The following is a 109,866-nucleotide window of genomic DNA, read 5'->3' on the forward strand; positions in this document are numbered from 1 at the left end:
GGCGCGCCGCGGGCGGCCTGGGCGCGCGCGCTGCGGGCCAGGGCCTCGCGCCGCGCGCGGCGGGCGCGGAGCGAGAACTGGCTGTTGCCGCGGAACAGGCCGCCGATGCTGCGCACGACCTCCCCGAGCGAGCGCAGGGGGCGGTCCTCGCGGACGTCGTCCCAGTCCACCCAGGCATCGGCGCGGCCGAGCACGACGCGGGTCACGTTGCCCTCGTCGCGCAGGTTCTGCGGCGCAAAGCGGACCTGCAGGCGGGTGTCCTGCCAGCGCAGGGCCTCGGCCGGGATGGAGACGCGTTCCGGGCCCAAGTCGATCTCCAGTGTCACGCAGACGTTGTCCGCCAGCCCGTCCGGGCGCGGGGCCGCGACGGCCGCGCCGCCGAGGGAAAGGTCGAGCGTCTCGCCCGGGACCAGACGGCCGTCCGGCAGCACCACGCCGACCGGCATGATGGCGCCGACGCGCGCGCGCTCCCGCACCTGGCGCCGCTCGCGCCCGACCGCGAGGCCGGCGAGCACCGTGAGGAGCGAGAGCACCACCCAGAGCGTGTTGAGGGCGAAAGCCTGGAACTCGAGGCTCTCCGGCGGGTTCGCGGCCATGCCGTAGATGCCCGAGAGCAGGCCGAGCACGAGCACCGTGGCGAGCGCGAAGTTCGGCCCCGTCGCGCGGAGGTCGAAGTAGCCCTCCTCGAGCGTGCCGCCCTTGTCCGTCACGTTGAACTTGCCCCGCTTCGGGTCGAGCAGCGTCGTCAGCACCACCGGCAGCAGGTAGAGCGCGAGCACCGTCTCGTAGATCTCGGACCAGAAGGAATGGCGCACCCGCGCCTGGAGCTTCGAGTTGGTGAGCACGGCGTGGACGACGTGGGGCGCCGCGTAGGCGACGATGGCCAGCGGCGAGGCCGCGATGATGTTCTGCCCGAAGAGCAGGTAGGCGAGCGGCGAGGTGAGAAAGATGAAGCGCGGCAGCGGGAAGAGGAAGTGCCACATCGAGGCGACGTAGCAGAGGCGCTGCGTGACGCTGAGCCCCGGCCCGAGCAGCGGGTTGTCGATGCGGAAGATCTGGACCATCCCGCGCGCCCAGCGCATGCGCTGGCCGATATGTGCGATCAGCCGGTCGGTCGCGAGCCCGGCCGCGAGCGGCAGGCGGAGATAGGCCGTCCGCCAGCCGAGGCGCTGCATCTTGAGGCTGCAATGGCAGTCCTCGGTCACGGTCTCGGTCGGCACGCCGCCGACCTGCTCGAGCGCCGTCCGGCGGATCACCGCGCAGGAGCCGCAGAAGAAGGCGGCGTTCCAGAGGTCGTTGCCCTGCTGGATGAGGCCGTAGAAGAGCAGCCCCTCGTTCGGCACGCGGGTGCCGGAGGCGAGGTTCCGCTCGAAGGGATCGGGCGAGTAGAAGTGGTGCGGCGTCTGCACCATCGCGAGGCCCGGGTCGCGCAGGAGCCAGCCCACGGTCATCTGCAGGAAGGCGCGCGTCGCCACGTGGTCGCAGTCGAGCACGAGGACGAACTCGCCCTCGGTGCGGGAGAGCGCGTGGTTGATGTTGCCGGCCTTCGCGCCCTTGTTGTCGGGGCGCACCATGTAGCCGCAGCCGATCTCCTCGCAGAAGGCGCGGAACTCCTCGCGCCTGCCGTCGTCGAGCACGACGACGTTCATCCGGTCCCGCGGCCAGTCCATGGCCATGGCCGCGAAGATGGTCGGCTTCACCACGTCGAGCGGCTCGTTGTAGGTCGGGATGAAGACGTCGACGGACGGCCATTCCGCGGGGTCCTCCGGCATGGGGGCCGGGCGGCGGTCGAGCGGCCAGAGAGACTGCAGGTAGGAGAGCAGCAGCGCGACGACGGCGTAGATCTCGGCGAGGAGGAGGCCTGTGCCGAGGAAGGTCGCCCAGAACTCCGCGTAGTCGAGCGTGTCCGTGACGCGCCAGTAGATGTAGCGCATCGAGATCGTGCCCGAGAGGAGCGACAGGAAGACGAGCGTGCCCCGCCCTGGCACGAGCGAGCCGATGGTGAAGACCAGGAGGCCGCCGACCGCGACCCAGGCCTGCTGCTCCGCCTCCAGCGGGGCGACGACAAAGGGCAGGGCGACGCCGAAGCCGAGCAGCACCGCGAGGCGGGCGAGCCAGACGCTCCCGCCGACAAGGCGACCGAGGCCCCTCATGCCTGGCTCCCGAGCGCGGGCAGCGCCGCCGGCACGGCGGGCGGCGCCGTGGCGAGCGGCGGCGGCAGGGCAAGCGAGATCAGCCGGGCGATCTCCCGCAGGTCCGAGGCGGCGCGGCTGGCCGGGGCGTGGTCGAGCACGAGGCGCTGGCAGGCCAGGCTCTCCGCCACCGCTTCCTCGCGGCTGATCGCGCCGAGCATCCGGTAGCCGAGGTGCCGCGCGACCGCCTCGGCTGAGGCGCGCGAGAGGCGGGAGGAGAGGTCCACCCCGTTCAGCACGACGCGAAGCCGCCCCGCGAGCAGCGCGGCCATGGTGCCGCTCCCAAGGAAGCGCCCGCTCTCGATCTCGGGCACGAGCGCCGCGCTGATCGCCTCGGCCTGCAGCACGCCGACGACCATGGTCGCCATGGGCGCGAGCAGCGCCAGCGGCTGCGAGGGGCCGGGCGGGAGGTCGGCCAGGAGGACGAGGTCGGGATCGGACAGCATCTCGCGCACCGGCCGGCCGAGGAGGTCGGGCTCGCGGTCGAGGGCGATGGCGAGGTCGAGCGCGCCCCGCAGGTCCGTCGGGCCGTGCGGCAGCAGCAGCAGGCCCGACGGCGCCCGGCGCAGCGCGGCCCGCCAGTCCCCCCCTCCCTGCGCGAGGCCCGCGACGAAGCCCGCGCGGTCGCTGAGCGGGACGCCGAAATGGAGGCGCAGCGCGTTCTGCGGGTCGAGGTCGAGGGCGAGCACCCGGTGGCCGAGGCGCTGCAACGCGTCGGCGAGATTCGCGGTGAGCGTGGTCTTGCCGACCCCACCCTTGGGCGACGCGAAGCAGATCAGCGGCACGGTGCGGCTCCCGGGCTCAGGCGGCGCTTGCGGCGCGCAGGCCGGCGGCCACGCGCCGCAGGAGTTCCGGCAGCGCGATCTCGACGCGCGCGGCCGGCCAGTACCGCGCGGACGACTCCCCCGGCGCGCCCCGCCCATCCTCGTCGAGGGCGTCGATGAGGGCGTAGTGGACCGGCTCGCCGCCCCCTTTCCCCGCGAAGAGCGTGTCGAGCAGCGAGGAACCGGTGTCCGGCCGGCGGGCGGGGATCGGGCGGCCCAATGCCGGGAAGGCCACGGGCGGGACGCCGGCGGGTGCCCGGGCCTGCGGAGCCACCGGCGCCGCTCCCCCGGAGGAGGCGAGAAGAAGCTGGAGGAGGGTCTTTCCCCCGCTCCCCGGCGCGGCCTGGATCGGGGCGGGCGGCAGGGGACCGGCGGGCGCCCGGGACAAGGAGGGAAGCGGCAGTGGCGCCGCTTCCCGAGGCGGCGCGTCCGGCAGGGTCGCGGCGGGAAGGCCCCCCGCGCAGGCCGAAGCCTCCGGCGTAGCGGCCGGCGCGCGGACCGGGCGGTAGGCGTCCCGCGTCGGCACCGGCGGCGGCAGGGCGGGGGCGCGGTCGCCCAGGACGGCGTCGGGCGGCAGCTCGTTCACGAGGGCGAGCGCCTCGCCGAGGGCGCTGAGGGCCTGGTCCTCGGCCCGGGGGGATGGGGCGGGCGGGGTGCGGACGGGCTCGTTGCCGAAGCTGCGGTACTTCAGCGAGGGCGTGCGAAGGGCCGCCGCCATGCGCGCGACATCGATATCCTGTCGCATCGAGAACTCCGTCAGCCAGACACCCGCGCCCAGCGCCGGGTCCGACCAACATAACTTAATTTTGATCGAACAGTCGTCCGCTAGAGGGGCTGTTTGCGCTCCGACGCGGCCATTCTCGCGAGAAGCGAGAGTGATGTATCATAATAGTCACGCTTCTCAGGAGATAGATCGCTTGAGAAACGATCGCGGAGCAGGCCCCGCTGCCGCGCCGCGAAGCGCCCGATGCGCATCACCCCGGGACCGGCGGCGTAGGGGGCGACGGAATCCGTCGCGAGGTCGGCCCAGGCGGGCACGTGGCGCAGCGAGGAGTCGAGCCAGAAGTTCAGCGGCGCCTCCACCGCGGCCTCGTCGGCCAGGCCCGCCCAGGTGAGCCAGAGCGGCACCCGCACGGCGTCGTAGGAGAAGCGGGCGGGCCAGCCCTGGGCGGGGGAGACGCTGCGATCCGTCCGCGACACCGCCACCCAGTCCGGCGTCAGGCCCCAGCGGCCGAAGCGGGCGGCCCGGAGGATGCGCAGCCCGTCGGAGGCCACCCGCAGCCAGGCGGGATCGGGCACCGCCTCGGCGAGGGCCGCGATGGCGGGGAAGGCGTAGTAGGAGGGGTTCACCACGACATGGGTGCGGTGCTCGAAGCCGTGCGCGCCGGGAAGGAGGACCAATCGTCCCCCAGCGCGCCGCACGAGCAGGCGCAGCACGTCGCGGGCGACCGCCGTGCCCTCCTCGGTGAGCGCCGGGTCTGACCAGCGCCGGCCGCCGCGGAGGAGCGCGCTGGCGATGAAGAGGTCCCCGTCGGTCGCGTTGTTGCTGTCGGCCACGGCCGGCTGGCGGTCCGGGCGCCAGCGCCAGGCGTGCAGGAAGTCGCCCTCCCGGCGGAGGTTCCGCCGCGTCCAGCCGAGAAGGCGGTCGAAGGCCGCGCGGTCGTCGTGGTGCTCGGCGAGGAGGAGGCCCCAGCCCTGCCCCTCCGAATGGGACTGGTTGCCGTTGCCGTTGTCCACCACCCGGCCGTCCGGCAGCAGGAAGCGCGCCTTGAAGTCCGTCCAGGCCGGCGCCTCCTCCGCCGCGAGGGCAGTACCCCCGCGCCGGATCGAGGCCGCGCCGCCGGCCAGCAGACAGAGCGCGGAGCGGCGCGGAAGGTGGATCGGCATGGCCCCAGGCTGAACGGGAGGCGTTACGAAGGGCTTAGCGCGCCCCCAGGGGCACCCCGGCCTGCTCCCGACCCTACTCCTCACGATGCCGCGAGGCTACGGCCCGACGCGCTTTTCCGCCGGTCCTTGCCAGGGCAGCGGCGCTCGCGCCGCCCGGCCGCGATGCCCCCGTGCCTTCGGCGCCGCGAGGTGCCATATGCCGCGGCGATGGCACCCCCTCTCCTTCTCCTCCAGGGCATCCGGCAGGGCTTCGGCACCACGCCGCTGCTCCGCGACGCCACCCTCTCCGTCGGCCCCGGGGAGCGCCTGGCGCTGGTCGGGCGCAACGGCTCGGGCAAGTCCACGCTGCTGAAGGTCGCGGCCGGGCTCGTCGCGCCCGACGGCGGCACGCGCTTCGTCCAGCCCGGCGTCACCCTCCGCTACCTGCCGCAGGAGCCGGACCTCACGGGGCACGCGAGCACGCTCTCCTACGTGGAGGCGGCGCTCGGCCCGGGCGACGACCCCTACCGCGCGCGGCACCTCCTGGAGGAGCTCGGCCTGACCGGGGAGGAGGCGCCGGCCAACCTCTCGGGCGGCGAGGCCCGGCGCGCGGCGCTGGCGGCCGTGCTCGCCCCCTCCCCCGACATCCTCCTGCTGGACGAGCCGACGAACCACCTCGACCTGCCGGCCATCGAGTGGCTGGAGGCCGAGCTCGCGGGCATGCGCTCGGCGATGGTGATCATCAGCCACGACCGGCGCTTCCTCGAGTCCCTCTCCCGCGCCATGGTCTGGCTCGACCGCGGCACCACGCGGCGGCTCGACCAGGGCTTCGCCGGCTTCGAGGCCTGGCGCGACCAGGTGCTGGAGGAGGAGGAGCGGGACGCGCACAAGCTGGCGCGGGAGATCGTGCGCGAGGAGCACTGGCTCCGCTACGGCGTCACCGCCCGGCGCAAGCGCAACATGCGGCGCGTGGGGGAGCTTGGCGCGCTGCGGGAGAAGCACCGCCAGCGGCGCGGGCCCCAGGGCGCCGTCCGCCTCGCCGCCACCGAGGCGGACGGCTCGGGCAGCCAGGTGACGGTCGCCGACCACGTCGCCAAGCTCTACGACGGGCGCGCGGTGGTGCGGGACGTCTCCGTCCGCATCCTCCGCGGCGACCGCGTGGGCATCGTCGGCCCCAACGGCGCGGGGAAGACCACCCTGCTCAACATGCTCACCGGCGTCCTGAAGCCGGATGCCGGCGAGGTGCGGCTCGGCACGGGGATCGAGATGGTCACGCTCGACCAGCGCCGCACGAGCCTCGACGACGCGATGACGCTGTCCGACTCCCTCACGGAGGGGCGGGGCGACATGGTGCATGTCGGCGGCGCGCCGCGGCACGTCATCGGCTACATGAAGGACTTCCTTTTCCTGCCGGAGCAGGCGCGCACGCCGCTCGGCGTGCTCTCGGGCGGGGAGCGGGCGCGGGTGCTGCTCGCCCGCGCCATGGCGCGCCCGAGCAACCTGCTGGTGCTGGACGAGCCGACGAACGACCTCGACCTCGAGACGCTCGACCTGCTGCAGGAGATGATTGCGGAATACCCGGGCACGGTGCTCGTGGTCAGCCACGACCGTGACTTCCTCGACCGCGTGGCGACGAGCGTCATCGCCTACGAGGGCGAGGGGCGCTGGCAGGAATACGCCGGCGGCTACTCGGACATGGTGGCCCAGCGCGGCCACGGCGTGCGCGCCCGCGCCGCGGCCGGGTCCCCCTCCCCCGCGCCGAGGGCCGCCCCGGCCGCGGCCCCCGCGGAGAGGCCCGCCGCTGGCCGTCCGCGCCTGACCATGAGCGAGCGCCAGGCGCTGAAGACCCTGCCGGGCGAGATGGAGAAGCTCTCGGCGGAGATCGCGAAGCTCGCGGAGATCCTCGCGGACCCGCAGCTCTACGCGCGCGACCCCGTGCGTTTCGCCAAGGCCACGGAGCTCCTCGCGGGACGCCAGAAGGCGCTGGCGGAGGCGGAGGAGCGCTGGCTGGAGCTCGAGATGCGGCGCGAGGAGGCCGAGGCCGCCCCCGCGCGCTGACTGGCGCCGCTCAGCGGCACATCATGACGGGCATGTCCGCGTTCTCCAGCACGTGCCGCGTGACGCCGCCGAGGATGAGCTGGCGGATGCGGGAGTGGCTGTAGGCGCCCATGCAGAGGAGGTCCGCGCCGAAGTCGCGCGCGGCCCCGAGCAGCCCGGCGCCGACCTCCCGCGTCACGGGGAAGAACTCCACCGGCTCGGCCGTGATGTTGTGCCAGCGCAGGTAGCTGAGGATACCCTTCACGTCGGGGCCGCGGCGCTGGTAGTCCTTGCTGTAGAGGATCCGCACCGCGTCCGCCCGGTGCAGCCAGGGCAGGGCCGCGGCGATGGCGGCGGAGCTCTCGGCCGTGCCGTTCCAGGCGCAGCAGACGCGCGTGCCGATGTCGGCGGGCGGCTCGCGCGGCGCGATGAGGACGGGGCGCCCGCTGTCGAACAGGATCGCGTGCAGCGCGTCGGAGGACGAGACGTCCTCGCCGGCGTCGGGGTGCGGCACGACGGCCATGTCGTAGAGGCGCGACTGCTGCGCGACGAGGTCCTCCTCCCGCCCCGCGACGGAGGCGAAGGAGATGGTGGCGGCGTCGGCCTTCTCCGCCGCCTCGGCGCTGGTGGCGACCACCACCTCGCGCCCCTCGACGAAGCGGTCGAACAGCGCCTGGACGCGGCTCGCGCGGTCGCCCGACTCCCGCTCGGTCGCGGCCATCATCTCCTCGATCATGGCGCCCGAGAGGCCCTCGCCGGCCAGCGGCGCCACGTCGCGCGCGTCGACGCGGACGTGGATGCAGTGGACGTGGCTGTGCCAGATGCGCGCGGTCAGCAGCGCGGTGTGCAGCGCCGCCTCGCCGGCGGAGGTGCCGGTCAGCGGCAGGAGGATGCGGCGGTAGGCCATGGGCGGGACTCCGTCGAGGTCCGTGGGCGAGCTCTGCACGAGGGGATGCGGCCGCAGCCCCTCCTCACGCGCCCCGCCGATTCCGGCCGGGCGCGGACCCATCTAGCACACCGGCAGCCCGAGTGCCGCAAGAGCCGCCTCGAACGGGTCCGCGCGCGCGTCGATCCGCGTCCAGCCGATCGGGCCCGGCGGGCGGCGCGCAACCTCCTCCAGCACGGCGACGCCCGCGTCCGACGCGTCGCCCCGGCGGGCCGCGACGCGGGCGCGGAGGCATTCGAGCGGCGCCTCCAGCCAGAGGCCCGCGAAGGGCACGCCCGCCTCCCGCGCTAGCGCCTCGGCGCCCGCGCGCCGCCGGGGGTCGAGGAAGGCCGCGTCCGCCAGCACCGAGTGGCCACCGCGGAGCGCGAGCGTGGCCTCCTCGAAGAGGGCGGCGTGCACGGCGTCGCTCGCGGCCTCCGTGTACGCGGCGGGCGGCAGCGGCCGCTCCGGCGGCAGCCCGGCGAGGCGCTTGCGGATCTCGTCGCTCCGCAGGTGCAGCGCGCCGGGGGCGGCGCCGAAGCGGGGCGCGAGGAGCCGGGCGAGGCGCGTCTTGCCCGTGCCCGGCAGCCCGCCGACCGCGACTAGCCGCGCCGGCGGCGGCGCCAGGTGCGCCTCCGCGTCGCCCAGGAAGGCGAGCGCCTCCTCCCCGCGGCCCTCCGTGCGCGCGAGGCAGTGCGCGCGGATCATCGCGCGCGTGGAGAGCCAGAGCGGCAGCCCCGCGACGAGCCCCGCGTCCCCGCCGACCGCCACCGCGCGCGCGAGCACGCGGCAGGCGGCGGCCCGGCCGACGCGGCGCAGGAGGTCGGCCAGGAGGAAGGCGAGGTCGTAGCCGGTGTCGATGGTCGCGAGCGCCTCGTCGAACTCGAGGGCGTCGAAGGGCGTCGGCCGTCCCCGCCACAGAAGCAGGTTCCCGAGATGGAGGTCGCCGTGGCAGCGCCGCACGCGCCCGGCCGCCGCGCGGGCGCGCAGCACCGGCGCGAGCCGCCGCAGCGCCCTCCCGGCCGCCCGGCGCCAGCGGAGCACCCGGCGGGGGTCGAGGCCGGAGGCGCGGGCGGCGTGGGCGTTGCTCCGCAGCACGGCGTCGAAGGCGCGGACGGGATCGCCGGCCTCGGCGGGCGCGTAGGTCTCGCGGAGTGCCACGGCGGCGTCGCCGAGCGCGTCCTGCAACGCTTCGTCCAGCCCGCCGCGCGCCGCCACCGCGTCCAGGAAATCCCCGGGCGGCACGGGCGCCATCTCGACCGCCCACTCGACGGCCTCCGGGCTGTCCGCTGCGACCAGCCGGTCCGCGCTCGCGGGAATGCCGTGGACGGCGCGGTAGAGGCCGGGCGCGGCAGGGGCGTTCAGCGCCATCTCGCGCTCGGCGAAGCGCCGCCGGGCCGCGGGGGTCGAGAAGTCGAGGAAGCCGAGGCTGACCGCCTTCCTCAGCTTCAGCACGCGCTCGCGCCCGACGAAGACGGCGGAGATGTGGGTCTCGACCGGCCGCCCCGCGCCCGTCAGCCGCGCCAGCAGGGCGGCGGCGGGCGCCTGCGCGGCCGGGATGGTCACGGAGGGGTCGCCGCGCGGCGCGGCGTCAGGGATAGAGGCGGCCGGTGCGCCACGCGCCGCCCGTCGCCTCCGCGCGCTCAAAGACGAGGCGGTCGTGCATGCGGAAGGGCATGTCCTGCCAGAACTCGACCCGTGCGGGCAGCAGGCGGAAGCCGCCCCAGTGCGGCGGGCGCGGCACGGTCTCGCCGGGGTTGCGGGCCTCGACCTCGGCCACGCGCGCCGCGTACTCGGCGCGGGAGGCGAGCGGGCGGGACTGCTCGGAGGCCGCCGCCGCGATCCTCGACCCGCGCGAGCGGGAGGCGAAGTAGGCGTCCGACTCCGCGGCCGTCACGCGCTCCACGGTGCCCTCCACCCGCACCTGGCGGCGGAGCGACTTCCAGTGGAAGCAGAGCGCCGCGCGCGGGTTGGACAGGAGCTCGCCGCCCTTGCGGCTCTCCTCGTTGGTGTAGAAGACGAAGCCGCGCTCGTCCCGGCCCTTGAGCAGCACCATGCGCGCCGAGGGCCAGCCGTCGGCGGTCGAGGTGGCGAGGCAGACGGCGTTGGGGTCGTTGGGCTCCCCCGCCACGGCCTCGGCCATCCAGGCCTCGAACAGCGCGTAGGGCTCGGCCGCTTCCGGGATGGGCGCCCGCCCGGCATCGGCGGGGAGCTCGGTGGTCAGGCTCATGCGTTCGGCCCCTTGTTCCGTCACCAGCGGTGTGCCACCCCTCCCCGCCGGTCGCAACAGAGCCGGCCCCGGTCGGGGCCCCCGGTAGAGGACGCGCCATGAAGGATGCCCAGACGGTGGCCGAGCCCGCCACGCTGCCCGCCCAGGGCACGCTCATGCAGGGGCGCCGCGGCATCGTCATGGGCGTGGCCAACGACCGCTCCATCGCCTGGGCTATCGCCCAGGCCGTCGCGGCGCAGGGGGGCGAGGTCGCCTTCACCTACCAGGGGGAGGCGCTGGAGAAGCGGGTGCGCCCGCTGGCCGCGAGCATCGGCTTGGACCTGCTCGTCCCCTGCGACGTCTCGGACGAGGGCGCGATCGACGCCGCCTTCGCCACGGTCGCCGAGCGCTGGGACGGCATCGACTTCCTCGTCCACGCCATCGGCTTCGCGGACAAGCAGTACCTGCGCGGCCGCTACCTCGACACGCCGAAGGAGGCCTTCCTCCAGGCGCTGGACATCTCCTGCTACTCCTTCGTCTCCGTCGCGCGCCGCGCGGCCGCGATGATGAAGCCGGGCGGCTCGCTCCTCACGCTGTCCTATCTCGGGGCGGAGCGCTGGACGCCGCACTACAACGTCATGGGCGTGGCCAAGGCCGCGCTGGAAGCGAGCGTCCGCTACATGGCCGCCGACCTCGGCGACGCCGGCATCCGCGTCAACGCCGTCTCGGCGGGCCCGATCAAGACGCTGGCGGCGAGCGGCATCGGCGACTTCCGCTACATCCTGAAGTGGAACCAGCTCAACGCGCCCATGCGCCGCAACGTCGCGCTGGAGGAGGTCGGCGGCGCCGGGCTCTACCTGCTGTCGGCCCTCTCGGGCGGCGTGACCGGGGAGGTGCACCACGTCGACTGCGGCTACCACATCGTCGGCATGAAGCACCCGGACGCGCCGGACATCGCGACCGTCTGACGCCCGCGCCGTGTCCCACAACTCCTTCGGCCACCTCTTCCGCGTCACCACCTGGGGCGAGAGCCACGGGCCGGCCATCGGGGGGGTGGTGGACGGCTGCCCGCCGGGCCTCTCCCTCACCGAGGCCGACATCCAGCCCTGGCTGGACCTGCGCCGCCCCGGAAGCTCGAAGTTCGTCACCCAGCGGCAGGAGCCCGACGCGGTGCGCATCCTGTCCGGCACCTTCGAGGGGCTGACCACGGGCACGCCGATCGCGTTGCTGATCGAGAACCAGGACCAGCGCTCCCGCGACTACGGCGAGATCGCCGACAGCTTCCGGCCCGGCCACGCGGACCTCGCCTACCACCTGAAATACGGCGTGCGCGACTACCGCGGCGGCGGGCGCTCCTCCGCGCGGGAGACGGCGATGCGGGTCGCGGCCGGCGCCGTCGCGCGCAAAGTGCTCGGCCCGGGCGTCACCGTGCGGGGCGCCCTCGTGGCCATGGGCGGCGACCCGGTGGACCGCGCGGCCTGGGACTGGGGCGCGGTCGGCGAGAACAGCTTCTTCTGCCCTGACCCCGCCGCGGCGACGCGCTGGGAGGAACGGCTGCTCGCGCTGCGCAAGTCGGGCTCGAGCGTGGGCGCCGTGGTGGAGGTGGTGGCGGAGGGCCTTCCGCCCGGCCTCGGCGCCCCCCTCTACGGCAAGCTCGACGCGGAGATCGCGGCCGCCCTCATGTCGATCAACGCCGTGAAGGGCGTCGAGATCGGCGAGGGCTTCGCCGCCGCGGCCCTCACGGGCGACCGCAACGCCGACGAGATGCGCATGGCCCCCGACGGCACCGTGGAGTTCCTCGACAACCACGCGGGCGGGGTGCTCGGCGGCATCTCCACGGGCCAGCCGGTCGTCGCCCGTTTCGCTGTGAAACCGACCTCCTCCATCCTCGTTCCTCGCAGGACGGTCGACCGCCACGGGCAGGACCGGGAGCTCGTCACCAAGGGCCGCCACGACCCCTGCGTCGGCATCCGAGCGGTGCCGGTGGGCGAGGCAATGGTGGCCTGCGTCCTGGCCGACGCCCTTCTTCGGCACCGCGCCCAGGTGCCGGACGCCCCCCTCACCACGCGCCTCCCGAGAAACTGAACAGGCGCGCCTTTAACCAACCGCGGCACTCGGGTATTCCATCCCCAAAAGCGGGGTTGCCGTCCCATGCCGAATGCCGAGCAGAACGCCCACCGGAACGCCGAGAAGCCCGCCGACCCGCGGGTCCTCGCCGGCTTCATCGGCCTGGCCGGCGCCAAACGCTGGGAAACGCGCCTGGCGGAGATTAGCCGCCGCGCCGCCTCTCCCTCGCTGGCCGGGCGCGCGCTGCAGGAGCGCCACGCGCTCGAGCTGATGCTCCAGCGCCTCTCCTCCCCGGAGGCCATGGCCGGGGCGACGCCGGCCGAGCGCCAGCTCCTCTCCTACGCGCGGGAGGCCGTCCGCCTTGCCGAGGCCCTGCCCGCCGAGCCGCGGAAGCGCCTGCGGACCCTCGTCATGGAGGGGCTGACGGGCGAGGCGAACCTTATCCCTCTCTTCCACATTCTCCGCGTTGCGGCCCTTCACCGGGCTCGTGGCTTCGAGGTCCGCTTCACGGGCCTCGCGGACGGCACGCCGCACGATCTGCTGGTCACGCGCGGCGCGGCCGAGGTGGAGGTCGCCTGCGAGACGATCTCGGCCGAGGAGGGCCGCCCGGTGCTCCGCGGGGACTGGTGCGCCTTCGTGGACGGCATCAACCCGGACCTGCAGACCTGGCTGGCCGCCCATCCCGGCAAGTACGTCCTCAAGATGACCCTGCCGGACGGCCTCAAGCGCGACGCGCTCGACGTCCACGCCCTGCAGCGCCGCATCATGGAGATGCTGCGCGACCGCCGCCGGCAGGACTCCGCGGCCGACGCGATGCTCAAGCTCGACCCGCTGATCCTGGCGGGCGCCCAGGCCGCCGTGCCCGCCTCCGCGCTGCGCGCGCTCTTCGGGCCGGAGGCGCATCTCGCCGTGGCGCAGGGCGGCGGCAACATCATCGTGCTCGCGGCCCGGGCCGGGCAGGCGAGCGACGTCGCGAAGGCCGTCTGCCGCCGCATGACCGCCGCCTCGACCCGGCTGAGCGGCGACCGGCCGGGGATCATGGCGGTCTTCCTCGACGACATGGGCCGGCAGGAGTGGCGGGGCCTGCGCGACCGGATGGAGCTCGAGGGCGCCGTCCGCCGCTTCCTGACCACGCCGGAGGCGAAGCGGATCTCGACCGTCTCCTGCGCCTCCCGCATGGAGATGTTCCTCATGGCGCCGCCGGACGCGGTGCCCGAGGGCGAGCTGCGCTTCCGCAACCCGGCCCAGCCGATGCCGCGCGACCCGGCCCTCCTCGCCGCCCTCGCCTCCACGGGCTGAACGCTCCTCGTTCTGTTACCTTCCGAAACCTCGCGTGAACGGGGACGTTCTCCATCTACTTGCCTGCGCCAGAACAAGAAGGTGGCTTCCCATGACTGAGATGGAGATGGAGAGGGCTCAGGCGGAGCTCGACCGCCTGCTCAACGACCCCGACGTGCGGATGGACCCGGAGAGGGTCTGGACCCTGGCGGACCACCTCTCCCGCGCCGCCGCCCGCACCGCCCCGGCGACGCGCTAGCCGAACCGGCGCCCGGCCCTTCAGAGGCGCCGGGCGCCGATCAGGAACTCCTTGTTGCCTTCCGGCCCCGTGATGGGGCTCTCCGCGATCCCCAGCACCGACCAGCCCGGAAGCGCCGACCACCAAGCCTTCACGCGCGCGCAGACCGCCCGGTGCACGTTCGGGTCGCGCACCACACCCCCCTTCCCCACCATCCCCGGCCCCGCCTCGAACTGCGGCTTGATGAGCGCGACGGCGAAGGCGCCGGGCGCGGCGAGGGAGAGCGCCGCGGGCAGCACCGTCGCCAGCCCGATGAAGGAGGCGTCGCAGACCACGGCGCCGACCGGGTCCGGGATCTGCGCGGCCTCGAGGTAGCGGGCGTTCACGCGCTCCATCACCACCACGCGCGGGTCGTTCCGCAGGCTCCAGGCCAGCTGCCCGTGGCCGACATCCACGGCGTAGACCTTGGCCGCCCCGTGGTGCAGCAGGACATGGGTGAAGCCGCCGGTCGAGGCGCCGACGTCCACGCAGACCCGCCCGGCGGGGTCCAGCCCGAAGGCCTCCAGCCCGTGCGCCAGCTTCAGCCCGCCCCGGCTGACCCAGGGATGGTCCTGCCCGCGCACCTCCAGCGCCTCGTCCGCGCGCAGCTCCTGGCCGGACTTCTCGATCCGCCGCTCGCCGCTGAAGACCTTGCCGGCCAGGATGAGCGCCTGGGCGCGCGTGCGGCTCTCCGCCAGCCCGCGCTCCACCAGGGCGGCGTCGGCGCGCTGCTTGGCCGGCTTGGGCTGGGGCAAGGCGTCTCTCCCGTTCTGCGGACGCCATCCTAGCAGCCCTCGCGAGCCTTGCCGCGGGGGGCGCGGTGCGGGAGACAGGGGATCGGGAAACGCCGGCAGGGGGAGGAAGACCATGACCACGCGCCGCGGCATTGCCGGGGCCCTGCTCTCGGCCGGCCTGGCCCGCCCGGCCCTCGCGCAGCCCGCCTGGCCCGCGGGGCGCCCGGTCGAGGTCATCGTGCCCTACCCGCCCTCCGGCGGCATCGACCTCATGGCGCGGCTCCTCACGCGCCACCTCCCGGGCGCGCTGGCCGGGGTGACCTTCGTCGTCACCAACCGCGTCGGCGCCGGCGGGCAGATCGGCAACGAGGCGATCTTCGCCGCGCGGCCGGACGGCTACACCCTCGGCGCCGTCGCGACCCTCGGCTTCATCACGAAGGCGCTGGAGCGCCCGATGCGCTGGCGGACGGAGGACTACACCTACCTCGCCAACGCGGTGGACGACCCCGGCGCGCTCTGGGTCCGCGCGGACTCGCCCCTCCGCGACGCCGCCGACCTGCGCGCGGCGGCCCTGCGGCGGGCGGAGGCCGTCTCCGTCGGCACCGCCGCCGGGACCTCCTCCGACGACCACCTCCTGCTGCTGGCCTTCGAGGCGGCGACGGGCGCGAAGGCGCTGCACGTCCCCTACAACGGCACGGCGATCGCGATCCGCGACCTCCTGGGCGGGCAGCTCGACGTCGCCTCCTACAACCTCGGCGAGGGTCTTGCCCTCCTCCGCGAGGGCCGCACCCGCTGCCTCGGCCAGGCCGCGCCCGCGCGCTGGGCGGCGATGGCGGAGGTGCCGACCTTCCGCGAGCAGGGGATGGATGTGCTGGGCGGCTCGGCCCGCGGCTTCGTCGGCCCGCCGGGGCTCCCGCCGGAGATCGCGGCGCAGCTTATCGCCGCCTTCCGCACGGTGCTGGCGGAGCCGGGCTTCCTGGCCGAGGCGGAGCGCCTGAACCTGCCGCTGCGCCCCCTCTTCGGGGAGGAGTACAAGGCCGCCGTGATGGCCGAGGCCGCGTCGGCCCGGGCGCTCTACGAGCGCTCGCCCTGGTCCACCCAGCCCTGACCGAGAGAGGGTCCCGCATGCCCCGCGTCGTCGTCGTCGATCCCATCCACCCCGATGGCATCCGCCGCCTGCGCGAGGCGCCGGGCGTCGTGCTGGACTACCCCGGCGAATGGCCGGGCGGGACGGACCTCGCGGCGCGGCTGCGCGAGGCGGAGGCGGCGATCGTCCGCGGCACGGTGGTGGACGCGGCCTTCCTCGCCATGGCCCCCCGGCTGCGCATGGTCTGCCGCCACGGCGTCGGCTACGACCTCGTCGACGTGCCCGCGATGACCGCGCGCGGCGTCGCCGTGATGATCACGCCCGAGGCCAACGCGGCCTCCGTCGCCGAGCACGCGCTCATGCTGATGCTCGCCGTTGCGCGCCGCGTGCTGCCGGTGGACGCGGGCGTTCGGCAGGGCCACTGGCGGGTGGCGGGGCAGTCGGCGACCTTCGAGCTCGGCGGGCGCCGCGTGCTCGTGCTCGGCTTCGGCCGCATCGGCACCCGGGTCGCGCGGCTCTGCGCCGCCTTCGGCATGCGAGTCATGGTGCACGACCCCTTCATGCCCGCCGGCACGATCCGCGGTGCCGGCTACGAGGCGGTGAAGGACCGCGACGCCGGGCTGGCCACGGCCGACATCGTGACGCTCCACCTTCCGGCCGGGGAGGCCACGCGCGGCATGGTCGACGCCGCCTTCCTCGCCGCGATGAAGCGCGGCGCCGTCCTCATCAACACCGCGCGCGGCACGCTGGTGGACGAGGCGGCGCTGGAGGCGGCGCTGCGCTCGGGACACCTCTCGGCCGCGGGGCTCGACGTGCTGCGCGTGGAGCCGATGCGCGAGCCGGTGCCGCTGCTCCGGCTCGAGAACGTCGTCGTCACGCCGCACGTCGCGGCGAGCACCGCCGAGGGCCTGCAGCGGATGGCCTGGGACGCGGCCGGGAACGTGCTCGACTTCCTGGCCGGGCACCCCGACCCCGACGCGGTGGTCAACCGCGAGGTGCTGGCGGCGGCCCACCGGCCGCCGCCGTGATGCCCCTCTAAGCTCGGACGGGTTGTGCGGTGGTGTTGTGCTGGAGGGCGTCTCGGGCGGCTTGTACGATCTGGGGTGAGTTGAGGCCGGCGAGGTCGTACTGCTTCCTGGGCGTGTCGTGGTCGATGTAGGCGTCGGGCAGGGTGAGCGGGCGGAAGCGGAGCCCGCCGTCGAGGAGCCCGGCGTGGGCGAGGTGGTGGGCGACGAGCGACCCGAAGCCGCCGACCGAGCCCTCCTCGACGGTGAGCAGGACGGCGTGGGTGCGGGCGAGGCGCTCGAGGAGCTCGGTGTCGAGCGGCTTGGCGAAGCGGGCGTCGGCGACGGTGCAGGAGAGGCCCTGGGCCGCGAGCTCGTCGGCGGCGCGCAGCGCCTCGGCCAGGCGGGTGCCGTAGGAGAGGAGGGCGATGGTGGTGCCCTGGCGGAGCACGCGCCCCTTGCCGATGGGCAGCACCGTGCCACGGGCGGGGATCTCGAGGCCGGTGCCCTCGCCGCGGGGGTAGCGGAGCGCGATCGGCCCGCTGTCGTGGGCGGCGGCGGTGGCCACCATGTGGGTGAGCTCCACCTCGTCGCTGGCGGCCATCAGCGTCATGTTCGGGATGCAGCCGAGATAGGCGACGTCGTAGGCCCCGGCATGCGTCGCCCCGTCCGCCCCCACCAGCCCCGCCCGGTCCATGGCGAAGCGCACGGGCAGGTTCTGGAGAGCCACGTCGTGCACCACCTGGTCGTAGGCGCGCTGGAGGAAGGTCGAGTAGATGGCCACGAAGGGCCGCAGCCCCTCGCAGGCCATGCCGGCGGCGAAGGTGACGGCGTGCTGCTCGGCGATGCCGACGTCGAAGCTGCGGCGCGGGAAGCGCTTCTCGAAGGCGTCCAGCCCCGTGCCGCCGGGCATGGCGGCGGTGACGGCGACGATGCGCGGGTCGGCCTCGGCCTCGGCGATGAGCGCGTTGGCGAAGACCTTCGTGTAGGAGGGCGGCCCGGGCGGCGCCTTGGCCTGCTCGCCCGTGACGACGTTGAACTTGACGACGCCGTGGTACTTGTCGGCCGCCGCCTCGGCGGGCTGGTAGCCCTTGCCCTTCTGGGTCACGACATGGAGCAGAATGGGCCCGCTCTCCTCGGCGTCGCGCAGGTTGCGCAGCACCGGCAGCAGGTGGTCGAGGTCGTGCCCGTCGACGGGGCCCACGTAGTAGAAGCCCATCTCCTCGAAGAGCGTGCCGCCGGTGAGCATGCCGCGGGCGTACTCGTCGGCGCGCCGGGCGGCCTCGGCGATCGGGCGCGGGAAGCGCCGGGCAAGGCGGGCCATGACCTCGCGGATGGAGAGGAACGGGCGGGACGAGATGAGGCGCGACAGGTAGGCCGACATGGCGCCCACGGGGCGGGCGATCGACATGTCGTTGTCGTTCAGCACGACGATGAGGCGCGACTTCGCGGCGCCCGCGTTGTTCATCGCCTCGTAGGCCATGCCCGCCGACATGGCGCCGTCGCCGATCACCGCGATCACCGCCTGGCTGGACCGGTCGGCCACCCGCGCCGCCGGCAGCGAGGCGACCGCCCCCGCGCCGCCCCCGGCGCCACCGCCAGCCCCGCCCCCCTGGGCCGCCAGCAGGTCGCGCGCGACCGCCATGCCGAGCCCGGCCGAGATCGAGGTCGAGGAGTGCGCGGCGCCGAAGGGGTCGTACTCGCTCTCGGCGCGCCGCGTGAAGCCGGACAGCCCGCCGCCCTGGCGGAGCGTGCGGATGCGGTCGCGCCGCCCGGTGAGGATCTTGTGCGGGTAGGCCTGGTGCCCGACGTCCCAGATCAGCCGGTCGGACGGCGTGTCGAAGATGGCGTGCAAGGCCACCGTCAGCTCCACCACCCCGAGGCTCGCCCCCAGGTGCCCCCCCGTCGTCGAGACCGCGTCCACCGTCTCGAGGCGCAACTCGTCCGCCAGCTGCCGCAACTGCTCCGCCGAGAAGTTCCGCAGGTCCGCCGGAACCCTCACCCGGTCCAGCAACGGCGTCGGCACGCGTCCAACAGGCAACGACATGAAAACTTCCCTAGCCGTTCTAGTTCTTGCGCCGGATCACGTGCGAGGCCAGGGCCCGCAGGAGGTCCGCACGATCGTCGAAGTTGTCGAGATGGGTCACGGCCTGATCCACAAGCCGCTCCGCCTGGGCCCGGGCGCGCTCGGGGCCGAGCAGGCCCAGCAGCGTCGCCTTGCCGGCACCGGCGTCCTTCCCGGTGGCCTTGCCGGCCTCCTCGGGCGTCGCGGTGAGGTCCAGCAGGTCGTCGGCGATCTGGAAGGCCGCGCCCACCTCGCGCCCGTAGGCGCCCAGGCACTGCCGCTGGTGCGCCCCGGCCTTGCCGAGGATGGCCCCGGCCTCGGCCGCGAACTCGATCAGCCGCCCGGTCTTGAGGAGCTGCAGCCGGCCGACCGCCGCCTCGTCGAGGGGCTCGGCCGCCTTCTCCGCCATCATGTCCAGCATCTGCCCGCCGACCATGCCGCGCGCGCCGGCGGCCAGCGCCAGGTGCAGGCAGAGCTCGGCCCGGACCGCCGGGTCCGAATGCGTCTCGGGGGAGGCCAGCACCACGAAGGCCTGGGTCTGCAGCGCGTCGCCGACGAGGATCGCCGTCGCCTCGTCCCAGGCGCGGTGCACGGTGGGCTTGCCGCGGCGGAGGTCGTCGTTGTCCATCGCCGGCAGGTCGTCGTGCACGAGGGAGTAGGCGTGGAGCATCTCCACCGCCGCCGCGACGCGGAGCGCCGACTGGGGCGCGACCCCGAACTGCCGCGCGCCCTCGATCACGAGGAAGGCGCGCATCTTCTTGCCGCCGCCCATGCAGGCGTAGCGCATGGCCGCAAAGAGCGGCCGCTCGTCCCCTTCCTCGGCGGGAAGGAGGGCGTTCAGCGCCTCGTCCACCTCGGAGGCGACCGCGGCCATGGCCGCCCTCAGCCCGGCGTCGTCCACGACGGGGCTCCCCGCGACGGCGCCGCTCATTCCACGTCCCTCAGCGTGGGGCCGCCGGCGGCGGGGACCAGCGCCTGCACGCGGGCCTCGGCCTCGGCGAGCTTGCGGTCGCAATGGGCCCGCAGCGCCGTGCCACGGGCGTAGGAGTCCATGGCCTCCTCGAGCTTCGCCTGGCCGCCCTCGAGGCGGCGGACGATGGCCTCGAGCTCGCTCATCGCCTCCTCGAAGGACAGGCTCTCCACCTCGGGAGGATCGGTTTCGTTCATCGGGGATTCCGGTGGTCAGGCGTGCATGAGGGCGCGGACATGGGCCGCCGTGGAGCGTCCGAGCGCGTGGAGGTCGTAGCCGCCTTCCAGCATGGAGACCACCCGCCCGCCGCAGGCACGGTTCGCGAGGGCGCAGATGGCCTCGGTCAGCCAGGCGAAGTCGTCCTCCACCAGCCGCAGCATGGCGAGGGGATCGGCCTTGTGGGCGTCGAAGCCGGCGGAGACGACGATCAGGCCGGGGGCGAAGGCCTCCACCGCCGGCAGGATCTCGCGCTCCCAGACCCGGCGGAAGGCCGGGCCGTCCGTTCCGGGCTCGAGGGGCAGGTTGAGGATGTTCCCCGCCCCGGTCTCGGAGGCCGCGCCCGTGCCGGGGTAGAGCGGCATCTGGTGGGAGGAGGCGAGCATCAGCGAGGGCTCGTCCCAGAAGGCGGCCTGGGTGCCGTTGCCGTGGTGGACGTCGAAGTCGAGCACGGCCACGCGCTCCACCCCGTGCGCGGCCTGGGCGTGGCGGGCGGCGATGGCGGCGTTGGCGAAGAGGCAGAAGCCCATGGGCGAGGCGAGCTCGGCGTGGTGCCCGGGCGGGCGGACCGCGCAGAAGGCGCGCGGGAACTCGCCGCGCATCACGCTGTCCACGGCCTCCACCCCGGCGCCGGCGGCCCGCAGCGCGGCCTCCGCCGAATGGGCGTTCATCGAGGTGTCGGCGTCGAGGTGGACGCGCTGCCCCTCGGCGGGACGGGTGCCGAGGATGCGGTCCACATGGGCGGCCGGGTGCACCCGCAGGAGCTGCTCCCGCGTGGCCTCCGGGGCCTGGGCGCGGACGAGGGCCGAGAACTCCTGCGCCTCCAGCGCCCGCATCACGGCACGCAGCCGGTCGGGGCATTCCGGGTGGCCGGGGCCGTTGTCGTGCCGGAGGCAGGCGGGGTGGGTGAGGAGGAGCATCAGGCCTCGCCCTCTCCGGCCGGCGCCTCGTCGCGCTTGCGGAGCGTGTAGCGGTAGACGCCATCGCTCTCGCTGAAGGAGACGAGGGCGTGGCCCGTCTCCCGGCAGAAGGCCTGGAAGTCGGCCACGCTGGCGGCATCGGTCGCCAGCACCGTCAGCCGCGCGCCCGGCGCCAGGGCCCGTAGCGCCTTGTTCGCCTTCAGCACCGGCAGGGGGCAGGTCAGGCCCTGGACGTCGAGCAGGGTCTCGTTCGCGGCGGCCTTCGGGGAGGTTCGCGAGGACGGCCTTGGGCCGGAAGCCGGGAGGGTGGGTGGCGGTGCCATTGGGCCGGGCAATCCACCACCTGCGCCGCCACAAGTCCAGCGCCGCGACGGACACGATGGACGCAGCCGTGAACGGCCCCCGGGCTGGACGGCGCCGCGCGGCCCCGGCATTCATCGGCCATGGCGATCAAGCTCGGCGTGGACCTCGGCGGGACCAAGACGGAAATCGTGGCGCTCGATGAGCGCGGGGAGGTCCTGCTCCGGCGCCGGGTGCCCACGGGGCAGGGCTACCGCGGCATCGTCGAGACGATCGCCGGGCTGGTCACCGCGGCCGAGGCGGAGCTCGGCGGGACCGGCACGGTCGGCGTCGGCATCCCCGGCAGCATCAACCCGCACACCGGCCTCGTGCGGAACGGCAACACCCAGGCGCTGAACGGCAACCCGCTCGACAAGGACCTCGCCGCCCTGCTCGGGCGCGAGGTGCGGGTGATGAACGACGCCAACTGCCTCGCCATGAGCGAGGCGGCGGACGGGGCGGGCGCCGGCTACCCCGTGGTCTTCGCGGCCATCCTCGGCACCGGCTGCGGCGGCGGCTGGGTGGTGGACGGGCGGCCACTCGACGGCCTGAACCGCGTCGCCGGCGAGTGGGGCCATACCCCGTTGCCCTGGATGCGCCCCGAGGAGTTCCCCGGCCCCGCCTGCTGGTGCGGCCGCCAGGGCTGCCTCGAGACCTTCCTCTGCGGCCCCGCCATCGCCGCGGACACCGACGGGCCGGGGCACCGGGACGCGAGCGCGGTGGAGGCCCGGGCGCGGGCCGGCGACGCCGTGGCGCTCGCCGGCCTCGCCCGCCACGCGGACCGCCTCGCGCGGGCGCTGGCCCTCGTCGTCAACGTCGTCGACCCCGACGTCATCGTCCTCGGCGGCGGGGTGTCCAACTACGAGCACCTCTACCGGGAGGTGCCGGACCTCATGGCGCCCTGGATCTTCGGGGACGCCAAGAAGGTGAACCTGGTGCGGGCGAGGCATGGCGACAGCTCCGGCGTCTTCGGCGCCGCCCGCCTCTGGGACAAGGGCTGAGCCGCCCCTCCCCGGCGACTCGGGCCCGCCGCGGCCCCCCGTGCTAGGATGGCGCCATGCCTTCCCTCTGCCGGGACTGCTTCGCGCGACCCGAGGACCATCCGCGCCGCTGCGCCGCCTGCGGCTCCGCGCGCCTCGCGCGGCACCCGGAGCTCTTCCGCCTGCCGATCGCCCATGTCGACTGCGACGCCTTCTTCGCGAGCGTGGAGAAGCGCGACCGGCCGGAGCTCGCGGGCCGGCCGGTGATCGTCGGCGGCGGGCAGCGGGGCGTGGTCTCGGCCGCCTGCTACGTGGCCCGCACGCGGGGCGTGCGCTCGGCCATGCCGATGTTCAAGGCGCTGCAGGCCTGCCCGGACGCGGTGGTCATCAAGCCGGATTTCGCGAAATACGTCGCCGCCTCCCGCCAGGTCCGCGCCCTGATGGAGGAGCTGACCCCGCTGGTGCAGCCCATGTCCATCGACGAGGCGGTGCTCGACCTCTCCGGCACCGAGGCGCTGCACGGCGCCCCGCCCGCCGCCGTCCTCGCCCGCTTCGCGCGGCGGGTGGAGTCCGAGGTGGGCGTCACCGTCTCCATCGGCCTCGCCCCCAACCGGCTCCTCGCAAAGATCGCGGTGGAGCGGGACAAGCCCCGGGGGCTGGCCTGCATCGGCGCGGCCGAGGCCGCCTCCCTCCTCGCGCCCGAGCCCGTCACCATCCTGCCGGGCGTCGGGCCGGCCTTCGCGGCGAAGCTCGCCGGCCTCGGCTACGCGACGCTCGGCCAGCTCCAGGGCCTCGACGCGCGGGAGGCGCTCCGCCGCTTCGGGGAGGAGGGGCCGACCCTCGTCGCGCGCGCGCGGGGCGAGGACGCGCGCCCCGTGAACCCCGACCGGGAGACGAAGTCCATCTCCGCCGAGACCACCTTCGAGCGCGACCTCGCGACGGCCGCGGAGATGGAGCCCATCCTCTGGCGGCTCTGCGAGAAGCTCGCCCGCCGCCTTGCCGAGAAGGGCTTCGCGGCCGGGGGCGTGGTGCTGAAGCTCAAGACGGCCCGCTTCGCGCAGCGCACCCGCAACATCCGCCTCCCTGGGGCGAGCGCGGTGCCGGAGACGCTTTACGCCACCGCCCGCTCCCTCCTCGCGCGGGAGGCGGACGGCACGCCCTTCCGCCTCATCGGCATCGGCGCCGCGCCGCTGGTCGAGGCCGCGGGGGCGGACCGGGGGGACCTGGCCGACCCGGAGGCGCCGCGCCGCGCCGCGCGCTGGGCCGCCATGGAATCGCTCCGCGCCCGCTTCGGCGAGGGCGCGGTGCTCGCCGGCCGCGGGCTGGAGGCCCGGCGCCCCGACCCGTCGCGCCCGGCTTCCCCGCGCCCGGAAACGCGGCGGCCCGCGGCCCGGCGCTGACCCCTCAGCCGCCGACGCGGCCGACGAGGGAGGCGATGAAGAGGCCGAGCGCGACGTCGAGCAGGACGAAGAGCGCCGCGCGGACGCCGCTGATCCGGAGCGCCTTCTGCGCCACGAACCACTCCATCCAGAGCGCGTAGGCGAAGGCCACGAGCAGCAGCAGGTTGGCGACCCCCGGGGGCAGCAGCGCCCCGAGCAGGGTGGCGGCGAGCAGCGCGGCGTATAGGGCCAGGTTCGCCCAGTTCCAGGCGGCGATGAAGAGCGGCCAGAGCGGGCCTCGCCCCGAGGCGTCCACCAGGGCGAGGGAGGCCAGCGGGAAGGCCACCCAGCCGAGGACGTAGCCGATCAGCTCCGCCGGCAGGCCGGCGCCGAGAAGGGCATCGTTGCCGAGGGAGCGGATGGCGAGGAAGGGCAGCAGGCAGAGGGCGCCCGCCCAGAAGGAGCGCGCGGTCCCCTCCATGGAGAGCAGCGCGTGGCGCAGCCCCTCCTCCTTCCCGCGGGCGAGGAGGATGGCGGCCCGGATCCCGGAGACGATCTGCGCCTCCGTGCTGACGCCGGGGCCGCTCAGGCGAGGCACTCCCGGATGACCGCGCCGTAGAGCGAGGCGAGGCGCCGCAGCTCGTCGACCGGCGTGCGCTCGTCCACCTTGTGCATCGTCGTGCCGACGGCGCCGAGTTCGGCGACCGGGCAGAAGCGGGTGATGAAGCGCGCGTCCGAGGTGCCGCCGCCGGTGTCGAGCACGCCCTCCTCGCCGGTCTCGGCCCGCACCGCGCGCCGGATCGCGTCCACGAAGGGGCCGGGCCGCGTCCGGAAGGCGTCGCCGGAGGAGAGAAAGCTCGCCTCGTGCCGCGGCGCCTCCTCGGCCAGGATGCCGCGGATCCAGGCCTCGAGGCTCGCGGCCGTGTGGGTGTCGTTGAAGCGGATGTTGAGCCGCGCGGTCGCGCGCGGCGGCACGATGTTGCCGGTGGGGTTGCCCACGTCGACGGTGGTCACCTGCAGCGTGCTCGGCTGGAACCACTCCGTGCCGGCGTCGAGCGGCGCCTCGGTCAGCCGGGCGAGGACCCGCACCAGCCGGTGGACCGGGTTGTCGGCGCGGTCCGGGTAGGCGACGTGCCCCTGGGTGCCGTGGACCGTGATCCCGGCCGAGACGCTGCCCCGGCGCCCGACCTTGATGGTGTCCCCCAGCCGCTCCCGGCTCGTCGGCTCGCCGACGAGGCACATGTCGGGAAGAAGGTGGTTCTCCGCCATCCAGTCGAGCACGCGGGTTGTGCCGTCGGTGGCCACCCCTTCCTCGTCGCCGGTGATGAGGAAGGAGAGGGTGCCGCGGTCGGCCGTGCCATCGGCCACCGCGTCGGCGGCCGCGGCCAGGAAAGCGGCCACGCCCCCCTTCATGTCGACCGCGCCGCGCCCGTGGAGCACGCCGTTCTCCACCGCGCCCTCGAAGGGGCCGTGCCGCCAGCCCTCGCCGGGCGGCACCACGTCCGTGTGGCCGGCGAAGCAGAGATGCGGCCCGTTGCCCCCGGAGCGGCGGATGGCGAAGAGGTTCTCGACCTCCCCGAAACGGAGTCGCGTGAGGGCGAAGCCGAGCGGCGCCAGCGCCCCCTCCAGCACCGCCATCGCCCCCTCGTCCGCGGGCGTGACGGAGGCGCAGCGGATGAGGGCTTGCGCCAGGGGCAGCGGGTCGGTCGCCATCAGTCGCGCAGCAGCTCGTTGATGGAGGTCTTCTCGCGGGTGCGGGCGTCGACCCGCTTGACGATGACGGCGCAGTAGAGCGAGGGGCCCGGCGAGCCGTCCGGCAGCGGCTTGCCCGGCAGGCTGCCCGGCACCACGACGGAATAGGCGGGCACGCGCCCGACGAAGACCTCGCCCGTCGCGCGGTCGATGATCTTGGTGGAGGCGCCGAGGAAGACGCCCATCGAGAGCACGGCGCCGCGCTCCACGATCACGCCCTCCGCCACCTCAGAGCGGGCGCCGATGAAGCAGTCGTCCTCGATCACCACGGGGTTGGCCTGCAGCGGCTCCAGCACGCCGCCGATGCCGACGCCGCCCGAGAGGTGGCAGTTCTTCCCGATCTGCGCGCAGGAGCCAACGGTGGTCCAGGTGTCGACCATCGTGTTCCGGTCCACGTAGGCGCCGAGGTTCACGAAGCTCGGCATCAGCACCACGCCGGGCGCGATGAAGGCGGAGCGGCGGACGACGGCGCCGGGCACCGCGCGGAAGCCCGCCTCCTTGAAGCGGTTCTCCCCCCAATCCGCGAACTTCAGCGGCACCTTGTCGTAGGCGCCGGCGGCCGCGTCGGTCACGACGCTGTCCTCCAGCCGGAAGGAGAGCAGCACGGCCTGCTTGAGCCACTGGTTCACCCGCCAGCCGCCGGCGCCGTTGGGCTCGGCGACGCGGGCCCGGCCGGAGTCGAGCGCCTCGAGCACCGCCTCCACCGCGTCGCGGTCCTCGCCGGTCGTCGTTGGCGTGAGGTCGGCGCGGCGCTCCCAGAGCGCCTCGATGCGGGGCTGAAGGGAGGGGAGGTCCATGGCGGCGTCCTGCGTGCGGGGCGCGGCCCCCTTCGCCCGGCGGCGGCACGCTGTCAACGAGGCGCGGCCGGCGGGGCATGCCCCCGGCCGGATTCACCTTTTCTTTCCCTCCCGCCGGCAAACTCCGGGCCGGCCGGACTTCCCGCCTGGGGGGAACCCGGCCGACACCTGGAGGCGTTGATGGATGCCATGATGGCTCTCTCGCCCCGCCGCATGGACGATGCCGGGCGGGCGCGATTGGCGGAGCGGGCGGATACGCCGCCCGAGATGCTGTTCTTTCTCGCCAACGACCCCGCCACCAGCGTCCGCGCCGCCATCGCCGCCAACGCCGCGACCCCTGCCCTCGCCGACCAGCTCCTGGCGCGCGACACCGAGACCGGCGTGCGCCGGGTGCTCGCGCGCAAGCTCGCGGCCCTGGCGCCGCTCCTCGACCCCGAGGCGACCGAGCGGCACCGGCGGATCCACTGGGAAACGCTCCTCCAGCTCGTGCAGGACGTCGCCGTGCCCGTGCGCGCCGCGATCGCCGACCTGGTGGCGGAGCAGCCCGACGTTCCCCGGCCGCTCATCCTCCGCCTCGCCCACGACATCGCCATGGCCGTCGCCGAGCCGGTGATCCGCGGCTCGCCCCTGCTCGAGGAGGCGGACCTCATCTGGCTCGTCGCCAAGCCGCCCGTGCCGGAGACCCTCGTCGCCGTGGCCCGGCGGCCGAACCTGCCCGAGGGGCCCTCCGACGCGCTGGCGGAGCGGGCGGACGGGCCTTCCGTCGCCGCCCTCCTCGCCAACGCCACCGCCCGGCTGCGGGAGGAGACGCTCGTCGCCATCGCCGACGGCTGCGCGGCGCAGAAGTCCTGGCAGGCGGCGCTCGTCCGCCGCCCCGGGCTGAGCGAGGCGGTGCTGCGCCGCCTCAGCGGGCTGCTGGCGGAGGAGGCGCTGCGCTCGCTCCTCGCCCGGCCGGACATCGACAAGGAGGCCCTCGGCGCCGCACCCGGGGCCGCCGCGCCGGCCGCCGCCTCGGGCGCCATGGACGAGGCGAGCTTCGTCGCCGCGGCGCGCCGGGGCGGCGTGTCGGACTGCGCGCGGATCCTCGCCGCCCTCTGCGGCCTGCCCGCGGGGGTGGTCTTGCGGGCGCTCGAGCGGCGGGAGGCGCCGGCGATCGTCTCGCTCTGCTGGAAGGCGGGCCTTTCGCCGAGCACGGCGGTCTTCGCCCAGATGCGCCTCGCCGGGAGCAAGGCGGAGGAGCTCCTCATCCAGCCCGGCGGCATCTGGGCCATGGACAAGGACCTCATGCGCCGCCACGTCGAGCGGCTCCTCGCCACGGCCTGAGCGGCCGCGGCGGGACGGTCAGGGCTTGATGAGGGTCCCCGGCCCCTCGGCCGTGAACAGCTCGGCCAGCACCGCGTGGGGCACGCGCCCGTCGAGGATCACCGCCCCCTGCACGCCCTGCTCGATGGCGTAGATGCAGGTCTCGACCTTCGGGATCATGCCCGCCGAGATCCAGCCAGCCTCGATGCCCGCGCGCACCTCGGCGACGGTCATCTCCGGGATGTGCACGCCGTCGGGCCCGCGCACGCCGGGCACGTCGGTCAGCATCAGCAGCCGGGCCGCGCGGAGGGCGCCGGCGATCGCGCCGGCCGCGGTGTCGGCGTTGATGTTGTAGGTCTGCCCGTCGGCGCCGACGCCAACCGGCGCCACCACCGGCACGATGTCGGCGCCCATCAGCAGGGAGAGCACCTTCGTATCGACGTGCTCCGGCTCACCCACGAAGCCGAGGTCGAGCACGCGCTCCTCCTTGCTCTCGGGGTCGCGCACGGTGCGCTGGGCCTTGCGGGCGCGGATGAGGTTGCCGTCCTTGCCGGAGATGCCGACCGCGATGACGCCCGCGCGGGTGATGGCCTCGGCCACCTGCTTGTTGACGCTCCCCGCGAGGACCATCTCGACGACGTCCACCATCTGGGCGTCGGTGACCCGCAGCCCGTTGACGAAGGTGGACTGGACGTTCAGCCGCTTGAGCATGGCGTTGATCTGCGGCCCGCCGCCGTGCACCACCACGGGGCTGACGCCGACCTGCTCCAGCAGGGCGATGTCGCGGCCGAAGCGGAGCGCGCTCTCCTCCTCGCCCATGGCGTGGCCGCCGTACTTCACCACCACCACCTGGTCGTCGTAGCGCTTCAGGTAGGGCAGCGCGCCGGCGAGGATGGCCATCTGGTCTTGCGCGTCGGTGTTCATGGCGATTCCAGCAGGGCGGGTCGACGCGGCCGGGACCGCGGGTGGGCGGGGGTGGTAAGGGTCCGGCCCCCGCCCGGTCAACCCGGGGCGCGCCGGCTCGGTGATCGCTCAGCCGGAGGCGGCGATCTCGGCGAGCGCCGCGCGCAGTTCCGGGATGCCGGTCCCTTTGGCGGCCGAGGTCGTCATCACGACCGGGTGGGCCGCCACGCGCTTGCGCACGATCTCCGCCATCTCGGCCTGCCGCTTGAGGAGGCGTGAGGCCGGCTTTGCGTCGTCGGACTTCGTGAGCACGATCTGGAAGGGCACCGCGGCCTCGCCGAGGAGGTCCATCGCCGCGCGGTCGCCGTCCTTCGTCTCGATGCGCGCGTCCATCAGCAGGATGACGCGTCGGAGGGTCGGGCGGCCCCGCAGGTAGTCGAACATCATCCCCTGCCAGTCCGCCTTCACCGCCTTGCTCGCGGCCGCGAAGCCGTAGCCGGGCATGTCCACCAGCGTCAGGCGGGCGATCTTCCGCTCCGGCCCGTCCCCGGGGGCGGGCTCGCCCGCCATGAAGAAGTTGAGCTGCCGGGTGCGGCCCGGCGTGTGCGAGACGCGGGCCAGGCCGTGGTGACCCGCCAGCGCGTTGATGAGGGACGACTTCCCCACGTTCGACCGCCCGCAGAAGGCCACCTCCGGCGCGTCCGGCGGCGGCAGGCCCTCGAGCTTCTGGGCCGCGAAGAAGAAGCGCACGGGGCGGGCGAAGAGGAGGCGCCCGGCCTCCATCATCGCCTCTTCCTCGGGCGTACGGGCGGGAGCGTCGCTCACGTCCGGGCCAGCGCCTTCTCGTTCGCCCGCGCGATCCGGTCCTCGCGGCCGATGTAGTACTGCTGGGCGACCGAGAGGAGGTTGTTCCAAGACCAGTAGATCACCAGACCCGCCGGGAAGCTCGCCAGCATGAAGGTGAAGATGATCGGCATGAAGGCGAAGAGCTTCGCCTGGATCGGGTCGGGCGGCGTCGGGTTGAGCTTGAACTGGATGAACATCGTGATGCCCATGATGATCGCCCAGGCCGGCATGTGCAGGAAGGCCGGCGCGTCCCAGGGGATGAGCCCGAAGAGGGTGAAGAGGTTCGTCGGGTCGGGCGCCGAGAGGTCGCGGATCCAGCCGAAGAAGGGCGCGTGCCGCATCTCGATGGTGACGAAGAGCACCTTGTAGAGCGAGAAGAAGACGGGAATCTGCAGCAGGATCGGCAGGCATCCCGCGGCCGGGTTGATCTTCTCGGTCTTGTAGAGGGTCATCATCTCCTGCTGCATCTTCGCAGGATCGTCCTTGTTGCGCTCCTTCAGCTCCTGCATCTTCGGCCCGAGCGTCTTCATGCGGGCCATCGACTTGTAGGACTTGTTGGCCAGCGGGAAGAACAGGATCTTGAGGGCGATCGTGAAGATCAGGATCGCCACGCCGAAGTTGCCGGTCAGCTTGTAGAGCCAGTCCAGCCCGTAGAAGAACGGCTTGGTGATGTAGTAGAACCAGCCGAAGTCGATCGCCTTGTCGAAGTCGGTGATGCCGAGGTTGGACGTGTAGGAGTCCAGCAGGTGCACCTCCTTCGCGCCCGCGAAGAGGCGGGTGGCAAAGCCGGCGGTGGCGCCCGGCTCGGCGGTCACGGCCGAGGTCGGGCTGAAGTCGACCTGCCAGCGGTCCTGCCCGCCCTCGCTCGTGTGGCGGAAGGCGGCGCGGTCGCGGCCCGCCTGGTCGACCGGGGCCAGCGCGGCCAGCCAGTACTTGTCGGTGAAGCCGGCCCAGCCGCCGGCGCCCTCCTGCTCCAGCGCCGGGCCGCCGTTGCGGCGGGCGGCCTCGGTCTTGGCGTCGGCGTACTTCGTCTCGCGGAGGCGCCCGTCGAGGACGCCCACGAAGCCCTCGTGCAGGATGTAGTAGCCGGCGACGACGGGGGTGTGCTCGCGCCGCACGCGGGCCCAGGGCAGCACCTGCACGGGCTCGGCGCCGGTGTTCACCACCCGCTGCTCGGCAGTGACCATGAAGTTGGCGTCGAGCGAGAGCGCGATCTCGAAGCGCTGCCCGGCGCCGTTGTCCCAGCGGAGCGTCACCGGGGTCGCGGGCGTCAGGCTGCCGCCCTCGGCGGTCCAGTCGGTGCTGGGGCCGGGCACGGCGGTGCGGCCGTCGGCGGCCGTCCAGCCCCACTGGGCGAAGTAGGCGGCCGGGTCCTCGCGAGGGGCGAGGACACGCACGTTGGGGCTGTTGGGCTGGATGGTCTCGCGGTAGTCGCGCAGCACGAGGTCGTCGAGGCGCGCGCCGCGGAGGTTGAGGCTGCCCTCGACCCGCGGGCTCTCGATGCGCAGCCGCGGCGCGGGGGTGATCGGCGCGCCGTCGTTGCCGCCGGTGCTGGCGACCCCGGCCGGGTTCAGCGCCGTGTTCGCCTGCGGCAGCGGCACGCTGCTCGTCTGCGACTGCTGCACGTTCTGCGCGGCCTGGCGCTGCGCCTCCCGCGCCGGGCGGTTGAAGACGTCGAACATCAGCAGGATGCCGATCGAGATCGCGATCGCCGCGAGAAGTCGCTTGTTGTCCATCGGGTCCGGCGTTCAGGTCTTCTTTGCGGGGGGCACGGGGTCGTATCCGCCGGGGTTCCAGGGATTGCAGCGGAGCACGCGGCGGGCCGTGAGGGCGGTGCCGCGGAGCGCGCCGTGCTCGGACAGGGCCTCGAGGCCGTAGGCGCTGCAATGAGGGTGGAATCGGCAATGGGCGCCGATGAAGGGGCGCAGCGTGAACTGGTAGGCGCGTATGCCCAGCTTCAAGGCCTCGGCCACCGGATCGACGGAGGCGGCGCTCACGGCGGCGCGCTCACGGCAGGGGGCCGGCGCTGCCGGGCAGCACGCCCGCCTGGCGGAGCGCCCCGCGCAGGTCGCCCTGGAGCTGGGTGAAGGGGCGGGCGCGCGTCTCGTCGCGACCGATCAGCACCACGTCCCAGCCCTCGGGCGGCGCGGTGCCAAGGACGAGGCGGGCGGCCTCGCGCAGACGCCGCTTGGTGCGGTTCCGCACCACGGCGTTGCCCACCTTCTTCGTCACGGTGAAGCCGAGGCGCAGCGGCGCGCCCGTGCCGGGCAGGGCCTGGACCACCATCCCCGGCCGCGCCGCACGCTTGCCGCGCTGGGCGGCGCGCAGGAAGTCGCGCCGCTTCTTGATCCGGGGCAGCTTCATGGCCTGAAGGGCGGGTTGGGGGCGCCGGAGTCGATGGCGCCCCGTTCACGGGGTCCCGGGGGCGTTCAGGCCGAGAGCTTCGCGCGGCCCTTGGAGCGGCGGTTGGCGATGACCTTGCGGCCACCCACCGTCTCCATGCGGGCGCGGAAGCCGTGGCGACGCTTCCGGACGAGCTTCGAGGGCTGGTAGGTACGCTTCACGGCGGGACGCTCCGTCTGGATGCTGGCCGGCCTGTCTCGGGGCGCGGCGGCGTGGTGTGGTCGCGGCGGACCGGCGTGGCCGGTCCCTGGTCGCCCGGCAGCCCGGCCCCCCGGCAAGCGGCACCGCGGGGCGGGCGCGCGGACGCGGGCGGCCGCGGCGGGATGCCCGGCGCGGGTGGCGCTGTATAGTTAGGGCGTCGCACCGCCGTCAACCGCCGCCTTCGGTCGCGCCGCCGAGCCCGGTCCATCGGCCTGGATCGTCCCCGCGGTGCGCGCGGCCCCCCTACCCTTCTGCGGGCGGCGCGTTATCCAGGCGCCTCGCGACCGGATGGGAAGAGCATGGCTGAAACCGATATCGCCGTGATCGGCGCTGGCCCGACCGGCCGGGGGATCGCGGGCCTCGCCGCCGCGCTCGGGCTCGGGGTCACCCTGTTCGAGCGGGGCCCCATGGCCGGCGAGGCGCCCGACCCGCGGATCGCCCAGGCCGCGCTCCGGGCGGCGGCCAACCGCTGCGCGGCCGGCACGCCCGTGCCGGACTGGCCCGCGCTCCGCGCCCGCCTGGCCGCGGCGGACGCCGACGCCGCGCCGGAGGCCACGCCCGCGCGCTTCGAGGGCATGGGCGTCGCGGTGGTCCGGGCCGCCGCCCGCTTCGCGGCCCCGGACACGGTTGCGGCCGGCGGCCGCGAGTGGCGCTTCCGCCGCGCCCTTGTCGCCACCGGCTCCACCCCCCTCGTCCCGGCGCTGGAGGGGCTGGAGACCCTGCCCTACCGGACCGCGGACACGATCCACGCCCTGGAGGAGCGCCCCTCCCATCTCGTCGTGCTCGGCGGCGAGGGGGTCGGGCTCGAGATGGCCCAGGCCTTCGCCCGGCTCGGCGCGCGCTGCACCCTTGTCGCCCCCGACGGGCTCGCGCCGGGGGCCGACCCCGACCTGGCCTCGGGCCTCGCCCGCGCCCTCCGCCGGGACGGCGTCGCGGTGGTGGAGAGGGTGGCCGTCGCGCGCGCGGAGCGCCGCGCCACGGGACTCGCGCTCCGCCTCGCGGACGGGAGGGAGGTCGAGGGCTCGCACCTCCTCCTCGCCCTCGGGCGCGTGCCGCACCTGACGGGCCTCGACCTCGCGGCGGCGGGCGTGGCGGCGGCCCATCCGGCGGTGGACAGCGCGCTGCGCGTCGCGGGCAACCGGCGGGTCTGGGCGGCGGGCGGCGCGGCCGGCCGGTCCGGCACGGGCGACCTCGGCGTCCTCGCGCGGACGATGCTCTTCCGGCTGCCCGGCACGCCCCCCGCCCCCACGCCGCTCCGGGCGATCCGGACGGAGCCCGCGCTGGTGGAGATCGGCGCGCCTGGCGAGGGCGACGAGATCCTCCGCTGGCCGCTCGCCGACACCGCGCGCGGCGCCGCCGAGGGGGTGGAGGGGCTCGTGACGCTCCGGGTCGACCGGCGGGGACGCCTCACCGCCGCGGGGCTCCTCGCGCCGGGCGGGCTGGAGATGGCGGGGATGCTCGCGCTCGCGGTCGGCCGCCCGGTCTCGGCGCTGGCCGGCGCCGCCCTGCCCTACCCCACCCTCTCCGCGGCCATCGCCCGGGCCGCGCTGGAGCACCGGGCGCCGGACCTCGCCCGGCCCTCGGTCCGCTGGCTGGCGGGGATTGCGAAGCGGCTGCCTTAGGCCTTTTCTGCACCGCACAAGAACCTGGAATCCATCGCATGACCAAGCTCCTGGAGGGCCGCACGGCCCTCGTCACCGGCTCCACCAGCGGGATCGGCCTCGCCATCGCCCTCGCCTTCGCGCGGGAGGGCGCGCGGGTGATGCTGAACGGCTTCGGCTCGCCCGAGGCCATCCAGTCCGCACGGGACGAGGTCGCGGCCGTGCAGGGCGGCGAGGTCGCCTATTCCGGCGCGGACCTGTCCAACCCCGCCGCGATCCGCGGCATGTGCGCCGACGCGGCCGCCGCGCTCGGCACGGTGGACATCCTCGTGAACAACGCGGGCATCCAGTTCACCAGCCCCGTGGACGAGTTCCCGGAGGCGAAGTGGGACGCGATCCTCGCGATCAATCTCTCCTCCAACTTCCACGCGATCAAGGCGCTGCTGCCGGGCATGAAGGCTCGGAACTGGGGGCGGATCGTCAACGTCGCCTCCGCCCACGGCCTCGTCGCCTCGCCCTTCAAGGCAGCCTATGTCACGGCCAAGCACGGCGTGGTGGGGCTGACGAAGACGGTCGGCATCGAAGTCGCGCGCACCGGCATCACCTGCAACGCCATCTGCCCCGGCTTCGTCCGCACCCCGCTCGCCGAGGCGCAGATCCCGCCGCTGGCCAAGCAGCACAACGTCTCCGAGGAGGCGGCGCTGACGGACTTCCTCCTCGAGAAGCAGCCCAGCAAGCGCTGGGTGGAGGTGGAGGAGGTCGCGGCCATGGCGGTCTATCTCTGCGGGCCGAACAGCGGCGCGGTGAACGGCGCGGCCCTCTCGATCGACGGCGCCTGGACCGCCTCTTGAGCAACGAGGTCCCGGGCGGCGGCCGCGAGGGCCTGCCGCCGATCGAGGGCACGCCCACCGCGCCCGCGGTCGCGCGCCGGGCGGAGCCGCGGAAGGTCAGCCTCGCCCTGCAGGGCGGGGGCACGCACGGCGCCTTCACCTGGGGCGTGCTGCTCCGCCTGCTGGAGGAGGAGAGCCTCGAGGTCGCGGCCATCTCCGGCACCTCGGCCGGGGCGATTAACGGGGCCGCCTTCGCGCAGGGGATCGCCGCCGGCGGGCGCGACGGCGCGCGCGCCGCGCTCGACCGCCTCTGGGGCGAGATCGGGGCGAGGGCGGCCTTCAGCCCCCTCCGGAACAGTCCGCTGGAGCGCCTGCTCTGGGGGCCGGACCTCAGCAACGGCTTCGCCTGGCAGGCCTTCGACGCCCTGACCCGCGCCTTCTCGCCCTACCAGCTCGATCCCTTTTCCTTGACGATGAACCCCTTGCGGAAGGTTCTGGAGGCGGTGCTGGACCTCAGCGTCCTCTGCACCCACCCCGAGGCGCCGCGGCTCTTCGTGACCGCGACGAACGTCCGCAGCGGCAAGCCGCGGGTCTTCGCCCGCCACGAGGTGACGCTCGACGCCCTTCTCGCCTCCGCCTGCCTGCCGGCCCTCTTCCGCGCGGTGGAGATCGACGGAGAGGCCTACTGGGACGGGGGGTTCCTGGGCAATCCCGCCCTCTGGCCGCTCTACGACAGCGGCGGGCCGCCGGACCTCGTGCTGGTCGGCATCAACCCGCTCTCCCGCCCGGAGATCCCGCAGACGGTGCAGGAGATAAACACCCGGGTGAACGAGATCGGCTTCAACGCCTCCCTCATGTACGAGATGCGGGCGATCGAGTTTGTCCAGCGCCTGGTGGACCAGGGCGTGCTCAAGCCGCCGCGGTACCAGCGCCTCTTCATCCACCTGATCGAGGACGAGGCACGGATGCGGGAGCTCGGTCTTTCCAGCAAATACAACGGTGACTGGAATTTCCTTACCACCTTGCGCGAGAACGGCCGCGCCGCCGCCGACGCCTGGCTCGCTGAGCACCGCGACGACCTCGGGGTCCGGGACAGCGTCGACCTGCGCGCCCGTTTTCTTTAGCGGTTTCCGCCAGCGAAAGGCTTGCCGCCGCGTTGCCCTGGAAAGCGTCTCGGGAGAGACGGAACCACGCGAGGGGTGACGGGGGATGCGGCTCTACCTCCTGCTCGATCGGCTGCGCCTGCCGCTCGGCTACGCCGGCAAGTTCTTCCTCGTCGCCTTCGTGGCCACGCACCTCCCCCTCGTCGCGGCCGTCCTCCTTCTCCTGCGGGAGGGCCGGCCGGACTGGACGCTGGTGGGCGTGCTCCTCGCGGCCACCGTCGCCGGGCTGGCGCTCGCCGTCGCCGGCATCCACGCGCTGCTGGCGCCGGTGCGGGAGAGCACCCGGGCGCTCGGCGACTTCGCCGTCAGCGGCGCCCTGCCCGAGCTGCCGCTCGGCCACGCGGACACCGCCGGACGGCTGATGGGCGTGACCCAGGGGACGCTCGCCGCCCTCGACACGGCGCTGACCGCCGCGCGGGGGGCGCAGCGGGAGGCGCTCGAGGCGGCGCGGCGGCGGGAGCGCGCGATGACGGAGGTAACGCACGAGCTCCGCACCCCGCTCAACGCCGTCCTCGGCTTCGCCGAGCTGCTGCAGATGCAGGCCCACGGCCCGCTCGGGCACCGCCGCTACGCGGAGTTCGCGGAGGACATCGCCGAGGGCGGCCGGCACATGCTCGCGCTGATCGAGGACGTGCAGCGCTTCTCCGCGCTCCGCGAGGGACGGGAGAGCCTGCGCCTCGGCCCGGTGGAGATCGGCGTCCCGGCGCAGCGGGCGGCCCGGCTGCTGCGCGCCGAGGCGGCGGCGCGCGGCGTGGAGATCGCCGTCCGCGTGCCGCCGGGCCTCTCGGCCATGGCCGACCCGCAGTCCCTGCTGCAGATCCTGCTCAACCTCGTGGGCAACGCGGCGAAATACGCGGGCCGGGGGTCGCACGTCGCCATCGAGGCGGCGCGGGAGGGAGGGCAGGTCGTGGTGCGCGTCACCGACGACGGTGCCGGCATGGACGAGCCGGGCCTCCGCCTCGCCATGGAGCCCTTCGGGCGCCTGTCGAACACGCCCGAGCGCGGCACCGGCCTTGGCCTGCCGCTGGCCAGCGCCCTCGTGGAGCTGCAGGGCGGCCGCTTCGTCCTCGAGAGCGTGCCGGGCCAGGGCACCACGGCGCACTTCACCCTGCCGGCCCCGCGCCGGGCCGGCTGACGCGCCGCTACTCCCGGGCCATGGCGGGGCCGGCCGGCGCCGGGGCGCTCGCCGTGTCGATGCTCACCACCACGGACATGCCGGGCGCGAGCCGCTCCGACAGCGGCTGCCCGGCGTCGATCGCGATCCGCACGGGAAGGCGCTGGGCCACCTTGGTGAAGTTGCCCGTGGCGTTGTCGGCCCGGATGACGCTGAACTCCGAGCCCGTCGCGGGGGAGAAGCGCTCGAGGCGCCCCGTCAGCCGCGCCCCCTGCAGGGCGTCGACGCGAAAGGCCACGGGCTGCCCGACCTGCATCCCCGCGAGCTGGGTCTCCTTGTAGTTCGCGACGATCCAGCGAAGCGCCGGCACCACCGAGGTGATCTGCGTCCCGGCCGTGACGTACTGGCCGACGCGCGCGCCCACCTCGCCCAGCCGCCCGTCACGGGGGGAGAGGATGTTGGTGTTCTGCAGGTCGATCTCCGCCAGGCGGACGGCGGCCTCGGCGTTGTGCACGGCCGCCTCCAGACCCGGCCGCGTGGCCAGCGTCTCGGCCAGGGACTGCTGCGCCACCGTCTCCGAGGCCTGGGCCTGGGCCAGCCCGGCCTCGGCCTGGCGGAGCGCGGCGCGAAGGGTGTCGCCTTGGGCGCGCGACTGGATGTTCGCCTCGATGAGGGGCGCGAGGCGCCGCTCGTCGGCCTGCGCCTTCACGAGCACCGCCTGGGCGTTGTCGATCCCGGCGCGCGCGACCTCGATGCCCGCCTCCTTCGTTCGCCGCTGGACGTCGAGGTTGGCGAGCGCGGCCTGGGCGGTGGAGAGCTGCGCGCGGGACTGGGCGAGGCGCTGCTGGAAGATGCGGTCGTCGATCCGCGCCAGGAGCTGGCCCTCGCGCACGGGCGCGTAGTCCTGCACGGGAATGTCGACGAGGTAGCCCGCCACCTGCGGGCTGACCACGGTGACGAGGCCGCGCACATAGGCGTCGTCGGTCGTCTGGACCGAGGAGGTGAAGGGCGGCAGGCGCCAAGTGTAGAGGACGAGAAGAACGCCGAGCAGCCCGACGAGGAGGGCGGGGACGGTCGCGCGGGCGCCGCTGAGTTTGGGAAACATCATGGGGTTCCAGCTAGGTCTTCAGGCCGTTTGTTCGCGGCCGGCGGCGCCGCCCCGGCCGAGCCGGGCGATGATCTGGTGGATGACGAGCCCGAGCAGGCAGAGGGCCGAGACGAGGGCGACGACGAGGAAGAGGTCGTTGTAGGCGAGGACATAGGCCTCCCGCGTGGCCGCCTGAGCGAGCAGCGCCGACCCCTCCGCCCCGCGGAGCGCCGTGTCGCCGAGCACGCGGGCGTAGGCCGCGCCGTTTTGCGCGATCCGCTGCGCGACGAGGGGGTCGGCGAGGGTGAGGGACTCCACGATCTGGTTCGAGTGGAACTTCTCCCGCACGGTCACCAGCGTGCCCAGCGCCGCCGATCCGAGCAGCCCGCCGAGGTTCTGCGAGGCGAGGAAGACCGCGAAGAAGCTCGTCAGGTGCTGGATGCCCCAGCGGAGCGTGTGCGCGAAGCTCCACCCGACGGCGGGCGGCAGGAAGATCGCGCCGCCGAAGGCGACCAGCCCCTGGGCCAGGAGCACGTCCTGCGGGCGGGTGAGGTTCGTCCCCCGGCTCTCGAGGAAGGCGCCGACCGCGATGAGGGTCAGCGCGACCATGTGGATCGCGGCCCGGTTCTCCGGGCGGTTGATCAGGGAAACGCCGACGAAGCCGGCGAGGGTGGCGCCGAAGACCACCCAGAGCATCCCCGCCATGTGCTCGTTCAGTAGCCCGAGGTTCTGGAAGAAGCCGATCGCGCCCGTGGTCTGCTCCGACAGGACGAAGCGCGCGAAGAACATCGATCCCCCGAAGAGGATCATGTCCTTGGAGGAGAGCCAGCGGAGGTTCACCAGCGGCCGCTCCCGGTTGAGCTCCACCACCACGAGGGCCGTCAGCATCGCGATCCCCAGCGCCAGGCAGACACCGAGCCAGGGCGCCTCCGTCCACCAGTAGTAGCGGCCAAGGCTGAGCACGACCGCGACGAGCCCCATGCCGACCGTGAGCAGCGGCAGGCTGATCGCGTCGATCCGGTCGAAGACCCGCGCCGACGGCGGGGGGGTGATGGGAAGGATGTAGATCCAAGCGAGGGCCAGGAGGGAGAGCGCCAACTCCAGCAGGTTGAGCTGCGGCCAGAGGCCGATCTCGAGGAGCGCGGGCGAGACGAGCCGCGCGAGCGGCACCGCGACCTGCGATCCCACGAGCCCGAGCGCGATGCCGGTGGTGAGCTTGTGCCGCGCCGGCATGGCCTCCAGCACGTAGAGGAAGGCGAGGGTGTTCAGGATCGCCCCCGCGAAGCCCGCGACGGCGCGCAGCAGCACCGCCGCCTCCAAGTCCGTCACGACGACATGGGCGAGGGAGAGCAGGACGAGGAAGACGAGGCTGATCTTGGCGACGAGGCGCAGGCCGAACTGCGTCCGCAGCTTCCAGACGAGGATCGAGGCCGTGATGCTGGTCGAGCTGTAGGCCGCCGCCAGCCAGGCCGCCTCGTTTGGCGTCGCGCCGAAGGTGGCCTGCACCGCCTGAAGGTTGGCCGAGACAAGGTTGTTTCCGAGCCCCTGCGTAAGCCCGAAGGTGAGCGAGGCGAGGCCGTAGACGAGGAGATGGCCGGGGTGGATGCGGTCCGGCCCCGGCGGAGGCGCGGGGGGCTGGGCGGGCTCGGGCGGGCCCGCCGGGGTTGTCTCGCTCACGCGGTCGCCTCCTCGTCCGGGGTGGCCGGCACGGGCTGAACGGCCTCAAGGGCGTCGAGGTTGTCGGCGACCTGCCGGAGCACGCGGAGCGCCGTCCGGAGGTCCTCCTCGGGCACGGAGGCCAGCACCCGCTCGCGCAGCACGGCGGAGACGCGGTTGACGCGGTCCACGACCGGTGCGGCCTCCGCCGTCAGGCGCACGAGGTTCGCGCGGGACGGCCCCGGCGCGGGCTCGCGCCGGATCAGCCCCTGGCGCTCCAGCCCGTCGAGCAGGCGGACGAGGGTGGGGTGCTCGACGGAGAGCTGGCCCGCGAGGTCGCGCTGCAGGACGCCGCCGCCCGCCTCCGAGAGGAGCATCAGCGCGCGGGCGCGGCCGAGCGTCTGCCCGCTCTCGCGCAGCTCCGCGTCCCAGCGCGTGCGCCACCGCTGGGTGACGCGGCGCAGGGCAAGGACGAAGTCGGCGCTCAGCGGCATGGCCGACTATTGTAGCAAGCTAACATGCCACCTTATCTGGGCAGGCTTCCTGACCGTTCAAGGGCGGCGGCGCGGCGCCGGCGCGTCCGCGCGCCGGGATCAGGAGAGCTGCAAGGTCAGGGCCTTGAGGTAGGCACTCTCCGGCAGCATGGGATGAAGCGGGTGGTCCGGGCCGGCCCCGGTCAGCGCGAGAATCCGCGCGTCGCGGCGCGCGCGCTGCAATCCCGCGAGGACCGTGTCTGCGAACTCGCCGCTCGGGACGTGGTGGCTGCAGGAGGCGATGAAGAGGAAGCCGCCGGGCGCGACGAGGGCGGCGGCCAGCCGGGCCAGGCGGCCGTAGGCGCGCACCGCCGCCGGGATGTCCTTCCGGCTCTTCGCGAAGGCCGGCGGGTCCACGACGACGACGCCGTAGCGGGTCCCCTCGCGGCCGAGGCGCTCGAGCCCCTCCATCGCCTCGCCGCGGAGCGCCTCCACCCGGTCGTCGAGGCCGTTGCGGCGGGCGGTCTCCATGGCCGTGGCCAGCGCGTGCTCGGAGCGGTCGAGAAGGGTGACGCGCGCGGCGCCGGCGGCGGCCGCCTGAAGGCCGAAGCCACCGGTGTGGCAGAAGGCGTCCAGCACCGTCTCGCCGCGCGCGAGGTTCGCGACGCGGGCGCGGTTCTCCCGCTGGTCGAAGAACCAGCCCGTCTTCTGCCCGCCGAGGGGGTCGACCGAGAAGCGGACGCCGCCCTCCTCCACCGTGCCGGTCGCCTCGGTGCCGCGCAGCAGGAGGGTGGCCTCGGGCAGGCCTTCGAGGGCGCGCACCCCCGCCTCGTTCCGCGCGACCACCGCGCGCGGCGCGATCAGGGCGTCGAGGGCGCGGAGGATGGAGGGCGTCGCCGCCTCCATCCCCGCCGTGTTCGCCTGCAGCGCCACGAGGTCGCCGTAGCGGTCGAGGACGAGGCCGGGCATCCCGTCGGCCTCGGCGTGCACGAGGCGGTAGTGCGGCGTCGCGAAGAGCCGCTCGCGCAGGGACAGCGCCTCGGCCAGGCGGGCGCCCCAGAAGGCGTCGTCGATGGCGGCGTCCGGGTCGCGCGCGAGGCGGCGGGCGGCGATCAGCGAGTGCGGGTTGAAGTGGTGCACGCCGAGGCGCGCGCCGTCGTCCGCCTCCACCCGCACGGCGCTGCCGGGCGGGATGGCGCGGGCGGCCGGGGTCATGGCCACCTCGTTGGAGAAGACCCAGGGGTGCCCCGCCTTCGCGCGGCGGTCGCGCCCGGGGAGGAGGCGGATCAGGGGAAGGTCGGGCATGGCGGGGGCATAGGCCGGATCGGCGCCGCGCGCACCGGGTCCCCCGCGCGGGCCGGGCGCCCGGCTCAGTCGAGGTAGTCCGGCTCCTCCCGCGCGAGCACCCGCTTGACGCTCTCGAGGTGCAGCCGGGCGCTCTCGTCGCCGCCCTGCCGCATCTGGGCGTAGGTCCGCTCCGCGACCTCGCGCGGGACGGGTTTGAGCGGGCGCCCGGTGGAGAAGGCCAGCCGCTGCACCTCGGCCGCGCGCTCGAGGTAGTAGAGGTCGTCCCAGGCCTCGGCGATCGAGGGGCCGACCACCATCACGCCGTGGTTCTTCAGAAAGCCGATATCGGCGCCCTCCATGACCGCCGCGATCCGGTCGCCCTCGTCGGTGTCGAGCGCGAGGCCGTTATAGGCCTCGTCCACCGCGGTGCGGCCGTAGAACTTGAGAGCGGTCTGGCCGGCCCAGACGAGGGGTGGCCCCTCGAGCATCGAGAGCGCGGTGGCGTTGGGCATGTGCGTGTGGAAGGCGGCGACGGCGCGCGGGTGACGGAGGTGCAGGCGCGCGTGGATGTAGAAGGCCGTCGCCTCCGGCACGCCCTCCCCCGCCAGCACCCCGCCCTCGAAGTCGCAGACCAGCAGGCGGGAGGCGGTGATCTCGGCGAAGGACCATCCGTAGGGGTTCACCAGCATCAGGTCCGGCCGCCCCGGCACCAGCACTGAGAGGTGGTTGCAGATCCCCTCCTGCAGGCCCAGCCGCGCCGCCATGCGGAAGCAGGCGGCGAGGTCCACCCGCGCCGCCCGGACCGCCGGCCCGTCGAGGTCGCTGTTGCGGAGGAGGGAGGGGGCGGAGGGGTGCGCTTGCGCCATGGCGGGGGGTTCCGGCGAAGGGCGGCGCGGAGGGGCGCCGGGGCCCCCAGGGTTGCCCCGGCGTGCCCCGGCCGCAAGGCTCCGCGCCGCCTCAGGCGTGGATCGGTCGCGCCGCCTCAGGCGGCGACGGGCTGCGCCGAGGCCCGCGCCCGGATCCGTAGGACGAGGATCGAGGCGAGGAGGCAGGCCGCGCCCGCGATGTAGAAGGCGGGCAGGTAGGTGTTGAAGGCGTCGCGGCTGAGCCCGGCCCCGAGCGCGGCCGCGGCCGCGCCGAGCTGGTGCCCGGTGAAGACCCAGCCGAAGACGAGCGGCGCCCTCTCCCGCCCGAAGGCCTGGCCGGCCAGCTTCACCGTGGGCGGCACGGTCGCGATCCAGTCGAGGCCGTAGAACACCGCGAAGACCGAGAGGCCGAGAACGGAGAAGGTGCTCAGCGGCAGCAGCAGCAGCGAGAGGCCGCGTAGCCCGTAGTACCAGAACAGCAGCTTGCGGTTGTCGTAGCGGTCCGACAGCCAGCCCGAGGCGATGGTGCCCACGAAGTCGAAGACGCCCATCATCGCGAGCACCGAGGCCGCCTGCACCTCGGCCATGCCGAAGTCGACGCAGAGCGGGATGAAGTGGGTCTGGATGATCCCGCCGGTCGAGAGGCCGCAGATCGCAAACGTCGCGAAGAGGATCCAGAACACCGGGCTGGACGAGGCGTCCGAGAGGGCCGCGAAGGCGTTGCGGACGGGGTTTCCGACCGCGGCCGGCGGGGGCGCGGTGCCGGGGGCCTCGCCATAGGCGGTCAGGCCGAGCTCCGCCGGCCGGTCCCGCATGAAGAGGAGCGCGAGCGCGCCCGCGAGCGCGCAGGCCCCGAGCCCCGGCCCCATGGCGACGCGCCATCCCTCGTTCTGGGCGAGCCAGGCGGCCAGCGGAAGGAAGGCGAGTTGGCCGGTGGCGTTGGCCGCGGTCAGCAGCCCGAGCACGAGGCCGCGGCGCTTGACGAACCAGCGGTTGGCCACCGTCGCCCCCAGCACCAGCGCCGTCATGCCCGTGCCGAGGCCGGTCATGACCCCCCAGGTCAGCCAGAGCTGCCAGGCCTGGGTCATGCCCATGGAGAGCAGGCAGCCGGAGACGACGAGCGTGAGCGCCGCGACGATCGTCCGCGCGAGGCCGTAGCGGGCGAGGATGGCCGCGGCGAAGGGCGCCATCAGCCCGAAGAGGAGGAGCCGCAGCGCGAGGGCGCCGGAGATGGTCCCCACCTCCCACCCCGTCTCCCGCTGCAGCGGCAGCAGCAGCGCGCCGAGGATGCCCATGGCGCCCGCCGAGGAGACGGAGACGAGGAAGGTGAGCGCCACGATCACCCAGGCGTAGTGGATCCCGCGCCGGGAGAGCCAGGCGTTGAGGCCATGGGCCAGCATCACGCGGCGTCCCGGGCGGAGGAGAGATTCGGCATCACGGCGTTCTCATGATCGGTGTCATCTATCACCATGACGCTCGTCATGATAAACGGCAAGGCCTATCTCGGGTCCTCACGGGAGTTCACGGCATGGCGCGTTCCTCGCGGGCGGAGGTGGCCGGCAGGCGGCAGGCGGTGCTCGACATCGCCGCCCGCCTCTTCCGGGAACGGGGCGTCGAGGCCGTGAGCGTGGCCGAGGTCATGGCGGCGGCCGGCCTCACCCATGGCGGCTTCTACAGCCACTTCGCCTCGAAGGAGGCGCTGGCGGCGGAGGCCTGCGGCCAGGCCTTCGGGCGCGGCTGCACCCGCTGGGAGGGCTTCGCGGCCGCGGCCGATGGCGAGGGTTTCGCGCGGCTCCTCGAATACTACCTCGCCCTGGCCCACCGCGACGCGCCTGGCCAGGGCTGCGCGGGCCCCACCTTCCTGGCCGAGGCCGCACGCGACGCGCCGGGCGGGGCGGTGCGGCGGGCCTATGCGGCGGGCATTGGGGGTCTTGCCGCCGCCATGGAGCGGCTCCTCCCGGCCTCGGTGAAGCGGCGGCGGCGGGAGCGGGCGCTGCTGGCGCTGGCCGCGCTCGTCGGGGCGGTGTCCATCGCCCGCGCCGTCGGCGAGGACCCCTTGTCGGAGGAGATCCTTCTCGCGGTTCGGGCCGAGCTCTCGGCCTGACGCCCCCTTGTCCGCCGCGCCGGGCCGACGCATCACGGCGGACCGAACCGCGAGAGACCGAGCCGCCATGCCCGCCCCCGGAACCAACCAGCGCATCGACCCGGCCCGCCTCTGGAGCAGCCTGATGGCCATGGCCGAGGTGGGCGCGACGCCGAAGGGCGGCGTGAAGCGCCTGACCCTGACGGAGGTGGACCGCGAGGGCCGGCAGCGCTTCGCCGGCTGGTGCGAGGCGGCGGGGCTGACGCTGCGGGTGGACAGCATGGGCAACATGTTCGCCCGCCGCCCCGGACGCGACCCGTCGCGCCCCCCGGTCCTCTTCGGCAGCCATCTCGACAGCCAGCCGACCGGCGGGAAGTTCGACGGCGCGCTCGGCGTCATCGCGGGGCTGGAGGTGATGCGGACGCTGCAGGACCTCAACATCGAGACCGAGGCGCCGCTCGAGCTGGTGAACTGGACGGACGAGGAGGGCAGCCGCTTCGGCCACTCTCTCATGGGCAGCGGCGTCTGGGCCGGCGTCTACGGCCAGGACGCCACCTACGCGCTGCGCGACGGGGAGGGCGTCTCGGTGATCGAGGCGCTGGAGGGGATCGGCTACCGCGGAGAGGAGCCCGCCGCCCCCTTCCCCGCCGACTCCTACTTCGAGCTGCACATCGAGCAGGGGCCGATCCTCGAGCGCGAGGGGATGCGCATCGGCATCGTCACCGGCGGCCAGGCGCAGGTCTGGTACGACGCGGTGGTCACGGGGCAGGATTCCCACGCCGGCACGACGCCCCCCTCCACCCGGCGCGACGCGCTGCTCGGCGCCGCGCGGGTCGTGTCGCTGGTGGACCGCCTCATGCGGGCGCGGGGCGAGGACGGGCGCGGCACGGTCGGGCGGCTGCAGGTGCTGCCCAACTCCTGCAACGTGATCCCCGGCGAGGTCCGCTTCTCCGTCGAGTTCCGCCACCCCTCCGGCGAGGAGATCGAGGCGCTGGCGGCCGAGTTCCCCCGCGAGGCGCGGACGATCGCCGACGAGCTCGGCCTCCGCCTCGAGCTGCGCGAGCTGTTCCGCATCCCCGCCCAGCCCTTCGACCCCGCCTGCGTCGCCCTGGTGCGCGACGCCGCGGCGCGGCTCGGCCTGCCCGCGCGGGAGATCATCTCGGGCGCCGGGCACGACGCGATCTACGTCGCCCGCCGCGTCCCCGCGGCGATGATCTTCACCCCCTGCAAGGATGGCCTCTCCCACAACGAGGCCGAGAGCATCCTCCCGGAGGAGGCGGCCGACGGGTGCCAGGTGCTGTTCGAGGCGGTGCTAGCCCGAGCCAACCGGGCACTCTAGCGACCCGCCCCTCCGGAGGCGGCGGCGCCGTCCGGAGGGGCCGGCAGGGTTGGCAGCCGGCCGAGGGGCCTCTATGAGGGCCGCGGCGCACCGGGCCGCCGAATGGGCCGCCGAGACGGGCCGGTGAACCGGGCCTGTGCGGCACCGGCCCGGGGCCGCGCCGGATGCGCCGCGGGAGACACCCTTTTCTTGGCCACCTCCGAACCCGACCGCCAGCCCGCCACTCCCGAGCGAAGCCCGGCGCTGGTCGCGCAGGACGCGATCCTCGCCCGCCCGGCCACGCCGGCGCGCCGCATGGCCGACGCCATCCGCGCCCTCGCGATCGACGGGGTGGAGGCCGCGAAGTCCGGCCATCCCGGCATGCCCATGGGCATGGCCGACGCCGCGACGGTGCTGTTCAGCCGCTTCCTGAAGTACGACGCGGCCGATCCGCTCTGGGCGGACCGCGACCGCTTCGTCCTCAGCGCCGGCCACGGCTCCATGCTCCTCTACGCCTGGCTGCACCTGACCGGGCACGCCGGCATGGGCACGGAGGAGCTGCGCCGCTTCCGCCAGCTCCACTCCCCCGCCGCCGGGCACCCTGAGGTGGGCGAGCACCCGGCGATCGAGACGACCACGGGCCCTCTCGGCCAGGGCATCTCGACCGCGGTCGGCATGGCGATGGCCGAGCGCCACCTGGCCGCGCGTTTCGGCAAGAGCCTCGTCGACCACCGCACCTGGGTCATCGCGAGCGACGGCGACCTGCAGGAGGGCATCTCCCACGAGGCGGCCTCGCTCGCCGGGCATTTCTGCCTCGGCAAGCTGACGGTGCTCTGGGACGACAACCACATCTCCATCGACGGCGACACCGCGCTCTCGGTCTCCGAGGACACGCTGGCCCGCTTCCGCGCCTATGGCTGGGCCGTGCGCCGCGTCGACGGGCACGACCACGACGCGTTGGCCTCGGCCATGAACGCCGCGACGAAGTCCCGCAAGCCGACGCTCATCGCCTGCCGCACGATCATCGGCTTCTCCGCGCCGAAGAAGGCGGGCACGGCGGGCAGCCACGGCGCCCCCCTCGGACCCGAGGAGGCGGCGGCGGCCAAGGCGGCCATGGGCTGGGAGGGCGCGCCCTTCGAGATTCCGGCCGAGATCCGCGAATCCTGGGAGGCCGCCGGCCGCCGCAGCGGAGGCACGCGCCGCTCCTGGCTCAAGCGCCTGGCCAAGCACCCGAGCCGCGCCGAGTTCGAGCGCGCCATGGCCGGGCGCCTGCCCGAGCGCTGGGACGCGCCGCTCGCCGAGTGGAAGGCGAAGGCGGCCGAGGAGAAGCCCAAGGTCGGCACCCGCATCGCCTCGCAGAAGGCGCTGGAGGCCCTCGTTCCGGCGGTGCCGGAGATGATCGGCGGCTCGGCCGATCTCACGGGGTCGAACAACACGAACGTGAAGGGCGTGCCGGCCTTCGGGCCCGAGAACTTCGGCGGCCGCTTCGTCCACTGGGGCATCCGAGAGCACGGCATGGCCGCGGCCATGAACGGCATGGCGCTGCACGGGGGCATCATCCCCTATTCCGGCACCTTCCTCGTCTTCAGCGACTACATGCGGCCCTCGATCCGCCTCGCCGCCCTCATGCGGCAGCGGGTGGTCCACGTGCTGACGCATGACAGCATCGGCCTCGGCGAGGACGGGCCGACGCACCAGCCGGTGGAGCACCTGGCGGCGCTGCGGGCGATCCCGAACCTCTACGTCTTCCGCCCCGCCGACGTGATCGAGACCGCCGAGGCCTGGGAGCTGTCGGTGAAGCGCGCCGACGGGCCGAGCGTCCTCGCCCTCTCGCGCCAGCCCCTGCCCACGGTCCGCGCCGATGTCGGCGAGAACCGCAGCGCCCGCGGCGGCTACGTCCTGGCCGAGGCGAGCGCCGAGCGCCGCGCGACCCTCATCGCGACCGGCTCCGAGGTGATGCTGGCGCTTGCCGCCCGCGACCTGCTGGAGGAGGCGGGCATCCCGACCGCGGTGGTCTCCCTGCCCTGCTGGAAGCTGTTCGAGCTGCAGGACCCCTCCTGGCACGAGCAGGTGCTCGGCTCGGCCCTGCGGGTGGGCATCGAGGCGGCGCTGGAGTTCGGCTGGTCCCGCTGGCTCGGGCCGGACGGGATCTTCATCGGCATGCAGGGCTTCGGCGCCAGCGCGCCGGCCGAGGACCTCTACAAGCATTTCGGCATCACGGCCGAGGCCGTGGTGGCCGCGGTCCGCAAGCGCCTGCCGGGCGCATGACGGCGCGGCTTCCGCCCAGGAAGGGCGGGTTCGAGGGGGGCGGCGCGATGCCGGCCCCGCGGCACGGGTTCCCGCCCCGGGCGGCCTGACGGCCCCCGGCGCGGCGTCGCCCACCCCGCTCAACCAGAAACAGAGAAGGAAGAGAGCACATGGCGGTCAAGGTTGCGATCAACGGCTTCGGGCGCATCGGCCGCCTGGTCCTCCGCGCGGCGATGGAGAGCGGGCGCGACGACGTCGAGTTCACGCACATCAACGACCTCGGCTCCATCGAGGCGAACGCGCATCTCTTCCGCTACGACAGCGTCCACGGCCGCTTCCCCGGCGAGGTCCGGGTCGAGGGCGACAGCCTGGTGATCACGGCCGCCGGCCGCACCCACAAGCCGATCAAGGTGACGGCCGAGCGCGACCCGACGAAGCTGCCCTGGCAGGGCGTGGACGTCGGCGCCGAGTGCACGGGCATCTTCACCAAGTCCCCCGACGCCGCGAAGCTGCTGCAGGCCGGCGTGCGCAAGGTGCTCGTCTCCGCCCCCGTGACCTGGGGCGAGGAGCTGGCCGACGAGAGCGCGCAGGCGACCATCGTCTACGGCGTGAACCACCAGGTGCTGAAGCCGCACCACAAGATCGTCTCGAACGCCTCCTGCACCACCAACTGCCTGGCGCCGATCGCCAAGGTGCTGCACGACAACTTCGGCATCCTCCGCGGCTACATGGTCACCATCCACGCCTACACGGGCGACCAGAACACCGTGGACACGCTGCACAAGGACCTGCACCGCGCCCGCGCCGCCGCCGTCTCGGCCATCCCGACCTCGACGGGCGCGGCCAAGGCCGTCGGCCTCGTCATGCCGGAGCTGAAGGGCAAGCTGGACGGCACGGCCATCCGCATCCCGACGCCGAACGTCTCCCTCGTCTCGCTCGACTTCGTGCCGGCCAAGACCGAGGGGCTGACGAAGGACGCGATCAACGCGGTGATGAAGGCGGCTTCCGAGAGCGGGCCGCTGAAGGGGATCCTCGGCTACAACACGGCGCCGCTCGTCTCCATCGACTTCAACCACGACGCCCACTCCTCGACCTTCGACGCGACGCAGACGCAGGTGGTCGACGGCGGGCTGGTGCGGGTGATGTCCTGGTACGACAACGAGTGGGGCTTCTCGAACCGCATGAGCGACACCGCCGCCCTTCTCGGCACGCTCTGACAACCCCGAGGGGGGCCCCGCCCCCCTCAACCGCCGACCCTCCGAGGAGACCGCCGATGGCCTCGTTCCGCACGCTCGACCAGTTGGACGCCAAGGGGAAGCGCGTGCTGCTGCGCGCCGACCTCAACGTGCCCGTGCGGGACGGCGCCATCAGCGACCGCACGCGGATCGAGCGCCTGTCGCCGACGATCAAGGAGCTGTCGGACAAGGGCGCGAAGGTGATCGTGCTCTCCCACTTCGACCGACCCAAGGGCAAGCGCGTGCCGGAGATGTCGCTCCGCCCGCTCGTGGAGGCGCTCTCCTCCGTCCTCGGGCGTACCGTGGCCTTCGCCGACGACTGCGTGGGGCCGGAGGCCGAGGCCGCGGTCGCGCGGATGGCCGACGGCGACGTGCTGCTGCTCGAGAACACGCGCTACCACGCCGGGGAGGAGAAGAACGACCCGGCGCTCGCGGCCGAGTTCGCGAAGCTCGGCGACGCCTACGTGAACGACGCCTTCTCCGCCGCCCACCGCGCGCACGCGTCCACCGAAGGCGTGGCGCGGCTTCTGCCCGCCTATGCCGGGCGGCTGATGGAGGCGGAGCTCAAGGCGCTGGAAGCCGCGCTGGGCACGCCGTCCCGCCCCGTCGTCGCCATCGTCGGCGGCGCCAAGGTCTCCACCAAGCTCGACCTCCTGGGCAACCTGTCCCGCAAGGTGGACGTGCTGGTCATCGGCGGCGCCATGGCCAACACCTTCCTCGCCGCCCAGGGCCACAACATGGGCCGCTCGCTGCAGGAGGCGGAGATGCACGCGACCGCGCTGCGCATCCTCGACGAGGCGAAGGCGGCGAACTGCGAGATCCTGCTGCCGCGCGACCTCGTCGTCGCCGCCGAGTTCAAGCCGAACCCGGCGACGCGGACCGTCTCGGTCGAGTCCGTGCCCTCCGACATGATGGCGCTCGACGTCGGACCGGACACGGTGGACGCGATCGAGGACCGCCTGAAGCGCGCCTCCACCCTCGTCTGGAACGGCCCGCTCGGCGCCTTCGAGACCCCGCCCTTCGACGCGGCGACGGTCGCCGTCGCCGAGAGCGTGGCGGGGCTGACGGAATCCGCGGGCCTGAAGTCCATCGGCGGCGGCGGCGACACGGTCTCGGCGCTGCGCCACGCCGGCGTGGCCGAGCGGATGACCTACGTCTCCTCCGCCGGCGGCGCCTTCCTCGAGTGGCTCGAGGGCAAGACCCTTCCCGGGGTCGCCGCCCTTGAGGGGAGCTGAGCTAGGCGATCACCCGCCGCCCCGCCCCGTCCGGCAGGACGGGGTCGTGGGTGCAGAGGATGGTCACCTCCTGCGCGTGGTCGCGGGCGAGCGCCGCGAGGCGCCGCCGGCTCTCCAGCCGCGCCTCCCGGTCCACCTGCATGAAGCTCGCGTAGGCCGAGGCGAGCGGCGGCGTGGCCGGCGGCGTGTCCAGCTCCGAGTGCAGGAAGATCGTGTCGCCGGCGTGCAGCACCCAGCCGTTGCCGGTGCCGACGGCGACGCCGCAATGGCCGGCCGTGTGGCCCGGTAGTTCAACCAGGAATACCGAAGGCGGCAGACCCTCCAGCCCGCGCAGGGTCGGCAGGCCGAACCAGGGCTCCCCCGCCGCGCCGTACTCCCGCATGGGGTGGTCGAGCTGCGCCGGGCGGTAGCGGGCGCGCTCCCGCGGGGTGCCGCGCTGCCGGGCGGCCGCGGCCTCGCGCGCCGAGACGTGGACCGTCGCCGCCGGGAAGTCCGTCAGCCCCCCCGCGTGGTCGAAGTCGAGATGGGTCATCACGATGTGGCGCACGTCGCGCGGGTCCAGCCCCATCCGGCGGAGGCGCGAGACGGCCGTCTCGTCCGGCTCGAGGTGCGGGCGGTCGGCGAGGAGGAAGCCGCGGTTCAGCCGGGGAACCGGCCGGGCGGCGTCGTCCAGGCCGAAGCCGGTGTCCACCAGCACCAGCCCCGCCTCGGTCTCGAGCAGCAGGCAGCGGCAGGCCAGGTGCGCGGGGCCGAGGCCGGCCGTGACCCCATCCCAGAAGCCGCCGCCATAGGGGCGCATGGATCCGCATTCTATTGCATGAACTCTCATGCGGCAGGAACGTCCGCCGCTCCCCCGGGGTTTGGCCGCGCCGCGATCGGCCGCGCGGCCTTCTCGAGGGCGGCCGTCCCTCAGTAGCCGCGGGACGGGTCCACCCGGTTGGGCAGCGGCCGCCCGTCGCGGAGCGCCCGCAGGTTCTCCATCAGGATGTCCAGCGTCCGGTCGTTGTAGCGGAGCACGTCGTCGGCCGAGATATGGGGCGTCACGACCATCCCCGGGGTGCGCCAGAGGCGGTGGTCCGGCGGCAGCGGCTCGGGCACGGCCACGTCGGTCACGCAGCCCTCGAGCTGCCCGGAATCGAGGGCGTCGAGCACGGCCTCCTGGTCCCAGACGGGGCCGCGCGCGACGTTCACCACCCGGGCGCCCCGCGGCAGGCGCGCGATCCGCTCGCGCGAGAGGAGGTTCCGCGTCCGCTCCGTCAGCGGGCAGGCGAGGACGAGGAACTCCGCCCGCGGCAGCACCGCCTCCAGCGCCTCGTTCGGATGGGTCTCGTCGCAGTCCGGGTGCGGGTCGGCCCCGTTGCGGACGCCGACGACGCGCATGCCGAAGGCCCGCGCCCGCCGCGCGATGCCGCCGCCGAGCGAGCCGACGCCGACGACGACGACCGTCCGCCCCTCCAGCGTCGAGCTGAACAGTGGCTTCCACTCCCCGCGCCGCTGCTGGTCGGCGAAGGCGGGCATGCGGGTGTGGAGCATGAGGATCGCCATGATCCCGTACTCCCCGGCCTTGTCGGCGTGGGTGCCGCGGTTGTTCAGCAGGGCGACCGAATCCGGCAGCCAGTCGAAGGGCGCGGCGGGGTCGAGGCCGGCGGAGGTGATCGCGATCACCCGCAGCCGCGGCGCGAGGCCGGGGAGCGCCCCCTTGGGGAAGCGCGCGCGAAGCTGCCGCGTCCAGGTGAGGACCACCTCCGCCTCCGGGATCGCCCGCGCGAAGCCGGCGTCGTCGCGGGCGAAGGAGACCTCCATCGGCCCCATGCCGGGGTTCCGGGCCAGGGCTTCGGCCCACTGGGCCTCGGTGATCTCGAAATGGGGGTCGTCGGGCGGGTTCTGGATGTGGATGCGCATCCCCGCGCTTTCGCACGCACCCGGGGCGTGGTGAAGGGGCGGGACCCGGCCGGGGGCTGGCGCGGCGGCCCCGTGTGGAAGCAAGGTGCCACCCTGCCTGTTGCAGCGAAGGGGAGGCGAGGCATGAGCATCACCCGGAGAGGCGGGATCGCGGCAGCCCTCGCGGCCCCGGCCCTCGCGGGGCGGCCCGCCCGCGCCCAAGGCGCCTGGCCGGCCCGGCCCGTGCGGGTCGTCGTCCCCTTCCCGCCCGGCGGCAGCAACGACGCCGTGGCGCGGCCACTGGCCGAGCACCTGCAGGCGCGCTTCGGCCAGCCCTTCGTCGTCGAGAACCGGCCCGGCGCCGGCAGCACGATCGGCTCGGCGGAGGTCGCCCGGGCGCCGGCGGACGGGATGGTGCTGATGGTCACTTCCTCCACCTTCTCGACCAGCGCGGCGGTGCAGCGCACGCCCTACGACGCCGCGGAGGACTTTGAGGCGGTCGCGATGCTCGCCAGCGCCCCGCTCGTCGTGCTCGGCGCCCCCGGCTTCCCGCCGGGGAACCTCGCCGAGCTCGTGGCCTTCCTCCGCGCCCATCCCGGCCGGGTGGACTACGGCTCGGCGGGGCCGGGCAGCATCAACCAGCTCGCGGCCGAGCTCTTCGCGCAGAAGGCGGGCGGGCTGTCGCTGCAGCACGTCCCCTACCGCGGGATGGGGCCGGCGACGACGGACCTCGCGGCCGGCACCATCCAGCTTCTCTTCACCACCCTGCCCTCCGCGCGGGGGATCATCGACGGCGGGCGGGTGAAGGTGCTCGGCTGGACCGGTGAGAACCGCCCGTCCGGCGGCCCCTCCGCGCCGACCCCGCGCGAGAGCGGGCTGGCTGACTACGAGGCGGGGATCTGGTGGGGGCTGCTGGCACGCCGCGGCACGCCGCCCGAGATCCGCGACCGCCTGAACGCCGCGGCGAACGAGGCGCTCTCGGGCGGGCGGCTGGCCGCCTATCTCGCGAGCGAGGGCGCGACGCCGACGCCCCGCCCGGCCGCCGAGGGCGACGCCTTCCTGCGGGCGGACCTGGCGCGCTGGCGGGGGGTTGCCGCCGCGGCGGCCATCCGGGTGGAATGAGGCGCGGGGGCCCGCTGGACGTTTCCGGTCTCAACCCGATCTTCACCGGGACGTTGGCAAGCATGCCAGCCCTCTCGCCCCGCCCGTCCCCGCCCGGGGCGGGTCGGCGAAGGGCATGCCGCGCGGCCCATCGCCGCCGGCGTCTCAGGAGAGTACCAGGATGACACGTCGGGACCTGCTGCTGACCGCGACCGCCCTGGCCCTGGCGGGCACGCTCCCGGCCGGGTCCCTCCTCGCCCAGGGCGCCCCGCGGCGCATCCGCGGAACCATCGACGCCCTCTCCGGCCGCGACCTCGCCCTCACGACGCGGGAGGGCGCGAAGGTCACGGTTCGGCTGGCCGAGAACGCCGGCGTGTCGGCGGTGCGGAAGATGGCCCTGGCGGACATCACCCCCGGCACCTTCATCGGCACCGCCGCCGAGCCCGGCCCGGACGGCGTCTGGCGCGCGCTCGAGGTGCTCGTCTTCCCCGAGGCCATGCGCGGCACGGGCGAGGGTCACTTCGCCTGGGACCTGACGCCCAGCTCCTCGATGACCAACGCGACGGTCGATTCGGCCGTGCAGGGCAACGACGGCAAGAGCCTCACCCTGACCGCGCGGGGCCAGCAGGTGCAGGTGATGGTGCCACCCGAGGTGCCCGTCGTCACCCTCATCCCCGCCTCCATGGAGGACCTGCGGCCCGGCGCCCAGGTCTTCCTCTCGGCGACGCCCGCCGCCGACGGAACCCTCAACGCCGCCCGCGTCACGGTCGCGAAGGACGGCGTGGTCCCGCCGATGTGAGCGACGCCACCCTCCCCTCCGGCGCCCGCCCGCGCCGCGCCCGCCGCGAGGGGCCGCCGGCGCCCAAGCCCGGCCCCTGGCCCTGGCTCGACCGCGGCGGCCGCTTCTCCGCCTTCAAGGCGGCGGTGCTGCTCGGCTGCGTTCTGCCGCTGCTGCTGCTGGGCTGGGACTGGGCGACGCGCAACCTCGGCCCCGAGCCGCTGACGCGGGCGACGCACGACACCGGCGACTGGTGCGTGCGCTTCCTCCTGATCAGCCTCGCGGTGACGCCGGCGCGCTGGGTCTTCGACTGGCCGCGGGTGCTGCAGGTGCGGCGGATGCTCGGGCTGGCCGCGCTCGGCTACGCCCTCGTCCACCTCGCCCTCTACATCGGCAACGAGCACCTGCGGCTCTGGCACGTTCTTCTGGAGATCGTGAAGCGACCCTATCTCTCGACCGGCTTCACGGCGCTCATCGGTCTGGCGGTGCTCGGCTGGACCTCGACCGACGGCTGGCTGAAGCGGCTCGGCCGGGAGTGGAAGCCGCTGCACAAGCTGGTCTTCCCTCTGATGGCGCTCGGCATCCTGCACTTCTACATGCAGTCGAAGATCAACGTGTCCCAGCCGGTGCTGATGAGCGGCCTCTTCCTCTGGGCCATGCTCTGGCGCGCCTCGCCGGCGCGGTGGCGGGCCAGCCCGCTGCCGCTACTGCCGATCGCGCTCCTGGCCGCGGCGGGGGCGGCGGGGCTCGAGTACCTCTGGTACGCCCTCGCGACCAAGCTGCCGGCCGACATGATCTTCCTCGCCAACTTCGACACCGAGTTCGAGATACGGCCGGCGGTCTGGGTGCTGATCGGGGGCCTCGCCACCTTCGCGGCGGCCGGCGCCTGGAAGCTGGCCCGGGGCCTTCTCCAGAAGCGGCAGGCCGGGACGGCCGAGGCGCTCCCCGACTAGGCTATCCCGGCAGGCAGCGGACGGTGCCTGGGTTCGCCCGCGCCTCGGTGGGCACGGTGCCCGCCGGGCAGGAGACCTGGCGGCGGGAGGCCGGGGGAAGGTCGGCGTACCATCCTGCCACCGCCGGGTCACTCCCGCCCGACCCGCCGCGCGCGACGCCCCGGCCGTCGCAGCGCCCGGGGCGGCCCCGCATCGGCGAGCCGCCGTTCGGGCAGAGCCAGCGCCGGATCGCGGCGGAGTCGTTCAGCGCGGGGAGGTCCTGGGTCACGATCCGCGGCCCCGGCATCACCTGGAAGACGCGCCGCTCCTGCGCCGACGCGGGCGAGGCGGCGACGGCGGCGGCAAGCAGGATCGCCGCCCCGAGGCCGGAGCGGGTTCGAGGAAGGCCCATGCCGCCGACATGGTGCGCCGCGGCGGAACCGAAAAGACCTCCGGGCGCGCCCGGCGAGGGGGGCTGCCGCGCTTGACGCGCCCGGCCGGCCGCGCGAAGCCGGCGGCCGGCGGCCCGCATCCGGAGAAGACCCCTTGGACCTCGACCCCCAGATCAAGACGGCGCTCGAAGGCGTCTCGACGGCGACCCTGACGACGGTCCTTCTCAAGAAGGGGCTCCGCAACGTCTGGATGCGCGGCACGCGGCCCATCCGGGAGGGCCAGCCCCGGCTGGTCGGGCGAGCCTTCACCCTTCGCTTCGTCCCCGCCCGCGAGGACCTCGCGACCCCCGAGAGCTGGTCCTCGCCCATCTCCACCCGTGCCGCGATCGAGGCGATGCCGGAGGGCTGCATCACCGTGGTCGACGCCATGGGCGTGCAGGACGCCGGCATCTTCGGCGACATCCTCTGCGCCCGCATGGCGAAGAAGGGGGTGGCGGCGCTCATCACCGACGGCGTGGTGCGCGACATCCAGGGCGTGCTCGGGACGGGCCTGCCCGTCTGGTGCAGCGGCGCCGCGGCGCCCCCCTCGGTCGCGGGCCTCACCTTCGTCGCCTGGCAGCAGCCGATCGGCTGCGGGGGCGTCGCCGTCTTCCCGGACGACGTCGTGGTGGTGGACCAGGACGGCGCCGTGCTCATCCCCCAGGCCCTGCTCGAGGCCGTGACCGAGGCGGCGGTGGAGCAGGAGCGGCAGGAGACCTGGATCATGGGCGAGGTGGAGGGCGGCGCCTCGCTCCCCGGCCTCTACCCGCCGAACGCCGAGAACAAGGCCCGCTACGAGGCCTGGAAGAAGGGCTGACCTCCATGACCGACCTGACCACCGCCAAGGGCGTCTACGTCATCGCGCCCACCGCCTTCCACGACGACGGCCGCGTGGACGAGGCCTCGAACGACCGCCTGACCGACTTCTTCGTCGAGAGCGGCGCGACCGGCATCACCGTCCTCGGCCAGATGGGCGAGGCGCCGAAGCTCGACATGGAGGAGAGCGTCTCCATCGCCTCCCGCATGATCCGGCGGGCGGGCATCCCGATCGTCGTCGGCGTCTCCGCCCCCGGCTTCGCCGCCATGAAGTCCCTGACGGCGGCGGTGATGGACGCGGGCGCGGCGGGCGTGATGATCGCGCCGCCGAACACGCTCCGCACCGACGACCAGATCGTCGCCTACTACGCCCAGGCGGCGGAGGCGATCGGGGCGGACGTGCCCTTCGTCATCCAGGACTATCCCCTCTCCTTCAGCGTGGTCATGACGCCGGGCGTGATCCGCCGGATCGTGCAGGCGAACCCCTCCTGCGTCATGCTCAAGCATGAGGACTGGCCCGGCCTCGAGAAGATCAGCGCGCTGCGGGGCTTCCAGAAGGACGGCTCGATGAAGCCGATCTCGATCCTCTGCGGCAACGGCGGCCTCTTCCTCGACTTCGAGTGCGAGCGCGGGGCGGACGGCGCGATGACGGGCTACGCCTTCCCGGACATGCTGGTCGACGTCGTCCGGATGCACGCGGAGGGGCAGCGGGACGCGGCGCACGACCTGTTTGACGCGCACCTGCCGCTGGTCCGCTACGAGCAGCAGCAGGGCGTGGGCCTGGCCGTGCGGAAATACGTGCTCAAGCGCCGCGGCATCCTGGCCAGCGAGGCGCAGCGCCGCCCCGGCGCCGGCCTGACGCCGACGGCGCGGGCGGAGGTGGACTACCTCCTCTCGCGCGTCGCGCGCTTCGACCGGCGGGCGGACCTCGGGGCCGTGAAGGCCGCCTGACGCGGCCCTAGCGCCGCGGCGCGAGGACGGCGGCGGGGTCGATCGCGGACCCCATCGCCAGGTAGCCGGCGCGGTTCGGGTGGAGCTTGTCGCCCGGGCCGCCGGTGGTTGATTCCGGGATCATCTCCGCCCGCAGCCCGCCGCCCTCGGGGTCGAGTGTCGGGCGGTCGAACTCAACCACCGCGTCGAAGAGGCCGCCGTCCCGGATGAAGGCGTTGAGCGCCCGGCGGTTCTCGTCCTGCTCCTTGTGGCCATGCGCCGCGCTGCTGCTGCCGAGCGCCGAGGTCACAGTGGCGCCGATCACCCGCACCCCCGGGACGCGCGCGCGAAGCTGGCGCACCCCCTCCTGCATCCCACCGCGCACCGCCTCGAGGGTGGCGTTGCCGTTGCGGCTGAAGTCGTTCGTGCCCTCAAGCCAGATGACGGCCGTGACGCCGGAGAGGGAGATCACGTCCCGCTCCAGCCGCGCGAGGGCGGAGGGACCGCCGGGGAAGGGCTTCTCCGGGCCGTACTCGGCCGGACCCACCACCTGGTTGCCGCCGATGCCCGCGTTCACGACGGCGGCGCGGTTGGGCCGCTCGGCCTCGAGCCGCCGCGCCAGCACGTCCGGCCAGCGGTCGTCGCCGTTCATCGTGGAGGCCGTGCCGTCGGTGATGGAGTCGCCGAAGCAGACGATCACCGGGGTGCCCGCCGGCGCCACCATGTCCACCGCGTCGAGGAAGAACCAGGAGGCGGTCGGGAAGGGAAAGGAGCTCTCCCCTTCCTCCGCCCCCTTGGCGCCCGCGCCGGGCGCCGTGCCGTAGGAGGTCTGCAGGGCCTTGGCGTGCCAGGTCATCGGCCCGCTCGCCTGCGGGACGTGGAGCGAGACGGCGAGCTTACGCCCCATCAGCAGCGGCGAGGCGGGATCGGCGGCGAAGGGCAGGTCCACCGGCTCCGACCAGGCCTGCCCGCCGGGCGGGATGGTGACGGAGTCGCCGCCGCTGAAGCGGACGGGCCGGTTCGTGCCCGGCACCACCGCGGCGCCGCCGAGGTGCAGCCCGGCGTGCACGCCGTCGATGACGAGGGGCCGCGTGCCGAAGGCGTTCGAGAAGCGCAGCCGCGCCTGCCGCCCCCAGACGGAGGGCCGGACCACGAGGCGGAGCGTCTGGTCGCGCGCGCCCTCGGCCGGTGTGGGGAAGAGGAAGCGCTGGTCCGGCTGGGCGGAGGGATTGCCCACGGGGTAAGGCCCCTGGACGGAGCCGGCCCAGCTCGTCACCCAGCCCTCCCCGGCGGGCGCCGTCTGGGCCAGGGCGGCGGGCCCGATGGCCTGCCCGATGGATTGGAGGAGGGCGGCGGCCAGTGCCCCCTCGCCGAGCGTGCGTCGGTTCATGGCGGTTCCTCTCTCGACCGGCTCTGCGGCCGGCCGGGGAGGCTTCCACGGCGCCCGGCGCCGCGCAATCGGCGGCCCCGCGGCGTCAGCCCGGCGGCGGCGGGAAGTCCCCGGGGCGGCGGCGGTGGACGCGGCGAAGCCGAAGAGGCGCGAGGCGGCGGAGGAGGGGCGCCACCAGCAGCAGGGGCGCCGTCAGGATGGGAAGGATGCCGAGCCAGGCCGCGAGGACTCGCGACCCCAGCAGGACCGCGCCCGCCGCCACCCCCATGGCCGCGGCGTTGGCCAGGATGGAGCCCACCCACCAGCGGCGGGCGCGCAGTTCCAGCCGCTCGGCCGCGCCGGGCGGCGCGGGGGCAAGGGTATAGGGACGCCCGTCCCGGCCTACCTCGTAGAGCCGGTCCGGGTCGGGGACGAACCCCCCGGCCACCGCGGCGCGGGGGTCAACGGCGGGGGACGACAAACACCGCGGCGCCGCCCCGGCGAGCCCGCCGCACGCGCCACCAGAGCGAGCCGAAGCCGACGGCGCCCGCGACGAGCAGCACCGGGATGAGCAGGCCGAGGATCACGACGGCCGAGGCCGCGAGCACCAGCCCGCCCGCGACCACCGCGGCGAGCACCGCGACGCCGCCGACCTTCATCAGGGCGCGGTCCAGCCAGGACCCGCCGACCGGGCGCGGGGCTTCGCGGAAGCCGCCCTCGGGCGTCATGTCGAGAACGGGCGGGCGGCGGTCGTCCTGCATCATGCCGGGGATGTCGCCCCTCCCCCCCGGCGCTTCAAGAGGCCGTGCCGCGGGGGTAAGGAGGGGGGATGCCGCTGCCCCGCCTCCGCTCCCTCGACGAACTGCACCCGGGGGACCGCTACGAGCTCGGCCGGCTCTCCCTCTCGCTGGAGGAGATCCGCGACTTCGCGGGGCGCTACGACCCCCAGCCCTTCCACCTCGACGAGGAGGCGGCGCGGTCCTCCGTCTTCGGCACGGTGGTGGCGGCGGGGCTGCACACGCTCTCGGCCTGCTTCGGCCTGCTCATGGCCAGCCCGCTGCTGCGCGACATCAGCCTGGCGGGATCGGCCATGGACGTCCGATGGCCCGCGGCGCTCCGCCCGGGCGAGGAGGTGGCGGTGACGGTGGAGGTGGTCGAGGTGAAGACCTCCCGCGCGCGGCGGGACCGCGGCTCGGCGCGGCTCCGCTACGTCGCGACGCGGGTGGCGGACGGGGTGGTGGTGCTGGACGCGACGGGGCTCCACCACCTGCGGCGCTGAACGCGAAAGGGGCGGCGCCCGCCGGCGCCGCCCCTTTCCCAGCCGTCCGGTCGGCCGCGCGCGGGGCGCGGCCGGCGCGGGTCAGGCCGAGGCCTTCATGATCTCCTCCGCCACGTTCCGGGGGACCGGATCGTAGTGGTGGAACTGCATGGAGAAGGAGGCGCGCCCCTTCGTCATGCCGCGGAGGTTCGAGATGTAGCCGAACATCTCCTTCAGCGGCACGTGCGCCCGGATGATGACCGAGGTGGAGGCCATGTCCTGCGACTGGATGACGCCGCGGCGGCGGTTCAGGTCGCCGACGACGTCGCCCACGTGGTCCGCGGGGGTGGTGACCTCCACGTCCATGATCGGCTCGAGGATGACCGGGCTCGCCTTCTTCATGCCCTCGCGGAAGCAGGCCTTGGCGGCGATCTCGAAGGCGAGCGCCGAGGAGTCGACGTCGTGGTACTTGCCGTCCACGAGGCTGAACTTGAAGTCCACCGTCGGGAAGCCGGCGAGCACGCCCGTGTCGGCCTGGACCTTGATGCCCTTCTCGACCGCCGGGATGTACTCCTTCGGCACCGAGCCGCCGGTCGTGGCGTTGACGAACTCGACGCCCGTCGTGCGCTCCTTCGGCTCGAAGGTGATCTTCACCTCCGCGTACTGGCCCGAGCCGCCCGACTGCTTCTTGTGGGTGTAGGTCTCGGTGTGCGGCTTGGTGATCGTCTCGCGGTAGGCGACCTGCGGGGCGCCGATGTTGGCGTCCACGCCGTACTCGCGGCGCAGGCGGTCGATGATGATCTCGAGGTGCAGCTCGCCCATGCCGGACAGGATGGTCTGGCCGGTCTCCTGGTCGGTGCGCAGCCGCAGGCTCGGGTCCTCGCCGGCCAGCTTCTGCAGGCCGAGCGTCATCTTCTCGACGCCTTCCTTCGTCTTCGGCTCGACGGAGATGTCGATGACCGGGACCGGGAAGGCCATGCGCTCGAGCACGACGGGGTCGGCGGCGTCGGCCAGGGTGTCGCCCGTGCCGGTGTCCTTCAGGCCCACGAAGGCCGCGATGTCGCCGGCGGTGACCTCCTTGATCTCCTCGCGCTTGTCGGCGTGCATCTGGAACATGCGGCCGATGCGCTCCTTGTTCCCCTTCGTCGTGTTCATCACGGTGTCGCCGGACTTCAGCACGCCGGAGTAGACGCGCACGAAGGTCAGGTTGCCGTACTTGTCGTTCACGATCTTGAAGGCGAGGCCGGAGAAGGGCGCGTCCACGTTCGCCGGGATGATGCGGCGGTCGGGCTGGGTGGTCTCGTCCATGCCCTCGTCATAGGCGACCTTGATGCCCGCGATGTCCGTCGGCGCCGGCAGGTAGTCGATCACGGCGTCGAGAAGGGGCTGCACGCCCTTGTTCTTGAAGGCCGAGCCGCAGAAGACCGGGCGGAAGGTGCCGTCGATCGTGCCGCGCTTGATGGCGCGCTTGAGCGTCTCGACCGAGACGTCGCCCTTCTCGAAGTACTCCTCCATGCCGGCGTCGTCGACGCTCAGCGCGGTGTCGAGCAGGATCTGGCGGTACTCGGCCGCCTTCTCCTTCAGGTCGTCGGGGATCGGGGCGTCGTGGTACTTCGCGCCGAGCTCGTCGCCCTCCCAGATGAGCGCCTTCATCTCGACCAGGTCGACCACGCCCTTCAGCGTGTCCTCGATGCCGATCGGCAGCTGCAGCGTGACCCAGTTGATGCCGAGCTTCTCGGTCAGGGTCGCGGCCGCGCGGTAGAAGTCGGCGCCGGTGCGGTCGAGCTTGTTGATGAAGATGATGCGGGGGACGTTGTAGCGGTCCGCCAGGCGCCAGTTCGTCTCGGACTGCGGCTGCACGCCGGCCACGCCCTCGATGATGAAGACGGCGCCGTCGAGCACGCGCAGCGACCGGTTCACCTCGATGTTGAAGTCGATGTGGCCGGGGGTGTCGATGACGTTGATCCGGTGGTCCTTCCACTCGGCGGTCACGGCGGCGGAGGTGATCGTGATGCCGCGCTCACGCTCCTGCTCCATGTAGTCCGTCGTGGTGTTGCCCTCGTGGACCTCGCCGATGCGGTGGTTCTTGCCGGTGTAGTAGAGGATCCGCTCCGTCGTGGTGGTCTTGCCGGCATCGATGTGCGCGGTGATGCCGATGTTGCGGATACGGTCGAGAGGGGTGCGCGCCACTGGGGCCTCCGTCAGTCGCGGCCGGGCCGCGCAGTGATGTCGCGGCAGCGCCGCGCCGTTGGTGCGCGGCAGGGCCACGCGGGTGTCACGCGGCGGGCCGCGCGGTCGTCTCGGTCGGCACGCCGCGGACAGGGTCCGCGGGACGCGCCAGGGGGGCTGCAGCTGGGTTGGCCCCGCCCGCCTGGCCGGCCTGGCCAGATGGGGCGGAAGGGCCCGGCGTCCCGGATGCGGCTGCGCGGGCCTTCGCGACATCGTCGCTCCGCCCGTGGCCCATCCGGTCTGCCTGATGCCGCAGGGCGCCGCTGCCGCGCCCTTGCCGCGGGCGGACACATGCTCCCGCAGCCGGGATTTTGCAAGTATTCTCGCCGGAGCGGCCAGGTTGCCCACGGCCGCGTCACGTTTCGTTGCCGTATTGCCCTTGAGGGCGCGGCGGGGCCGGGTGCTAGCTGGCGGCGATGAATCCCGCCGGCCACATCGCCGCCCTGCGCTTCGGCCTCGGCCCGCGCCCCGAGGCGCCGCCCCCCGAGGACCCGCGCGGCTGGCTGCTCGCCCAGCTGGAGGCCCCGCCGGACCCGGCGATTCCCCCGCCGGACTGGGAGACGGAGCCGACCGTCTCCGACGCGCTCGCGATCAGCGTGCTCGACCAGCGCTCCCCCGTCCCGCCCGGCGAGCGGCAGCGGCGGGGGCTCCTCTTCACGGCGGAGCTCCGCGCCTATCTCGGCCGGCTGATCGCAACCCCCACCCCCTTCCGGGAGCGGCTGGTCGCCTTCTGGACGAACCACCTGGCGGTCAGCGGGCGGGACGGCTCCACGGCCGCGCTGGTCGGCGACTACGTCCGCCGGGCCATCCGGCCCCACGTCACCGCCCCCTTCGCGACGCTGCTGAAGGCGGCGATCCGGCACCCCGCGATGCTCGTCTACCTCAACCAGGACTCCTCGGTCGGCCCGGACAGCGCCTTCGGCCGGCGGACCGGGCGGGGCCTGAACGAGAACCTCGCGCGCGAGGTGCTGGAGCTGCACACCCTCACCCCGGCCGCCGGCTACTCCCAGGCGGACGTGACCGCCTTCGCGGCCCTCCTCACGGGGCTCGCGGTCGAGCGCAACGCGGAGCCCCGGGGCACGGAGTTCCGCGCCGGCAGCCACCAGCCCGGCGAGAAGACGGTCCTCGGCCGGGCCTTCCCCCCGGGGGAGGCCTCGATCGACGCGGCGCTCGACTGGCTGGCCTCCCACCCCGCCACGCACCGGCACCTCGCCCGCAAGCTCGCCCGGCACTTCGTCGCGGACGACCCGCCGCCGGCGGTGGTCGACCGGCTGGCGGGGGTGCTGCGCGATACGGGCGGCGACCTCGGCGCCGTCTCGCGCGCGCTCGTCGCGCTGCCGGAGGCCTGGGCGCCGCCGCTCTCCAAGTTCCGGGCGCCGAACGAGCTCGTCGTCGCCGCCCTCCGAGCCCTCGGCGGGGATGCCGGGCTGTCGGAGTTCGCCCTCGGCAGCGCGACCGCGCTCGGCCAGCTCATCTGGTCGCCCGCCGCGCCGAATGGCTGGCCGGACGAGGCCGCCGCCTGGATCCACCCGGAGGGGATGCTCCTGCGGCTGGACCGCCTGCACGCCCTCGCCGGCCGCTTCGCCCGGCGGGACGCCCGCGAGGCGCTGGACCTCGCCCTCGGCCCCCTCGCCTCGGACCGGACGCGCGAGGCGGTGCTCCGCGCGGGCTCCAACCGGGAGGCGCTCACCCTTCTCCTCGGCAGCCCGGAGTTCCAGCGCCGATGACCCGCCCCCTCCCCGCCCTCGGCCGCCGCGGCCTCCTGCTCGGCCTCGGGGCCGGCGCCTCGCTCGGCGGGTCCCGGCTCGCGCTCGGCCAGGGGCCGCTCGGCGAGCAGCGCCTCGTGGTCGTGCTCCTCCGCGGCGCGCTCGACGGTCTCGCGGCCGTGCAGCCCTACGGCGACCCGGCGCTTCCGGGCCTTCGCGGCCGCCTGGCCCTGCCGGAGCCGGGGCAGGAGGAGGGGCTGCTCGACCTCGGGGGCTTCTTCGGCCTCCACCCGCGCCTGGCGAAGCTGCACGCCCTCTTCGCGGCGGGCGAGGCGATCGCGCTGCACGCCGTCTGCGGCCCCACCCGCTCGCGCAGCCATTTCGTCGCCCAGGACATGCTCGAGATCGGCGCCGAGGAGCGACTCGGCTCCGGCTGGCTCAACCGCGCCCTGGCGGGGCTGCCGGGCCACGAGGCCGGTCCGAACCGGGCGGCCTTCGCCATCGGCACGGACCTGCCGCTGATCCTGCGCGGGGGAGAGCCCGTCGGCATGTACGCGCCGTCGCGCGCGGAGCGGCCGGGCGCGGAGCTCTACGCCCGGCTGATGGAGCTCAACCACACGGACCCGCTGACCGGCCCCGCCCTCGCGGAGGGGCTGCGGGCGCGGGGCTTCACGGCCGGCGTGGTGCCGCCGCCGGAGCAGCGCGGCGGCTTCGTGGAGCTGGCCGCCGCCGCGGGCCGCCTCCTCGCGGCGCCCGACGGCCCGCGCGTCGCCGCGCTGGAGATGTCGGGCTGGGACACCCACGCGGGCCAGGCGAACCGGCTGCGCGGCGTGCTCACCGGCCTCGACGACGGGCTGGACGCGCTGCGCGAGCGGCTGGGGCCGGCCTGGCGGCAGACCGCGGTTCTCGTGATGACGGAGTTCGGCCGCACCGCGCGGGCGAACGGCAACGACGGCACGGACCACGGGACCGGGAGCGCCGCCTTCCTGCTGGGCGGGGCGGTCGCGGGCGGGAGGGTGGTGGCGGACTGGCCCGGGCTGGGCGAGGGACGGCTCTACGAGAACCGCGACCTGGCGCCGACGCTGGACCTGCGGGCGGTCGCGAAAGCCCTGCTGCGGGACCATCTTGGCCTCTCACCGGCGGCGGTCGCCGCGGCCTTCCCGGGGAGCGGCGCCATCGGGGCCAAGGGGGGCCTGCTCCGGGGCTGAGAGGTCGGTTCGCCCGGGTCAGTCGTCCCGGTGGACGCGCTCCATGCGCTCGTGGCGCTCCTGGGCCTCGATGGAGAGGGTGGCAATCGGCCGGGCCTCGAGGCGGCGCAGGCCGATGGGCTCGCCGGTCTCCTCGCAGTAGCCGTAGGTGCCGTTGTCTACCCGCTCCAGGGCCTGGTCGATCTTGCTGACGAGCTTGCGGGCGCGGTCGCGGGTGCGAAGCTCCAGCGCGCGGTCGGTCTCGACGCTGGCGCGGTCGGTCAGGTCCGCCTCGACGATGCCGCCCTGGCCCATGGAGGACAGGGTCTCACCGGCCTCGCGCAGGAGTTCCTGGCGCCAGCGAAGCAGCTTCTGCCGGAAGTAGGCGAGCTGCCGCGGATTCATGAAGGCCTCGTCGTCCGAGGGTTTGTAGTCCGGCGGCAGGGTGATGAGCATGGCTGGCATCCTGATAGCCTGGGTCTGATTCGGCCGGTCACCCGCCCGGTCAGGCAGCCGCGTATAGCGACGGGGCCGCGCCGAAAACAAGGGGGCACCCCTGGCAAAGGCCTGAAACCGATGGGGTTTCACAACATTGCCATCTCGCTAGCCCGCTTCGGGCGCGCCGCTCCCCGCCCGAGTCGACCGCCGCATCGTGTGGCGGGCGAGCTCGATCCGCGCGCGCAGGCCGATCCCGGCCAGGGCGTCGGCCAGGACCGGGTCCGGCGGCGCCTCCCCTTCGGCCAGGACAGCCAGGCGCTGGAGGGCTTCCGGGTCGGCCTCCCCGGCGAGGAGACCCATCTGCAGGGCGGAAAGGTCGCGCAGCATGTCCCGCGCCCGCGCCGCCCCGCGCCGGTTGCGGCCGGTGGCGTCCTCCGCCTCCTGCAGGGCCATGAGGCCGAGCGGCGCGACCTCCTGCGCCGCGCCGGCGCCGGCGACCTCGCGCGCCGACTCGGGCAGCCGGAAGGCGCCGGCCTTCCCCGCGCGGGCGCCCGCCCCCGTCCGCCCCGCGGCCACCGCCCCGCCCGGCCCCGCGACCGACCCGATCATCCTGCCCGACATCGCCGCCTCCTGCCCTGCGCCTGCTGCCCGGACCGGCCGTCCGGGCCGATCCTGCCGGGGCCGGCGGTGAGAAGCTTCCGCCGCCCGGCACTTCCTGCCGCCTTTCCCCGCCCCGTCCCTGGCACGCCCGTTGCGCTGTGACCGCTGCGCCGGGGAAGGCGTCTGGCTGGAGGTCACATTGCACGCGACCGGTTTCCGAACCGCGAAGAGGATCCGCCAAAAGGGCGGCGCCACGGGCATGCTCCTCCTCGCCGTCGCCTTCCTCGTCGCCGGCCTGCTGCCGGCCGCGCCCGCCGCCGCGCAGGTGCGCATCAAGGACATCGCGGACATCGAGGGCGTCCGGGACAACCAGATCGTCGGCTACGGCCTCGTGGTCGGGCTCCCCGGCACGGGCGACCGCCTCCGCAGCGCGATCTTCACGCGCCAGTCCCTCGTCGGCATGCTGGAGCGGCTGGGCGTCAACACGCGCGACCAGGAGACGCGGCTCGACACGCGCAACGTCGCGGCGGTCATGGTCACGGCGAATTTTCCGCCTTTCGCCCGCCCAGGCAGCCGGATCGACGTCTCGGTCTCCTCCCTCGGCGACGCCTCGAACCTGACGGGCGGTACCCTTCTCGTGACCCCCCTGCTGGGCGCCGACGGCGAGGTTTACGCGGTGGCGCAGGGCGCTGTCGCGACGGGCGCCATCGCGGCCCGGGGCGCCGCCTCCTCCGTGCAGCGGGGCGTGCCGACCTCGGCGCGGATCAGCAGCGGCGCGGTGGTCGAGCGCGAGGTGCCCTTCGAGCTCGCCGGCCGCGACCGCATCCGCCTCTCGCTGCGCAACCCCGACCTGACCACCGCCCAGCGCGTGGCGGGCGCGATCAACCGCGCGGTCGGCAACGGCAGCGCGAGCGCGACCGACCCGCGCACGATCGTCCTCCTCACCGGCGGGCGCGACCTCGCGCGGCTGCTGACCGACATCGAGCAGCTTCGCGTCGAGCCCGACCAGGCTGCCCGCGTGATCATCGAGGAGGCCTCCGGCACCATCGTCATGGGTGCCAACGTCCGGGTTTCCACGGTCGCGATCGCCCAGGGCAACCTCACCATCCGCGTCACCGAGACCCCGCAGGTGAGCCAGCCCGGGCCGCTCTCGAACGGCGAGACGGTGGTGGTGCCGCGGACGAACATCAGCGTGGACGACCAGCGCGAGCGCCGCCTCGGCATCCTGCCGCGCTCGGTCACGCTCGAGGACCTCGTGCGCGGGCTGAACTCGCTGGGCGTCGGGCCGCGCGACATGATCACCATCCTGCAATCCATCAAGGCGGCCGGCGCGCTGCAGGCCGAGCTGGAGGTCCGCTGATGAGCACGATCCCCGCGACCCTCCGCGCCCCTGACAGCAGCGCCCTCGCTCGCGTCGCGCGCCGCTTCGAGGCGCAGGCGCTCAGCGCCCTCCTCAAGCCGGTCTTCGGGGAGGCGCCGAAGGGGCTTCTCTCGGGCGGCCCCGCCGAGGACCAGTGGCGCCCCATGCTCGTCGAGCAGCACGCCCGCGCCTGGACCGAGCGCGGCGGCATCGGCATCGCCGCCTCCGTCCACGCCGAGCTGCTTCGCGCCCAGGCCGCGCAGGCGGGCGACGGCGCCGGCGGGGTGGCGGGCGCGGGCAACGGCCGCGCCGCCGCCCCCTCCATCGCGCGGGCGCCCGTGCTGCCCGCCTCGCTTCAGGAAGGAGCCCGTCGATGAACGACATGACCGGGAAGGCGGCGGCGAGCCACGCCCCGATGATCCAGGCGCTGCTGAACGCGGGGATGCGTCTCACGGAGGCCCTGCGCGAGGAGAACGAGGCGCTGGCGCGGCTCGACCTCTCCCGCGCCGCGACGCTCGCCACCGCCAAGATGCAGGCCTCCGACGCCTTCGCCGCCGCCTTCGGCGCCGCGATGAAGACGGGCGGCAGCGCGCAGGGCGAGCTGCGGGTCGCGGCCGAGAAGCTGGCCGCCCGGCTGCGCGACCTGTCGGAGGACAACCGCCGCCTGCTCGAGCGCGCCATCGGCCTGCAGTCCCGCGTGATCGAGACGATCGCGGGCGCGGCCATCCCCGCCGCGCGCCCGACGACCTATGGCGGCCTCGGCGAGCGCGCGATGGCGCGCCAGACACCGGCGCTCGCGCTCACCGCGCGCGCCTGAGGCGCGGGGCGGCCGGCGCGTGCCAAGAGGGCGCGCGTTGGCCACCCTGCGGGCCGCCTCACGGGCCGCCCCACGAGCCACGTAGGGAAACGCGGCGAAGGCGGCCGCCCGCAGGGGGCGCCTCGAGCACCCTGGCGCAACGAAGCCCGCTGGGGCATAGCTCCACGCGATGGACGCCAGGCCCGACGAAGGCACGACAGAGACAGGCTGGCCCGCGCTGCTCGCGCGCCGCGCGGGCGTCGCGACGGGACCGCTCTCGCGCCTCTTCGACCCCGTGCTCGGTCCGGGCGCGGGGGACGACGGCTGCCTCGTCATCGGCCGGCTCGCGCAGACGCTCGACGGTCGCATCGCGACCTGCGGCGGGTCCAGCCAGTGGATCGGCGGGCGCGGCGACATCCTGCACACGCACCGCCTGCGCGCGCTCTGCCACGCCGTCGTCGTCGGCGCAGGCACGGTCGCGCAGGACGACCCGCGGCTGACGACCCGCGAGGTCCCCGGCGAGAACCCCGTCCGCGTGGTGCTCGACCCGGTGCGGCGCCTTCCGGTGGAGCGGCGCCTCTTCCGGGACGGCGAGGCGCCGACGCTGCTCGCCTGCGTCGAGGACGCGCCCGGGGGCGACCGCCACGGCGAGGCCGAGGTGCTGCGCCTGCCGCGCGCCGGCGGCGGGCTGGACCTGGCCGCGCTGCTGCGGGCGCTCGCCGCGCGCGGGTTGTCGCGGATCTTCGTCGAGGGCGGCGGCGTCACCGTCTCCCACTTTCTCTCCGCGGGGCTGCTGGACCGGCTGCACGTCACGGTCGCGCCCGTCATCCTCGGGTCGGGCCGCTCGGCCTTCATCCTGCCGGAGGCGTCCCGGATCGCGGACGGGCTGCGCTTCGCCTGGACCTCCTACCCGCTGGAGGGCGGCGACATCCTGCTCGACATTCCCCTCGCCCGCTGCCGGCCCCGCGTCTGCGGGGGCGCATGAGCGCCCCCCTGCCCGGCGCCTCGCTTACGGCCACCGCCTTCTGGACGACCGAGCCCGGCCAGGGCGCGATCCACGGGGAGACGCTGCGCGCGCCCGGCCCCGGCGAGCTTCTCGTGCGCACGCTGGCCAGCGGCATCAGCCGCGGCACGGAGCGCCTCGTCTTCCACGGGCGCGTGCCGGAGGCGGAGTGGGCCCGCATGCGCGCGCCGCTCCAGGCCGGCGACTTCCCCTTTCCCGTGAAGTACGGCTACGCCGCCGTCGGGCTGGTCGAGGACGGGCCGCTGGACTGGCTCGGCAGCCGCGTCTTCTGCCTCCACCCGCACCAGGACCGCTTCGTCGCACCGGTCGCCCTCTGCGCCCGCGTGCCGGACAGCGTGCCGGAGTGGCGCGCGGTGCTGGCGGCGAACATGGAGACCGCGCTGAACGTCATCTGGGACGCGCAGCCCCTCGCGGGGGAGCGCGCGCTGGTGGTGGGCGCGGGCGTCGTCGGGCTGCTCTGCGCCTGGCTCGTCGCGCGCTTCCCGGCGGTGGAGGTCGTCATCGCCGACCCGGACGCGCGGCGCGGCCCCGTCGCGAAGTCCCTCGGCCTTCGCCTCGTCGCGCCGGAGGAGGCGCCGGGCGAGCGCGACCTGATCATCCACGCCAGCGGCCAGCCGGAAGGGCTGCGGACCGCGCTCCGCTGCGCCGGCTTCGAGGCGCGCATCCTCGAGGCCTCCTGGTTCGGCGACAAGGAATGCGCGCTGCCGCTGGGCGGCGGCTTCCACGGCGGGCGCGTCACCCTCCGCTCCACCCAGGTCGGGCAGATCGCGGGGCCGATGCGCGGGCGGCGCAGCCACGCGGAGCGGATGGCCCTCGCGCTCCGCCTGCTGGCCGATCCCGCGCTCGACGCCCTCTGCGGCCCGATGGTCGCCTTCCGCGACCTGCCGCGCGCCATGGCCGGCCTGCTGGACGACCCACCCGAGGGACAGCCCGCGCCGCTCTGCCCCGTCGTCACCTATGAATGAGAAGCCTATGTACAGCCTGACCGTCGCCGACCACGTCATGGTCGCCCATTCCTTCCGCGGCGAGGGCTTCGGCCCCGCCCAGCGCGTGCACGGCGCGACCTTCGTGGTGGAGGCCGAGTTCCGCGCGCCGCGGCTCGACGACGCGAACCTGCTCGTCGACATCGCCGCCGCCCGGGTGGAGCTTCGCCGGATCCTCGACACCTTCGACTACGACAACCTCGACACCCTGCCCGCCTTCGCCGGCCAGAACACGACCACCGAGTTCCTCTGCTTCCACATCCACGGGCTGCTCTGCGCGGCGCTCGCCGGGGGCAAGCTCGGCGCCGGCGGGCGCGACGTGCGCTCCGTGAAGGTTCTGCTGCGCGAGAGCCCGCTCGCCTGGGCCGCCTACGAGGCCGAGGTGCCCGGGGCCGCCGCCGCGTGAGGATCGCCTTCGCGGTCCCGGCGCCGCTCTCGGCGGTCAGCGGCGGCTACGAGTACGACCGGCGCCTCCTCGCCGGCCTGCGCGACCTCGGCCACGAGGTCCGGGTGGAGGAGATGCCGGGCCGCCATCCCCTGCCCGACGCGGAGGCCGAGGCCGCCGCCCGCGGCGTGCTGGACCGGCTGGGCTCGGCGGAGGCGCTGGTGGTGGACGGCCTCGGCCTGCCCGCCTTCGCCGCCTTCGCGGAGGGGGGCTGGACAGGCCGCGGCCTCGGGCTGGTCCATCACCCCACGGCGCTCGAGCGGGGCTTTCCCGAGACCGAGCGGGAGGCGCTTCGCGGGCTGGAGCGGGCGCTCTTCCCACGGCTCGCGCGGCTCGTCACCACCTCCCGCCTCACCGCCTCGCGCCTCGCGCCGGAGTTCGGCGCCGATCCCGGGCGCATCGGCACGGTCGAGCCGGGCACGGAGCCGGCGCCGCGCGCGACGGGCTCGGGCGGGCCGGGCTGCGCCATCCTCGCGGTGGGCAACCTCATCCCGCGCAAGGGGCACGACGTGCTGCTGCGCGCGCTCGGCCGGCTGACCGACATCGACTGGACCCTCACCATCGTCGGCGGCGGGCGCGACGCGGCGCACGCCGCCCTCCTGCGCGCGCTGGCGGAGGAGCTCGGCATCGCCGCCCGCGTGACCTTCGCTGGGCAGGTGGAGGGCGCGGCGCTGGAGGCGCTCCTCGCCCGCGCCGACCTCTTCGCCGCCGCGAGCTGGTGGGAGGGCTATGGCATGGCCGTCGCCGAGGCGCTCGCGCGCGGCCTGCCGCTGGCGGTGACCGAGGGCGGCGCGCTGGCCGACCTCGCGCCGCGCGACGCCGCCGTCATCTGCGCGCCCGGCGACCACAACAGCCTGTCGCGCGCCATGCGGCGGCCCATCTACGACCCGGGGCTGCGCGCGGCGATGTCGGACGCGGCCTGGCGGGCCGGGCAGCGCCTTCCCCGCTGGTCCGACCGCGCCGCCGCCTTCGCCGCCGAGATCGCGGCCGCCCTCCCCTCCCGCCCCACCGGACCGGCCGCCCCCGCATGACCGAGAGCTTCGACGCCGACTGGCTGGAACTGCGCGAGCCGCACGACGCGCGCGCGCGCAGCATCGCGCTCGCGCTGCGCCTCTCGGCCGCGCTGCCGGCCCGGCCGCGCCTGCTCGACCTCGGCGCGGGCACGGGCAGCCTCTTCCGGTGGCTGGCCCCGATCCTCAACCGCCCGCAAGCCTGGACGCTGGTCGACGCGGACGTGACCCTCATCGAATTCGCCTTCGACACCATTGCCGACCGCGCGGTCTCCGTCGGCTTCGAGGTCTCGGCGCCGAACAAGCGCACGCTGCTCGTGCACACCCCCTCCGGCGCCTGGCGCGTGGAGGGGCTGGTGCGCGACCTCCACGACGCGCCGGAGGGGCTGCCGCTCGACCGGGCTGATGCCGTCGTCTGCACCGCGCTCTGCGACATCGTCTCGCGGCCCTGGGTCGCGGCCATGGCGTCCGGGCTCGACCTTCCCTTCTACAGCGCGCTGAACGTGGTGGGCGACGCGCGCTTCCTGCCGCCGCACCCCGCGGACGGCGCCATCGCCCGCGGCTTCCGGCGCGACCAGCGGCGCGACAAGGGCTTCGGCGGGCCGGCGCTCGGGCCGGACGCCGTGCGCGCCATGGCCGCCGCCTTCCGCGCGGAGGGCTTCGAGGTGGCGACCGCGCCCTCCCCCTGGCGGATCGGCGCCGCGGAGACCCGCATGCTGACCGACCTCGCGAGCGGCCACGCCTCGGCGGCGCTCCAGAACACGCCGCGCGGCCGCGCGACGGTGCAGGGCTGGGCCACGGTGCGCACCGCCCAGGCACGGCGCGGAAGGCTGCGCGCGCTCGTCGGGCACGCGGACCTCCTCGCCCTTCCCGCGGCCGGGGCGCGCTAGCGTGGCGCAGCTCGGCTGCCTCGCAGAGAGCCTCGCCGTCGCGCTCGAGGTCGGCGCGGCGCTGTCGGCGGAGGGGATGGACACCGCGCTCGTCCTCGGCACCCCCTCCGCGCCGCTGCCCGAGGCGGAGGCGGTGGTGATTGTCGCGCCGGGCGACGGCATCGCCGCCTGCGACGCGCTGCTCGCCGCGGGCGCGCGCCAGGTGCTGCAGGCGATCGCGGCGGATTTCGAGCCGCTGGCGACCGGCCGCCTGGCCGACGCCCTGCTCCGCCGGCTGCAGGCGAGCTTCGCGCCCCTTGCCCCCTCCGATCCCGCGCGGGGGCGCAGCGTCTATCTCGGGCACCTCTTCCTCGGCGCCTCGCCGGCTGGCGGGGAGGCCAATCTCCCGCGGCGTCTCTCCGCCGGCACGGAGGAGCCGGCGGGCCTCATCCCCTTCCGCGTCGTCGAGGCCGGCGCCGGCGCGATCCGCGCGGAGATGTCGCGCCTGGCCGAATGGGGGCGGCGCTACGCGGTGGTCGACGCGATCACCGGGGAGCACCTGGACGCGCTCGGGGAGGCCGCCCGGGCGCAGCCGCTGCTGATCGGCGGCGCGGGCCTCGCCGCCGCGGCCGCGCGCCAGCTGCCGCGCGGTGGTGCCATCGTCTCGCCGCCCTGCGGCCCGGGCGCCGTCCTCTCGGCCTCGCCCGCGCGCGAGACGCTGTCCCAGGCCGGCCTCGCGCGGCTCTACGCGCCGACCTTCGATCTCCGCGACGCGGAGGGCGCGGCCGCCGCGCTCGAGTGGGCGGCACCGCGGCTGTCGGACGACACGCCGGTCGTGATCGCGGCCCTGCCGCCCGCGATGCCGGCGCTCGGCGCGCTGGCGCAGGGCCTCGTCGCGCGTGGCGTCACGCGGCTGCTCGTGGCGGGCGAGGAGGCCTGTGAGGCCGTCGTGGCCGCGCTCGGCCCGCCCGTGCTGCGGATGGGCGCGGAAGCGGATCCCGGGATCGCCTGGTGCGCGGCGGAAGGCGGCGCGCTGCACCTGCTGCTCAAGCCCGGCACGGCCGGCGCCCGGGACCTCCTGCTCCGCGCCTTCGCGCCCCCGGCGTAGGGGAGCGGGCAGCAAAAAGGGGAGCGCCGGAGCGCCCCCCTTGATGACCGGGCGAAGCCCTGCGGCTTCGCGCGGCGCTCAGGTCGCGTCGTTGCTGGACGGCGCGTCCATCTCCGGCGCCGGCGCCTCGGGCGCGGCGGAGGTGGCCTCGGCCTTCCGGCGGGCGCGGGTGGCGGCGCCCTTCTTCGCGGCCTCGCTGCGCGCGGAGGGCGCGGCGCTCTTGCGGGTGGCGGCGCTGCGCGTCGCGGCGGCGCGCTTAGCCGGCGCCTTGGCGGCGGGCTTCGCGGCGGTCGTGCGCTTGGTCGTCACGGCCTTGCGGGCCGGCGCCTTGCGGGCGGTCGTCGCGGTGGTGCGCTTCGCGGCGGTGCTGGTGCGCTTGGCGGCCGGACGACGGGCGGTCGCCGACTTGGCGGCGGTCTTCGCGCCGGTCGCGCGCTTCGCGGGCGCGGCGGCCTTGCGGGCGGGCGCGGCCTTGCGGGCGGCGGTCGCGCGCTTCGCCGGCGCGGCCTTGCGGGCGGGCGCGGCCTTGCGGGCGGCGGTGCTGCGCGTCGCGGCCGTCTTGCGGGCGGGCGCCGCCTTCTTCGCGGCGGGCTTGCGCGCGGCGGCCGTCTTCGTCGCCGCGGTCTTGCGGGCGGGGGCCGCCTTCTTCGCGCCGCGGGCGACCGCAGTCGTCTTCTTCGCCGTCGCGCTGCCCTTCTTCGGGCCGGGCTTCTTCGCGGCCGTCGCCTTGGCGGCGGGCTTCGCGCGGCCGGCGGTGCTCGCCTTGCGCGTGCCGCTGCTGCGCCGCGTGGTGCTCATGGCCATCGCGGCCGCTCGGGGGGTCTTCTCGTCGCTCATGTGCTGGATCTCCTGGTGGGTTCGTGCCGGATGGGTCACGTCACTGGGTCACGCGTGTCCCGAGGACGCGCCCACCTGTCGGGAGGGAGGCGTCACAGGGTCTCCGCAACGGAAGAAGCAGGGCAGCCGGACGTCCGGCGCGCGCCGGGGTCCTGCCCTCGGGCGGTGCCGAACCGTGCCGGGCTTCGCGCGGGTTGCGATGCCTCTCGTCGAGGACCGTGTCCCGCTTCCGCCCCGGGTTCGTGGTGTCATCCGAAGATGCCAGGAACCATCCTTCCGTGTTGCGTCGCGCCGATCACCGTCGCCAGCGCCGCGGGAAATCTGTCAGGCCGGTGCGTGGAGGTGGCACCTTGTTCTTGACAGCATCGCGTGCGAATCGCGTGTGACGGTTCATGCGCGTGTCACGCTATCTGCACGAGCATCCGGCTTGTCAACGAAAACACGCGACGCGCGCGCTGATTTTCGCGTGCATCCGAAGCGCGGCGCGGCGCGTTGCACCGCGCCGCGCGCCACCATCCTTCGTCAAGCGTTGCCGCGGCGGGCGACGCGCGCGCGCGAACGCCCGCCGCGGCGCGCGTCAGCCGCGCTCGGCCATCGGCGGAACGCGGCGCTGCGCGGCGCCCGTGTACTCGGAGAGAGGGCGAATGAGGCGGTTGTCCGCGGCCTGCTCGATGACGTGCGCGGCCCAGCCGGTGATGCGGGACGCGACGAAGATCGGCGTGAAGAGCGGGATGTCGAAGCCCATCAGGTGGTAGGCCGGCCCGGCCGGGAAATCGAGGTTGGGGTGGATGTTCTTCTTCGCCAGCATCTCGCCGGCCAGCAGGCGCGACATCTCCATCCAGCGGCGGTCGCCCACCACCTCGGCCATGCGCTCCGCGTACTTCGTCATCGTCGGCACCCGGCTGTCACCGTTCTTGTAGACGCGGTGGCCGAAGCCCATCACCAGCGCCCGGTGGTCGAAGCGCGACTGCAGCCATTCCACCGCCCGGGTGGGGTCGCCGATCTCGGTGAGCATGTGCATCACCGCCTCGTTGGCGCCGCCGTGCAGCGGGCCCTTAAGGGCCGCGATGCCGCCGACCACCGCGCCGTGCAGGTCCGCCCCGGTGGAGGTGATGGTGCGGGCGGTGAAGGTGGAGGCGTTGAAGCCGTGCTCGGCGTAGAGGATGAGGGAGACGTCGAAGGCCTTCACCACCTCGGGCTGCGGCACGCGGCCGAAGACGAGGCGGAAGAAGTTCTCGGCGAAGGTGAGTGACGGATCAGGGTCGACCGGCGCCTGCCCCTTGGCCGCGCGGTGGGCGGCGGCGATGGCGGTCGGGATCTTCGCCAGCAGCCGCATCGCCTTGCGGCGCGTGGCGGGCTCGGACACGTCGCCGGCTTCCGGGTCCTCCATGCCGAGGAAGGACACGGCGGTGCGGATCGCGTCCATCGGGTGCGCGTCGTGCGGGAAGGCGCGGATGACCTCGTGCAGCGCGGGGGTGAGCGCCCGCTCGGCCGCCTCCTCCGCGCGGAAGGCGGCGAGCTGGGCCGCGTTGGGCAGCTCCCCGTTCCAGAGGAGGTAGGCGACCTCCTCGAAGGCGCAGTTCTCCGCCAGGTCCTGCACGGGGTAGCCGCGGTAGGTGAGGCTGTTGGTCTCGGCCATCACCTTGGAGACGGCGGTGACGTCGGCGACGACGCCGACGAGGCCCTTGCGGATCTCGCTCGCGGTTTCGCTCATGGGATGCTCCTTGTTCCGTGTGGCGCGGCCGCGCCGCCGGGGGGCGGCGGCGCGGGCGGTGGTCAGAAGATGCCGGGCTTGCCGGCGGCGAGCTTGCCCTCGGGCAGGCGAACGGTGAGCTGGTCGAGCTCGCCCGCCTTGAGGTTCGGCAGGTTCTCCGCCGCCGCGATGAAGCGGTCCTGCTCGGCCTTGTCGACGATGCCGTCGGTCAGGATCCGGAACTTGCGGATGTAGTCCGCCCGCCCGAAGGGCTTCGCCCCCAGCGGGTGCGCGTTGGCGACCGCCAGCTCGTCCACCAGCACGCTGCCGTCCTTCAGGGTGATCTCCACCCGGCCGCCGAAGGCGAGCTCGTTCGGGTCGCGGGAGTGGTAGCGGCGCGTCCACTCCGGGTCCTCGCGCGTCTCCATGCTGTGCCAGAGGCGGACGGTCTCCGGCCGGGCGGCGCGCTCGGGGGCGTAGCTGTCCACGTGGTGCCAGCGCCCGTCCTCGAGGGCGACGGTGAAGATGTACATGATGGAGTGGTCCAGCGTCTCGCGGCTGGCCTTGGGGTCCATCTTCTGCGGGTCGTTGGCGCCGGTGCCGATGACGTAGTGAGTGTGGTGGGAGGTGTGGAGGAGGATCTTCTCGACCTGCGAGAGGTCCTTGATCCTCTCCCGCATGCGGAAGGCGAGGTCGATCAGGGCCTGGGACTGGTACTCGGCCGAGTGCTCCTTCGTGTAGCTGTCGAGGATGGCGCGCTTGCCCTCGCCCGGCCCGGGCAGCGGAACCTGGTAGTAGGTCGGCTCGTAGACGTCGCCCTGGTATCGGTGCGTGCGGCCGGCGAGCACCCAGGCGATGACGGAGTCCTCGCCCTCGTAGATCGGGCTCGGCGCGCCCTCGCCGCGCATGGCGCGGTCCACGGCCTCGACGGCCAGCTTGCCGGCGTGGGCGGGGGCGAAGGCCTTCCAGGAGGAGATCTCGCCCTTGCGGCTCTGCCGGAAGGTCACGGAGACGTGCAGCGCCTGCTGCACCGCCTGGAAGATCGTCGCCTGGTCGAGGCCGAGCAGCGTGCCGATGCCGGCGGCCTGGGCGGGGCAGAGATGGGCGATGTGGTCCACCTTATGCTCGTGCAGGCAGATGGCGCGCACGAGGTCGATGTGGATCTCGTAGCCGGTCGCGAGGCCGCGCAGCAGGTCGGCGCCCGACTTGCCCATGGTCTGGGCGACGGCCAGGATCGGCGGGATGTTGTCGCCGGGGTGGGAGTAGTCGGCGGCGAGGAAGGTGTCGTGCATGTCGAGCTCGCGCACCGCCGTGCCGTTCGCCCAGGCCGCCCATTCCGGCGAGACGCGGCGCCCGGGCGGCAGGCCGAACACGGTCGCGCCGCCGTCGCGCGGGTGGCCGAGCGCCATCTGGCGGGCCGAGGTCGGCGCGGAGCGGTTGATGGCGGCGATCGCGACCGAGGCGTTGTCGATCACGCGGTTGATGATCATCGCCGCTGTATCCTCGGGCACGGCGACGGCATCGGCGGCGACCGCCGCGATCTTCCAGGCAAGCTGGTCCTCGCGCTTCAGCAGCGCCTTGGACGGGTGGACCTTAACGGCATGCGACTGCACCGGCGTTCTCCCCTAGGAATTGTGCTTGCGCGGTTCTGCACCCGGCGGGCGTGATCGTCCAATCCGATTGACGGGGCCGCGCGATAGGCTTCTCGTATGAGGATGGACTTCCGCCTCGTGCGCCGGCTCGGCCACTTCCTCGCGGTGGCGGAGGAGGGGCATTTCGGCCGCGCCGCCGCCCGCCTCGGCCTCTCGCAGCCGCCGCTCACCGCGCAGATCCAGGCGCTGGAGAAGGAGCTCGGCGTGCGGCTGCTCGAGCGCGGCGGGCGCGGCACGCGGCCGACGCGGGCGGGCGAGGCGCTGCTGCCGCTCGCGCGCCGCCTGGCCGAGGACGCGGGGGCGCTGGAGGCGCTGGCGCGCGAGCTGCGCGCGGGGCGGCACGCGCCGGTCGCCATCGCCTGCGTCACCTCCGCGCTGCTCGAGGAGCTGCCGCCCCTCGTCCGCGCCCTCTCCGCCGCGCGGCCGGAGGCGGCGGTCTCGGTGCGGGAGATGGACACGGCGGACGCAATGGAGGCGCTGCGGCGGGGCGAGGTGGACATCGCGCTGCTGCGCGACGACCGCGCGCGGCCGCCCATCGGCATCCGCCCGCTCGGCAACGACCACCTCCTCGTCGCGCTGCCGGAGGGCCACGCGCTGCTCGCCGCGCCCGACCCCCTGCCGCTCGCGCTGCTGGCGGACGAGGCGATGCTGATGCTGCCCCGCTCCATCTCCCCCGCCTACGCCGACGCCATGGTGGCCGCCTGCCGCGCCGCCGGCTTCGCGCCCCGCGCAGTGCGGGAGGTGGGGTCGGCCATGGCGCAGCTCGGCTTCGTCTCGGCGGGGCTCGGCGTCGCGCTCGTCTCCTCCGGCATGGCGCGGCTACGCCCGCCCGGCGTCGCCTTCCGTGCGCTGGCCGGGCCCATCCGCGCGGTGGGCGTGGCGCTGGCCTGGAACGCGGAGCGGGACGGCGAGGCGGCGGCGCTTGCCCGATCGCTCGCGGCGTCGATCTTCCCGCTCGCCCCCGGGATACACGGCGGGGCCGATCTGCCCTAAAGCTTGGCCCTCGCCACAGCGACGGAAGCCCCGCATGAACCAGCCCTTCGACCGCGTCATCCTCGGCGACGTCGTCCTGCCGGACCGGGTGCTGCCGGGCGGCTACGTCGCGGTCCGCGAGGAGGTGATCGCGGCGATCGGCCAGGGCGAGCCGCCGCCGGCCGCAGCGACCGAGAGCCACACGGGGCGCCTCGTCTTCCCGGGCCTGGTGGACGGGCACATGCACACCGCGAGCTCCATCGGCTGGCCGGGGATCGAGGGCGCGACCATGTCGGCCGCGGCGGGCGGCGTCACGACCTGCGTCGACATGCCCTACGACATCCCCCTCCCCGTCACTGACGCCGCCATCCTGCGCGACAAGGTCGAGTGGCTGCACCGCCTCGCCCACGTGGACGTCGCGCTCTACGGGACCATCCGGAAGGACGCCCAGGGGGAGGCCGTTGTCGAGGCCATCGCGGGGCTGGCCGAGGCCGGCGCCTGCTCCTTCAAGTTCTCGACCTACGAGTACGACGCGGTGCGCTTCCCCCGCATCGACCCCGGCCTGATGCGCGAGGCCTTCGCGGAGATCGCGAAGACGAACCTCATGGTCGCCGTGCACAACGAGGACCAGGAGCTGGTGATGAAGCTCACGGCCGAGGCGAAGGCGGCCGGGCACACTGACCCCATCATGCACTGCCGCACCCGCCCGCCGCTGGCCGAGAACCTGGCGAACCTCGCCATCTTCGAGATCGGGCTGGAGACGGGCGCGCATGTCCACATCGCGCACTCCTCCCTCGCTCGCGGCTTCGCGATCGCGGAGGACTTCCGCCGCGCCGGCGCGCGCTCCTCGGGCGAGGCCTGCCTGCACTACCTCTGCATGACGGAGGAGGACATCGTCCGCCTCCAGGGCTTCGGGAAGTGCAACCCTCCCTTCCGCACCGCCGAGGAGGTGGAGCGGATGTGGGCCGCGCTGCTCGCGGGCAAGGTCGCCTACGTCTCGACCGACCACGCGCCCTGGCAGCGGGAGCGGAAGATCTACCAGGGCGACATCTTCGCCCTCGGCGCGGGGCTGACGGGCATGCAGTCCTTCGCCCCCGTCCTGTTCACCCTGCTGGAGGAGCGCGGCCTGCCGCTGACCCTCATGGCGCGCTACGCCGCGGCAGAGCCCGCGCGCTACCACGGCCTCGCCCCGAAGAAGGGAAGCATCGCGGTCGGCGCCGACGCCGACCTCTGCGTCATCGAGCGCGGGAGCTTCACCTTCGACCAGGCCGCGATCCTCGACCGGCCGGAATTCCAGCACTCCGCCTATCACGGCCGTGCGCTGCGTGGGCGCGTCGCCGCCACCTACCTCCGCGGGCGCCTCGTCTGGGACGGCACGGCGGTGCTGGCCCGTCCGGGCGACGGACGCTTCGTTCCCCGCCAGAACGCGCTTCCCGTGGCCCTGCCGGCCGCGGCGTGAGCGGGCCGCGCCGGGCGGGGGCGCGATGAGGCACCCCATGCTGGTGGCGGTGCCCGGGGCCCTGCTGGGCTTCGGCGGGTGGGTCTGGCTCACCGGGCCGGGGACCTCGGTGCCGAACGCCCTCATGGCGCTTCTCAGCGCCGTCCTCTGCGGGCGCGGCGCCTGGTGGGTCGCGGCGCGGCTGCTGCCGGACCGCGACGCGCCGGAGGACGCGGGAGAGGCCGGCGCCCGCCCGGCCGCGCCTCCGCGCCCGCCGGACCGGCACGCCGCCCCGCCGCCCGCGGCCCGGCGCGGCCCGCCGCCGGCCGATCCCGAGCCCTGGCGCCGGCCGGAGGGCGATGCCTGAGCCCGGCCACCGCCCGGCCGAGCGCTCCGGTGGTCCGCACCCGGGTTGATCCGCTACAAGGCTGGCGCAAGCGCGGGAGATCGAGCGAATGGCGGCTGACAAGGTCCTCATCGGCAAGGGTGCCCTCCCCCAGTACGTCCACCTCTCCTTCGCCAACCGGCACGGGCTGATCGCGGGCGCGACCGGCACCGGCAAGACCATCACGCTGCAGAGCCTCGTCGAGGGCTTCTCCCGCGCGGGCGTCCCCGTCTTCTGCGCGGACGTGAAGGGCGACCTCGCCGGGCTCGGGCTGCCGGGCACGCCCAACCCGAAGATCGCGGAGCGCGCCGCGTCCCTCGGGGAGGCGGAGTTCGGCTGGCAGGCCTCGCCGGTCGTCTTCTGGGACGTCTTCGGCGAGCAGGGGCACCCCGTGCGCGCCACCGTCGCGGAGATGGGCCCCCTCCTGCTCGGCCGCCTGCTCGACCTCAACGACACGCAGGAGGGCGTGCTCGCGATCGCCTTCGCGCTGGCCGACGACGAGGGGCTGCTGCTCCTCGACTTCAAGGACCTGCGGGCGATGCTGTCGCACGTGGCGGAGCGGGCGGGCGAGCTCTCGGCACACTATGGCAACGTCAGCAAGGCCACCATTGGCACGATCCAGCGCCGCCTCCTCACCCTCGAGCAGCAGGGCGCCGAGCACTTCTTCGGCGAGCCCGCGCTGGAGCTGACCGACCTGATGCTGCTGACGCCGGACGGCCGCGGCTCGGTCAACATCCTCGCGGCCGATAAGCTCGTCGCCAGCCCGCGCCTCTACGCCACCTTCCTCCTCTGGCTGCTGTCCGAGCTCTTCGAGGAGCTTCCCGAGGTGGGCGACCTCGACCGCCCGAAGCTCGCCTTCGTCTTCGACGAGGCGCATCTTCTCTTCCGCGACGTGCCGAAGGCGCTGATGGAGAAGATCGAGCAGGTCGTGCGCCTGATCCGCTCGAAGGGGGTCGGCGTCTACTTCGTCACGCAGAGCCCGCTCGACCTGCCGGGCGCGGTGCTCGGCCAGCTCGGCAACCGCGTGCAGCACGCGCTCCGCGCCTTCACGCCCGCCGACCAGAAGGCGGTGCGCGCGGCGGCCGACACCTTCCGCCCGAACCCCGCCTTCCGCACGGAGGCCGCCATCACCGAGCTCGCGGTCGGCGAGGCGCTCGTTTCCACGCTGCAGCCGGGCGGGCAGCCGGGCATGGTCGACCGCGCGAAGATCCTCCCGCCGCGCTCGCGCATGGGCGCCATCACCGCGGCGGAGCGCGCGGCCATCCAGGCGCACAGCCCGATCGGCGGCAAGTACGACACGCCGCTCGACCGCGTCTCCGCCTACGAGCACCTCAACGGCCGCGCGACGACGGTTCCGGAGGACCCGGCGCCGCGCGCCGCGGAAGGCCCGGCCGCGGCGCAGGCCGACGGGTCCTGGGCCGGCGCCGGCCGCGGCCCCTGGGGCGGCCCCGCCGCCTCGGTCCCGGCCAGCGGCGGCAGCGTCTGGGGCACAGGCGCGGCGAGCTCCACCCTGCCGCCCGTGCGCCGCGTGCCGGCCCCGGCCCCGGCCGCGCGCGGCGCCCCGGCGCGCGCCGCGCCGCCCGAGCCGCGCGGCAGCGGCGGCTTCGGCGACGTGATCTCCGACATGCTGACCGGCGGCGGCGGGCGGCGACAGGGCGCGGTCGAGGCCATGGCGAAGTCCGCCATGCGCAGCGTCGGCAGCCAGGTCGGGCGCGCCCTCGTGCGCGGTGTGCTCGGCTCCCTCCTGAAGCGCTGACCGCGCGCGCCGGCGCGCCGGCCACCCCTTTCCGCACACTCTATATATGGATGCACCGCATGCCCCGCCGCCTGACCGTCGCCGCCGCCCAGCTCGGCCCCATCCAGAAGGCCGAGGGCCGCGAGGTCGCGGTCGGCCGCATGGTGCGGCTGATGGAGGCGGCGCACCGGCGCGGCGTCGAGGTCGTGGTCTTCCCCGAGCTCGCGCTCACCACCTTCTTCCCGCGCTGGTACGAGGAGGACCGCGCCGCCGCCGACCACTGGTTCGAGACCTCGCTCCCCTCCAACGCGACGGCGCCGCTCTTCGAGGCCGCGCGCAAGTACGGCATCGGCTTCCATCTCGGCTACGCGGAGAAGACGCCGGAGGGACGCCACTTCAACACGGCGGCCTACGTGCATCCTTCGGGCGAGGTGGTCCTCAAGTACCGCAAGGTCCACCTGCCCGGCCACGCGGAGCACGATCCCGTCCGCCGCGTGCAGCACCTCGAGAAGCGCTACTTCGAGGTGGGCGACCTCGGCTTCCCCGTCGTGCGCGCGCCGGTCGGCGGCGCGGGGCCGGTGAACATCGGCATGCTCATCTGCAACGACCGGCGCTGGCCCGAGGCCTGGCGCGTGCTCGGCCTGCAGTCGGTGGAACTCGTCATGCTCGGCTACAACACGCCGAGCCTGAACATGGACAACCGTGGCTTCGAGGCGCACCACCTGCGCGTCCTGCACTCGCACCTCTCGATCCAGGCGGGCTGCTACCAGAACGCCACCTTCGGCATCGCGACCGCGAAGGCCGGCGTCGAGGACGGGCACGAGCTGTTCGGCCACTCCATCATCGTCAATCCGCAGGGCGAGATCATGGCCCAGGCGACTTCCTGGGACGACGAGCTCATCACGGCCGACATCGACCTCGGCATGTGCCGCCTCGGGCGCGAGACGATCTTCAACTTCGCGGCCCATCGCCGCGTCGAGGCCTATGGCCGCATCACCGGGCAGACGGGCGCCGAGGCGCCGCGGGCGTGGGAACCCGCGCGCGGCTGACAACCGGTGCTCCCCGGGGCGCGTTGAGCCCCCGGAGGTACCCCGCCCATGCGCCGTCTCGTTCTTCTCCTCGCCCTCGCCGCCGCGCCCGTCGCCATGGCCCAGGCCCAGGCGCCGACCCCGAGCCCCGCCCAGCGCCAGGCGCAGCAGGAGGTGCAGCGCGACCAGGCGGAGGACCGCGTGACCGACGCGGCGCGGGAGCTCTCGGCCGGCGGGCGCGTCGGCAGCCCGCCGCTCCTCGAGGACCTCAACCGCGACCGCCCTGGCCTCACGCGCGAGCGCCTCTCCACGCCGGGCGTGACCTCGCGCTCCACCACGGAATCGGGAATCCCGCTGCTCAGCGACAACCCGCAGCGCTGAGGGACGTCGCAACGCCCCGCCAGGCCGGGCGTTCCCCCGGCACGCTTTGTCGACACAGGGAGGTACCATGCGCCGCAAGATCATTCTCTCGGCCGCGCTCGGCCTTCCCGCGGTCGTCGTCGCCCTCGCCGCGCCGGCCCGCGCGCAGGACCTGAACGGGCTCCTCGAGGGCGCGGTCCGGCAGTTCGGCGGCAATTCCGACGACGCCCGGCGCCGCGCGGAAGAAGATGATCGCCGCCGCCGCGACGACATCCGGCGCGACCGCGACGTCGATCGTCGCGACGACCGCGGCCGCCGCGATGACGGCGACCGCCGGCGGGAGGCGCTCGACCGCGACCGCGGCCGGGGCGAGGACCGCGCGCGCTACGACCGCGAGCGGCAGCTCAGCGACCGCCAGCGCCAGCTCGACGACGAACAGCGCCGCCTCGCCGACGAGCGGCGCCGCCTCGACGAGGACCGTCGCCGGCGCTGAGGGCAACCGCCGCTGGGAACAGGCGTTACGGCCTGAAGGAAGACGCCATGACCGCTCCCTCCCTCATCCCGCTGCTTCTGCTGGCCTCGGGGCTGCTCGCGGCCCCTGCTGCCCGCGCGTCCGATCCCCTCTTCGGCGATCTGACCGGTCGCTCGGTCGAGCAGGCGGCCCCAGCGTCCGAGGGCGAGAGCCGCCGCCACGAGGCGAGGGAGCTTCGGCGGGCCTACTGGCAGCGCGAGCGCAACCGCCTGTCCCTCGAGGCGCCCGCCGGCTCCCCGGCCGGGCCGGGCCGCGCGCTGGCGACCCGCTAAGGCGGGTCAGGCGACGGCGAGCAGCGCCTGGACGGCGCCGGCCGCGCAGGGCTCGATGACCGGCACGTCGAGAGCTTCCTGGAGGAACGCGTGATGGCCCGCCATGCCCGTGCACCCCAGGACCACGGCGCCCGCGCCGGCCTCCACCAGCCGGCGCCCTGCCGCGAGAAGCGCCGCCCGGGGGATCTCGGGGTCGAGAAGCTGGGCCATGCCGAGGTTCAGCGCCTCGCTCGCGGCCAGCCCGTGCTCGGCGCCCATCGAGAGCAGCACCCGGCGCTGCCGCTCCTTGCTCGCCTCGACGAAGGCGATCACGCCGAAGCGGTCGGCCCGGGCGAGGGCGCCGAGCACGGCCGCCCGGAAGCACCCGATCACGGGGCGACCCGTTGCCTCCCGGACCGCCTCGATCCCGGGATCCGAGACGCAGGCGACCACGTAGGCCTCCGCCGGCTCCCGCTCGGCCAGCGCGACCAGGGGCGGGACGGCCTGGTACCAGTCCTGCCAACTCGCGATGGCCGCGGGGCCCTCGGCGACGCCGACGGTGTCGAACCGTGCCCGGCCGGGAAGATCGTAGGGCCGAACGGCCGCGGCGATCCCGGCCGTGCAGGCGGCGTCGCGATTCGGGTTGATGACGAGGATGCGGCGTTCCATCCGCGGGAGGGTGACGACGCCCACCGGGCCCGGCAAGGCCACGTGCGCCTTGCCGGCCGGCGCGCGCGCGCCCATATTGCATTGCAACAAAAGAGGGTGGGGTGACGTTGACCACCAGCCTCCGGAGGATCGTCCCCATGCCCATTCCGACTGGCGCCCCGCAGCCCGTCGCCACCTGGAGGCCGGATTCGGCCCTTCGCGCGGAGGGCGTGGCGCCGACGCCCTTCTGGACCTCGCTCCGCCGCGGCGTGATGGGTCGCTGCCCCGCCTGCGGGCAGGGGCGCATCTTCCGGGGCTATCTGACGGTCGTCGACGAGTGCGCCGTGTGCCACGCGCCGCTCGGGGTGTTGCGGGCGGACGACGCCCCTCCCTACATTGTCATCTTCCTGGCCGGCCACCTGCTGCTGCCGCCCATCTTCTGGATCGAGAAGGCCTATGAGCCCCCGATGTGGCTTCACATGGTGGTCTGGCTGCCGCTCTTCGCGATCGTCTGCACGCTCCTGCTGCGGCCGGTGAAGGGAGGCGTGGTGGCCTGGATGATGCGCCTCGGCTTCGCGGACGGGGACCACCCCCAGAACAGGCCCGAGGGCCTGCCGGGTGCCCCGCGGGATGGCTGAGCAGGCCCTGGCGGAGCGCGAGGTCGTCTCGCGCGACATCGTCCGCATCGAGCTGCCGGACCACGCGCCGCTGCCCTCCGCCTTCGCCGAGGCGGACCGGCAGCAGGCGGTCGCGGACCTCCTCGCCGGCAACCGCTTCTCCCCGGCCGGACTGCAACCCGGACCCTATGTCCTGCACTTGGCGCTCCGCGACGGGCGTCTGTTGCTCGACATCCGGGACGAGGCGGACGCCCCGCTGCACGCCTATGTCCTGGCGCTCGGCCCCTTCCGGCGGCTTATCAAGGACTATCAGATGGTCATCGAGGGCCACGAGCAGGCCGTGACCGAGGGCGCGGGCGAGGCGCGTATCCAGGCGATCGACATGGGCCGCCGCGGCCTGCACAACGAGGCCGCCGAGCTTCTCCGGGACCGCCTCGCCGGCCGCGTGGTGCTCGACTTTGAGACGGCGCGCCGCCTCTTCACCCTTGTCTGCGCCATGCACCAGCGGATCTGACGCCTTGAACATCGACGGCAAGCCCCACCGCAGCGTCTGGGTGGAGGCGGACGGGCGTTCCATCGGCATCTTCGACCAGACGCGCCTGCCCTGGTCCCTGGAACGTCTCACCCTCTCCGACGAGGAGGCGGCGGCGACGGCCATCCGCTCCATGCAGGTCCGCGGCGCGCCGCTGATCGGGGCGGTCGGCGCCTACGGGCTGGCCATGGCGCTGCGGCGCGACCCCTCGACCGCCAACCTCGAGCGCACGGCGGCGATGCTGAACGAGACGCGGCCGACGGCCGTGAACCTCAAATGGGCGCTCGACCGCATCCTCGCCGCCGTCCGCAACCACCCGCCGGAGCGCCGGGCGGACGCCGCCTATGCCGAGGCCGCCGCCATCTGCGACGACGACGTGGAGACGAACCGCCGGATCGGCGCGCACGGGTTGCCGCTGTTGCAGGAGATCGCCACCCGCAAGCCGAAGGGCGAGCCCGTGCGCGTGCTAACCCACTGCAACGCCGGCTGGATCGCGACGGTGGATTTCGGCACTGCCCTCTCTCCTATCTACCAGGCCCATGACCTCGGCCTCGACGTGCATGTCTGGGTAGACGAGACGCGGCCGCGAAACCAGGGGGCGGCGCTCACGGCCTGGGAGCTCGGCGCCCACGGGGTGCCGCACACGCTGGTGGCCGACAACGCCGGCGGGCACCTCATGCAGCGCGGGCTGGTGGACATCGTGCTCGTCGGCACCGACCGCGTGACCCGCCGGGGCGACGTGGCCAACAAGATCGGCACCTACCTCAAGGCGCTGGCCGCGAAGGACAACCGCGTGCCCTTCTGGGTCGCCCTCCCCCACTCCACGCTCGACATGACGGTGCGGGACGGGCTGGCCGAGATCCCGATCGAGGAGCGCTCGGCGAGCGAGGTGACCGACGCCACCGGGCGCCTGCCCGACGGCACGGTGACCACGGTGCGGGTGGCGGCGGAGGGAACCCCGGCCGCCAACCCCGCCTTCGACGTGACGCCCGCCCGCCTCGTGACCGGGCTGATCACCGAGCGCGGGCGCTGCGAGGCAAGCGAGGCGGGGCTCTCCGCCCTCTACCCTGAGAAGGCCGGCTAAGCGGGCCGGCGGGCGCCTCTCAGGCGGAGACGGGGCGGCCCGGCACGCGACGCACGGTGAGGAAGGCGCGGCGCTCGAGGATGGCGAGGCCGCTCACGATCACGAGGCCGCCGAGGGCCGCGCCGGGGGCGGTGAGATCGGCCAGGGTGCCCTGGGTGCCGCCGAGAACCGTGGCGACGATCGACAGGATGACCACCAGGCCGGAGACGATGAGGGCGAGGGCGATGCGGTCCATGGGAACCTCCATCCCGGCGGTGTGCCGGGCGACGGGGGGATAAGACCCCCGCCCCGCGGCAAGGGCGCGACGGCATCGTGGCAGGAATGGGGCATTTTGCCCCCCTCCCCGGCCCGATGCTTGCGTGCAAGGCTCCCGACGACCCGACTCCTGCCCCGTTTCCGGAGATCCCCGATGCGCCGCCTGCTGCTCGCCGCCGCCCTCGCCGCCCTGCCCGTGCTGCCTGCCCTGGGCCAGGGCGGCCCCCCGCTGCGGACGGCGGTGGACGGCACCTTCGCCCCCCACGCCTACCCGCGGCTGGAGGGCGGGGTGCAGGGCTTCAACGTGGACCTCTTCCGCGAGGTCGCGCGCCGGCTGGGGCGGGAGATCACCATCGACAGCGCCTCCTTCTCCGGCCTCGTGCCCGCCATGAACGCCGGCCGCTACGACTTCCTCGCCGCGCCGGTGACCGTGACGAAGGAGCGGGCGGAGGGGATGCTCTTCACCGAGGGCTACCTCTTCACCGAGTTCCAGCTCGGCATCCGCCGCGGCAACGCGCCCATCCGCAGCCTCGAGGATCTGCGCGGCAAGGCGATCGCCGTGAACAAGGGCAGCGCCTACGACGCCTGGGCCCAGGCCAATGCGGAGCGCCTCGGCTTCACCGCCCAGGCCTACGACACGAACCCCGACGCCGTGCAGGCGGTGATCTCGGGCCGGGCCTACGCGGTGCTGGCGGGGAACACGGTGGTGAAGTACGCGGCCAGCCAGCAGCGCAACCTCGTGCCCGACTTCGTCCTGCGCGAGACGCGCGCGCACTGGGCCGCGCCTTTCCGCCGCGACAACGTGGAGCTGCGCAACGCCGTCGAGAACGTCCTCGAGTGCATGAAGCGCGACGGCTCGCTCGCGGCCCTCTCCGAGAAGTGGTTCGGCGCCAAGCCGGCCGCCGACGACGCGGAGAACACCGTCTTCCCGGGCTACGGCGTGCCGGACCTGCCGGGCTACGACCCCACCCCCCACGAGCCGCGCTGCAACTAGCCCGTGGGCGGACTGGACGGCTTCGCCTTCACCTTCCTCAACCTGAAGGTGATGGCGACCTGGCTGCCCAAGATCGCGGAGGGCTTCGTGCTCACCGTGCTGCTCGCGGCCCTCATCGTGGCGGCGGGGCTCTCGCTCGGGCTCGGCCTCGCGGTGCTCCGCGCCTTCGGGCTGCGGGTGCTGAACTGGGGCATCGTCTTCGTCGTGGACCTTTTCCGCGCCCTGCCGCCGCTGGTCATCATCGTGCTGCTCTACTTCGGCCTGCCGGGCATGGGGGTGTCGCTCTCGGGCTTCTGGGCAACCTGGCTCTCCCTCACCCTCGTGCTGGCCGCCTTCTCGGAGGAGATCTTCTGGGCGGGCATCACGGCGACGGGGCGCGGCCAGTGGGACGCGGGGCGCGCGCTCGGCCTCCGCTTCCTGCCCATCCTGTTCCGCATCATCCTGCCCCAGGCCGTGCGGATGGTCGTGCCGCCGCTGACCAACCGCACCATCGCCATCACCAAGGGCACGGCGCTCGCCTCCGTCGTGGGCGTGGGGGAGATCCTGGGCTCGGCGCAGTCGGCCATGGCCTTCTCGGGCAACCCCTCGCCGCTCACCCTCGGCGCCATCGCCTACGCGCTGCTCTTCCTTCCCGTCGTCGGGCTCGGCCGGTGGATCGAGCGGCGCGCGGTCCTTCCGGGACGATAGACGCGTGCTCGAGGACTTCGCCGACAACTTCCTCAACCTCGACATCGTGGCGCGCGCCTGGCCGATCCTCGTGCGCGGCCTCGGGCAGACACTCCTGCTCTCGGCCATCGTCGTGCCGCTCGGGCTGGCGGGGGGGCTCGCCATCGCGCTGCTGTCGCGCTCGCGCCGCCGCTGGGTGCGCTGGCCGCTCGCGGCCTGGACGGACACATTCCGCTCCCTGCCGCCCCTCGTGCTGCTCATCTTCCTCTACGCGGGGCTTCCCTTCATGGGGATCGACCTCGGGCCCTGGGGCGCCGTCGCGCTCGCCTTCTTCCTCAACACCGGCGCCTATTACGGCGAGGTGCTGCGGGCGGGGCTCGACAGCGTGCCGCCGGGGCAGATGGAGGCGGCGCGCGCGCTCGGGCTCCGGCCCTGGCTCGCGCTCTGGCTCGTGGTGCTGCCGCAGGCCGTGCGCAACGTACTGCCCGACCTCGTCTCGAACACGCTGGAGGTGGTGAAGCTCACCTCGCTCGCCTCGGTCGTCGCCATGCCGGAGCTGCTGTTCCAGGCGCGGCAGGCGCAGAGCGTGACCTACAACGCCTCCCCCATCGTGGCGGCCGCGCTCGCCTACTTCATCATCCTCTGGCCGGTCGTGCGGCTTCTCTCACGGTTGGAGAACAAGGCGATTGCCGGGCGCTGAGGCCGTGCCGAGCAGGCACGGCCCCAGCTCCTCCATGCGCCCGAAGGTGACGGCCGGCTGCCGCGTCGCGAGCAGCGCGGCGGTGGCGTAGCCCCAGGTGACGGCGCCGGCGTCGATGCCCGCCGCCCGGGCGGCCTCGATGTCGCGCGCCTCGTCGCCGATGGCGATGGCCTCCGCCGGCGCCACGCCGAGGTCGCGCAGCACCCGCCGGAAGCGCCGCGCCTTCCCGAAGAGGGAAGTCCCGCACTCGAGCCGCGCGACGAGGGAGGCGAGCTCCGGGCCGAGGATGCGGCGGACGGTGACCTCGGCGTTGGAGCTGACGATGGCGAGCGTCACGCCGGCCGCCGACAGGTCGCGGAGGGCGTCGCCCGCACCGGGAAAGAGATGGATGCGGTCGGACTCCGCCGCCATGCGCGCCCGCATGTGGCGGGCGATCGACGGCAGCTTCCAGAAAGGCAGGCCCAGGTGACGAATGACCGCGCGGTTGTCGAGCCCGCGCAGCATCGCGGCCTCGGCGGCGCCGACGGGGCGGAAGCCGTAGGTCCCCGCCACGTCGTTCAGGGCGGCGAGCACCCAGCGCGCGCTGTCGGCGAGCGTGCCGTCGAAGTCGAGGATGACGAGGCGGTAGGGCGGGAGGCGCGGCGGGTGTTCGATCACCCGCCCATAGGTGGCGCGCCGTGTCAGGCCGTCAATCGCGCGGCGCGCCGGCGCCGGCGACGCGGGCGTTCCGCCAGACGGTAACCGGCGAGCCCGCGCGGCGTTCCCCTCGCTCACCGAGGAAGCGCCGCATGGCCCAGTCCGCCCCCATCGTATCGCCGCGCGAGCGCCTGCTCGAGGTGCATCACCGCCTCTGCGAATCCTTCGGCTGCCCCATCGCCTATTTCCACGCCCACGCGCCGATGGACGAGCTCGTCTCCTCGCTTCTCTCGCACCGGACACGCAACGCGGACAGCGCGCGCGCCTTCCGCAACCTGAAGGAGAGGTTTTCCGACTGGGCCGCCGTGCGCGACGCGCCGGTGGCGGCGGTCGAGGAGGCGCTCCGCCCCTGCACCTGGCCGGAGGCGAAGGCGCCGGCCCTGCAGCGCATCCTCACCCTCATCACCGGCCGGCGCGGGGCGCTCAACCTGGACCACCTCGCGGAGATGCCGGTGCCGGAGGCGCGGGCCTGGCTGGAATCCCTTCCCGGCGTGGGGCCGAAGACGAGCGCGGCGGTGCTCTCCTTCTCATCGCTACGCGGCCGCGCCCTGCCCGTGGACAGCCACCACCACCGGGTCGCGCAGCGGCTGGGCATCATCCCGGAGACGCTCGCCGTCGGCCCGTCGCACCGCGTGCTGGAGGCGATGCTGCCCCCGGAGTGGGACGCCCAGCAGGTCTACGACCACCACGAGGTGCTGATGCTGCACGGCCAGCGCGTCTGCCACTTCCGCTCGCCCGCCTGCGCGCGCTGCGTGCTGCTCGACCTCTGCCCCACCGGCCAGGCCCGCCAGCACGCCGCCCGGCCGAGCGCGCCGGGCGCCGCGGACCGGACCGGCGCCCAGGGCGGCCCCGCGTGAGCGCCACGGGGAGGGCGGGACGCGCGAACCCGCCATCGTGAAGTGACAGCGCGCGCGCCAGGCCTTACCTCCGCCCGCTCTCCTTCCGCGGCGAGTTATCGCCCGATGCCAGATCGGCCCTGGTGCCGCTCCACCCCTGGCCGCACGCCACCGGCCCGAGGGAAGCCACGACAGCGATGAACGCCACGCCCCATCCTTTCCCCGCCCTCACGCCCGAGCCCGCCACGGATCTCTCCGCGGAGGAGGCGCTCACCGATCTCGGCTGGGAGATCCTGCGGCACCATGCCCGTCCCGCGGGCACGCCGGGGGAGCGCGAGGAGCCGCGCTTCACCGTGCTTCACCCGGACTTCGGCGTCGCCCTTCTGGACCTCGCCCCGGAGGCCACGCCGGGCGCGGTCGCGGCGTTCCGCAAGCGGGTGGAGGAGGCCGGGCCGGTGCCCGGCCTGCCCGTGATCTACCACGCCCTCACCGGCGAGGACCTCTGGCGCCTGACGAGCGTGCTCGACCGCCACTTCGCGACCCTGCCGCCGCTGCCGGAGGGCGCGGGCGAATGGCCGGCCGTCGTGCGCGCGGCCCTCGCCGGGGCGAAGCCCGCGGCAGGCCCGGCCGCGCCGGTGCCCCCCGCCGCGGCCGCCTCACCCGCCGCCCCGGCCGCCAGCGCGGCAAGGCCTGCGCCGGTCCGCGGCGACCTGCCCCCGGCAGAGCGCGCGGTCCCGGCGGAGGCCAAGCCTGTGGCAGGCTCCGCCGCGCCGGTGCGCCCCACCCCGCCCGTGCGTCCAACCGCGCCCGCTCCGGCCATTGTTCCCACCGCTGACGCCCCGCGGCCAGCGCCGGTGCGCGACGATCCCCCCCCGGCGCGGACGCTCTCGGCGGAGGCGAAGGCCGTGCCGCGCCCGGCCGCGCCGGCGCCCGCTCCCTTCGACATTCCGACCGCCAGCGCGGCGCGGCCCGCGCCGGTTCGCGCCGAGCCGCCCCCGGCGGAGCGGCCCGCGCCACCCTCCCGGCCGGCGCTCCCGGAGGTCGTGCGGCGCCCGCCCGCCTCGCCGATGCCTATGCCGAGCCCGGCGCCGCCGCGCCTGGTGCCCACGGGCGCGCGCCGGGTTTCGTTAGCCGAGGACCCGCTGTTCGAAGGCCTGTTCGAGGAGCTGCCGCCCGTCCGCGCCGGCCGGCCGGCTCTCGCGCGGGCGGAGGCACCGTCCGAGGCCCCGCTGGCCCGAGCGCCCGAGACGCCGGCCATCGCGCCCGCCGCCCCGCCCGTCCAGCCGACCCCCGCCCCGGCGCCGGCCCCCGTGCCGGAACCGCCGCGCCCTGCCGCCGAGGCCGTCCGCCTGGAGCCGGAGCGCGCGCCGCTCCGCCTGCCGCCGGTGCCCCCGCGGCCGCCGCGGCCGACCTCCCGCCTCGGCGCCCGCCGGCGCTCCCGGCTGCGCGCCCTTCTCTTCCTTACGGGCGCGGCGGCGCTGGTGGTTGCGGGGGGCGTCGCGACCACCCTGCTCGACGGGGCCGCGGGGCTGCGGCGCCTGCTGCCGCTGGAGCGCGTGCAGGAGGCCTCGATCGTGCCCGTGGCGCCGGCCCTGGCGCCCGCCCCGGCTCCCTCCCCCGCGCCGGCGGCCTCCCCGGCGCCAGCCGCACCCGAGCCCGCGGCCGCGCTGCCGCCTCCGCCGCCCTCGCCGCCGCAGCCGGCATCGACCGCGGCGGGGTCGTTCAACCCCCCGGCCACCCCGCGCCCCGCGACGCCGCGCTTCCAGACCTACCGGGGCGAGCCGCTGGTCCCGACCCCGGGGCCCCAGGGCGAGGCGCCGCGCGAGAGCCCGCGGCCGGCGGCGACCACGGGCGGCCGCCGCGTGGTCGTGCACTACCCGCCCGGCCTCTGGGACGGGGTCGAGGCGCTGGTGGACCAGCTCAGCGGCTTCGGCGTGCCGGTTGAGCGGCGGGTGGTGCCCGCGACGCCCGGCCGGAAGGTGATCCGCTACTTCAACCCGGCCGACCAGGACGACGCCGAACAGCTCGCCCGCAGCCTCGGCCGCGACTGGATGGTGCAGGACTTCACGACCTATTCGCCGCGGCCGCGGTCCGGGACGCTCGAGGTCTGGGTTCCCGCCGGCGCCGGCTAGGCGGGCGCCCGGGGCTGCCCCGGGCGCCGCGTCTCAGCGCTGCCGCCAGGGCAGGCTTTCGGCCTTCCAGCCGGCGGTGGTGCCGCGATGGCCCTCCGCGTCGACCGGCCCCTCGAAGCCATCGGCCACGTTGTAGGCGTTCGGGAAGCCCGCCGCCTGGGCCGCCTGCGCCGCCGCGAGCGACCGCGCGCCCGAGCGGCAGAGGAAGTGCAGCTTGCTGAGCGGCGTCGCCCCGGCCCGGCGCAGGTGCTCCACGAAGGCGCCGTTCACCCCCATGGAGGGGTAGACCTGCCAGGGGATCAGCACCGGCTGCTTTCCGGTCGCCGAGAGGTCGGGGATGCCGACGAAGTTCCACTCCGCGTCGGTGCGCACGTCCACGAGCATGGCGTCGGGATCGGTCCGGAGGGCTTCGTAGCTGTCGCTGGGGGAGATGTCCTCGACGGGCATGGCGCGCTCCTGTGCTCCGGGCCCACGGGGTCCCGGGGTTCGATGGTCCGGCGCCAGATTGGGTGCGCGCCGTGCCGCCGCCAGGGGCGACCGCCGGCCCGCGCCGTCGCGCGGCGGATGCTTTCGACTACCGCCTTTGGCCCACCCCTTGCTAGGAGGGGGGAGGATTTCGGCCTCGCGGCGCCGGGACGGGCCGCCCCCTCGGGCCGCGCCGCCCCGGCCCGTCGGGCCGGCAGGGATGTCCCCCGGCGGTGGCGGGGCGTGGCTTTTCGGGAGGCGGGCGAGGGTATGACCGGGTTCGAGAGGCCCTTCGTGGAGATCGACGACGTCTCCATGCGCTACGGGGGAACGGAGGGGACGCTGGCGCTGCGCAACACCTCCATGCGCATCGCCAAGGGCGAGTTCGTGGCCGTCGTCGGCCCCTCGGGCTGCGGCAAGTCGACCCTCATGCGCTTGGTCACCGGGCTCTGGCCCTGCTCTGCCGGTAGCGTGATCGTGGCGGGCAAGGAGGTGGACGGCCCGCTCTCCATCGCCGGCATGGCCTTCCAGGCGCCGACCATGCTGCCCTGGCGCACGATCCTGCAGAACGTGATGCTGCCGCTCGAGGTGGTGGAGCCTCACCGCCGCCGCCTGCGGTCCGAGCGGGCGATGTACGAGGACAAGGCGCGCAAGCTCCTCGCCCTCGTCGGCCTCAAGGGCTTCGAGGACAAGACGCCGCACCAGCTCTCGGGCGGCATGCAGCAGCGCGCGAGCCTCTGCCGCGCGCTCATCCACGACCCCCAGCTCCTGATGCTGGACGAGCCCTTCGGCGCGCTCGACGTCTTCACGCGGGAGGACCTCTGGGTGGAGCTCGAGGGGGTCTGCGGCATCCTCAAGCCGACGGTCGTGCTGGTGACCCACGACCTGAAGGAGGCGGTCTTCCTCGCGGACCGCGTCATGATCATGTCCGCCCGCCCCGGCCGCATCATCGCCGAGCGCACCGTGCCCTTCCAGCGCCCCCGCTCGCTCGAGATGACCTACACCCAGCCCTTCCAGGCCCTGGTCCACGACCTCCGCGAGCACATCAGCGCCGCCCGCCGCGGCGAGGACGGGCCCGCCAGCATCGCCCCGCAGGAGGCGCCCCATGCCGCTTGACGTCTCCCCGAGCGCGTCCGCGTCCTCGAAGACCGCGGCGCAGCGGCGCATCGAGGCGCTGTCGGCCGCCGCGCGCCGCCGCCGGCGCCTGCAGGCCGCGCTGCCCTGGCTGATCATCGTCGGCACCTTCCTGCTGTGGGAGGTGGTCTGCCGAGCCTTCGAGATCCCGCAGTTCATCCTTCCCGCGCCGTCGGCCATCATGGCCAGCATGGCGAAGTGGTGGCTGCCGCTGCTCGACAACTCCTGGCAGACGCTGATGACGACGCTCATCGGCTTCGCTCTGGCCATCGTCTTCGGCCTGCTGCTCGGCGTCGCGATCGGCTCCTCCACCCTCCTCTACCACGGGCTCTACCCGCTGCTGATCGCCTTCAACTCCGTGCCCAAGGTGGCGGTGGTGCCGATCCTCGTGATCTGGTTCGGCATCGGCACCGTGCCGGCCGTGATCACCGCCTTCCTCATCTCCTTCTTCCCGATCGTGGTGAACGTCGCGACCGGCATCGCGACCGTGGAGCCCGAGCTGCGGGACGTGCTGCGGGCGCTCGGCGCCCGGCCCTCCGACATCATCCGCAAGGTCGGCCTGCCGCGGGCCATGCCCTACTTCTTCGCCTCGCTGAAGATCGCGATCACTGTCGCCTTCGTCGGCTCCATCATCGCGGAGACGGTCGCGGCGAATAAGGGCATCGGCCACCTGATGATGCTCGCCTCCTCCCGCTTCGACGTGCCGCTGGTCTTCGCGGGGCTGATCATCACGGGGGTGATGGGCGTCATCATGTACGTCGTCGCCGTCGCCATCGAGAACCGCACCACCGGCTGGGCCATGCGCGGCCAGGACCAGGGCCAGGTGACGGTCGCGGGCGTCTAGCCCGGCCGGGCCCGGGGCGGCCCCCCGGGTTTTCCCCCGGGGGTGCCCGTGTTACGCATCCCGCTCGGCGCGTCCCGCCCCGCCCAAGGCCGGGCGGCCCGGACCGGACCCGCCGGGGGAGTGAACGGCCGGATGTTCATCGCGCTGGGCGGCATGGCGGTGCACGTGCAGGTGCAGGGGCCGCCGGGGGCGCCGCCCCTCCTTCTCCTGCACAGCCTCGGCACCTCGCTGCACGTCTGGGACCCGCAGGCGGAGGCCCTCGCCCGCACGCACCGCGTGATCCGCTTCGACCTGCGCGGCCACGGCCTCACCCCGCCCGGCGCCGGCGAGGGAAGCATGGCCGAGTTCGCGGCCGACGCCTTCGCGCTGCTCGACCACCTCGGCATCGCCGCCGCCCATCTCGGCGGCATCTCCATCGGCGGGCGCATCGCGATGGAGATGGCCGCGAGCCGGCCGGAGCGGGTGCTCTCCCTCTTCCTCCTCGACACCGCCCTCGAGTTCCCCCCGCCCGAGAACTGGCAGGCGCGGATCGAGGCGGTCGGGGCCGGCGGCATGGCGGCGGTCGCGGACGGCGTCCTGGCGCGCTGGGTGATGGACACCGCCTCGGCCTCCTCCCGCGCGCTGCGCGCCATGCTGCTGACGACGCCCCCCGAGGGCTACGCCGCCGCGGCCGCCGCGCTGCGCGACGCACGCGCGGCCCCGCTCCTCGGGCGCCTCTTCGGCCCCGCGACCGTGGTGGTGGGGGCGGAGGACCTGGCGTCGCCGGTCGCCTCCGCCGAGGCCATCCGCGACGCCATCCCCGGCAGCCGCCTCGTCGTGCTGCCCGGCGTCGGCCACATCCCGACCTTCGAGGCGGCCGAGGCCGTGACCGCCGCCCTGGCCGCGCATCTCGCGCCGGTGCCGGAGGGCGACGCCCTCGCGGCCGGGCTCGCGGTGCGCAAGGCCGTGCTGGGCGAGGCCCATGTCGCCCGCGCCCAGGCGAATGTCACCCCGCTCGACGCCGCCTTCCAGGACTACATCACCCGCAACGTCTGGGGCGGCATCTGGACGCGCCCGGGCCTTCCCCGCCACACCCGTTCCCTGCTCACCCTCGCCGTCACCGCGGCGCTGGCGCGGGAGGGGGAGTTCGGGCTGCACGTCCGCGCGACGCGCAACACCGGCGTCACGCCGGAGGAGATCGCGGAGGTCCTGCTGCAGGTCGGCGCCTATGCCGGCGTGCCGGCGGCGAACCACGCGCTGAAGATCGCCAAGGAGATCCTGGCGGAGATGGAGAAGACCGCATGAGCGAGGCTGTGCACGGCTATCGCCGCCCGGGGGCCGCGACCCAGCCGCCCCTGAACTCCCCGTCCTATGGCAGCACCCGCGCGCGCCACCCGCAGCAGCCGCTGCTCGAGCTGCCGCACACGCTGACGGAGACGAGCAGCCCCCTCTTCACCCCCGTCCGCTACCCCGAGACGGCGGACCTGACGGTGCTGGAGAACGGCGCGGGCCACGCCATGGGCGAGCGGATCATCGTCGGCGGCCGCCTGACCGACGAGGACGGGCGGCCCATTCGCCACGCCATGGTCGAGGTCTGGCAGGCCAACGCGGCCGGCCGCTACAACCACGAGGGCGACCAGCACGACGCGCCGCTCGACCCCAACTTCCGCGGCATGGGCCGGGTCTTCACGGACGAGAACGGCTTCTACCGCTACGTCACCATCCGCCCCGGCGCCTATCCCTGGCGCAACCACCACAACGCCTGGCGGCCGAACCACATCCACTACAGCCTCTTCGGCCACGGCTTCGCCCAGCGGATGATCACCCAGATGTACTTCCCGGGCGACCCGCTGCTGCCGCTGGACCCCATCTTCAACACCGTCGCCGACGAGGCCGCGCGCAACCGCCTCGTCTCCAGCTTCGACCTCGAGTTGACGGAGCCCAAGCACGCCCTCGGCTACCGCTTCGACATCGTGCTGCGCGGCCGCGAGGCGACCCCGATGGAGAACCCGTGACCATGGCCGGCGCGACCCCCGAGCTCGCCCCCTCCGAGGCGACGATCGCCTCGGCCCACCAGACGGCCGGCCCCTACTGGCACCTGGTCGACTTCCCGGAATGGGCGGACACCACGCGCCACTTCGCGGGCGCGCTGCCGGAGGGCGAGCGGATCGTCATCACGGGCACGCTGCGGGACGGCACCGGCGCCCTCGTCACCGACGCCATGGTCGAGATCTGGCACGCCGATCCCGCGGGCCGGTATCCCGACCCGAACGGGGACCCCGCGGCTTTCCAGGGCTACGGCCGCTGCGCGACGGACAAGGAGGGGCGCTTCCGCTTCACCACCCTCAAGCCCGGCCCGGTGCCGGTCGGGCCCCATGCCGGCGCCAACGCGATGCAGGCGCCGCACGTCGCCCTCGCCGTCTTCGCGCGCGGGCTGCTCCAGCACGTCTCCACCCGCCTCTACTTCGAGGGCGAGCCGCTGAACGCGACCGACCCGGTGCTGAACGCCGTGCCCGAGGCGCGCCGCGGCACGATGCTGGCTCGGCGCGGCGGCGACGGAAGCTGGACCCTCGACCTCCGCCTGCAGGGCGAGGGCGAGACCGTCTGGATGGCGGTCTGAGCATGGCGGTCAACCCGGCGGACGGCGCGGTCTGGGGCACCCTCTACGGCACCGACGCGATGCGGGGCGCCGTGGGGGAGACGGCGCTCCTCCAGCGGATGCTGGACGTGGAAGCCGCGCTCGCCCGCGCCGAGGCCGGGCTCGGCATCGTGCCGGCGGAGGCCGCCGCCGCCATCACCGCCGCCGCCCGGGCCGAGCGGCTGGACCTGCCGAGGCTGGCCGCGGCCACGCGCAACACCGGCTACCCGGTGGTCGGCCTGGTGAAGCAGCTCGGCGCGCTCGCCGGCGAGGAGGCCGCGCGCTGGACGCATTGGGGCGCGACGACGCAGGACATCCTCGACACCGCGCTGGTGCTGGCGATGCGGGACGCCTTCGCGCTGATCCGCGCCGACCTCGATGCCACCATCGCGGCGCTCGCCGCCCGCGCGCGGGAGCACCGCGGCACGGTGATGGCCGGGCGCACCCACCTCCAGCACGCCCTGCCCGTGACCTTCGGGTACAAATGCGCGGTCTGGCTCGCGCCCCTCCTCAACGCGCGGGAGACGCTCGACGCGCTGCTCCCGCGCCTGCTGCGCGTGCAGTTCGGCGGCGCGGTGGGCACGCTGGCCTCCCTCGGCGACCAGGGGCCGGCGGTGGCCGAGGCCCTGGCGCGGGAGCTGGACCTCGCCGTGCCCGATATCCCCTGGCACGTCGCGCGCGACACCGTGACGGAGGCCGTCTGCTGGTGCGGCATCCTCTGCGGGGCGCTGTCCAAGATGGCCACCGACGTGATGCTGCTCATGCAGACCGAGGTGGCCGAGGTTTTCGAGCCGCACGAGGCCGGGCGCGGCGGCTCCTCCACCATGCCGCAGAAGCGCAACCCGATCGCCTGCGAGTACGTGCTGGCGCAGTCGCGCGGCGTCCACGCCCTCGTGCCGCAGGTCATGTCCGCCATGGCGCTCGACCACGAGCGCGGCACCGGGCCCTGGCAGGCCGAGCCGCTGGCCATCCCCCAGGCGCTGCTGCTCACCCACGGCGCGCTCGAGCAGGCGCGCGCCATCGCCGAGGGCATGACGGTGGACGCCGCGCGGATGCGCCGCAACCTCGAGGCGACGGGCGGCGCGATCATGGCCGAGGCCGTGATGATGGGCCTCGCCCCCATGCTCGGCCGCGGCGCCGCCCACGACGCCGTCCACCACGCCTGCGACGTGGCGTTGGCCGAGCGCGTGCCCCTGGCCGAGGCGCTGGGCCGCGACGAGGCCGTCGCCTCCCGCCTCGACGCGGCGGCCATCGCGTCGATCACCGACCCCTCAACCTATCTCGGCAGCGCCGGTCTCTTCATCGACCGCGTGCTGGGGAGACTTGCATGAGCCCGCCCGACGGAAACGCGGCCGCCCCGGTCCCGCCGCCCGCCCAATCGGTCTACCGCACCGTCTCGAAGGACCTCCCGCGCGTCCTGCGGCCGATCCTCGCGCTCGACGACTTCGAGCCGGCGGCGCGGCGCAAGCTGCCGCGGCCGCTCTTCGGCTACGTCGCGGGCGCGGCGGAGACGAACGCCTCGCTCCGCGACAACCGCAACGTCTTCGCGGACTGGGCCTTTCGCCCGCGCTACCTCGTCGACGTCTCGCGCCGCAGCATGGCGACCTCGCTCTTCGGCACGCCCTACAAGACGCCCTTCGGGATCGCGCCGATGGGGATCAGCGCGATGATGGCCTATCGCGGCGACCTCGTCCTCGCCCGCGCGGCGCGGGACGCCGGCATCCCCATGATCATGAGCGGCTCCTCGCTCATCCCGCTCGAGGAGGTGGCGCGCGAGGCGCCAGGGAGCTGGTTCCAGGCCTACCTGCCCGGGGAGGAGGCGCGCATCATCGGCCTCGTGGACCGCGTGGCCGCCGCCGGCTTCGGCACGCTGCTGCTGACGGTGGACACGACCACCCTCGGCAACCGCGAGAACAACGTCCGCACCGGCTTCTCGACGCCGTTGAAGCCGAGCCTCCGCCTCGCCTGGGACGGCGCCATCCGGCCGCGCTGGCTGCTCGACACGATGCTGCCGACGCTGCGCCGGCACGGGATGCCGCATTTCGAGAACTCCTACGCGACGCGCGGCGCGCCGATCATCGCCCGCCACGTGGAGCGCGACTTCGGCGCGCGCGACCACCTCAACTGGTCGCACCTTGCCCTCATCCGCCGGCGGTGGAAGGGCAAGCTCGTCGTGAAGGGCATCCTCCACGGCGAGGACGCGCGGCGCGCGGCGGAGGAGGGCGTGGACGGCGTTGTCGTCTCCAACCACGGCGGGCGCCAGCTCGACGGCGCCATCTCCGCCTTCCGCGCCCTGCCGGAGGTGCGGGCCGCGGCCGGGTCCATGGCGGTGATGATGGACGGCGGCATCCGCCGCGGGTCCGACGTGCTGAAGGCGCTCGCCATGGGCGCCGACTTCGTCTTCGTGGGCCGCCCCTTCCTCTACGCGGCCGCGGTCGGTGGGGAGGCGGGGGTGCAGCACGCCATCGCCATCCTCTCCTCGGAGGTGCACCGCAACCTCGCCTTCCTCGGCTGCCAGTCGCCGGCCGAGGTCGGGATGCATCACCTGATGCGGGTGGGCGGCGTCCCCGGCTGACGCGGCCCGGCTACTCCGCGGCGCTCCGGCCCGGCAGGGGCGCCGCCGCGGGGGCGGTGATGGCGGGCAGGTCGCTCAGCTCCAGCGCCTCGATCGAGGCGCCGCGGCGGGTGATCTTGCCGGTGGTGATCTCGATCCCCTGCACGTCCGCCTGCATGTCGAGGAAGTGCTTGCGCAGCTTCGTCACGCGCTCGTCGAGCCGCGTCACGTCCTTCATCAGCTCGGCCACCTGGTTCTTGATCTGCCCGGCCTCGCTCCGCATTCGCACGTCCTGCATGAGGGCGCGCATGGTGCCGAGCACGGCCCAGAGAGTGCTCGGCGAGACGATGTAGACGCCCCGCCGCGCCGCCGCGTCCACCACCGGCGCGTGGGCCGCGTGCAGGTCGGCGTAGATCGCCTCCGAGGGCACGAAGATGAGGGCGCCCTCGGCCGTCTCGCCGGGGCAGATGTACTTGCCGGCGACGTCGTCCACGTGGCGCGTGACGTCGGCGGCGAAGCGCTTCGTCGCCGCGATCCGCCCGGCGTCGTCGGCAGCATCGCGGGCGGCGAGCCAGGCCTCGAGCGGGAACTTGCTGTCGACCGCGATGGGCCCGGGCGGGTAGGGCAGCCGGATCAGCACGTCGCAGCGCGTGCGGTTGGCCAGGGTGTGCTGCCAGGCGAAGCCGTCCGCCGGCAGCCGGTCCTCCACGAGCTGGCGGAGCTGCACCTCCCCGAAGGCGCCGCGGGACTGCTTGTTGCCGAGGATCTGCGCGAGGCTGCCGACCTGGGCGCCGAGCGCCTCCATGTTCGCGCGGGCCGCGTCGATCACGGCCAGGCGCTCGTGGATGCGCCCCGCGGTCTCCTCGGCCTTCAGCGCGTTCTCGCTGAGCACCTTCCCCAGCCGCTCGTTCTGCCCGGCCAGCCGGTCGGCCAGCGCCCGCTCCGTCGCGGCGAGGCGGTCGTTCTGCCGGGCGAGCGCGGTGGTCAGCGTCTCCGTCAGGCCGGCGGTCGTGGCCGCGAGGCGATCCGCCAGGGCGCGCTCGGTGGCTGCCATGCGGTCGGCGGCGGCCATGGCCTGCCGGTCCTGCGCCGCCCCGAGAGCGTCGAGCTTCCCCGCGAGCGCGCCGAGCGCCTCGTCGCCCCCCGTCCGCCGCAGGAGGAGCACCCCGACCCCGAGCAGCGCGAGGCCGGCCAGGAGGAGGGGGAGGAGCGTCGCCAGGTCAGCCATCCGGGTCTTTCAGCGGTCTTCGCGCGGGGCGGGGCCTCGCCGCCGCGCCATTGCATGCCATATACCGGGGGCCCATGGGAACATTGCCGGAACCCTTCGCGGGCTGGTTCGCCGCGCGCGGCTGGACACCGCGCCCTCATCAGTTGGCCCTCTGGCGCGCCGCCAGGGCGGGCGAGAGCGCGCTGCTGATCGCGCCGACCGGCGGCGGCAAGACGCTGGCCGGCTTCCTGCCGACGCTGCTGGATCTCCACGCGAGCCCGCGGGAGGGGCTGCACACCCTCTACGTCTCGCCGCTGAAGGCGCTGGCGGTGGACATCGCGCGCAACCTGATGGATCCGGTGGAGCAGATGGGCCTGCCCGTCCGGATCGAGACCCGCACCGGCGACACGCCCCAGAACCGGCGCGCCCGGCAGCGCGAGAGCCCGCCGCAGATCCTGCTGACCACGCCCGAGAGCCTCGCCGTTCTTCTCTCCTCCCCCGATTCGCCGGAGCTCTTCGGGGGGCTGCGCGCGGTCGTAGTGGACGAGGCCCACGCCATGGCCGGCACGAAGCGCGGCGACCAGCTCTGCCTCCTCATGGCGCGGCTCGACGCGCTGGCGCCGGGGCTGCGGCGCGTCGGCCTCTCCGCGACGGTCGCGCATCCCGACGCGCTCCGCGCCTGGCTCTCGCCCACGGCCCGCGCCGAGGACGTCCGCCTCGTCCTCGGCCGCGGCGGCGCGGAGCCGGTGATGGACCTCCTGCTGCCGAAGGGGCACCTGCCCTGGGGCGGCCACATGGGCATCGCCTCCGCGCCCGGGGTGCTGGCGCGGATCGCCGATGCCGCGGTCACCATCGTCTTCGTCAACACGCGCGCCCAGGCGGAGCTCATCTTCGCGGCGCTGTGGCGCCTGAACGAGGGCAACCTGCCGATCGGCCTGCACCACGGCTCGCTGCAGATCGAGCAGCGCCGCAAGGTGGAGGCGGCGATGTCGGCGGGGCGCCTGCGGGCGGTGGTGGCCACGGCCTCGCTCGACCTCGGCATCGACTGGGGCGCGGTGGACCAGGTGATCCAGGTCGGCGCGCCCAAGGGGGTCGCGCGGCTGCTGCAGCGGATCGGGCGGGCGAACCACCGCATGGACGAGCCGTCCCGCGCCGTCCTCGTGCCCGCCAACCGCTTCGAGGTGATCGAGTGCGTCGCCTCCACCGAGGCGGTGCGGGCGCATGAGCTGGACGGGGAGCCGCCGCGCCCGGGCGGGCTCGACGTGCTCGCGCAGCACCTCCTCGCCATGGCCTGCCAGGCGCCCTTCCGGCCGGACGACCTCTACGCCGAGGTCACGCGCGCCGGCGCCTACGCCACCCTCTCCCGCCGCGACTTCGACGACGTGCTGCGCTTCGTCGAGGACGGCGGCTACGCGCTGCGCGCCTACGAGCGCTTCCGCCGCCTCTTCCGCGACGCGGAGGGGCTGGTGCACGTGTGCGACCTCAAGGTTGCGCGCCAGGCGCGGATGAACCTCGGCACCATCGTGGACACGCCCATGCTCAAGGTGCGCCTCCGCGGCGGGCCCGTGCTCGGCGAGGTCGAGGAGTGGTTCGCCTCCACGCTCGAGCCCGGCCACTGCTTCATCTTCGCGGGGCAGACGCTCCGCTACGAGGGGATCGACGCGCTGACGATGGTGGTGACCCGCGGCGGCGAGGGGGAGCCGCGCGTGCCGGCCTACGCGGGGTCGCGCATGCCGCTCTCGACCAACCTCTCGCTGCGCGTGCGCTCCATCCTCGCCGATCCCCGCCGCTGGCGCGCGCTGCCGGAGCCGGTGCGGGACTGGCTCCGCCTGCAGCAGCGCCGCTCCGAGCTGCCGCAGCGCGACGGCATGCTGATCGAGGTCTTCCCCCGCGCCGGCCGCTGGTTCCTCGTCGCCTACTGCTTCGAAGGGCGTCTCGCGCACCAGACGCTGGGCATGCTGGTGACGAAGCGGATGGAGCGGATGGGCTACGGCCCCATGGGGTATCTTGGCACCGACTACGTCCTCGCGACTTGGAGCGCCTTCGAGCCGACCGACCCCGAGCGGCTGTTCGAGGAGGACATCCTCGGCGAGGAGCTGGAGGAATGGATCGCGGAGAGCTCCATGCTCCGCCGCACCTTCCGCAACATCGCGACCATCGCGGGCCTCATCGAGAAGAACCACCCTGGCGCGGAGAAATCCGGGCGGCAGATGAGCATGAACTCGGACCTGATCTACGACGTCCTGCGCCGGCACGAGCCGGACCACATCCTCCTCCGCGCCACCCGCGCCGAGGCCGCCACGGGGCTGACCGATGTCGGCCGCATCGCGACGCTGCTGGCGCGCGTCCGGGGCGCCATCCGCATCCGCCGGCTGGACCGCGTCTCGCCGCTGGCCGTGCCCGCCCTCATCGAGGAGGGGCGCGAATGGGTCGCCGGCGGCGCGGAGGACGCGCTGCTGGCCGAGGCCGCCGCCCTGGTCGACGACGCCACCGGGGGCGCCGAACATTTCGCGGATGTGCTCTCCGAGGTGACGGAAGGCCTGCGCGTGCGTTCCGGGGTGGTGGACCGCCCGCGAAGACAGGACCGGAAACGCCGCCCGCCGCTGCGCCGCTTCGTGCGGAGCGCGCGCCTGCCGGGCGGGGACGCCGCGCCGTGACGCCCGCGCCCCTGCACCTGGCCGGCGAGCGGCTGATGCTCGACCCCGCCGGCGTCGTCGCCTGGCCGGCCCAGCGCACCCTCGTCGTCTCCGACCTCCACCTCGAGAAGGGCAGCCACTTCGCGGCGCGCGGCTTCTTCGTGCCGCCCTACGACACGCGGGAGACGCTCGCGAAGCTCGCCCTCGCCGTCCGGCGCTACGCCCCGGCTCGCCTCGTCCTGCTGGGCGACAGCTTCCACGACGCCGGGGGCTGCCAGCGCATGGCGCCCGCGGACTGCGCGGCGCTGGGGCGCCTCCTCGCCGGCGTGGCCGAGGTGGTCTGGGTGCTCGGCAACCACGACCCCGTGGCGCCGGTCGGCCTGCCGGGGATCGCCACGGAGGCGCTGACCGACGGCCCCCTCACCTTCCGCCACGAGGCCGACCCGCGCGCGGCCGGCGAGCTGAGCGGGCATTTCCACCCCAAGGCGACGCTGCCCACCCGCGCCGGGCCCGTCAGCCGCCCCTGCTTCGCCACCGACGGACGGCGCGTCATCCTGCCGGCCTTCGGCGCCTACACGGGCGGGCTCGACATGCGCGACCCGGCGCTCGGCGGGCTGTTCCCGCGGGGCGGGCGGGTCTTCCTGCTCGGGGCGGACCGCCTCTTCAGCGTGCCGCTCGCCCCGATGCGGCGCCGGGCGGAGAGCACGGCATGACGGCGCCGGCTATCCTCTGGTTCCGCCAGGACCTTCGCCTCGCCGACAACCCAGCGCTGGTCGCCGCGGCCAAGGGACCCGTGCTGCCGGTTTTCGTGCTGGACGACGCGGCGGCCGGGCGCCTCGCCTTCGGGGGCGCGGCGCGCTGGTGGCTGCACCACAGCCTCGCGGCGCTCGGGCGGGACCTCGCCGCGCGCGGGGCGCCGCTGCTGCTGCTGCGCGGCGACGGGGTCTCCCTGCTGGCGGACCTCGCGGAGCGGACCGGCGCGGCCTCCATCGAGGCCGGCTGGCTGGTGGAGCCCTGGCCGCGGGCGCAGGAGAGTTCGCTCTCGGCGCGGCTCCTCGCGGGGGGACGGCGGCTCAACCTCCACGCCTCCACCCACCTGCTGCGGCCGGACGCCATCCTGTCGGGCGCGGGCAGGCCCTACACGGTCTACGCCCCCTTCGCGCGGAAGGTGCTCGCCGGGGGCGAGCCGCCGGCGCCGATCGAGCCGCCGGCGCCGCTTCGCGGGCTAGCGCCTCCCGCTCCGGGCCTGCCGCTCGCGGCGCTGGACCTCCTTCCCCGCCCGCCTCAGTCCGACTGGGCCGCGGAGTTCGGCACCGCCTGGCGCCCGGGCGAGGCGGGCGCGCTCGAGCGCCTCGCCCGCTTCACCGCGGGCGGCCTGCCGAACTACCCGACCCGCCGCAACGACCCGTCGGTCGAGGGCTCCTCCGGCCTCTCGCCGCATCTTCGCTGGGGGGAGGTCTCGCCCCGGCAGGTTTGGCACGCCGCGCGCGAGGCCGGCGGCGAGGAGGCGGTGCCCTTCCTGCGCGAGATCCTCTGGCGGGAGTTCTCCCACCACCTCCTCTGGCACCGGCCGGAGATCACCCAGACCGCCCTCCGCGCCCCCTTCGCGCGCTTCCCCTTCGCCCCGGACCGGAACTTGCTGGCGGCTTGGCATCGCGGGCGCACCGGCTATCCGATCGTGGATGCGGGGATGCGCCAGCTCTGGCGGATCGGGTGGATGCACAACCGCGTTCGGATGGTCGCCTCCTCCCTCCTGGTGAAGCACCTCCTCCAGCCCTGGCAGGACGGCTTCGACTGGTTCATGGACACGCTGGTGGACGCCGACCCCGCCAACAACGGCGCCTCCTGGCAGTGGATCGCCGGCAGCGGCACCGATTCCTCGCCCTATTTTCGCGTCTTCAACCCCATCGCCCAGGGCGAGAAGTTCGACCCCGAGGGCGCCTATGTGCGCCGCTGGGTGCCGGAGCTGGCGCCGATGCCGTCGCGCTTCGTCCACCGCCCCTGGGAGGCGCCGGAGGAGATCCGCCGCGCGGCGGGGCTGACCGAGGCCGCCTATCCCCGCCCGGTGGTCGGCCACGCGGAGGGGCGCGCCCGCGCCCTGGCCGCGCTCCGCGCCACCGCCCGCGGCGAGCTGCCCGAGGAGGAGGCGGCGGATTGAGCGAGCTCCGCGATCGCTTCGAGGGCATCCGCGTCGTCGGCGACGTCCACGGGGAGGCCGCGGCCTTCCACGCGGCGGCCGACGGCGCCGAGGCGGAGCGGCTCTTCCTCATCCAGCTCGGCGACCTCACCGACGGCGGCCCAGACGCGCCGGGGGTGCTGCGCCGCGCCTTCGCCCTTCGCGCGGAGGGGCGCGGCGTCTTCATCCTCGGCAACCACGACCACAAGCTGCGCCGGGCGCTCGAGGGGGCCGCGCTGCGCATCGAGCCGAGCGGGCTGGGCCGGACGCTGGAGCAGATCGACGCCGCCGAGGACGGCGAGGCGCTGCGCCGCCGCGCCGTGGCCGAGATCGGCCGCGCCCCGGCATGGCTCCGCATTGACCAGCGCCTCTTCGTCCACGGCGGCTTCCACCCGCGCATGCTCCACGCGCCCCCGCCGCCGGACGCCGGGGCGCGCAAGCCCGAGGGCCTGGTGCCCCGCGCCCTCTTCGGCCAGGTGACGAGCCGCGTGCGCGAGGACGGCTACCCCGAGCGCCTGCACGACTGGGTGGACCGCATCCCCCAGGGCTTCACCATCTACTGCGGGCACGAGGTGCGCAGCGCCAACGGCCGCCCGCTGATGCAGGTGGGCGCCGGCGGGGGCGCGGCCGTCTTCATGGACACGGGGGCCGGCAAGGGAGGCCACCTCTCCTGGGTGGACCTCCCCTGGTGAGCTAGGCCACGCCGATGCGGCGGTTGACGAAGTCGAGCGAGTAGGCGCGGCGGAGGTCGAGCCCGGCGGGATAGACCCCGTTGTCCCGCATGGTCGCGTAGAAGCGGTCCCAGCGCTCGTGCGTCATCGCGCCGACGCCGAGCGTCGCGGCCTCGTTGTCGGTGACGATCTTGCGCTCCTGCATCACGCGCAGGCCGTAGGCCATCTTCTCGGCGGGCATCTCGGCGTTCTGCGACTGGATCAGCGCATTGGCCGCGCCGATGTCGGCGCCCTTCATGTACTCGGTCCAGCCCTCGACCGTCGCGTCGACGAAGCGCTGCACGAGGTCCCGCTTCTCGGCTACCATCCTCGCGGAGATGTCGATCGTGGTGTTGTAGGCCTCGTAGCCGGCATCGGCGAGGAGGTGCACGCGGGGCCTGGCGCCCGCCTGCATCGCCGCGAAGGGCTCCGAGGAGACCATGCCCTGCTGGATCGCGCCCTTGTCGGCCATGAAGGGCTGCAGGTTGAAGGTATAGGGGCGGATCTGGGCGTCGGTGAAGCCGAAGCGGCTGCGCAGGAACGGCCAGTGCGTCACGCGCCCCGCGGCGCTGATCATGATGGGCTTGCCGCGCATCCCCTCGAAGCCCGCGATCCCCGCCTCCTCGTGGCTCATCAGGATCATCGGGTCCTTCTGGAAGATGGCGCCGATGCAGAGGAAGGGCAGGTTCTCCCGCACGTAGTTCAGGGCCTGGAAGGGGTTGGACATGATCATGTCCGCCCGACCGCCGACGAGGAGCTGCGCCGGGTTCTGCATCGGCCCGCCCTGGCGGAGGTCGCAATCGATCCCGTAGCGCCGGTAGATCCCGGCCGCGACGGCCTGGTAGTAGCCCCCGTGCTCGGCCTGGGCGCGCCAGTCCGTCTGGAACGAGACCTTGTCCAGCACCTGCGCCGAGACCCGCGCGCCGGGCACGGCCACGAGCGAGAGGGCGGTGCCGCCGGCCAGCAGGGCGCGGCGTTGGATGACGTACTTGGTGCCCATGGCTTCTCTCCGTGGCCGGTTCCGCCGGCGGGCCCCGGCCCGCCGCGATGCGCGTGCCCCCGTGATGGCACGGCGCGATCCCCGCTGGCCAGAAAAGCCTTTGCGGGGGCGTGACCATCGCGGGTCCCGCGCCGGGCTATCCCCCGCCGCCCCGGCAGCTATGCTGCGCCGCCCCGACCAGGAAGGTCCCCGACCGCCCGCATGGCCAGCGCCGTCCTCCTCACCCACGTCACCACCTACCGCTACGACCGGCCGGTGCTGCTGGGGCCGCAGACGATCCGCCTCTCGCCGGCGCCGCACGCCCCGGCCGTGATCCGGCGGCACGCGCTGACCGTGGAGCCCGGGAACCACCGCCTGCTCCACCGCCGCGACCCCCAGGGCAACCCGGAGTCCCTCGCCGTCTTCGACGGCCGGGTGGAGAGCTTCACCATCACCGCCGCGCTGGAGGCGGAGCTGGTGCCGGTGAACCCCTTCGCCTTCCTCCTCGAGGGCGGGGCCGACCGCTGGCCCTTCGCCTACGAGCCGCTCCTCGCCGCCGAGCTCGCGCCGAACCTCCGGCCGCCCGCGGCCGGCGCCGGGCTGGCGGCGCTGGTGCCCCGGCCCGCCCCGGGCAGGGAGGAGACCATCCCCGCCCTCCTCGCCCTCGCCCGCCGCGTCGCCGGCGAGATCCGCTACATCCGCCGCGACGAGCCCGGCGTCTGGGAGGCGGAGGAGGTGGTGGCGCGCGGCGAGGGGTCCTGCCGGGACACCGGCTGGCTGCTCGTGCACGCCTTCCGCGCGATGGGCATCGCCGCCCGCTTCTGCTCGGGCTACCTGCTGGACACGAACGAGGGCACGGCGGAGCTGCACGCCTGGGCCGAGGCCTTCCTGCCAGGCGCGGGCTGGGTGGGCTTCGACCCGACCTCCGGGCTGCTCGCCGCCGAGTTCCACCTGCCGCTCTCCGCCGCCTCCGACCCGCGCCTCGCCGCGCCCGTTAGCGGCACGCACGAGGCCTGCGGCGTCGCCTTCTCCGCCTCCCTCTCCCTGGTCCCCGCGTGACCGCCGCCGAGGCCTCCGTCGACGAGATGGTGGACGGCGGCGGCCGCGTGCGCCCGCAGTGGCGGGGCCTGCTCGGCGCCCTCTCCAGCCTTCCCGAGGGCGGCCTCGTCGCCCGCGCCCGCCTGCTCGACCGCGCCTTCGAGGAGGAGGGCTCGGCGGGGCTGCTGCCCTCCCACGCGGCGCCGGGCGCGGCGCCCGGCGGGCGGGGCGCGGCCGGGCGGCTGGACCCCGTGCCGCTGGTCCTCGACGGCGCCGAGTTCGCGGCCCTGGCCGAGGGGCTCGCGCAGCGCGCGCGGCTGCTGGAGGCGGTGCTGGAGGACCTCCACGGCCCGCAATTCCTGCTCGGCCGCGGGGCGATCCCGCCGGAGCTCGTCTTCCCGAACCCCGCCTTCCTCCGCCCCTGCTGCAACGGCGTGCCCGGCC

At 74.5% G+C, this 109,866-nt stretch carries 111 protein-coding genes (1 of these 111 only partly in view); 65 read left to right on the top strand and 46 right to left on the bottom strand.

Annotated features, from left to right (window positions below; genetic code table 11):
• From bcsA to EAH89_RS04505, 4 genes are all read right to left on the bottom strand, one after another.
• Window positions 1-2,153: UDP-forming cellulose synthase catalytic subunit (gene bcsA / locus EAH89_RS04490; protein ID WP_140881603.1), on the bottom strand; the 2,153-nt coding region annotated here is incomplete at its 3' end.
• Entirely contained in the window at window positions 2,150-2,977 is an 828-nt protein-coding gene (locus tag EAH89_RS04495) for a cellulose synthase operon protein YhjQ/BcsQ (RefSeq protein WP_140881604.1), read from the bottom strand. The genes EAH89_RS04495 and bcsA, both read right to left, overlap by 4 nt.
• A gap of 16 nt (window positions 2,978-2,993) precedes the next feature.
• Window positions 2,994-3,761, bottom strand: coding sequence for a hypothetical protein (locus tag EAH89_RS32420; RefSeq protein WP_140881605.1), 768 nt, complete (start codon window positions 3,759-3,761; stop codon window positions 2,994-2,996).
• Window positions 3,762-3,841: 80 nt separating this feature from the next.
• Window positions 3,842-4,903, bottom strand: coding sequence for a glycosyl hydrolase family 8 (locus EAH89_RS04505; RefSeq protein WP_140881606.1), 1,062 nt, complete (start codon window positions 4,901-4,903; stop codon window positions 3,842-3,844).
• A 207-nt stretch (window positions 4,904-5,110) separates the two neighbouring features.
• On the opposite strand from EAH89_RS04505, the gene EAH89_RS04510 reads away from it, so the two are divergent.
• Window positions 5,111-6,940, top strand: a complete 1,830-nt coding sequence (locus tag EAH89_RS04510; protein ID WP_140881607.1) for an ABC-F family ATP-binding cassette domain-containing protein — start codon at window positions 5,111-5,113, stop codon at window positions 6,938-6,940.
• Between the two features lie 10 nt (window positions 6,941-6,950).
• Here the strand turns inward: EAH89_RS04510 and EAH89_RS04515 are convergent, their stop codons facing one another.
• From EAH89_RS04515 to pdxH, 3 genes are all read right to left on the bottom strand, one after another.
• Window positions 6,951-7,826, bottom strand: coding sequence for a universal stress protein (locus EAH89_RS04515; RefSeq protein ID WP_140881935.1), 876 nt, complete (start codon window positions 7,824-7,826; stop codon window positions 6,951-6,953).
• A gap of 102 nt (window positions 7,827-7,928) precedes the next feature.
• A complete protein-coding gene (locus tag EAH89_RS04520) occupies window positions 7,929-9,410 on the bottom strand; it encodes a bifunctional aminoglycoside phosphotransferase/ATP-binding protein (protein ID WP_140881608.1) in 1,482 nt (493 codons plus the stop codon).
• A 25-nt stretch (window positions 9,411-9,435) separates the two neighbouring features.
• Window positions 9,436-10,074 (bottom strand): pyridoxamine 5'-phosphate oxidase, encoded by a 639-nt coding sequence (gene pdxH, locus EAH89_RS04525; RefSeq protein ID WP_140881609.1) that lies wholly within the window; start codon window positions 10,072-10,074, stop codon window positions 9,436-9,438.
• A 98-nt stretch (window positions 10,075-10,172) separates the two neighbouring features.
• Between pdxH and fabI the strand changes: the two genes are divergently transcribed.
• The 4 genes from fabI to EAH89_RS04545 all read left to right on the top strand — a co-directional run bounded on the left by fabI (window position 10,173) and on the right by EAH89_RS04545 (window position 13,657).
• Window positions 10,173-11,021: an enoyl-ACP reductase FabI gene (fabI, locus tag EAH89_RS04530; RefSeq protein WP_140881610.1), complete on the top strand. Its 849-nt coding sequence runs from the start codon at window positions 10,173-10,175 to the stop codon at window positions 11,019-11,021.
• A 10-nt stretch (window positions 11,022-11,031) separates the two neighbouring features.
• Entirely contained in the window at window positions 11,032-12,138 is a 1,107-nt protein-coding gene (gene aroC, locus EAH89_RS04535; protein WP_140881611.1) for a chorismate synthase, read from the top strand.
• 66 nt (window positions 12,139-12,204) lie between these two features.
• Window positions 12,205-13,419 (top strand): hypothetical protein, encoded by a 1,215-nt coding sequence (locus EAH89_RS04540; protein WP_140881612.1) that lies wholly within the window; start codon window positions 12,205-12,207, stop codon window positions 13,417-13,419.
• A gap of 91 nt (window positions 13,420-13,510) precedes the next feature.
• Entirely contained in the window at window positions 13,511-13,657 is a 147-nt protein-coding gene (locus tag EAH89_RS04545; protein ID WP_140881613.1) for a peptide chain release factor 1, read from the top strand.
• 20 nt (window positions 13,658-13,677) lie between these two features.
• Here EAH89_RS04545 and EAH89_RS04550 read toward each other — a convergent pair whose 3' ends face one another.
• Window positions 13,678-14,430, bottom strand: coding sequence for a TlyA family RNA methyltransferase (locus EAH89_RS04550; protein WP_241666864.1), 753 nt, complete (start codon window positions 14,428-14,430; stop codon window positions 13,678-13,680).
• A gap of 112 nt (window positions 14,431-14,542) precedes the next feature.
• Between EAH89_RS04550 and EAH89_RS04555 the strand changes: the two genes are divergently transcribed.
• Complete coding sequence (locus EAH89_RS04555; RefSeq protein ID WP_140881615.1) at window positions 14,543-15,517, top strand: Bug family tripartite tricarboxylate transporter substrate binding protein; 975 nt, start codon at window positions 14,543-14,545, stop codon at window positions 15,515-15,517.
• Window positions 15,518-15,534: 17 nt separating this feature from the next.
• Window positions 15,535-16,524: a hydroxyacid dehydrogenase gene (locus EAH89_RS04560; protein ID WP_140881616.1), complete on the top strand. Its 990-nt coding sequence runs from the start codon at window positions 15,535-15,537 to the stop codon at window positions 16,522-16,524.
• 7 nt (window positions 16,525-16,531) lie between these two features.
• Here the strand turns inward: EAH89_RS04560 and dxs are convergent, their stop codons facing one another.
• Genes dxs through EAH89_RS04585 form a run of 5 tightly spaced genes read right to left on the bottom strand, consistent with a single transcriptional unit; the run spans window position 16,532 to window position 20,913 of the window.
• Complete coding sequence (gene dxs / locus EAH89_RS04565) at window positions 16,532-18,547, bottom strand: 1-deoxy-D-xylulose-5-phosphate synthase (protein ID WP_194152304.1); 2,016 nt, start codon at window positions 18,545-18,547, stop codon at window positions 16,532-16,534.
• A 19-nt stretch (window positions 18,548-18,566) separates the two neighbouring features.
• A complete protein-coding gene (locus EAH89_RS04570) occupies window positions 18,567-19,496 on the bottom strand; it encodes a polyprenyl synthetase family protein (protein ID WP_241666865.1) in 930 nt (309 codons plus the stop codon).
• A complete protein-coding gene (locus EAH89_RS04575) occupies window positions 19,493-19,732 on the bottom strand; it encodes an exodeoxyribonuclease VII small subunit (protein ID WP_140881617.1) in 240 nt (79 codons plus the stop codon). The genes EAH89_RS04570 and EAH89_RS04575 overlap by 4 nt, the downstream gene beginning before the upstream one ends.
• Window positions 19,733-19,747: 15 nt before the next feature.
• Entirely contained in the window at window positions 19,748-20,671 is a 924-nt protein-coding gene (locus EAH89_RS04580; protein ID WP_140881618.1) for a histone deacetylase family protein, read from the bottom strand.
• Window positions 20,671-20,913, bottom strand: coding sequence for a sulfurtransferase TusA family protein (locus tag EAH89_RS04585; protein WP_241666882.1), 243 nt, complete (start codon window positions 20,911-20,913; stop codon window positions 20,671-20,673). The genes EAH89_RS04580 and EAH89_RS04585 overlap by 1 nt, the downstream gene beginning before the upstream one ends.
• Before the next feature lie 201 nt (window positions 20,914-21,114).
• Between EAH89_RS04585 and EAH89_RS04590 the strand changes: the two genes are divergently transcribed.
• Complete coding sequence (locus EAH89_RS04590; RefSeq protein WP_140881620.1) at window positions 21,115-22,011, top strand: ROK family protein; 897 nt, start codon at window positions 21,115-21,117, stop codon at window positions 22,009-22,011.
• A gap of 56 nt (window positions 22,012-22,067) precedes the next feature.
• Window positions 22,068-23,390: a DNA polymerase IV gene (locus EAH89_RS04595; protein ID WP_140881621.1), complete on the top strand. Its 1,323-nt coding sequence runs from the start codon at window positions 22,068-22,070 to the stop codon at window positions 23,388-23,390.
• Window positions 23,391-23,394: 4 nt separating this feature from the next.
• On the opposite strand, the gene EAH89_RS04600 is transcribed toward EAH89_RS04595, so the two are convergent.
• The 3 genes from EAH89_RS04600 to dapD are packed head-to-tail and all read right to left on the bottom strand — an operon-like array spanning window position 23,395 to window position 25,918.
• On the bottom strand, window positions 23,395-23,967 hold the full coding sequence (locus EAH89_RS04600) for a hypothetical protein (protein ID WP_140881622.1): 573 nt from the start codon (window positions 23,965-23,967) through the stop codon (window positions 23,395-23,397).
• Window positions 23,955-25,082 (bottom strand): succinyl-diaminopimelate desuccinylase, encoded by a 1,128-nt coding sequence (gene dapE / locus EAH89_RS04605; protein ID WP_140881623.1) that lies wholly within the window; start codon window positions 25,080-25,082, stop codon window positions 23,955-23,957. The genes EAH89_RS04600 and dapE overlap by 13 nt, the downstream gene beginning before the upstream one ends.
• A complete protein-coding gene (dapD, locus tag EAH89_RS04610) occupies window positions 25,082-25,918 on the bottom strand; it encodes a 2,3,4,5-tetrahydropyridine-2,6-dicarboxylate N-succinyltransferase (protein ID WP_140881624.1) in 837 nt (278 codons plus the stop codon). Before dapD ends, dapE begins: the two co-directional genes overlap by 1 nt.
• A gap of 180 nt (window positions 25,919-26,098) precedes the next feature.
• Between dapD and EAH89_RS04615 the strand changes: the two genes are divergently transcribed.
• Window positions 26,099-27,241 carry a DUF2336 domain-containing protein gene (locus EAH89_RS04615; RefSeq protein ID WP_140881625.1) on the top strand — a complete coding sequence of 381 codons (1,143 nt, stop codon included), beginning with the start codon at window positions 26,099-26,101 and terminating at the stop codon, window positions 27,239-27,241.
• Window positions 27,242-27,259: 18 nt separating this feature from the next.
• On the opposite strand, the gene argB is transcribed toward EAH89_RS04615, so the two are convergent.
• The 6 genes from argB to rpmH form a co-directional block, all read right to left on the bottom strand.
• On the bottom strand, window positions 27,260-28,144 hold the full coding sequence (argB, locus tag EAH89_RS04620) for an acetylglutamate kinase (RefSeq protein WP_140881626.1): 885 nt from the start codon (window positions 28,142-28,144) through the stop codon (window positions 27,260-27,262).
• Between the two features lie 108 nt (window positions 28,145-28,252).
• Window positions 28,253-28,948 (bottom strand): ribosome biogenesis GTP-binding protein YihA/YsxC, encoded by a 696-nt coding sequence (yihA, locus tag EAH89_RS04625; RefSeq protein WP_408906282.1) that lies wholly within the window; start codon window positions 28,946-28,948, stop codon window positions 28,253-28,255.
• Entirely contained in the window at window positions 28,945-30,705 is a 1,761-nt protein-coding gene (gene yidC, locus EAH89_RS04630; protein ID WP_140881627.1) for a membrane protein insertase YidC, read from the bottom strand. The genes yihA and yidC overlap by 4 nt, the downstream gene beginning before the upstream one ends.
• Before the next feature lie 12 nt (window positions 30,706-30,717).
• Complete coding sequence (gene yidD, locus EAH89_RS04635; protein WP_408906284.1) at window positions 30,718-30,942, bottom strand: membrane protein insertion efficiency factor YidD; 225 nt, start codon at window positions 30,940-30,942, stop codon at window positions 30,718-30,720.
• Window positions 30,943-30,976: 34 nt separating this feature from the next.
• Window positions 30,977-31,333 (bottom strand): ribonuclease P protein component, encoded by a 357-nt coding sequence (gene rnpA, locus EAH89_RS04640; protein WP_140881629.1) that lies wholly within the window; start codon window positions 31,331-31,333, stop codon window positions 30,977-30,979.
• A 65-nt stretch (window positions 31,334-31,398) separates the two neighbouring features.
• On the bottom strand, window positions 31,399-31,533 hold the full coding sequence (gene rpmH / locus EAH89_RS04645; protein ID WP_140881630.1) for a 50S ribosomal protein L34: 135 nt from the start codon (window positions 31,531-31,533) through the stop codon (window positions 31,399-31,401).
• A 339-nt stretch (window positions 31,534-31,872) separates the two neighbouring features.
• Between rpmH and EAH89_RS04650 the strand changes: the two genes are divergently transcribed.
• The 4 genes from EAH89_RS04650 to EAH89_RS04665 all read left to right on the top strand — a co-directional run bounded on the left by EAH89_RS04650 (window position 31,873) and on the right by EAH89_RS04665 (window position 36,302).
• Entirely contained in the window at window positions 31,873-33,195 is a 1,323-nt protein-coding gene (locus EAH89_RS04650; protein ID WP_140881631.1) for an FAD-dependent oxidoreductase, read from the top strand.
• A gap of 38 nt (window positions 33,196-33,233) precedes the next feature.
• Window positions 33,234-34,025: a 3-hydroxybutyrate dehydrogenase gene (locus EAH89_RS04655; RefSeq protein ID WP_140881632.1), complete on the top strand. Its 792-nt coding sequence runs from the start codon at window positions 33,234-33,236 to the stop codon at window positions 34,023-34,025.
• Complete coding sequence (locus EAH89_RS04660; RefSeq protein ID WP_241666866.1) at window positions 34,022-35,128, top strand: patatin-like phospholipase family protein; 1,107 nt, start codon at window positions 34,022-34,024, stop codon at window positions 35,126-35,128. The genes EAH89_RS04655 and EAH89_RS04660 overlap by 4 nt, the downstream gene beginning before the upstream one ends.
• A gap of 85 nt (window positions 35,129-35,213) precedes the next feature.
• Window positions 35,214-36,302, top strand: coding sequence for a sensor histidine kinase (locus tag EAH89_RS04665; RefSeq protein WP_140881633.1), 1,089 nt, complete (start codon window positions 35,214-35,216; stop codon window positions 36,300-36,302).
• A gap of 7 nt (window positions 36,303-36,309) precedes the next feature.
• Here the strand turns inward: EAH89_RS04665 and EAH89_RS04670 are convergent, their stop codons facing one another.
• The 6 genes from EAH89_RS04670 to EAH89_RS04695 all read right to left on the bottom strand — a co-directional run bounded on the left by EAH89_RS04670 (window position 36,310) and on the right by EAH89_RS04695 (window position 43,050).
• On the bottom strand, window positions 36,310-37,386 hold the full coding sequence (locus EAH89_RS04670) for an HlyD family secretion protein (RefSeq protein ID WP_161993478.1): 1,077 nt from the start codon (window positions 37,384-37,386) through the stop codon (window positions 36,310-36,312).
• 21 nt (window positions 37,387-37,407) lie between these two features.
• A complete protein-coding gene (locus EAH89_RS04675) occupies window positions 37,408-39,045 on the bottom strand; it encodes an MFS transporter (RefSeq protein ID WP_140881635.1) in 1,638 nt (545 codons plus the stop codon).
• Entirely contained in the window at window positions 39,042-39,518 is a 477-nt protein-coding gene (locus EAH89_RS04680; protein WP_140881636.1) for a MarR family winged helix-turn-helix transcriptional regulator, read from the bottom strand. The genes EAH89_RS04675 and EAH89_RS04680 overlap by 4 nt, the downstream gene beginning before the upstream one ends.
• 99 nt (window positions 39,519-39,617) lie before the next feature.
• Window positions 39,618-40,802, bottom strand: a complete 1,185-nt coding sequence (locus EAH89_RS04685; protein ID WP_140881637.1) for a class I SAM-dependent rRNA methyltransferase — start codon at window positions 40,800-40,802, stop codon at window positions 39,618-39,620.
• Between the two features lie 65 nt (window positions 40,803-40,867).
• Window positions 40,868-41,650: an aldolase gene (locus EAH89_RS04690; RefSeq protein ID WP_140881638.1), complete on the bottom strand. Its 783-nt coding sequence runs from the start codon at window positions 41,648-41,650 to the stop codon at window positions 40,868-40,870.
• 116 nt (window positions 41,651-41,766) lie between these two features.
• Window positions 41,767-43,050: an MFS transporter gene (locus EAH89_RS04695; protein WP_140881639.1), complete on the bottom strand. Its 1,284-nt coding sequence runs from the start codon at window positions 43,048-43,050 to the stop codon at window positions 41,767-41,769.
• A gap of 128 nt (window positions 43,051-43,178) precedes the next feature.
• Between EAH89_RS04695 and EAH89_RS04700 the strand changes: the two genes are divergently transcribed.
• The 5 genes from EAH89_RS04700 (at window position 43,179) to EAH89_RS04720 (ending at window position 49,768) form a co-directional block, all read left to right on the top strand.
• Complete coding sequence (locus EAH89_RS04700) at window positions 43,179-43,754, top strand: TetR family transcriptional regulator (RefSeq protein ID WP_161993479.1); 576 nt, start codon at window positions 43,179-43,181, stop codon at window positions 43,752-43,754.
• Between the two features lie 67 nt (window positions 43,755-43,821).
• Entirely contained in the window at window positions 43,822-45,072 is a 1,251-nt protein-coding gene (locus EAH89_RS04705; RefSeq protein WP_140881641.1) for a Zn-dependent hydrolase, read from the top strand.
• A gap of 294 nt (window positions 45,073-45,366) precedes the next feature.
• Window positions 45,367-47,319, top strand: a complete 1,953-nt coding sequence (gene tkt, locus EAH89_RS04710) for a transketolase (RefSeq protein ID WP_140881940.1) — start codon at window positions 45,367-45,369, stop codon at window positions 47,317-47,319.
• Window positions 47,320-47,468: 149 nt separating this feature from the next.
• Window positions 47,469-48,515 carry a type I glyceraldehyde-3-phosphate dehydrogenase gene (gene gap / locus EAH89_RS04715; protein WP_140881642.1) on the top strand — a complete coding sequence of 349 codons (1,047 nt, stop codon included), beginning with the start codon at window positions 47,469-47,471 and terminating at the stop codon, window positions 48,513-48,515.
• A gap of 56 nt (window positions 48,516-48,571) precedes the next feature.
• Window positions 48,572-49,768, top strand: a complete 1,197-nt coding sequence (locus tag EAH89_RS04720; protein WP_140881643.1) for a phosphoglycerate kinase — start codon at window positions 48,572-48,574, stop codon at window positions 49,766-49,768.
• 1 nt (window position 49,769) lies between these two features.
• Here EAH89_RS04720 and EAH89_RS04725 read toward each other — a convergent pair whose 3' ends face one another.
• Both EAH89_RS04725 and EAH89_RS04730 read right to left on the bottom strand, forming a co-directional pair.
• The gene (locus tag EAH89_RS04725; protein ID WP_206667452.1) at window positions 49,770-50,567 is read right to left on the bottom strand and encodes an MBL fold metallo-hydrolase; all 798 of its coding nucleotides are present in this window, start codon (window positions 50,565-50,567) and stop codon (window positions 49,770-49,772) included.
• Between the two features lie 110 nt (window positions 50,568-50,677).
• Complete coding sequence (locus EAH89_RS04730; protein WP_140881645.1) at window positions 50,678-51,670, bottom strand: D-2-hydroxyacid dehydrogenase; 993 nt, start codon at window positions 51,668-51,670, stop codon at window positions 50,678-50,680.
• A gap of 123 nt (window positions 51,671-51,793) precedes the next feature.
• On the opposite strand from EAH89_RS04730, the gene EAH89_RS04735 reads away from it, so the two are divergent.
• The 3 genes from EAH89_RS04735 to EAH89_RS04745 all read left to right on the top strand — a co-directional run bounded on the left by EAH89_RS04735 (window position 51,794) and on the right by EAH89_RS04745 (window position 54,481).
• Window positions 51,794-52,771: a Bug family tripartite tricarboxylate transporter substrate binding protein gene (locus EAH89_RS04735; protein WP_161993480.1), complete on the top strand. Its 978-nt coding sequence runs from the start codon at window positions 51,794-51,796 to the stop codon at window positions 52,769-52,771.
• A 160-nt stretch (window positions 52,772-52,931) separates the two neighbouring features.
• Window positions 52,932-53,549: a hypothetical protein gene (locus EAH89_RS04740; protein WP_162861303.1), complete on the top strand. Its 618-nt coding sequence runs from the start codon at window positions 52,932-52,934 to the stop codon at window positions 53,547-53,549.
• A complete protein-coding gene (locus EAH89_RS04745; protein WP_140881647.1) occupies window positions 53,546-54,481 on the top strand; it encodes a protein-methionine-sulfoxide reductase heme-binding subunit MsrQ in 936 nt (311 codons plus the stop codon). Before EAH89_RS04740 ends, EAH89_RS04745 begins: the two co-directional genes overlap by 4 nt.
• Before the next feature lies 1 nt (window position 54,482).
• Here EAH89_RS04745 and EAH89_RS04750 read toward each other — a convergent pair whose 3' ends face one another.
• The gene (locus EAH89_RS04750; protein ID WP_140881648.1) at window positions 54,483-54,872 is read right to left on the bottom strand and encodes a hypothetical protein; all 390 of its coding nucleotides are present in this window, start codon (window positions 54,870-54,872) and stop codon (window positions 54,483-54,485) included.
• Between the two features lie 134 nt (window positions 54,873-55,006).
• Here EAH89_RS04750 and EAH89_RS04755 point away from each other — a divergent pair, with 134 nt between their 5' ends.
• Together EAH89_RS04755 and EAH89_RS04760 are read left to right on the top strand one after the other, a co-directional pair.
• Entirely contained in the window at window positions 55,007-55,708 is a 702-nt protein-coding gene (locus EAH89_RS04755; protein WP_140881649.1) for a ribonuclease activity regulator RraA, read from the top strand.
• 5 nt (window positions 55,709-55,713) lie between these two features.
• A complete protein-coding gene (locus EAH89_RS04760) occupies window positions 55,714-56,658 on the top strand; it encodes a dihydrodipicolinate synthase family protein (RefSeq protein ID WP_140881650.1) in 945 nt (314 codons plus the stop codon).
• A 7-nt stretch (window positions 56,659-56,665) separates the two neighbouring features.
• Here EAH89_RS04760 and EAH89_RS04765 read toward each other — a convergent pair whose 3' ends face one another.
• From EAH89_RS04765 to EAH89_RS04775, 3 genes are all read right to left on the bottom strand, one after another.
• A complete protein-coding gene (locus EAH89_RS04765; RefSeq protein ID WP_140881651.1) occupies window positions 56,666-58,027 on the bottom strand; it encodes a GDSL-type esterase/lipase family protein in 1,362 nt (453 codons plus the stop codon).
• Window positions 58,028-58,112: 85 nt separating this feature from the next.
• The gene (locus EAH89_RS04770) at window positions 58,113-58,487 is read right to left on the bottom strand and encodes a hypothetical protein (protein WP_161993481.1); all 375 of its coding nucleotides are present in this window, start codon (window positions 58,485-58,487) and stop codon (window positions 58,113-58,115) included.
• On the bottom strand, window positions 58,468-58,770 hold the full coding sequence (locus EAH89_RS04775; RefSeq protein ID WP_140881653.1) for a hypothetical protein: 303 nt from the start codon (window positions 58,768-58,770) through the stop codon (window positions 58,468-58,470). The genes EAH89_RS04770 and EAH89_RS04775 overlap by 20 nt, the downstream gene beginning before the upstream one ends.
• Window positions 58,771-58,835: 65 nt before the next feature.
• Between EAH89_RS04775 and EAH89_RS04780 the strand changes: the two genes are divergently transcribed.
• Window positions 58,836-59,285 carry a MaoC/PaaZ C-terminal domain-containing protein gene (locus tag EAH89_RS04780; protein ID WP_140881654.1) on the top strand — a complete coding sequence of 150 codons (450 nt, stop codon included), beginning with the start codon at window positions 58,836-58,838 and terminating at the stop codon, window positions 59,283-59,285.
• Between the two features lie 81 nt (window positions 59,286-59,366).
• On the opposite strand, the gene fusA is transcribed toward EAH89_RS04780, so the two are convergent.
• Entirely contained in the window at window positions 59,367-61,454 is a 2,088-nt protein-coding gene (gene fusA / locus EAH89_RS04785) for an elongation factor G (RefSeq protein WP_140881655.1), read from the bottom strand.
• 455 nt (window positions 61,455-61,909) lie between these two features.
• On the opposite strand from fusA, the gene EAH89_RS04790 reads away from it, so the two are divergent.
• Both EAH89_RS04790 and EAH89_RS04795 read left to right on the top strand, forming a co-directional pair.
• A complete protein-coding gene (locus EAH89_RS04790) occupies window positions 61,910-63,220 on the top strand; it encodes a DUF1800 domain-containing protein (protein ID WP_140881656.1) in 1,311 nt (436 codons plus the stop codon).
• Window positions 63,217-64,407, top strand: a complete 1,191-nt coding sequence (locus tag EAH89_RS04795) for a DUF1501 domain-containing protein (protein ID WP_140881657.1) — start codon at window positions 63,217-63,219, stop codon at window positions 64,405-64,407. Before EAH89_RS04790 ends, EAH89_RS04795 begins: the two co-directional genes overlap by 4 nt.
• Window positions 64,408-64,425: 18 nt before the next feature.
• Here EAH89_RS04795 and dksA read toward each other — a convergent pair whose 3' ends face one another.
• Window positions 64,426-64,842: an RNA polymerase-binding protein DksA gene (gene dksA, locus EAH89_RS04800; protein WP_140881658.1), complete on the bottom strand. Its 417-nt coding sequence runs from the start codon at window positions 64,840-64,842 to the stop codon at window positions 64,426-64,428.
• Window positions 64,843-64,989: 147 nt separating this feature from the next.
• Window positions 64,990-65,445, bottom strand: a complete 456-nt coding sequence (locus EAH89_RS31115) for a flagellar assembly protein FliX (protein WP_161993482.1) — start codon at window positions 65,443-65,445, stop codon at window positions 64,990-64,992.
• 238 nt (window positions 65,446-65,683) lie between these two features.
• Here EAH89_RS31115 and EAH89_RS04810 point away from each other — a divergent pair, with 238 nt between their 5' ends.
• The 9 genes from EAH89_RS04810 (at window position 65,684) to EAH89_RS04850 (ending at window position 73,019) form a co-directional block, all read left to right on the top strand.
• Window positions 65,684-66,784, top strand: coding sequence for a flagellar basal body P-ring protein FlgI (locus EAH89_RS04810; protein WP_140881660.1), 1,101 nt, complete (start codon window positions 65,684-65,686; stop codon window positions 66,782-66,784).
• Window positions 66,784-67,161: a rod-binding protein gene (locus EAH89_RS04815; protein ID WP_140881661.1), complete on the top strand. Its 378-nt coding sequence runs from the start codon at window positions 66,784-66,786 to the stop codon at window positions 67,159-67,161. The genes EAH89_RS04810 and EAH89_RS04815 overlap by 1 nt, the downstream gene beginning before the upstream one ends.
• Window positions 67,158-67,601, top strand: coding sequence for a hypothetical protein (locus EAH89_RS04820; RefSeq protein WP_140881662.1), 444 nt, complete (start codon window positions 67,158-67,160; stop codon window positions 67,599-67,601). Before EAH89_RS04815 ends, EAH89_RS04820 begins: the two co-directional genes overlap by 4 nt.
• Before the next feature lie 169 nt (window positions 67,602-67,770).
• The gene (locus EAH89_RS04825) at window positions 67,771-68,565 is read left to right on the top strand and encodes a RibD family protein (RefSeq protein ID WP_140881663.1); all 795 of its coding nucleotides are present in this window, start codon (window positions 67,771-67,773) and stop codon (window positions 68,563-68,565) included.
• Window positions 68,562-69,569, top strand: a complete 1,008-nt coding sequence (locus EAH89_RS04830; protein ID WP_140881664.1) for a zinc-dependent alcohol dehydrogenase — start codon at window positions 68,562-68,564, stop codon at window positions 69,567-69,569. The genes EAH89_RS04825 and EAH89_RS04830 overlap by 4 nt, the downstream gene beginning before the upstream one ends.
• Window positions 69,570-69,576: 7 nt before the next feature.
• On the top strand, window positions 69,577-69,993 hold the full coding sequence (locus EAH89_RS04835) for a 6-pyruvoyl trahydropterin synthase family protein (RefSeq protein WP_140881665.1): 417 nt from the start codon (window positions 69,577-69,579) through the stop codon (window positions 69,991-69,993).
• Window positions 69,990-71,063 carry a glycosyltransferase family 4 protein gene (locus EAH89_RS04840; protein WP_140881666.1) on the top strand — a complete coding sequence of 358 codons (1,074 nt, stop codon included), beginning with the start codon at window positions 69,990-69,992 and terminating at the stop codon, window positions 71,061-71,063. The genes EAH89_RS04835 and EAH89_RS04840 overlap by 4 nt, the downstream gene beginning before the upstream one ends.
• Window positions 71,060-71,932, top strand: coding sequence for a class I SAM-dependent methyltransferase (locus tag EAH89_RS04845; RefSeq protein ID WP_140881667.1), 873 nt, complete (start codon window positions 71,060-71,062; stop codon window positions 71,930-71,932). The genes EAH89_RS04840 and EAH89_RS04845 overlap by 4 nt, the downstream gene beginning before the upstream one ends.
• A 1-nt stretch (window position 71,933) precedes the next feature.
• Entirely contained in the window at window positions 71,934-73,019 is a 1,086-nt protein-coding gene (locus EAH89_RS04850) for a four-carbon acid sugar kinase family protein (protein WP_140881668.1), read from the top strand.
• Between the two features lie 78 nt (window positions 73,020-73,097).
• Here the strand turns inward: EAH89_RS04850 and EAH89_RS04855 are convergent, their stop codons facing one another.
• The 3 genes from EAH89_RS04855 to EAH89_RS04865 form a co-directional block, all read right to left on the bottom strand.
• Window positions 73,098-73,856: a histone H1 gene (locus EAH89_RS04855; protein WP_140881669.1), complete on the bottom strand. Its 759-nt coding sequence runs from the start codon at window positions 73,854-73,856 to the stop codon at window positions 73,098-73,100.
• Window positions 73,857-74,433: 577 nt separating this feature from the next.
• A complete protein-coding gene (locus tag EAH89_RS04860; protein WP_140881670.1) occupies window positions 74,434-75,570 on the bottom strand; it encodes a bifunctional 2-methylcitrate synthase/citrate synthase in 1,137 nt (378 codons plus the stop codon).
• A 62-nt stretch (window positions 75,571-75,632) separates the two neighbouring features.
• Window positions 75,633-77,162 (bottom strand): MmgE/PrpD family protein, encoded by a 1,530-nt coding sequence (locus tag EAH89_RS04865; RefSeq protein WP_140881671.1) that lies wholly within the window; start codon window positions 77,160-77,162, stop codon window positions 75,633-75,635.
• A gap of 96 nt (window positions 77,163-77,258) precedes the next feature.
• Between EAH89_RS04865 and EAH89_RS04870 the strand changes: the two genes are divergently transcribed.
• The 8 genes from EAH89_RS04870 to EAH89_RS04905 all read left to right on the top strand — a co-directional run bounded on the left by EAH89_RS04870 (window position 77,259) and on the right by EAH89_RS04905 (window position 83,923).
• Window positions 77,259-78,194: a LysR substrate-binding domain-containing protein gene (locus EAH89_RS04870; RefSeq protein WP_140881672.1), complete on the top strand. Its 936-nt coding sequence runs from the start codon at window positions 77,259-77,261 to the stop codon at window positions 78,192-78,194.
• Between the two features lie 34 nt (window positions 78,195-78,228).
• Entirely contained in the window at window positions 78,229-79,632 is a 1,404-nt protein-coding gene (locus tag EAH89_RS04875; protein WP_140881673.1) for a dihydroorotase, read from the top strand.
• 25 nt (window positions 79,633-79,657) lie between these two features.
• Complete coding sequence (locus tag EAH89_RS04880) at window positions 79,658-79,978, top strand: hypothetical protein (protein ID WP_140881674.1); 321 nt, start codon at window positions 79,658-79,660, stop codon at window positions 79,976-79,978.
• 88 nt (window positions 79,979-80,066) lie between these two features.
• On the top strand, window positions 80,067-81,752 hold the full coding sequence (locus tag EAH89_RS04885) for a helicase HerA-like domain-containing protein (protein ID WP_140881675.1): 1,686 nt from the start codon (window positions 80,067-80,069) through the stop codon (window positions 81,750-81,752).
• Between the two features lie 59 nt (window positions 81,753-81,811).
• Window positions 81,812-82,780, top strand: coding sequence for an N-carbamoyl-D-amino-acid hydrolase (locus EAH89_RS04890; RefSeq protein WP_140881676.1), 969 nt, complete (start codon window positions 81,812-81,814; stop codon window positions 82,778-82,780).
• 48 nt (window positions 82,781-82,828) lie between these two features.
• On the top strand, window positions 82,829-83,140 hold the full coding sequence (locus tag EAH89_RS04895; RefSeq protein WP_140881677.1) for a hypothetical protein: 312 nt from the start codon (window positions 82,829-82,831) through the stop codon (window positions 83,138-83,140).
• 67 nt (window positions 83,141-83,207) lie between these two features.
• Window positions 83,208-83,612, top strand: a complete 405-nt coding sequence (locus EAH89_RS04900) for a hypothetical protein (RefSeq protein ID WP_140881678.1) — start codon at window positions 83,208-83,210, stop codon at window positions 83,610-83,612.
• A gap of 47 nt (window positions 83,613-83,659) precedes the next feature.
• Entirely contained in the window at window positions 83,660-83,923 is a 264-nt protein-coding gene (locus EAH89_RS04905; RefSeq protein ID WP_140881679.1) for a hypothetical protein, read from the top strand.
• A 6-nt stretch (window positions 83,924-83,929) separates the two neighbouring features.
• On the opposite strand, the gene EAH89_RS04910 is transcribed toward EAH89_RS04905, so the two are convergent.
• On the bottom strand, window positions 83,930-84,607 hold the full coding sequence (locus tag EAH89_RS04910) for an aspartate/glutamate racemase family protein (RefSeq protein WP_206667453.1): 678 nt from the start codon (window positions 84,605-84,607) through the stop codon (window positions 83,930-83,932).
• A 101-nt stretch (window positions 84,608-84,708) separates the two neighbouring features.
• Between EAH89_RS04910 and EAH89_RS04915 the strand changes: the two genes are divergently transcribed.
• From EAH89_RS04915 to mtnA, 3 genes are read left to right on the top strand one after another with little or no spacing between them, the layout of a single operon-like run.
• Window positions 84,709-85,188, top strand: coding sequence for a DUF983 domain-containing protein (locus EAH89_RS04915; protein ID WP_140881680.1), 480 nt, complete (start codon window positions 84,709-84,711; stop codon window positions 85,186-85,188).
• Window positions 85,181-85,681, top strand: a complete 501-nt coding sequence (locus EAH89_RS04920; RefSeq protein WP_140881681.1) for a UPF0262 family protein — start codon at window positions 85,181-85,183, stop codon at window positions 85,679-85,681. The genes EAH89_RS04915 and EAH89_RS04920 overlap by 8 nt, the downstream gene beginning before the upstream one ends.
• 4 nt (window positions 85,682-85,685) lie before the next feature.
• Window positions 85,686-86,783 (top strand): S-methyl-5-thioribose-1-phosphate isomerase, encoded by a 1,098-nt coding sequence (mtnA, locus tag EAH89_RS04925; protein ID WP_140881682.1) that lies wholly within the window; start codon window positions 85,686-85,688, stop codon window positions 86,781-86,783.
• 19 nt (window positions 86,784-86,802) lie between these two features.
• Here mtnA and EAH89_RS04930 read toward each other — a convergent pair whose 3' ends face one another.
• Window positions 86,803-87,018 carry a hypothetical protein gene (locus EAH89_RS04930; RefSeq protein WP_140881683.1) on the bottom strand — a complete coding sequence of 72 codons (216 nt, stop codon included), beginning with the start codon at window positions 87,016-87,018 and terminating at the stop codon, window positions 86,803-86,805.
• A gap of 174 nt (window positions 87,019-87,192) precedes the next feature.
• On the opposite strand from EAH89_RS04930, the gene EAH89_RS04935 reads away from it, so the two are divergent.
• The 3 genes from EAH89_RS04935 to EAH89_RS04945 are packed head-to-tail and all read left to right on the top strand — an operon-like array spanning window position 87,193 to window position 89,398.
• On the top strand, window positions 87,193-88,032 hold the full coding sequence (locus EAH89_RS04935) for a transporter substrate-binding domain-containing protein (RefSeq protein ID WP_140881684.1): 840 nt from the start codon (window positions 87,193-87,195) through the stop codon (window positions 88,030-88,032).
• A 3-nt stretch (window positions 88,033-88,035) separates the two neighbouring features.
• A complete protein-coding gene (locus EAH89_RS04940) occupies window positions 88,036-88,719 on the top strand; it encodes an amino acid ABC transporter permease (RefSeq protein ID WP_140881685.1) in 684 nt (227 codons plus the stop codon).
• A 4-nt stretch (window positions 88,720-88,723) separates the two neighbouring features.
• Window positions 88,724-89,398 carry an amino acid ABC transporter permease gene (locus EAH89_RS04945; protein ID WP_140881686.1) on the top strand — a complete coding sequence of 225 codons (675 nt, stop codon included), beginning with the start codon at window positions 88,724-88,726 and terminating at the stop codon, window positions 89,396-89,398.
• Here EAH89_RS04945 and EAH89_RS04950 read toward each other — a convergent pair.
• Window positions 89,363-90,055 (bottom strand): HAD hydrolase-like protein, encoded by a 693-nt coding sequence (locus EAH89_RS04950; RefSeq protein ID WP_140881687.1) that lies wholly within the window; start codon window positions 90,053-90,055, stop codon window positions 89,363-89,365. The two genes, EAH89_RS04945 and EAH89_RS04950, sit on opposite strands and share 36 nt — an antisense overlap.
• Window positions 90,056-90,186: 131 nt before the next feature.
• Between EAH89_RS04950 and EAH89_RS04955 the strand changes: the two genes are divergently transcribed.
• The gene (locus EAH89_RS04955) at window positions 90,187-90,951 is read left to right on the top strand and encodes an endonuclease III domain-containing protein (protein WP_140881688.1); all 765 of its coding nucleotides are present in this window, start codon (window positions 90,187-90,189) and stop codon (window positions 90,949-90,951) included.
• A gap of 176 nt (window positions 90,952-91,127) precedes the next feature.
• Complete coding sequence (locus EAH89_RS04960; RefSeq protein ID WP_140881689.1) at window positions 91,128-93,062, top strand: hypothetical protein; 1,935 nt, start codon at window positions 91,128-91,130, stop codon at window positions 93,060-93,062.
• A 33-nt stretch (window positions 93,063-93,095) separates the two neighbouring features.
• Here the strand turns inward: EAH89_RS04960 and EAH89_RS04965 are convergent, their stop codons facing one another.
• A complete protein-coding gene (locus EAH89_RS04965; protein ID WP_140881690.1) occupies window positions 93,096-93,509 on the bottom strand; it encodes a rhodanese-like domain-containing protein in 414 nt (137 codons plus the stop codon).
• Between the two features lie 288 nt (window positions 93,510-93,797).
• Here EAH89_RS04965 and EAH89_RS04970 point away from each other — a divergent pair, with 288 nt between their 5' ends.
• The 7 genes from EAH89_RS04970 (at window position 93,798) to EAH89_RS05000 (ending at window position 100,697) form a co-directional block, all read left to right on the top strand.
• The gene (locus EAH89_RS04970; protein ID WP_140881691.1) at window positions 93,798-94,643 is read left to right on the top strand and encodes an ABC transporter ATP-binding protein; all 846 of its coding nucleotides are present in this window, start codon (window positions 93,798-93,800) and stop codon (window positions 94,641-94,643) included.
• A complete protein-coding gene (locus EAH89_RS04975) occupies window positions 94,633-95,505 on the top strand; it encodes an ABC transporter permease (RefSeq protein WP_140881692.1) in 873 nt (290 codons plus the stop codon). The genes EAH89_RS04970 and EAH89_RS04975 overlap by 11 nt, the downstream gene beginning before the upstream one ends.
• A 132-nt stretch (window positions 95,506-95,637) precedes the next feature.
• Window positions 95,638-96,789, top strand: a complete 1,152-nt coding sequence (gene pcaDC / locus EAH89_RS04980; protein WP_140881693.1) for a bifunctional 3-oxoadipate enol-lactonase/4-carboxymuconolactone decarboxylase PcaDC — start codon at window positions 95,638-95,640, stop codon at window positions 96,787-96,789.
• Window positions 96,786-97,499, top strand: coding sequence for a protocatechuate 3,4-dioxygenase subunit beta (gene pcaH, locus EAH89_RS04985; RefSeq protein WP_140881694.1), 714 nt, complete (start codon window positions 96,786-96,788; stop codon window positions 97,497-97,499). The genes pcaDC and pcaH overlap by 4 nt, the downstream gene beginning before the upstream one ends.
• Window positions 97,500-97,501: 2 nt before the next feature.
• A complete protein-coding gene (gene pcaG / locus EAH89_RS04990; RefSeq protein WP_140881695.1) occupies window positions 97,502-98,104 on the top strand; it encodes a protocatechuate 3,4-dioxygenase subunit alpha in 603 nt (200 codons plus the stop codon).
• A gap of 2 nt (window positions 98,105-98,106) precedes the next feature.
• Entirely contained in the window at window positions 98,107-99,453 is a 1,347-nt protein-coding gene (gene pcaB / locus EAH89_RS04995; protein WP_140881696.1) for a 3-carboxy-cis,cis-muconate cycloisomerase, read from the top strand.
• Window positions 99,450-100,697: an alpha-hydroxy acid oxidase gene (locus tag EAH89_RS05000; protein ID WP_140881697.1), complete on the top strand. Its 1,248-nt coding sequence runs from the start codon at window positions 99,450-99,452 to the stop codon at window positions 100,695-100,697. The genes pcaB and EAH89_RS05000 overlap by 4 nt, the downstream gene beginning before the upstream one ends.
• Window positions 100,698-100,707: 10 nt before the next feature.
• On the opposite strand, the gene EAH89_RS05005 is transcribed toward EAH89_RS05000, so the two are convergent.
• Entirely contained in the window at window positions 100,708-101,904 is a 1,197-nt protein-coding gene (locus EAH89_RS05005; RefSeq protein WP_140881698.1) for a DNA recombination protein RmuC, read from the bottom strand.
• A gap of 74 nt (window positions 101,905-101,978) precedes the next feature.
• On the opposite strand from EAH89_RS05005, the gene EAH89_RS05010 reads away from it, so the two are divergent.
• The 4 genes from EAH89_RS05010 to EAH89_RS05025 are packed head-to-tail and all read left to right on the top strand — an operon-like array spanning window position 101,979 to window position 107,387.
• A complete protein-coding gene (locus EAH89_RS05010) occupies window positions 101,979-104,540 on the top strand; it encodes a ligase-associated DNA damage response DEXH box helicase (RefSeq protein WP_140881699.1) in 2,562 nt (853 codons plus the stop codon).
• Window positions 104,537-105,232 carry a ligase-associated DNA damage response endonuclease PdeM gene (gene pdeM, locus EAH89_RS05015; RefSeq protein ID WP_140881700.1) on the top strand — a complete coding sequence of 232 codons (696 nt, stop codon included), beginning with the start codon at window positions 104,537-104,539 and terminating at the stop codon, window positions 105,230-105,232. Before EAH89_RS05010 ends, pdeM begins: the two co-directional genes overlap by 4 nt.
• On the top strand, window positions 105,229-106,677 hold the full coding sequence (locus EAH89_RS05020) for a cryptochrome/photolyase family protein (protein WP_140881701.1): 1,449 nt from the start codon (window positions 105,229-105,231) through the stop codon (window positions 106,675-106,677). The genes pdeM and EAH89_RS05020 overlap by 4 nt, the downstream gene beginning before the upstream one ends.
• Window positions 106,674-107,387, top strand: coding sequence for a metallophosphoesterase (locus EAH89_RS05025; RefSeq protein ID WP_140881702.1), 714 nt, complete (start codon window positions 106,674-106,676; stop codon window positions 107,385-107,387). The genes EAH89_RS05020 and EAH89_RS05025 overlap by 4 nt, the downstream gene beginning before the upstream one ends.
• 1 nt (window position 107,388) lies before the next feature.
• Here the strand turns inward: EAH89_RS05025 and EAH89_RS05030 are convergent, their stop codons facing one another.
• Window positions 107,389-108,405 carry an ABC transporter substrate-binding protein gene (locus EAH89_RS05030; RefSeq protein WP_140881703.1) on the bottom strand — a complete coding sequence of 339 codons (1,017 nt, stop codon included), beginning with the start codon at window positions 108,403-108,405 and terminating at the stop codon, window positions 107,389-107,391.
• Between the two features lie 201 nt (window positions 108,406-108,606).
• Between EAH89_RS05030 and EAH89_RS05035 the strand changes: the two genes are divergently transcribed.
• Window positions 108,607-109,443, top strand: a complete 837-nt coding sequence (locus EAH89_RS05035; RefSeq protein WP_140881704.1) for a transglutaminase family protein — start codon at window positions 108,607-108,609, stop codon at window positions 109,441-109,443.
• Window positions 109,440-109,866, top strand: partial view of a circularly permuted type 2 ATP-grasp protein gene (locus EAH89_RS05040; RefSeq protein WP_140881705.1) — the 5' portion only. The gene runs 2,030 nt beyond the window's last position; 427 of the gene's 2,457 nt are visible here — the first part of the coding sequence; it begins with the start codon at window positions 109,440-109,442; its stop codon lies off the right edge, out of view. The genes EAH89_RS05035 and EAH89_RS05040 overlap by 4 nt, the downstream gene beginning before the upstream one ends.

Source organism: Muricoccus nepalensis, assembly GCF_006438825.1.
Classification (GTDB): Bacteria; Pseudomonadota; Alphaproteobacteria; order Acetobacterales; family Acetobacteraceae; genus Roseomonas; species Roseomonas nepalensis.

Bases quoted from the DNA above. Each gene is read 5' to 3' on its own strand.
- EAH89_RS32420 (WP_140881605.1), bottom strand. From the start codon at position 3,761: ATGCGACAGGATATCGATGTCGCGCGCATGGCGGCGGCCCTTCGCACG.
- EAH89_RS04505 (WP_140881606.1), bottom strand. From the start codon at position 4,903: ATGCCGATCCACCTTCCGCGCCGCTCCGCGCTCTGTCTGCTGGCCGGC.
- EAH89_RS04510 (WP_140881607.1), top strand. From the start codon at position 5,111: ATGGCACCCCCTCTCCTTCTCCTCCAGGGCATCCGGCAGGGCTTCGGC.
- EAH89_RS04515 (WP_140881935.1), bottom strand. From the start codon at position 7,826: ATGGCCTACCGCCGCATCCTCCTGCCGCTGACCGGCACCTCCGCCGGC.
- pdxH (WP_140881609.1), bottom strand. From the start codon at position 10,074: ATGAGCCTGACCACCGAGCTCCCCGCCGATGCCGGGCGGGCGCCCATC.
- fabI (WP_140881610.1), top strand. From the start codon at position 10,173: ATGAAGGATGCCCAGACGGTGGCCGAGCCCGCCACGCTGCCCGCCCAG.
- EAH89_RS04540 (WP_140881612.1), top strand. From the start codon at position 12,205: ATGCCGAATGCCGAGCAGAACGCCCACCGGAACGCCGAGAAGCCCGCC.
- EAH89_RS04545 (WP_140881613.1), top strand. From the start codon at position 13,511: ATGACTGAGATGGAGATGGAGAGGGCTCAGGCGGAGCTCGACCGCCTG.
- EAH89_RS04555 (WP_140881615.1), top strand. From the start codon at position 14,543: ATGACCACGCGCCGCGGCATTGCCGGGGCCCTGCTCTCGGCCGGCCTG.
- EAH89_RS04560 (WP_140881616.1), top strand. From the start codon at position 15,535: ATGCCCCGCGTCGTCGTCGTCGATCCCATCCACCCCGATGGCATCCGC.
- dxs (WP_194152304.1), bottom strand. From the start codon at position 18,547: ATGTCGTTGCCTGTTGGACGCGTGCCGACGCCGTTGCTGGACCGGGTG.
- EAH89_RS04570 (WP_241666865.1), bottom strand. From the start codon at position 19,496: ATGAGCGGCGCCGTCGCGGGGAGCCCCGTCGTGGACGACGCCGGGCTG.
- EAH89_RS04575 (WP_140881617.1), bottom strand. From the start codon at position 19,732: ATGAACGAAACCGATCCTCCCGAGGTGGAGAGCCTGTCCTTCGAGGAG.
- EAH89_RS04580 (WP_140881618.1), bottom strand. From the start codon at position 20,671: ATGCTCCTCCTCACCCACCCCGCCTGCCTCCGGCACGACAACGGCCCC.
- EAH89_RS04590 (WP_140881620.1), top strand. From the start codon at position 21,115: ATGGCGATCAAGCTCGGCGTGGACCTCGGCGGGACCAAGACGGAAATC.
- EAH89_RS04595 (WP_140881621.1), top strand. From the start codon at position 22,068: ATGCCTTCCCTCTGCCGGGACTGCTTCGCGCGACCCGAGGACCATCCG.
- dapE (WP_140881623.1), bottom strand. From the start codon at position 25,082: ATGGCGACCGACCCGCTGCCCCTGGCGCAAGCCCTCATCCGCTGCGCC.
- dapD (WP_140881624.1), bottom strand. From the start codon at position 25,918: ATGGACCTCCCCTCCCTTCAGCCCCGCATCGAGGCGCTCTGGGAGCGC.
- EAH89_RS04615 (WP_140881625.1), top strand. From the start codon at position 26,099: ATGGATGCCATGATGGCTCTCTCGCCCCGCCGCATGGACGATGCCGGG.
- argB (WP_140881626.1), bottom strand. From the start codon at position 28,144: ATGAACACCGACGCGCAAGACCAGATGGCCATCCTCGCCGGCGCGCTG.
- yidC (WP_140881627.1), bottom strand. From the start codon at position 30,705: ATGGACAACAAGCGACTTCTCGCGGCGATCGCGATCTCGATCGGCATC.
- rnpA (WP_140881629.1), bottom strand. From the start codon at position 31,333: ATGAAGCTGCCCCGGATCAAGAAGCGGCGCGACTTCCTGCGCGCCGCC.
- EAH89_RS04650 (WP_140881631.1), top strand. From the start codon at position 31,873: ATGGCTGAAACCGATATCGCCGTGATCGGCGCTGGCCCGACCGGCCGG.
- EAH89_RS04655 (WP_140881632.1), top strand. From the start codon at position 33,234: ATGACCAAGCTCCTGGAGGGCCGCACGGCCCTCGTCACCGGCTCCACC.
- EAH89_RS04665 (WP_140881633.1), top strand. From the start codon at position 35,214: ATGCGGCTCTACCTCCTGCTCGATCGGCTGCGCCTGCCGCTCGGCTAC.
- EAH89_RS04670 (WP_161993478.1), bottom strand. From the start codon at position 37,386: ATGTTTCCCAAACTCAGCGGCGCCCGCGCGACCGTCCCCGCCCTCCTC.
- EAH89_RS04680 (WP_140881636.1), bottom strand. From the start codon at position 39,518: ATGCCGCTGAGCGCCGACTTCGTCCTTGCCCTGCGCCGCGTCACCCAG.
- EAH89_RS04685 (WP_140881637.1), bottom strand. From the start codon at position 40,802: ATGCCCGACCTTCCCCTGATCCGCCTCCTCCCCGGGCGCGACCGCCGC.
- EAH89_RS04690 (WP_140881638.1), bottom strand. From the start codon at position 41,650: ATGGCGCAAGCGCACCCCTCCGCCCCCTCCCTCCTCCGCAACAGCGAC.
- EAH89_RS04695 (WP_140881639.1), bottom strand. From the start codon at position 43,050: ATGCTGGCCCATGGCCTCAACGCCTGGCTCTCCCGGCGCGGGATCCAC.
- EAH89_RS04700 (WP_161993479.1), top strand. From the start codon at position 43,179: ATGGCGCGTTCCTCGCGGGCGGAGGTGGCCGGCAGGCGGCAGGCGGTG.
- EAH89_RS04705 (WP_140881641.1), top strand. From the start codon at position 43,822: ATGCCCGCCCCCGGAACCAACCAGCGCATCGACCCGGCCCGCCTCTGG.
- tkt (WP_140881940.1), top strand. From the start codon at position 45,367: ATGGCCGACGCCATCCGCGCCCTCGCGATCGACGGGGTGGAGGCCGCG.
- gap (WP_140881642.1), top strand. From the start codon at position 47,469: ATGGCGGTCAAGGTTGCGATCAACGGCTTCGGGCGCATCGGCCGCCTG.
- EAH89_RS04720 (WP_140881643.1), top strand. From the start codon at position 48,572: ATGGCCTCGTTCCGCACGCTCGACCAGTTGGACGCCAAGGGGAAGCGC.
- EAH89_RS04725 (WP_206667452.1), bottom strand. From the start codon at position 50,567: ATGCGCCCCTATGGCGGCGGCTTCTGGGATGGGGTCACGGCCGGCCTC.
- EAH89_RS04730 (WP_140881645.1), bottom strand. From the start codon at position 51,670: ATGCGCATCCACATCCAGAACCCGCCCGACGACCCCCATTTCGAGATC.
- EAH89_RS04735 (WP_161993480.1), top strand. From the start codon at position 51,794: ATGAGCATCACCCGGAGAGGCGGGATCGCGGCAGCCCTCGCGGCCCCG.
- EAH89_RS04740 (WP_162861303.1), top strand. From the start codon at position 52,932: ATGACACGTCGGGACCTGCTGCTGACCGCGACCGCCCTGGCCCTGGCG.
- EAH89_RS04750 (WP_140881648.1), bottom strand. From the start codon at position 54,872: ATGGGCCTTCCTCGAACCCGCTCCGGCCTCGGGGCGGCGATCCTGCTT.
- EAH89_RS04760 (WP_140881650.1), top strand. From the start codon at position 55,714: ATGACCGACCTGACCACCGCCAAGGGCGTCTACGTCATCGCGCCCACC.
- EAH89_RS04765 (WP_140881651.1), bottom strand. From the start codon at position 58,027: ATGAACCGACGCACGCTCGGCGAGGGGGCACTGGCCGCCGCCCTCCTC.
- EAH89_RS04775 (WP_140881653.1), bottom strand. From the start codon at position 58,770: ATGATGCAGGACGACCGCCGCCCGCCCGTTCTCGACATGACGCCCGAG.
- EAH89_RS04780 (WP_140881654.1), top strand. From the start codon at position 58,836: ATGCCGCTGCCCCGCCTCCGCTCCCTCGACGAACTGCACCCGGGGGAC.
- EAH89_RS04790 (WP_140881656.1), top strand. From the start codon at position 61,910: ATGAATCCCGCCGGCCACATCGCCGCCCTGCGCTTCGGCCTCGGCCCG.
- EAH89_RS04795 (WP_140881657.1), top strand. From the start codon at position 63,217: ATGACCCGCCCCCTCCCCGCCCTCGGCCGCCGCGGCCTCCTGCTCGGC.
- dksA (WP_140881658.1), bottom strand. From the start codon at position 64,842: ATGCTCATCACCCTGCCGCCGGACTACAAACCCTCGGACGACGAGGCC.
- EAH89_RS31115 (WP_161993482.1), bottom strand. From the start codon at position 65,445: ATGTCGGGCAGGATGATCGGGTCGGTCGCGGGGCCGGGCGGGGCGGTG.
- EAH89_RS04810 (WP_140881660.1), top strand. From the start codon at position 65,684: ATGCTCCTCCTCGCCGTCGCCTTCCTCGTCGCCGGCCTGCTGCCGGCC.
- EAH89_RS04815 (WP_140881661.1), top strand. From the start codon at position 66,784: ATGAGCACGATCCCCGCGACCCTCCGCGCCCCTGACAGCAGCGCCCTC.
- EAH89_RS04820 (WP_140881662.1), top strand. From the start codon at position 67,158: ATGAACGACATGACCGGGAAGGCGGCGGCGAGCCACGCCCCGATGATC.
- EAH89_RS04825 (WP_140881663.1), top strand. From the start codon at position 67,771: ATGGACGCCAGGCCCGACGAAGGCACGACAGAGACAGGCTGGCCCGCG.
- EAH89_RS04830 (WP_140881664.1), top strand. From the start codon at position 68,562: ATGAGCGCCCCCCTGCCCGGCGCCTCGCTTACGGCCACCGCCTTCTGG.
- EAH89_RS04835 (WP_140881665.1), top strand. From the start codon at position 69,577: ATGTACAGCCTGACCGTCGCCGACCACGTCATGGTCGCCCATTCCTTC.
- EAH89_RS04845 (WP_140881667.1), top strand. From the start codon at position 71,060: ATGACCGAGAGCTTCGACGCCGACTGGCTGGAACTGCGCGAGCCGCAC.
- EAH89_RS04855 (WP_140881669.1), bottom strand. From the start codon at position 73,856: ATGAGCGACGAGAAGACCCCCCGAGCGGCCGCGATGGCCATGAGCACC.
- EAH89_RS04860 (WP_140881670.1), bottom strand. From the start codon at position 75,570: ATGAGCGAAACCGCGAGCGAGATCCGCAAGGGCCTCGTCGGCGTCGTC.
- EAH89_RS04870 (WP_140881672.1), top strand. From the start codon at position 77,259: ATGAGGATGGACTTCCGCCTCGTGCGCCGGCTCGGCCACTTCCTCGCG.
- EAH89_RS04875 (WP_140881673.1), top strand. From the start codon at position 78,229: ATGAACCAGCCCTTCGACCGCGTCATCCTCGGCGACGTCGTCCTGCCG.
- EAH89_RS04880 (WP_140881674.1), top strand. From the start codon at position 79,658: ATGAGGCACCCCATGCTGGTGGCGGTGCCCGGGGCCCTGCTGGGCTTC.
- EAH89_RS04885 (WP_140881675.1), top strand. From the start codon at position 80,067: ATGGCGGCTGACAAGGTCCTCATCGGCAAGGGTGCCCTCCCCCAGTAC.
- EAH89_RS04890 (WP_140881676.1), top strand. From the start codon at position 81,812: ATGCCCCGCCGCCTGACCGTCGCCGCCGCCCAGCTCGGCCCCATCCAG.
- EAH89_RS04895 (WP_140881677.1), top strand. From the start codon at position 82,829: ATGCGCCGTCTCGTTCTTCTCCTCGCCCTCGCCGCCGCGCCCGTCGCC.
- EAH89_RS04900 (WP_140881678.1), top strand. From the start codon at position 83,208: ATGCGCCGCAAGATCATTCTCTCGGCCGCGCTCGGCCTTCCCGCGGTC.
- EAH89_RS04905 (WP_140881679.1), top strand. From the start codon at position 83,660: ATGACCGCTCCCTCCCTCATCCCGCTGCTTCTGCTGGCCTCGGGGCTG.
- EAH89_RS04915 (WP_140881680.1), top strand. From the start codon at position 84,709: ATGCCCATTCCGACTGGCGCCCCGCAGCCCGTCGCCACCTGGAGGCCG.
- EAH89_RS04920 (WP_140881681.1), top strand. From the start codon at position 85,181: ATGGCTGAGCAGGCCCTGGCGGAGCGCGAGGTCGTCTCGCGCGACATC.
- EAH89_RS04930 (WP_140881683.1), bottom strand. From the start codon at position 87,018: ATGGACCGCATCGCCCTCGCCCTCATCGTCTCCGGCCTGGTGGTCATC.
- EAH89_RS04935 (WP_140881684.1), top strand. From the start codon at position 87,193: ATGCGCCGCCTGCTGCTCGCCGCCGCCCTCGCCGCCCTGCCCGTGCTG.
- EAH89_RS04955 (WP_140881688.1), top strand. From the start codon at position 90,187: ATGGCCCAGTCCGCCCCCATCGTATCGCCGCGCGAGCGCCTGCTCGAG.
- EAH89_RS04960 (WP_140881689.1), top strand. From the start codon at position 91,128: ATGAACGCCACGCCCCATCCTTTCCCCGCCCTCACGCCCGAGCCCGCC.
- EAH89_RS04965 (WP_140881690.1), bottom strand. From the start codon at position 93,509: ATGCCCGTCGAGGACATCTCCCCCAGCGACAGCTACGAAGCCCTCCGG.
- EAH89_RS04970 (WP_140881691.1), top strand. From the start codon at position 93,798: ATGACCGGGTTCGAGAGGCCCTTCGTGGAGATCGACGACGTCTCCATG.
- EAH89_RS04975 (WP_140881692.1), top strand. From the start codon at position 94,633: ATGCCGCTTGACGTCTCCCCGAGCGCGTCCGCGTCCTCGAAGACCGCG.
- pcaDC (WP_140881693.1), top strand. From the start codon at position 95,638: ATGTTCATCGCGCTGGGCGGCATGGCGGTGCACGTGCAGGTGCAGGGG.
- pcaH (WP_140881694.1), top strand. From the start codon at position 96,786: ATGAGCGAGGCTGTGCACGGCTATCGCCGCCCGGGGGCCGCGACCCAG.
- pcaG (WP_140881695.1), top strand. From the start codon at position 97,502: ATGGCCGGCGCGACCCCCGAGCTCGCCCCCTCCGAGGCGACGATCGCC.
- pcaB (WP_140881696.1), top strand. From the start codon at position 98,107: ATGGCGGTCAACCCGGCGGACGGCGCGGTCTGGGGCACCCTCTACGGC.
- EAH89_RS05000 (WP_140881697.1), top strand. From the start codon at position 99,450: ATGAGCCCGCCCGACGGAAACGCGGCCGCCCCGGTCCCGCCGCCCGCC.
- EAH89_RS05005 (WP_140881698.1), bottom strand. From the start codon at position 101,904: ATGGCTGACCTGGCGACGCTCCTCCCCCTCCTCCTGGCCGGCCTCGCG.
- EAH89_RS05010 (WP_140881699.1), top strand. From the start codon at position 101,979: ATGGGAACATTGCCGGAACCCTTCGCGGGCTGGTTCGCCGCGCGCGGC.
- EAH89_RS05020 (WP_140881701.1), top strand. From the start codon at position 105,229: ATGACGGCGCCGGCTATCCTCTGGTTCCGCCAGGACCTTCGCCTCGCC.
- EAH89_RS05030 (WP_140881703.1), bottom strand. From the start codon at position 108,405: ATGGGCACCAAGTACGTCATCCAACGCCGCGCCCTGCTGGCCGGCGGC.
- EAH89_RS05035 (WP_140881704.1), top strand. From the start codon at position 108,607: ATGGCCAGCGCCGTCCTCCTCACCCACGTCACCACCTACCGCTACGAC.